General features: G+C 72.7%; 104 protein-coding genes and 5 tRNA genes (2 of these 109 cut by a window edge). 70 read left to right on the top strand and 39 right to left on the bottom strand.

Annotated features, from left to right (window positions below; all coding sequences use genetic code 11):
• On the top strand, positions 1–423 hold the 3' end of the coding sequence (mqnP, locus tag ACFVU7_RS10830) for a menaquinone biosynthesis prenyltransferase MqnP (protein WP_369808292.1). The gene continues 474 nt to the left of window position 1, outside the view; only the last 423 of its 897 coding nucleotides appear in the window; the start codon falls outside the window, past its left edge; its stop codon occupies positions 421–423.
• A gap of 75 nt (positions 424–498) precedes the next feature.
• On the opposite strand, the gene ACFVU7_RS10825 is transcribed toward mqnP, so the two are convergent.
• The 4 genes from ACFVU7_RS10825 to ACFVU7_RS10810 all read right to left on the bottom strand — a co-directional run bounded on the left by ACFVU7_RS10825 (position 499) and on the right by ACFVU7_RS10810 (position 4,209).
• On the bottom strand, positions 499–1,293 hold the full coding sequence (locus ACFVU7_RS10825) for a nucleoside-diphosphate sugar epimerase (RefSeq protein WP_387822771.1): 795 nt from the start codon (positions 1,291–1,293) through the stop codon (positions 499–501).
• A 180-nt stretch (positions 1,294–1,473) separates the two neighbouring features.
• A complete protein-coding gene (locus tag ACFVU7_RS10820; protein ID WP_387822774.1) occupies positions 1,474–2,112 on the bottom strand; it encodes a hypothetical protein in 639 nt (212 codons plus the stop codon).
• Positions 2,113–2,150: 38 nt separating this feature from the next.
• Complete coding sequence (locus ACFVU7_RS10815) at positions 2,151–2,906, bottom strand: alpha/beta fold hydrolase (RefSeq protein ID WP_375876946.1); 756 nt, start codon at positions 2,904–2,906, stop codon at positions 2,151–2,153.
• Positions 2,907–2,985: 79 nt separating this feature from the next.
• Complete coding sequence (locus tag ACFVU7_RS10810; protein ID WP_387822777.1) at positions 2,986–4,209, bottom strand: FAD-dependent oxidoreductase; 1,224 nt, start codon at positions 4,207–4,209, stop codon at positions 2,986–2,988.
• 101 nt (positions 4,210–4,310) lie between these two features.
• Here ACFVU7_RS10810 and ACFVU7_RS10805 point away from each other — a divergent pair, with 101 nt between their 5' ends.
• On the top strand, positions 4,311–5,117 hold the full coding sequence (locus ACFVU7_RS10805) for a TetR/AcrR family transcriptional regulator (RefSeq protein WP_380778215.1): 807 nt from the start codon (positions 4,311–4,313) through the stop codon (positions 5,115–5,117).
• Positions 5,118–5,220: 103 nt separating this feature from the next.
• On the opposite strand, the gene ACFVU7_RS10800 is transcribed toward ACFVU7_RS10805, so the two are convergent.
• Positions 5,221–5,937 carry an MOSC domain-containing protein gene (locus ACFVU7_RS10800; protein ID WP_387967165.1) on the bottom strand — a complete coding sequence of 239 codons (717 nt, stop codon included), beginning with the start codon at positions 5,935–5,937 and terminating at the stop codon, positions 5,221–5,223.
• Between the two features lie 71 nt (positions 5,938–6,008).
• The gene (locus ACFVU7_RS10795; RefSeq protein ID WP_388044904.1) at positions 6,009–6,761 is read right to left on the bottom strand and encodes a cyclase family protein; all 753 of its coding nucleotides are present in this window, start codon (positions 6,759–6,761) and stop codon (positions 6,009–6,011) included.
• Between the two features lie 89 nt (positions 6,762–6,850).
• Here ACFVU7_RS10795 and ACFVU7_RS10790 point away from each other — a divergent pair, with 89 nt between their 5' ends.
• The 6 genes from ACFVU7_RS10790 to ACFVU7_RS10765 all read left to right on the top strand — a co-directional run bounded on the left by ACFVU7_RS10790 (position 6,851) and on the right by ACFVU7_RS10765 (position 12,699).
• Positions 6,851–7,525: a UbiX family flavin prenyltransferase gene (locus ACFVU7_RS10790; RefSeq protein WP_049651542.1), complete on the top strand. Its 675-nt coding sequence runs from the start codon at positions 6,851–6,853 to the stop codon at positions 7,523–7,525.
• Between the two features lie 119 nt (positions 7,526–7,644).
• Positions 7,645–8,103, top strand: a complete 459-nt coding sequence (locus ACFVU7_RS10785) for an Lrp/AsnC family transcriptional regulator (protein ID WP_049651543.1) — start codon at positions 7,645–7,647, stop codon at positions 8,101–8,103.
• A gap of 3 nt (positions 8,104–8,106) precedes the next feature.
• On the top strand, positions 8,107–9,069 hold the full coding sequence (locus ACFVU7_RS10780; protein ID WP_049651544.1) for a threonine/serine dehydratase: 963 nt from the start codon (positions 8,107–8,109) through the stop codon (positions 9,067–9,069).
• A 52-nt stretch (positions 9,070–9,121) separates the two neighbouring features.
• A complete protein-coding gene (mqnE, locus tag ACFVU7_RS10775) occupies positions 9,122–10,285 on the top strand; it encodes an aminofutalosine synthase MqnE (RefSeq protein ID WP_049651548.1) in 1,164 nt (387 codons plus the stop codon).
• A 116-nt stretch (positions 10,286–10,401) separates the two neighbouring features.
• Complete coding sequence (locus ACFVU7_RS10770; RefSeq protein ID WP_338016324.1) at positions 10,402–11,616, top strand: L,D-transpeptidase family protein; 1,215 nt, start codon at positions 10,402–10,404, stop codon at positions 11,614–11,616.
• A gap of 135 nt (positions 11,617–11,751) precedes the next feature.
• On the top strand, positions 11,752–12,699 hold the full coding sequence (locus ACFVU7_RS10765; RefSeq protein WP_049651545.1) for a beta-ketoacyl-ACP synthase III: 948 nt from the start codon (positions 11,752–11,754) through the stop codon (positions 12,697–12,699).
• 248 nt (positions 12,700–12,947) lie between these two features.
• Here the strand turns inward: ACFVU7_RS10765 and ACFVU7_RS10760 are convergent, their stop codons facing one another.
• Positions 12,948–13,595: a TetR family transcriptional regulator gene (locus tag ACFVU7_RS10760; protein ID WP_049651546.1), complete on the bottom strand. Its 648-nt coding sequence runs from the start codon at positions 13,593–13,595 to the stop codon at positions 12,948–12,950.
• Positions 13,596–14,044: 449 nt separating this feature from the next.
• On the opposite strand from ACFVU7_RS10760, the gene ACFVU7_RS10755 reads away from it, so the two are divergent.
• A complete protein-coding gene (locus ACFVU7_RS10755; RefSeq protein WP_074003998.1) occupies positions 14,045–16,417 on the top strand; it encodes a PQQ-binding-like beta-propeller repeat protein in 2,373 nt (790 codons plus the stop codon).
• Positions 16,418–16,454: 37 nt separating this feature from the next.
• Here ACFVU7_RS10755 and galE read toward each other — a convergent pair whose 3' ends face one another.
• Complete coding sequence (gene galE, locus ACFVU7_RS10750; RefSeq protein ID WP_074003997.1) at positions 16,455–17,441, bottom strand: UDP-glucose 4-epimerase GalE; 987 nt, start codon at positions 17,439–17,441, stop codon at positions 16,455–16,457.
• Between the two features lie 204 nt (positions 17,442–17,645).
• On the opposite strand from galE, the gene ACFVU7_RS10745 reads away from it, so the two are divergent.
• The gene (locus tag ACFVU7_RS10745; RefSeq protein WP_380781925.1) at positions 17,646–18,761 is read left to right on the top strand and encodes a S1C family serine protease; all 1,116 of its coding nucleotides are present in this window, start codon (positions 17,646–17,648) and stop codon (positions 18,759–18,761) included.
• A 135-nt stretch (positions 18,762–18,896) separates the two neighbouring features.
• On the opposite strand, the gene ACFVU7_RS10740 is transcribed toward ACFVU7_RS10745, so the two are convergent.
• A complete protein-coding gene (locus ACFVU7_RS10740; RefSeq protein ID WP_049657675.1) occupies positions 18,897–20,066 on the bottom strand; it encodes a sensor domain-containing protein in 1,170 nt (389 codons plus the stop codon).
• A gap of 341 nt (positions 20,067–20,407) precedes the next feature.
• On the opposite strand from ACFVU7_RS10740, the gene ACFVU7_RS10735 reads away from it, so the two are divergent.
• From ACFVU7_RS10735 to htpX, 11 genes are all read left to right on the top strand, one after another.
• Entirely contained in the window at positions 20,408–20,824 is a 417-nt protein-coding gene (locus ACFVU7_RS10735) for an NADH-quinone oxidoreductase subunit A (RefSeq protein WP_049657666.1), read from the top strand.
• Entirely contained in the window at positions 20,815–21,543 is a 729-nt protein-coding gene (locus ACFVU7_RS10730; protein WP_388044903.1) for an NADH-quinone oxidoreductase subunit B, read from the top strand. Before ACFVU7_RS10735 ends, ACFVU7_RS10730 begins: the two co-directional genes overlap by 10 nt.
• Positions 21,540–22,700 (top strand): NADH-quinone oxidoreductase subunit C, encoded by a 1,161-nt coding sequence (locus ACFVU7_RS10725; protein ID WP_388044902.1) that lies wholly within the window; start codon positions 21,540–21,542, stop codon positions 22,698–22,700. Before ACFVU7_RS10730 ends, ACFVU7_RS10725 begins: the two co-directional genes overlap by 4 nt.
• Positions 22,697–23,656, top strand: coding sequence for an NADH-quinone oxidoreductase subunit NuoH (gene nuoH / locus ACFVU7_RS10720; RefSeq protein ID WP_375876941.1), 960 nt, complete (start codon positions 22,697–22,699; stop codon positions 23,654–23,656). The genes ACFVU7_RS10725 and nuoH overlap by 4 nt, the downstream gene beginning before the upstream one ends.
• Complete coding sequence (locus tag ACFVU7_RS10715; RefSeq protein WP_049660446.1) at positions 23,653–24,210, top strand: NADH-quinone oxidoreductase subunit I; 558 nt, start codon at positions 23,653–23,655, stop codon at positions 24,208–24,210. Before nuoH ends, ACFVU7_RS10715 begins: the two co-directional genes overlap by 4 nt.
• Positions 24,207–24,935 (top strand): NADH-quinone oxidoreductase subunit J, encoded by a 729-nt coding sequence (locus tag ACFVU7_RS10710; RefSeq protein WP_074003993.1) that lies wholly within the window; start codon positions 24,207–24,209, stop codon positions 24,933–24,935. Before ACFVU7_RS10715 ends, ACFVU7_RS10710 begins: the two co-directional genes overlap by 4 nt.
• Positions 24,935–25,327 carry an NADH-quinone oxidoreductase subunit NuoK gene (gene nuoK, locus ACFVU7_RS10705; protein ID WP_049660586.1) on the top strand — a complete coding sequence of 131 codons (393 nt, stop codon included), beginning with the start codon at positions 24,935–24,937 and terminating at the stop codon, positions 25,325–25,327. Before ACFVU7_RS10710 ends, nuoK begins: the two co-directional genes overlap by 1 nt.
• Complete coding sequence (locus tag ACFVU7_RS10700) at positions 25,324–27,387, top strand: NADH-quinone oxidoreductase subunit L (RefSeq protein WP_388044901.1); 2,064 nt, start codon at positions 25,324–25,326, stop codon at positions 27,385–27,387. The genes nuoK and ACFVU7_RS10700 overlap by 4 nt, the downstream gene beginning before the upstream one ends.
• Positions 27,388–27,440: 53 nt before the next feature.
• Positions 27,441–28,997 (top strand): NuoM family protein, encoded by a 1,557-nt coding sequence (locus ACFVU7_RS10695; RefSeq protein WP_388044900.1) that lies wholly within the window; start codon positions 27,441–27,443, stop codon positions 28,995–28,997.
• Positions 28,998–29,053: 56 nt separating this feature from the next.
• On the top strand, positions 29,054–30,598 hold the full coding sequence (locus ACFVU7_RS10690; RefSeq protein ID WP_387822800.1) for an NADH-quinone oxidoreductase subunit N: 1,545 nt from the start codon (positions 29,054–29,056) through the stop codon (positions 30,596–30,598).
• A 221-nt stretch (positions 30,599–30,819) separates the two neighbouring features.
• Positions 30,820–31,683: a zinc metalloprotease HtpX gene (gene htpX / locus ACFVU7_RS10685; RefSeq protein WP_388044899.1), complete on the top strand. Its 864-nt coding sequence runs from the start codon at positions 30,820–30,822 to the stop codon at positions 31,681–31,683.
• 12 nt (positions 31,684–31,695) lie between these two features.
• Here the strand turns inward: htpX and ACFVU7_RS10680 are convergent, their stop codons facing one another.
• A complete protein-coding gene (locus ACFVU7_RS10680; protein ID WP_388044898.1) occupies positions 31,696–33,150 on the bottom strand; it encodes a PLP-dependent aminotransferase family protein in 1,455 nt (484 codons plus the stop codon).
• Here ACFVU7_RS10680 and ACFVU7_RS10675 point away from each other — a divergent pair.
• From ACFVU7_RS10675 to ACFVU7_RS10665, 3 genes are all read left to right on the top strand, one after another.
• The gene (locus ACFVU7_RS10675) at positions 33,149–34,057 is read left to right on the top strand and encodes a DMT family transporter (RefSeq protein WP_388044897.1); all 909 of its coding nucleotides are present in this window, start codon (positions 33,149–33,151) and stop codon (positions 34,055–34,057) included. The genes ACFVU7_RS10680 and ACFVU7_RS10675 overlap by 2 nt on opposite strands.
• A gap of 175 nt (positions 34,058–34,232) precedes the next feature.
• Positions 34,233–34,658, top strand: coding sequence for a BlaI/MecI/CopY family transcriptional regulator (locus tag ACFVU7_RS10670; RefSeq protein ID WP_049656591.1), 426 nt, complete (start codon positions 34,233–34,235; stop codon positions 34,656–34,658).
• Between the two features lie 3 nt (positions 34,659–34,661).
• Positions 34,662–35,624, top strand: a complete 963-nt coding sequence (locus tag ACFVU7_RS10665; RefSeq protein ID WP_388044896.1) for a M48 family metalloprotease — start codon at positions 34,662–34,664, stop codon at positions 35,622–35,624.
• 30 nt (positions 35,625–35,654) lie between these two features.
• On the opposite strand, the gene ACFVU7_RS10660 is transcribed toward ACFVU7_RS10665, so the two are convergent.
• A complete protein-coding gene (locus tag ACFVU7_RS10660) occupies positions 35,655–36,344 on the bottom strand; it encodes an NAD(P)H-dependent oxidoreductase (protein WP_388044895.1) in 690 nt (229 codons plus the stop codon).
• A gap of 89 nt (positions 36,345–36,433) precedes the next feature.
• Here ACFVU7_RS10660 and ACFVU7_RS10655 point away from each other — a divergent pair, with 89 nt between their 5' ends.
• Positions 36,434–37,351, top strand: a complete 918-nt coding sequence (locus ACFVU7_RS10655) for a sigma-70 family RNA polymerase sigma factor (protein WP_074004051.1) — start codon at positions 36,434–36,436, stop codon at positions 37,349–37,351.
• A gap of 39 nt (positions 37,352–37,390) precedes the next feature.
• Here ACFVU7_RS10655 and ACFVU7_RS10650 read toward each other — a convergent pair whose 3' ends face one another.
• Positions 37,391–38,395: an NADP-dependent oxidoreductase gene (locus ACFVU7_RS10650; RefSeq protein WP_388044894.1), complete on the bottom strand. Its 1,005-nt coding sequence runs from the start codon at positions 38,393–38,395 to the stop codon at positions 37,391–37,393.
• 149 nt (positions 38,396–38,544) lie between these two features.
• Between ACFVU7_RS10650 and ACFVU7_RS10645 the strand changes: the two genes are divergently transcribed.
• Positions 38,545–39,570, top strand: coding sequence for a LysR family transcriptional regulator (locus ACFVU7_RS10645; protein WP_388044893.1), 1,026 nt, complete (start codon positions 38,545–38,547; stop codon positions 39,568–39,570).
• Here ACFVU7_RS10645 and mug read toward each other — a convergent pair.
• From mug to ACFVU7_RS10630, 3 genes are all read right to left on the bottom strand, one after another.
• Entirely contained in the window at positions 39,510–40,052 is a 543-nt protein-coding gene (mug, locus tag ACFVU7_RS10640; protein WP_388044998.1) for a G/U mismatch-specific DNA glycosylase, read from the bottom strand. The two genes, ACFVU7_RS10645 and mug, sit on opposite strands and share 61 nt — an antisense overlap.
• 14 nt (positions 40,053–40,066) lie before the next feature.
• Positions 40,067–41,215, bottom strand: a complete 1,149-nt coding sequence (locus ACFVU7_RS10635) for a phosphatase PAP2 family protein (RefSeq protein WP_387967147.1) — start codon at positions 41,213–41,215, stop codon at positions 40,067–40,069.
• Between the two features lie 169 nt (positions 41,216–41,384).
• Positions 41,385–42,464, bottom strand: a complete 1,080-nt coding sequence (locus ACFVU7_RS10630) for an aminopeptidase P family protein (RefSeq protein ID WP_074004050.1) — start codon at positions 42,462–42,464, stop codon at positions 41,385–41,387.
• 693 nt (positions 42,465–43,157) lie between these two features.
• Here ACFVU7_RS10630 and ACFVU7_RS10625 point away from each other — a divergent pair.
• The gene (locus tag ACFVU7_RS10625) at positions 43,158–43,652 is read left to right on the top strand and encodes a hypothetical protein (protein ID WP_074004049.1); all 495 of its coding nucleotides are present in this window, start codon (positions 43,158–43,160) and stop codon (positions 43,650–43,652) included.
• Between the two features lie 127 nt (positions 43,653–43,779).
• Here the strand turns inward: ACFVU7_RS10625 and ACFVU7_RS10620 are convergent, their stop codons facing one another.
• Complete coding sequence (locus tag ACFVU7_RS10620) at positions 43,780–44,268, bottom strand: YajQ family cyclic di-GMP-binding protein (protein WP_049652087.1); 489 nt, start codon at positions 44,266–44,268, stop codon at positions 43,780–43,782.
• A gap of 220 nt (positions 44,269–44,488) precedes the next feature.
• On the opposite strand from ACFVU7_RS10620, the gene ACFVU7_RS10615 reads away from it, so the two are divergent.
• Positions 44,489–44,569 (top strand) — tRNA-Tyr (locus ACFVU7_RS10615).
• Between the two features lie 154 nt (positions 44,570–44,723).
• On the opposite strand, the gene ACFVU7_RS10610 is transcribed toward ACFVU7_RS10615, so the two are convergent.
• From ACFVU7_RS10610 to ACFVU7_RS10535, 16 genes are all read right to left on the bottom strand, one after another.
• The gene (locus ACFVU7_RS10610) at positions 44,724–46,115 is read right to left on the bottom strand and encodes a tyrosine-type recombinase/integrase (RefSeq protein ID WP_388044892.1); all 1,392 of its coding nucleotides are present in this window, start codon (positions 46,113–46,115) and stop codon (positions 44,724–44,726) included.
• Positions 46,115–46,306 carry a helix-turn-helix transcriptional regulator gene (locus ACFVU7_RS10605; RefSeq protein WP_387822820.1) on the bottom strand — a complete coding sequence of 64 codons (192 nt, stop codon included), beginning with the start codon at positions 46,304–46,306 and terminating at the stop codon, positions 46,115–46,117. Before ACFVU7_RS10605 ends, ACFVU7_RS10610 begins: the two co-directional genes overlap by 1 nt.
• Positions 46,307–46,561: 255 nt before the next feature.
• Positions 46,562–48,565, bottom strand: a complete 2,004-nt coding sequence (locus ACFVU7_RS10600; protein ID WP_388044891.1) for a DUF3987 domain-containing protein — start codon at positions 48,563–48,565, stop codon at positions 46,562–46,564.
• Positions 48,562–49,152 carry a hypothetical protein gene (locus tag ACFVU7_RS10595; RefSeq protein WP_388044890.1) on the bottom strand — a complete coding sequence of 197 codons (591 nt, stop codon included), beginning with the start codon at positions 49,150–49,152 and terminating at the stop codon, positions 48,562–48,564. The genes ACFVU7_RS10600 and ACFVU7_RS10595 overlap by 4 nt, the downstream gene beginning before the upstream one ends.
• Before the next feature lie 170 nt (positions 49,153–49,322).
• Positions 49,323–49,769: a hypothetical protein gene (locus tag ACFVU7_RS10590; RefSeq protein WP_388044889.1), complete on the bottom strand. Its 447-nt coding sequence runs from the start codon at positions 49,767–49,769 to the stop codon at positions 49,323–49,325.
• Positions 49,770–49,828: 59 nt separating this feature from the next.
• Complete coding sequence (locus tag ACFVU7_RS10585; RefSeq protein WP_388044888.1) at positions 49,829–50,035, bottom strand: hypothetical protein; 207 nt, start codon at positions 50,033–50,035, stop codon at positions 49,829–49,831.
• A gap of 278 nt (positions 50,036–50,313) precedes the next feature.
• Positions 50,314–50,679 carry a hypothetical protein gene (locus tag ACFVU7_RS10580; protein WP_388044887.1) on the bottom strand — a complete coding sequence of 122 codons (366 nt, stop codon included), beginning with the start codon at positions 50,677–50,679 and terminating at the stop codon, positions 50,314–50,316.
• A gap of 209 nt (positions 50,680–50,888) precedes the next feature.
• The gene (locus ACFVU7_RS10575) at positions 50,889–51,584 is read right to left on the bottom strand and encodes a hypothetical protein (protein WP_388044886.1); all 696 of its coding nucleotides are present in this window, start codon (positions 51,582–51,584) and stop codon (positions 50,889–50,891) included.
• The gene (locus tag ACFVU7_RS10570; RefSeq protein WP_388044885.1) at positions 51,584–52,018 is read right to left on the bottom strand and encodes a hypothetical protein; all 435 of its coding nucleotides are present in this window, start codon (positions 52,016–52,018) and stop codon (positions 51,584–51,586) included. Before ACFVU7_RS10570 ends, ACFVU7_RS10575 begins: the two co-directional genes overlap by 1 nt.
• Positions 52,019–52,036: 18 nt before the next feature.
• Positions 52,037–52,810, bottom strand: a complete 774-nt coding sequence (locus ACFVU7_RS10565; RefSeq protein ID WP_388044884.1) for a hypothetical protein — start codon at positions 52,808–52,810, stop codon at positions 52,037–52,039.
• Positions 52,811–52,966: 156 nt separating this feature from the next.
• Positions 52,967–53,137, bottom strand: a complete 171-nt coding sequence (locus tag ACFVU7_RS10560; RefSeq protein ID WP_388044883.1) for a hypothetical protein — start codon at positions 53,135–53,137, stop codon at positions 52,967–52,969.
• Between the two features lie 16 nt (positions 53,138–53,153).
• On the bottom strand, positions 53,154–53,540 hold the full coding sequence (locus tag ACFVU7_RS10555) for an ATPase (protein WP_388044882.1): 387 nt from the start codon (positions 53,538–53,540) through the stop codon (positions 53,154–53,156).
• A 48-nt stretch (positions 53,541–53,588) separates the two neighbouring features.
• On the bottom strand, positions 53,589–53,729 hold the full coding sequence (locus ACFVU7_RS10550) for a hypothetical protein (protein WP_388044881.1): 141 nt from the start codon (positions 53,727–53,729) through the stop codon (positions 53,589–53,591).
• A 17-nt stretch (positions 53,730–53,746) separates the two neighbouring features.
• Complete coding sequence (locus ACFVU7_RS10545) at positions 53,747–55,006, bottom strand: hypothetical protein (protein WP_388044880.1); 1,260 nt, start codon at positions 55,004–55,006, stop codon at positions 53,747–53,749.
• A complete protein-coding gene (locus tag ACFVU7_RS10540) occupies positions 55,003–55,650 on the bottom strand; it encodes a hypothetical protein (RefSeq protein WP_388044879.1) in 648 nt (215 codons plus the stop codon). Before ACFVU7_RS10540 ends, ACFVU7_RS10545 begins: the two co-directional genes overlap by 4 nt.
• Positions 55,647–55,940 (bottom strand): hypothetical protein, encoded by a 294-nt coding sequence (locus tag ACFVU7_RS10535; RefSeq protein ID WP_388044878.1) that lies wholly within the window; start codon positions 55,938–55,940, stop codon positions 55,647–55,649. The genes ACFVU7_RS10540 and ACFVU7_RS10535 overlap by 4 nt, the downstream gene beginning before the upstream one ends.
• A gap of 512 nt (positions 55,941–56,452) precedes the next feature.
• On the opposite strand from ACFVU7_RS10535, the gene ACFVU7_RS10530 reads away from it, so the two are divergent.
• From ACFVU7_RS10530 to ACFVU7_RS10480, 11 genes are all read left to right on the top strand, one after another.
• Complete coding sequence (locus tag ACFVU7_RS10530; protein WP_388044877.1) at positions 56,453–57,301, top strand: GntR family transcriptional regulator; 849 nt, start codon at positions 56,453–56,455, stop codon at positions 57,299–57,301.
• Positions 57,298–57,984: an HAD family hydrolase gene (locus ACFVU7_RS10525; RefSeq protein WP_388044876.1), complete on the top strand. Its 687-nt coding sequence runs from the start codon at positions 57,298–57,300 to the stop codon at positions 57,982–57,984. Before ACFVU7_RS10530 ends, ACFVU7_RS10525 begins: the two co-directional genes overlap by 4 nt.
• A gap of 287 nt (positions 57,985–58,271) precedes the next feature.
• The gene (locus tag ACFVU7_RS10520; RefSeq protein ID WP_388044875.1) at positions 58,272–58,814 is read left to right on the top strand and encodes an SLATT domain-containing protein; all 543 of its coding nucleotides are present in this window, start codon (positions 58,272–58,274) and stop codon (positions 58,812–58,814) included.
• A 6-nt stretch (positions 58,815–58,820) separates the two neighbouring features.
• Positions 58,821–59,690: a nucleotidyltransferase gene (locus tag ACFVU7_RS10515; RefSeq protein WP_388044874.1), complete on the top strand. Its 870-nt coding sequence runs from the start codon at positions 58,821–58,823 to the stop codon at positions 59,688–59,690.
• A 719-nt stretch (positions 59,691–60,409) separates the two neighbouring features.
• Positions 60,410–62,242 (top strand): APC family permease, encoded by a 1,833-nt coding sequence (locus tag ACFVU7_RS10510; protein WP_388044873.1) that lies wholly within the window; start codon positions 60,410–60,412, stop codon positions 62,240–62,242.
• 399 nt (positions 62,243–62,641) lie between these two features.
• Positions 62,642–62,731, top strand: a complete 90-nt coding sequence (gene kdpF, locus ACFVU7_RS10505) for a K(+)-transporting ATPase subunit F (protein ID WP_380608319.1) — start codon at positions 62,642–62,644, stop codon at positions 62,729–62,731.
• A gap of 1 nt (position 62,732) precedes the next feature.
• Complete coding sequence (gene kdpA / locus ACFVU7_RS10500; protein ID WP_074003982.1) at positions 62,733–64,397, top strand: potassium-transporting ATPase subunit KdpA; 1,665 nt, start codon at positions 62,733–62,735, stop codon at positions 64,395–64,397.
• Complete coding sequence (kdpB, locus tag ACFVU7_RS10495; protein ID WP_074003981.1) at positions 64,397–66,511, top strand: potassium-transporting ATPase subunit KdpB; 2,115 nt, start codon at positions 64,397–64,399, stop codon at positions 66,509–66,511. The genes kdpA and kdpB overlap by 1 nt, the downstream gene beginning before the upstream one ends.
• 20 nt (positions 66,512–66,531) lie before the next feature.
• Positions 66,532–67,167, top strand: coding sequence for a potassium-transporting ATPase subunit KdpC (gene kdpC / locus ACFVU7_RS10490; RefSeq protein ID WP_388044872.1), 636 nt, complete (start codon positions 66,532–66,534; stop codon positions 67,165–67,167).
• A gap of 121 nt (positions 67,168–67,288) precedes the next feature.
• On the top strand, positions 67,289–69,880 hold the full coding sequence (locus tag ACFVU7_RS10485) for an ATP-binding protein (protein ID WP_388044871.1): 2,592 nt from the start codon (positions 67,289–67,291) through the stop codon (positions 69,878–69,880).
• A 69-nt stretch (positions 69,881–69,949) separates the two neighbouring features.
• Positions 69,950–70,624: a response regulator gene (locus ACFVU7_RS10480; RefSeq protein ID WP_049652081.1), complete on the top strand. Its 675-nt coding sequence runs from the start codon at positions 69,950–69,952 to the stop codon at positions 70,622–70,624.
• A 269-nt stretch (positions 70,625–70,893) separates the two neighbouring features.
• Here the strand turns inward: ACFVU7_RS10480 and ACFVU7_RS10475 are convergent, their stop codons facing one another.
• Entirely contained in the window at positions 70,894–72,162 is a 1,269-nt protein-coding gene (locus ACFVU7_RS10475; RefSeq protein ID WP_074003979.1) for a hydrolase, read from the bottom strand.
• 279 nt (positions 72,163–72,441) lie between these two features.
• Between ACFVU7_RS10475 and ACFVU7_RS10470 the strand changes: the two genes are divergently transcribed.
• The 8 genes from ACFVU7_RS10470 to ACFVU7_RS10435 all read left to right on the top strand — a co-directional run bounded on the left by ACFVU7_RS10470 (position 72,442) and on the right by ACFVU7_RS10435 (position 77,211).
• A tRNA-Thr gene (locus tag ACFVU7_RS10470) sits at positions 72,442–72,514 on the top strand.
• Positions 72,515–72,557: 43 nt separating this feature from the next.
• A tRNA-Met gene (locus tag ACFVU7_RS10465) sits at positions 72,558–72,630 on the top strand.
• Between the two features lie 83 nt (positions 72,631–72,713).
• Positions 72,714–72,878, top strand: coding sequence for a 50S ribosomal protein L33 (gene rpmG / locus ACFVU7_RS10460; RefSeq protein ID WP_006604855.1), 165 nt, complete (start codon positions 72,714–72,716; stop codon positions 72,876–72,878).
• A 117-nt stretch (positions 72,879–72,995) separates the two neighbouring features.
• Complete coding sequence (locus ACFVU7_RS10455; protein ID WP_049651991.1) at positions 72,996–73,454, top strand: MaoC family dehydratase N-terminal domain-containing protein; 459 nt, start codon at positions 72,996–72,998, stop codon at positions 73,452–73,454.
• Between the two features lie 5 nt (positions 73,455–73,459).
• Positions 73,460–73,882, top strand: coding sequence for a MaoC family dehydratase (locus ACFVU7_RS10450; protein WP_049651990.1), 423 nt, complete (start codon positions 73,460–73,462; stop codon positions 73,880–73,882).
• 98 nt (positions 73,883–73,980) lie between these two features.
• Entirely contained in the window at positions 73,981–74,544 is a 564-nt protein-coding gene (locus ACFVU7_RS10445) for a TetR/AcrR family transcriptional regulator (RefSeq protein WP_234348396.1), read from the top strand.
• A gap of 103 nt (positions 74,545–74,647) precedes the next feature.
• Entirely contained in the window at positions 74,648–76,090 is a 1,443-nt protein-coding gene (locus ACFVU7_RS10440) for an MFS transporter (protein WP_388044870.1), read from the top strand.
• A 77-nt stretch (positions 76,091–76,167) separates the two neighbouring features.
• Positions 76,168–77,211, top strand: a complete 1,044-nt coding sequence (locus ACFVU7_RS10435) for a UDP-N-acetylmuramate dehydrogenase (protein ID WP_388044869.1) — start codon at positions 76,168–76,170, stop codon at positions 77,209–77,211.
• Between the two features lie 5 nt (positions 77,212–77,216).
• Here the strand turns inward: ACFVU7_RS10435 and ACFVU7_RS10430 are convergent, their stop codons facing one another.
• Together ACFVU7_RS10430 and ACFVU7_RS10425 are read right to left on the bottom strand one after the other, a co-directional pair.
• The gene (locus ACFVU7_RS10430; protein ID WP_388044868.1) at positions 77,217–78,281 is read right to left on the bottom strand and encodes an adenosine deaminase; all 1,065 of its coding nucleotides are present in this window, start codon (positions 78,279–78,281) and stop codon (positions 77,217–77,219) included.
• Between the two features lie 128 nt (positions 78,282–78,409).
• Positions 78,410–79,657, bottom strand: coding sequence for a pyridoxal phosphate-dependent aminotransferase (locus ACFVU7_RS10425; protein WP_074003977.1), 1,248 nt, complete (start codon positions 79,655–79,657; stop codon positions 78,410–78,412).
• 292 nt (positions 79,658–79,949) lie between these two features.
• On the opposite strand from ACFVU7_RS10425, the gene ACFVU7_RS10420 reads away from it, so the two are divergent.
• The 17 genes from ACFVU7_RS10420 to ACFVU7_RS10340 all read left to right on the top strand — a co-directional run bounded on the left by ACFVU7_RS10420 (position 79,950) and on the right by ACFVU7_RS10340 (position 100,493).
• A tRNA-Trp gene (locus ACFVU7_RS10420) sits at positions 79,950–80,022 on the top strand.
• 145 nt (positions 80,023–80,167) lie between these two features.
• The gene (secE, locus tag ACFVU7_RS10415) at positions 80,168–80,494 is read left to right on the top strand and encodes a preprotein translocase subunit SecE (protein ID WP_049651985.1); all 327 of its coding nucleotides are present in this window, start codon (positions 80,168–80,170) and stop codon (positions 80,492–80,494) included.
• 209 nt (positions 80,495–80,703) lie between these two features.
• The gene (gene nusG / locus ACFVU7_RS10410; protein ID WP_388044867.1) at positions 80,704–81,606 is read left to right on the top strand and encodes a transcription termination/antitermination protein NusG; all 903 of its coding nucleotides are present in this window, start codon (positions 80,704–80,706) and stop codon (positions 81,604–81,606) included.
• A gap of 167 nt (positions 81,607–81,773) precedes the next feature.
• A complete protein-coding gene (rplK, locus tag ACFVU7_RS10405; protein ID WP_049651984.1) occupies positions 81,774–82,208 on the top strand; it encodes a 50S ribosomal protein L11 in 435 nt (144 codons plus the stop codon).
• Between the two features lie 77 nt (positions 82,209–82,285).
• A complete protein-coding gene (rplA, locus tag ACFVU7_RS10400) occupies positions 82,286–83,008 on the top strand; it encodes a 50S ribosomal protein L1 (protein ID WP_049651983.1) in 723 nt (240 codons plus the stop codon).
• 234 nt (positions 83,009–83,242) lie between these two features.
• Positions 83,243–84,022 (top strand): hypothetical protein, encoded by a 780-nt coding sequence (locus ACFVU7_RS10395; protein ID WP_049651982.1) that lies wholly within the window; start codon positions 83,243–83,245, stop codon positions 84,020–84,022.
• Positions 84,023–84,126: 104 nt separating this feature from the next.
• The gene (locus tag ACFVU7_RS10390) at positions 84,127–85,017 is read left to right on the top strand and encodes a hypothetical protein (protein ID WP_388044866.1); all 891 of its coding nucleotides are present in this window, start codon (positions 84,127–84,129) and stop codon (positions 85,015–85,017) included.
• 163 nt (positions 85,018–85,180) lie between these two features.
• Positions 85,181–86,059, top strand: a complete 879-nt coding sequence (locus ACFVU7_RS10385; protein ID WP_049651980.1) for a hypothetical protein — start codon at positions 85,181–85,183, stop codon at positions 86,057–86,059.
• Between the two features lie 407 nt (positions 86,060–86,466).
• Positions 86,467–87,030, top strand: a complete 564-nt coding sequence (rplJ, locus tag ACFVU7_RS10380; protein ID WP_045693068.1) for a 50S ribosomal protein L10 — start codon at positions 86,467–86,469, stop codon at positions 87,028–87,030.
• Between the two features lie 85 nt (positions 87,031–87,115).
• Complete coding sequence (gene rplL, locus ACFVU7_RS10375) at positions 87,116–87,499, top strand: 50S ribosomal protein L7/L12 (protein WP_198959424.1); 384 nt, start codon at positions 87,116–87,118, stop codon at positions 87,497–87,499.
• 699 nt (positions 87,500–88,198) lie between these two features.
• On the top strand, positions 88,199–91,675 hold the full coding sequence (gene rpoB, locus ACFVU7_RS10370; protein ID WP_074003975.1) for a DNA-directed RNA polymerase subunit beta: 3,477 nt from the start codon (positions 88,199–88,201) through the stop codon (positions 91,673–91,675).
• Between the two features lie 98 nt (positions 91,676–91,773).
• Positions 91,774–95,667 carry a DNA-directed RNA polymerase subunit beta' gene (locus ACFVU7_RS10365; RefSeq protein ID WP_074003974.1) on the top strand — a complete coding sequence of 1,298 codons (3,894 nt, stop codon included), beginning with the start codon at positions 91,774–91,776 and terminating at the stop codon, positions 95,665–95,667.
• A gap of 190 nt (positions 95,668–95,857) precedes the next feature.
• Positions 95,858–95,931, top strand: a tRNA-Met gene (locus ACFVU7_RS10360).
• Positions 95,932–96,061: 130 nt separating this feature from the next.
• A complete protein-coding gene (locus ACFVU7_RS10355) occupies positions 96,062–96,802 on the top strand; it encodes a Sir2 family NAD-dependent protein deacetylase (protein ID WP_049651978.1) in 741 nt (246 codons plus the stop codon).
• A 90-nt stretch (positions 96,803–96,892) separates the two neighbouring features.
• Complete coding sequence (locus ACFVU7_RS10350; RefSeq protein ID WP_074003973.1) at positions 96,893–98,107, top strand: cytochrome P450; 1,215 nt, start codon at positions 96,893–96,895, stop codon at positions 98,105–98,107.
• Positions 98,104–99,126: an ADP-ribosylglycohydrolase family protein gene (locus tag ACFVU7_RS10345; RefSeq protein ID WP_380717753.1), complete on the top strand. Its 1,023-nt coding sequence runs from the start codon at positions 98,104–98,106 to the stop codon at positions 99,124–99,126. The genes ACFVU7_RS10350 and ACFVU7_RS10345 overlap by 4 nt, the downstream gene beginning before the upstream one ends.
• Positions 99,127–99,173: 47 nt before the next feature.
• The gene (locus tag ACFVU7_RS10340) at positions 99,174–100,493 is read left to right on the top strand and encodes a serpin family protein (RefSeq protein WP_388044865.1); all 1,320 of its coding nucleotides are present in this window, start codon (positions 99,174–99,176) and stop codon (positions 100,491–100,493) included.
• Between the two features lie 36 nt (positions 100,494–100,529).
• On the opposite strand, the gene ACFVU7_RS10335 is transcribed toward ACFVU7_RS10340, so the two are convergent.
• The 4 genes from ACFVU7_RS10335 to ACFVU7_RS10320 form a co-directional block, all read right to left on the bottom strand.
• The gene (locus tag ACFVU7_RS10335; RefSeq protein WP_049660394.1) at positions 100,530–101,642 is read right to left on the bottom strand and encodes an ADP-ribosylglycohydrolase family protein; all 1,113 of its coding nucleotides are present in this window, start codon (positions 101,640–101,642) and stop codon (positions 100,530–100,532) included.
• 113 nt (positions 101,643–101,755) lie between these two features.
• On the bottom strand, positions 101,756–103,027 hold the full coding sequence (locus ACFVU7_RS10330) for a DUF2786 domain-containing protein (RefSeq protein ID WP_074003970.1): 1,272 nt from the start codon (positions 103,025–103,027) through the stop codon (positions 101,756–101,758).
• A 93-nt stretch (positions 103,028–103,120) separates the two neighbouring features.
• Complete coding sequence (locus ACFVU7_RS10325; protein ID WP_049649025.1) at positions 103,121–104,719, bottom strand: hypothetical protein; 1,599 nt, start codon at positions 104,717–104,719, stop codon at positions 103,121–103,123.
• A gap of 11 nt (positions 104,720–104,730) precedes the next feature.
• On the bottom strand, positions 104,731–105,552 hold the full coding sequence (locus ACFVU7_RS10320; RefSeq protein ID WP_074003968.1) for an ABC transporter ATP-binding protein: 822 nt from the start codon (positions 105,550–105,552) through the stop codon (positions 104,731–104,733).
• Between the two features lie 259 nt (positions 105,553–105,811).
• On the opposite strand from ACFVU7_RS10320, the gene ACFVU7_RS10315 reads away from it, so the two are divergent.
• From ACFVU7_RS10315 to tuf, 6 genes are all read left to right on the top strand, one after another.
• Positions 105,812–106,366, top strand: a complete 555-nt coding sequence (locus tag ACFVU7_RS10315) for a DUF1707 and DUF4190 domain-containing protein (RefSeq protein WP_388044864.1) — start codon at positions 105,812–105,814, stop codon at positions 106,364–106,366.
• Between the two features lie 329 nt (positions 106,367–106,695).
• Positions 106,696–108,315 carry a DUF2142 domain-containing protein gene (locus ACFVU7_RS10310; protein WP_074003967.1) on the top strand — a complete coding sequence of 540 codons (1,620 nt, stop codon included), beginning with the start codon at positions 106,696–106,698 and terminating at the stop codon, positions 108,313–108,315.
• Positions 108,316–108,692: 377 nt separating this feature from the next.
• Positions 108,693–109,064, top strand: a complete 372-nt coding sequence (gene rpsL / locus ACFVU7_RS10305; RefSeq protein ID WP_014144289.1) for a 30S ribosomal protein S12 — start codon at positions 108,693–108,695, stop codon at positions 109,062–109,064.
• Between the two features lie 2 nt (positions 109,065–109,066).
• A complete protein-coding gene (gene rpsG / locus ACFVU7_RS10300) occupies positions 109,067–109,537 on the top strand; it encodes a 30S ribosomal protein S7 (RefSeq protein WP_030055803.1) in 471 nt (156 codons plus the stop codon).
• A 39-nt stretch (positions 109,538–109,576) separates the two neighbouring features.
• Positions 109,577–111,682 carry an elongation factor G gene (gene fusA / locus ACFVU7_RS10295; protein ID WP_049649030.1) on the top strand — a complete coding sequence of 702 codons (2,106 nt, stop codon included), beginning with the start codon at positions 109,577–109,579 and terminating at the stop codon, positions 111,680–111,682.
• A gap of 200 nt (positions 111,683–111,882) precedes the next feature.
• Positions 111,883–111,895, top strand: partial view of an elongation factor Tu gene (gene tuf, locus ACFVU7_RS10290; protein ID WP_049649031.1) — the 5' end (the start) only. Its footprint extends 1,181 nt past the window's final position; the window shows 13 of its 1,194 coding nt (coding positions 1–13); its start codon is at positions 111,883–111,885; its stop codon lies beyond the right edge, outside the window.

Raw genomic sequence — 111,895 nt, 5'->3', positions numbered from 1 at the left:
GCCTGGCTCGCGGTCACGGGCAGCTGGTCGTGGGAGGCGGTCGTGCTGGGCGTGGCCGTCGGCATCTGGATCGGCGGCTTCGACCTCGTCTACGCCTGCCAGGACGTCGAGTCCGACCGCGAGCACGGGGTCCGTTCGGTGCCCGCGCGGTACGGCGTGCCAGCGGCCATCCGGGGCGCGCGGGTGTGCCACGTCCTGACGACGCTCCTGCTGGGCTGGTTCGCGCTCCTGACGGACGCCGGAGCGGCGTTCTGGATCGGCCTCGTGGTCGTCGCGGGGGCCTTCGTGTACGAGCACACCATCGTGCGGCCGAACGACCTGTCGAAGCTCAACCGGGCGTTCTTCCAGACCAACAGCTTCGTGGGGATCTCGCTGTTCTTCTTCGCGCTGGTGGACCTGGTCGTCCGGGGGCTCGGGATCTGATCCGCGCGTCCGCCGGCGGGCTCACGGGGCGCTCCTCCCGCCTCGTCCGGGCCCGCCCGCCGCTCGTGGACCGGCTCAGCGGAACAGGGCCGCGTGGTCCCTCGCCCAGGCGTGGAAGCTGCGGGCCGGGTGGCCGGTGACGTCCTGGACGGTGCTGGTGGCCGGCTCGGGGGCGGTGAGGCGGGCGTGGACGAGGTCCAGGGCGCCGTCGACGGCGGCCGACGGGCGGCCGGCGGCGGACAACCGGTGGCGGGCGGTCTCGCGGGGGACCTCCTGCCAGCTGGCCGGGCGGCCCGCGGCCGCGCCGATGATCTCCACCTGCTCCGCCTGGGTCGGCGACTCCGGGCCGGTGAGGACGTACCGGGCGCCGTCGTGGCCGTCCTCCACCAGGGCCCGGACGGCCACCGCCGCGACGTCCCGCTCGTCCACCGGGTTCAGCCCGGCCGCGCCGCCGTAGCCCCGCACCGTGCCCCCGGCCCTGATCTCCTCCGCCCACTGCAGCGCGGCGGCGAAGCCGTGCGCCCGCAGCACCGTGTGCCGCACCCCGCTGCCGGCGAGCAGCGCCTCGATCCCGCCCTCCGGCCGGCCGGGGACGGCCGAGGACAGGAACACCACCCGCCCGACCTCCCGGGCCAGCACGCCGACGGCCTCCGTGGCCCCGTCCGCCGTCGGGAACGGCCACCCCAGCAGCACCGCGCCGGCGCCCTGCACCGCGGCCTCCAGCGATGCCGGGTCGCGCAGCTCCCGCCGGGGCAGCGTCCGCACCCGCACGCCGGCCGCCGCGAGCTGCAGCCCGACGTGCCGCCCGACCGCTCCGGAGACGCCGATCACCAGCACCGGCGACGTGTCGTCAACTCGCTCATCTGTCATGCATCGAACGTAAGCGAGAAGGATGAGACGCCCAATGCGCACGGGTCTCGGGTCCATGCGCCAGCGTCTACCCCGCGGCGCGCGCCAACTCCCGCACGCCCCCTGATGCTTCGCGCTCTGGCCGGCCGCCGACCTCCTCGGCCCCGCGGTGCGGGGTACGGGTCCGGAGGCGCCGCGGGGTCAGTCGCCCAGGTGGGGGGCGTCCGGGTGGTAGGTCCGCTGGCGTTCGACCGGGGCGGCGGCGAAGTCGCCGTTGCCGTTGACGACCTCGCCGACGCCGACCCGGGTGCCCCGGGCCCGGCCGTGGCCCTTGAGGACGCCGCCGCGACCGTCCGGGTCGGGGTGGGTGTACGGGCGGCCGGCGGCGAGCTCGACCGCGCGGGCGGAGATCGGGCCGAGGACCTGGGCGCCGGTGCCGAGGCGGCAACGGCCCGTCAGCTCGGCGCCGTTGGCGATCCTGACCTCGTCCCCGAGCTCGACGGCCTCGCCCGCCCCGGCCCTGACCACGGCGCCGCCCTCGCCGATCCGCGCGCGGCGTCCGACGGTGATCCGCCCGCCGCCGGTCGCGACGATCCGGGCGCCGCCGTACAGGACGGTGCCCGGGCCGATCGCGCAGTCGCTGTCCGCGTCGCACTCGACGGTCGCGCCCGGGTACAGGACGGTCTCCGCCGACAGCGTCACCCGCCGCGCGACCAGTACGGAGAACGGGTCGAGGACGGCCACGCCCCGGTCGGCGAGCAGCACCAGCTCGCCGGGGGTGAGGAGCCCGCGTTCGTGGCGGATGCGGTCCAGACGGTGCCAGAGCTCGTGATCAGTCATGATCGTCGGATCATACGGAGGCCCCGGCCGGGCCGGCCTCAGTTGTGCAGGAAGCCCTCCAGCGCCGTCGCCAGGGCCACCGGGGCCTCGTACATCGGGTAGTGCCCGCTGCCGGCGAGCTCCTCCAGCTCGGCGTTGGGGTAGTGGGCGAGGAAGGTGCCGCGCATCACCTCGGCGGTGAGGGCGAGGTCGTGCTCGCCGACGATCACCTTGACCGGCACCGGGTTGCCGTCGATCCGGCGCCGCAGGTCGGCCGTCGTCCAGTCGTGGACGTAGCGGCCGAAGGCCTCGGGGGTGGACTGCCGCAGGGACTGGTCGACCATGCGGTCGAGCCAGACCCGGCCGGCCCGCTGCCCGGTGACCAGGTCGAGGATCGCGAAGCGCTTCTCCCGGTCCTCGGCCGCGCCGTAGAACAGGGCCTCGCCCGCCGCGTCCATCGGGTACTCCCCGGCCGGCACCGGGGCCAGGCCGACCAGCTTGCGCACCCGCAGCGGCGCCTCGGCGAGCACCTGCTGGGCCGCCTTGCCGCCCATGGAGTGGCCGACCAGCGAGAAGCGGTCCCAGCCGAGCTGGTCGGCCAGGGCGAGCGCGTCGGAGGCGATCTCGGCGAGCGTGTACGCGCCGGTGACGCCCTTGCGCAGCCCGTAGCCGCGGTAGTCGAGGAAGGCGTAGCCGAAGGCCTTGCCGTCGAGGTAGTCGAGGAACGGGCCCCAGCCCGCGCTGGTGCCGAACCAGTCGTGCAGGACCAGGACGTGGTGGTCGCCGGTGCCGATCAGGCGGTGAGGGATCGTCATGCCAACGGTCGTTCCCCGCGATCCGCCCGTCCGAACGGACGGTTCGCGGGGATCCGGGGCGGATGCCGCCCGCCGGGGCTCAGGCGTCGCGCCGGGCGAAGGCCGGTGCGTGCTCGGGGAGCGGGCCGAAGGCGATCAGGCGGGAGAGCAGTACCGGGAAGCCGGGGACGTGCCGGGCGAGGGCCACCAGCCGGGCGGGCGGGCCGGCCCGCTCGCCGGTGAGGACCGGCTCGAACAGCACGCTGTGCAGGACCCGCTGCATCCGCTGCATGATCACCGTCGGCCGCAGCCGGCGGTGCTGGACCCGGGCCAGGGCCGCCACGGTCGGACGGCCGCGGCGCAGCGGTTCGGCGAGCAGGGTGGCGGCCGCGACGGCGTCCTGGATGGCGAGGTTGATGCCCACCCCGCCGGCCGGGGACATCGCGTGGGCGGCGTCGCCGATCAGCAGCAGCCCGTCGGTGTACCAGCGGTCCAGCCGGTTGAGCCGGACGTCGAGCAGGTGCAGGTCGTCGAGGCTCGCCAACTGGTCGACCCGGTCCGCGTACTGGGGCAGCAGCCGGGCGATCCGCTCGCGGAACCGCTCGATCCCCTCGGCGCGCAGCTGCGGGTCGGCGCCCTTGGCGCGGAAGTAGGCGATCTGGAAGTAGTCGGTCCGGGCGAAGCTCAGCACCATGTCGCCGGACCCGAACCCGGGGACGAGGCTGGGCGGCTGGGCCTGCTCGTGGGGGTGCCGGGGCAGCCGGAACCACCAGGTGTCGAAGGGCACCGGGAACTCCTGGGCGGCCAGGCCGGCCGCCCGGCGCAGGGTGGAGTGCCGGCCGTCGGCGGCGACGGTGAGGTCGGCGCGCAGCTCGCCCTCCTCGCCGTCCCGGGTGCGGTACCGGACTCCGGTGACCCGGCCGCCGTCCCGGAGCAGTCCGGTCGCCTCGGTGTTCATCCGCAGGGTGAAGGTCGGCTCCTGCCGGGCCTCCGCGACCAGGAAGTTCAGGAGGTCCCACTGCGGGATCATGGCGATGTAGTTGTACGGGGGCCGCAGCCGCTCGTAGGCGCTCAGCGCGACGGGGGCGGAGCCGGGGGGCTGCACCACCAGGTTGCCGAGGCGGCTCTGCGGCAGCGCGGCGAACTTCCGGCCGAGGCCGAGTTCGTCCATCAGCCGCACGGTGGAGGCGTGGACGGTGTCGCCGCGGAAGTCGCGCAGGAAGTCCCCGTGCTTCTCCAGCACGGTCACCTCGACACCGGCGCGCGCCAGCATCAGGCCCAGCATCATTCCGGCCGGCCCGCCCCCGGAGATCACGACGCTCATGGCTCTCCCCTTTCAGTGCTCGATCGATCACTGTCCGTGTGGAACCTGCATATACAGAATCTCTGGAACCGTCCCAGGTGTCAAGTAGTACGATGCTTCACATGAAGGAGCTGGTGACGGCCGCCCTCACGGCGGCGAAGGAACGGGGCCAGGACGTCGCGGACGTCCCGCTCACGGCGATCGCCGCGACGGCCGGCATCTCCCGCAGCACGCTGCTGCGCAGGCTCGGCGGCTCCCGGGCGGTGCTGGACGAGGCCGTCCGGGAGGCGGGCGTCGACCCGGGCGGACGGCCGCCGGTGCGCGAGCGCGCGATCGCGGCGGCGGCGCTGCTGGTGGCCGAGCGCGGCCTGGCCGGGGTCACCCTGGACGCCGTGGCCGACCGGGCCGACTGCTCGCTGCCCAGCCTGCACACCGTCTTCGAGGGGCGGGACGGCCTGCTCGCCGCCGTGTTCGAGCGGCACTCCGCGCTGCCCGACCTGGAGGCCCTCGCCGCCGACCCGCCGGAGACCCTGGAGGAGACCGTCCGGGCGCTCCACGCCACCTTCGCCGCGGCCTTCGTGCACGAGCCGCGGATCGTCCCGGCGGTCTTCGCCGACCTGCTCGGCCGCCCGGACGGCCCCGCCGCCCGGGTGATGGCCGCCACCCTGCCGCAGGCGCTCGCCGGCCTGGACCGGCTGCTGCGCCCGCACGTGCGGGCCGGCCGGCTGAGACCGCTGCCCACCCCGGTGCTGACCCAGCTGATGATCGGCCCGCTGCTCAACCACGCGCTGATGCGGCCGGTGCTGGAACCCGCCCTGGGGGACGGGCTGCCGTCGACGGACGAGACCGTCGAGCTCTTCGCCCAGGCCTACCTGCGCGCGGTCGCCCTCCCCACGGCGGAGTCCGGGAGCGTCGGCGACACCCCTTGAGGGGCCCGTGACCGGCCCCCCGCGGTGCCTCGTCCTCGGCTGCCGGTTCGCGAGGGTCAAGTCGCCCTTCGGGCAAGGGCGGTGACGGACGCGGGGGCCGTGGTCAGCCGAGGAGCAGCCGGTCGCCGACCCGCAGGCGGCCCGGGGCGGCGACCTCGGCGAGGGCGTCGAGCCGGCCGTCGTGGGCGTGCACGACGGCCTTGAGGATCTCGGGGGCGTGCGGCAGTCCGGGCTGCGGGGCGCCGGTCATCGCGCAGCGCTCGCTGGAGGCGACGAAGGAGAGCTTGGCGCTGCCGGGGGCCTCGCCGGAGGCCTGGCGGCCGAGCCAGGCGTCCTCGACGAACGGCGGGGTGCCGGGCGGGGTGCGCAGCACGATGTTGGGGCGGAACCGGCGCTCGTCGACCACGGTGAAGGGGACGGCCTCGCGGACCCAGTCCAGGGTGGCGGTGCTGAGCACGCTGACCGGCAGCCGGTCGAAGTGCGAGACGGCGTCCTCGCGGGCGAGTTCGACGTCCTCGCGCTGGAGGTAGGCGCGCAGGAAGGAGTTCGGCCGGTCGACCGGGCGGCCGAGCGGATCGAACAGTTCGGGGCCGTCGATCCGGTGGCCGAGTCGGGCGGAGAGGCGGAGCAGGCCGTCCATCCGGCGGAAGCGGCGGGTGTTCTTGCCCGAGCCGAGCTTCCCCGCGGCGTCGCGGACGGCGTAGAGGCGGTCGCCGGCCAGGCCGCGCTCGTCCACCTCGACGGAGTCGAGCCGCTCGCCGCCGGTGGACTTCACGGGGTAGCGCCAGAGTCGCTCGATCACTCCGATGATCTCAGCCATGGCCGGAAAGCGTACTGGCGTTGACGGGGGATGGTCTAGACCAAGTCCCCGGCCCGGGCGGAGAGTCCGGCTCAGCCCAGCCGGGCCACCGCCCGTACCGGTGCGCCGTCCGCCGCGACCAGCCGCAGCGGGAACAGCGAGACCTCCACCGGCAGGCCGGCCTCCTGGGCCGCCAGCAGCGGCCGCAGGTCGGTCAGGTTCTCGGCGATCACCCCGCCGCCGGGCGCCCCCAGCAGCACCCGGTGCGCGGCCAGCGTGGGCTCGTCGGCGGTGCCGTGGTCGTGCTCGTCGGTGAGGTCGGCGAGCAGGGCGGCCACCGCCGGGTCGCCCGGGCCCGGGTCGGGGGTCGGGTCGACGCTGAGCGCGTCCACCCCGACCGTCCGCACCCCGGCGGCGACGATCGCCTCGGCGGCGGCCGGGGTCAGGGCGGGGTGGGCGAGGTAGGCGTCGGTGCCCCAGTGCCGGGCCCAGCCGGTGGCCAGCAGCAGGACGGTGCCCTCGCCGGAGTCCGCGACCCGCTCCAGCGCGGCCGCCAGCAGCCCGGGGGTGACGGCCGACCGGGGCTCCAGCCCGCGCAGGTCGGCGACCACGGCGGGGCCGGTGAACCGCTCCAGCGGCAGCCCGTCCAGGGTCGGCCAGGTGACGTCCACGTGGTACGGCGCGTCCACGTGCGTCCCGGACTGCGAGCCGAGGTGCAGGGCCAGCACGTTCACCCCGGCGGTGGCCGTGGTGAGCGCGGGCTCCAGCAGGACGGCCGGATCGCCGGGGTAGACCGGCATCGCGGTGGTCACCTGATGGGTGAGGTCGACGAGGGTCGCTGCCATGCGCCCATCCTCCCAGGGGCGGGCGCTCCCGGACCCCTCCCGGTCGGCCCGGTCCGGAACCACGGGTGGAGCCGGGACAGAATTGCCCCATGGGAACTGCGAAGCGTCAGCCGTGGGTGGTCGGGGTCTCGGGTGCGTCGGGGACGCCGTACGCGGCCTCGGTGATCCGCGCGCTGCTGGCCGCCGGCGAGGCGGTGGACCTGGTCGTCAGCCGCGCCGCCCGGCTCACCATCCTGGACGAGACCGGCATCTCCTTCCGGGACGCCCACTGGCGCACCGACCTCGCCGCCTGGCTCGGGAGCGACGAGGGCCTGGACGACGTCCGCTACTGGCCCGCCGGGGACTTCGCGGCCGGTCCGTCCAGCGGCTCCTACCCGGCCAAGGGCATGCTCGTGGTGCCCGCGACCACCGGCGCGGTGGCCGGGATCGCGCTCGGCCTGAGCAAGGACCTGCTGCAGCGCGTCGCCAGCGTCACCCTCAAGGAGCGCCGTCCACTCGTCGTCTGCGTGCGCGAGACGCCACTCAACGGGGTGACGTTGAAGCACCTGGTGGAGCTCGACGCGCAGGGGGCGGTCGTCCTGCCCGCTTCGCCCGGTTTCTACGCCGGCGGCTCCACCGTGCGCGAACTCGTGGATTTCGTGGCCGGACGGGTGCTGGACGCCGTCGACGTGCCGCATTCCCTGTACCTGCGCTGGGAAGGGGAGTTGGGGGCGGCCGCCCGCAAGACGGCCGCCGGCGAGGGCGCACCGGCTGAGGGGGAGTAAGGAGACCCGGGGCGGGAGAGTATCTTCTCTGCGATATCCGGGTCGTTCGGCGCACGGCGCCTTTGAATCCGGATAATGATCTGTGGGTCTGGTGAGGTTCGGAAGGACGCGGACGGTATATGGACACGGTGGACAGACAGCTCATCCAGGCGCTCCGGGAGAACGGCCGTGCGTCCTACGCCGAGTTGGGCCGGCTGGTCGGGCTCTCCGGCCCGAGCGTCACGGACCGGATCAACCGCCTGGAGCAGGCCGGGGTGATCACCGGCTACCGGGCGACGGTCAACCCGGCCTCGCTCGGCTTCGGCGTCACGGCCCTGATCGGCCTTCAGCTCACCGACGCCGCGGACCACGAGGACGTCGCGCACCGGCTGAAGGACCTCAACGAGGTCGAGGACTGCTGGTTCATCGCCGGTGACGACTCCTACATGCTGAAGGTCAGGGTGGCCGACGTGGCCGGCCTGGAATCGGTGGTCAAGCGGATCTCGGGTACAAAGGGCGTGGCCCGGACCCGCACCACCGTCGTACTCTCCACCAAGTGGGAAAACCGGGTGAGTGAACTTCCTCCTGTAGGAGAGTGACGTATGGCACTGGTCGGACTGGAGGAGCTGCGCGCGGCTCGGCAGCGGATCGCGGGGGTCGCCGTGCGCACCCCGCTGGTTCCCGCCCCCTGGGCGGCCGAGGGGGAGCGGCGGCTCTGGCTGAAGCCCGAGAACCTCCAGCCGACCGGGGCCTTCAAGACCCGCGGCGCCTACAACCGGCTGGCCGCGCTCACCGAGGACGAGCGCGCCCGGGGCGTGGTGGCCCAGTCCAGCGGCAACCACGCGCAGGCGGTGGCGTACGCGGCCCGGGAGCTCGGCATCAAGGCCGTGATCGTGATGCCGGACACCTCGCCCGCGGTGAAGGTGGAGGCCACCCGCTCGTTCGGCGCCGAGGTGATCCTGGTGGCGCCGGAGGAGCGGGACACCCTGCCCGCCGAGCTGGCCGGGAAGCACGGCTACGTCTGGGTGCCCCCGTACGACGACCCGTTCATCATCGCGGGCCAGGGCACGGTCGGCCTGGAGATCGCCGAGGACGCCCCGGCCGACCTGGACACCGTCCTGGTGCCGGTCAGCGGCGGCGGCCTGATCGGCGGGACGGCGGCCGCGCTCAAGCTCACCCGCCCCGGCATCCGGGTGATCGGCGTGGAGCCCGAGCTGGCCGCCGACGCCCGGGCCAGCCTGCGGGCCGGCCGCCGGGTCGAGTGGCCGGTCGCCGACACCTACCGGACCATCGCGGACGGGCTGCGCACCCCGTCGCTCGGCGTGCTGCCGTTCGAGCACGTCGCCGCCTACGTGGACGACATCGTCACCGTCACCGAGGACGAGATCCGCGCCACCGTGGCCGTGCTGGCCCGCCGCGGCCGGCTGGTCGCCGAGCCCTCCGGGGCGGTCGCCCCGGCCGCCTACTTCCACCGCGCCGCCGAGACCGGGGGCCAGTCGGTGGCGGCCGTGGTCAGCGGAGGCAACATCGACCCGACACTGCTCGCCGAGCTGCTCTCGGCATAGGCGTACGCTCATTCCGGCAAGGAATCGAATGTCGGAGGAGGCGGGTCACCGCATGGACGCAGGGCTCAAGCGCGAGCTGGAGGCGAAGGTCTACGCGGGTGAGCGGCTGACCCGCGAGGACGGGATCGCGCTCTACGAGAGCGACGACCTGGCCTGGCTGGGCGGGCTGGCCCACCACGTGCGGACGCGGAAGAACGGCGACGTCGTCCACTTCAACGTCAACCGTCACCTCAACATGACCAACGTGTGCAGCGCGTCCTGCGCGTACTGCTCGTTCCAGCGCAAGCCGGGCGAGAAGGACGCGTACACGATGCGCATCGAGGAGGCCGTCCGCCTCGCCAAGGCGATGGAGGTCGACTCCCTCACCGAGCTGCACATCGTCAACGGGCTGCACCCGACGCTGCCGTGGCGCTACTACCCGCGCTCGCTGCGGGAGCTGAAGGCGGCGCTGCCGAACGTCTCGCTGAAGGCCTTCACCGCCACCGAGATCCACTGGTTCGAGAAGATCAGCGGCCTGCCCGCCGACGAGATCCTGGACGAGCTGATCGACGCCGGCCTGGAGTCGCTGACCGGCGGCGGCGCGGAGATCTTCGACTGGGAGGTCCGCCAGCACATCGTCGACCACGACACCCACTGGGAGGACTGGTCGCGGATCCACCGCCTCGCGCACGGCAAGGGCCTCAAGACGCCGGCCACCATGCTGTACGGCCACATCGAGGAGCCCCGCCACCGGGTGGACCACGTGCTGCGGCTGCGCGAGCTCCAGGACGAGACCGGCGGCTTCCAGGTCTTCATCCCGCTGCGCTACCAGCACGACTTCCACGACTCCAAGGACGGCGTCGTGCGCAACAAGCTGATGGCCCGCACGGAGATGGCCACCGGCGCCGAGGCGCTGAAGACCTTCGCGGTCTCCCGGCTGCTCTTCGACAACGTCCCGCACGTCAAGGTCTTCTGGGTGATGCACGGCGTCACCACCGCCCAGCTGGCGCTCAGCCACGGCGCGGACGACATGGACGGCTCGGTGGTCGAGTACAAGATCACCCACGACGCGGACAACTTCGGCACCCCGAACAAGCTCGGCCGCGACGACCTGCTCGGGCTGATCCGCGACGCCGGCTTCCGCCCGGTGGAGCGCAACACCCGCTACGAGGTCATCCGCGAGTACGACGGCCCCGACCTGGAGCGTCGCGAGACCCCGCAGGCGATGCGCCTCTGACCTGCGAAGATCCCCGCCGCCCGGACCGCTCGTCGGCCCGGGCGGCGGTTGTCTTCACGGCCTCCGCACCTGACCCGGGTTTACCAACGGGTACGGCGTTTGGCAGGATCGACAGCATGTCCGGTTCTCATCGCGCCACCGAGTACCCGTCGTACGAGCCGATGCGGGAGCCGGTGTACGGGGTGCCGCAGCAGTCGTACGAGCAGCCGTACCCCGAGCACGAGGCGTACCGGCAGCCCGTTCCGCAGGAGTACGGCCAGGGCGTGTACCAGCCGTACCAGCAGACTCCTGACGGCTACTCCGAGGCGTACGACCAGCCGTTCCAGGCCTACCAGGGTGAGCCGGAGGGCGGCTACGAGGCGGCGTCGGTGTACCAGCCGGTGCCCGCGCCCGAGACCGTCCCCTTCGAGCCCGGGCCCGTCGTGCTCGCCGCCGCTCCCGCCGCACCCGTGGCGGGTTCCCGGACGGCCGCGCGGGGACGCCGGCGCAAGGCCAAGCAGAAACGTCACGGCAAGGCCGTGATGGCCGGCACCGCGCTGCTGGTCGCCGCCACCGCCGGCTGGTACGCCGTCGGCCAGGACGGCGCCAAGCCCGGCATCGCCGCCGCCGACGGCCCCGGCCCGGAGGGCGTCAGCAAGCCCGACCACCCCGCCCCGGCCCCCGCGGCCGCCCAGGCCGCCTCCGACCGGCAGGCCGCGGCCCCCGCCGCCGACCGCAGCCAGACCCGTACGGACGGCTCGGTCGCCGCGATACCCGGCCTCGGCGCGAAGTTCACCGCGCAGATCCCCGCCGAGACCGCCCAGGTGCTGGTCGCCTCCGGCCAGGACAAGAACACCGACAAGAACGCCGTCACCCTCTGGACCCGCACCCCCGAGGGCCGCTGGCTGGCCGGCGAGACCTGGCAGGGCCACAACGGCAAGAGCGGCTGGACCACCGACCACAACGAGGGCGACCTGCGCAGCCCGATCGGCGTCTTCAGCCTCACCGACGCGGGCGGCCGCAAGGCCGACCCGGGCAGCAAGCTCCCGTACGACAAGGACCCGAGCTTCGTGGTCTCCGGCACGGGCTTCTTCGGGGACCAGCTGGCCGGCTCCTTCGACTACGTGGTCGCGATCAACTACAACCGGGTCCCCGGCAACTCCCCGCTCGACCCGCGCCGCCCGATGGGCTCCAAGAAGGGCGGCGGCATCTGGCTCCACGTGGACCACGACGGCCCGACCCACGGCTGCGTGTCGATCCCCGAGGACAAGATGGCCCAGCTGATCCGCACCCTGGACCCGGCCGCCCACCCCGTCGTCGTGATGGGCGACGCCTCCACGCTGGCACTCTGACCCCGGAGTCCGCGGAAGCCGGGCCCGGAACCCGGGCGCCCCAAGGCCCCTTGTCCACCTCCTACAGATCGAGGGGGCGGATCCTGTCGCCGGTCATACCATGCTGACCAGCGGGTAACCCGGTTCCATGGCAGTATGAGCGGTTCGCGCATTGTGGCACTCGGCCACTACCAGCCCCCCAAGGTCCTCACCAACGACGACCTGGCGGGGCTCGTCGACACCGACGACGAGTGGATCCGCACCCGTGTCGGCATCCGCAGCCGGCACATCGCCGAGGACGAGACCCTGGTCGACCTCGCCACCGAGGCCGCGCAGAAGGCGCTCGCCAACAGCGGCCGGACGGCGGACGAGATCGACCTCGTCGTGGTCGCCACCTGCACCGCGATCGAGCGCAGCCCCAACACCGCCGCCGCCGTGGCCGCCCGGCTGGGCGTGCGCTCGCCCGCCGCGTACGACATCAACACGGTCTGCTCCGGCTTCTCGTACGCCCTGGCCACCGCCGACCACGCGATCCGGGCCGGCTCGGCCCGCCGCGCCCTGGTGATCGGCGCCGAGCGGATGTCCGACACGCTCGACTGGACCGACCGCTCCACCTGCGTGATCTTCGGCGACGGAGCGGGCGCCGCGGTGGTCGAGGCCCAGGAGGAGGGCGCCGAGCCCGGCATCGGGCCGGTGGTCTGGGGCTCCGAGCCCGAGCGGGGCGACGCCGTGGTGATCACCGGCTGGGACCCGGTGATCAGCCAGCAGGGCCAGTCGGTCTTCCGCTGGGCCACCACCCAGCTCGCCCCGCTGGCCCGCCAGGCCTGCGAGCGGGCCGGGATCGCCCCGTCCGAGCTGAAGGGCTTCGTCCCGCACCAGGCCAACCTGCGGATCATCGACGCGATCGCGGGCAAGCTGGGCCTCGGCGAGGACGCGGTGGTGGCCCGGGACGTGGTCCACTCCGGCAACACCTCGGCCGCCTCCATCCCGCTGGCCTTCTCCAAGCTGGTCGAGCGCGGCGAGCTCTCGCCCGGCGACCCGGTCCTGCTCTTCGGCTTCGGCGGCGGGCTGGCCTACGCCGGCCAGGTCGTGCGCTGCCCCTGACCCCGACCCGGCGGCGCCACGAGGCCGCCTGAGGGCCGCCACAAGGCCGCCCGAGGGCGCCGCGAGGCCGTCCGGACCCGAACAACGCCGCTGGGCGGGCACCCTGTCACGGGTGCCCGCCCAGCGGCATGTCTGGCGCGCTTGCGGTACGTCGGCGGACCTCCCCCGAGGACACGGCCGCCGTCCGTCGTTCCCCGGACAGGAGGCCGGGGCTGCGCGCGGAGCGGATGGTGGGTCGGTGGACGGTCCTACTTGGGCGCCTTCTTGCCGGTGACGCCCAGGTACACCAGGGGAGCGAGGTTGGGCTTGAGGTCCTTGACCTTGACGCCCCAGGAGGTGAAGGCCTTCTGGTGCTCGGCCGCCGAGGCGAGCAGCGAGACCAGGGCCCCGGCCACGGCGTTCGGGTCGAGCGACTTGTCGGCCTGACCCTTCGCCTGGAGTTCCCTGACGGCCTCCGCGAGCGGCTTGGCGACCGCGTTGAGGACCGTCATGCGGATCTTGAAGAACCGCTTGTCCCCTTCGGCGGCACCGAGCGTGACCACTCGGAGAATGGCGTCGTTCTTGCGCCAGAAGGCGAGGAATCCGTCGACCAGTTCTTCCGAAGTGGTCGGTCCGGACTTCCCTGCCCAGGACTTTCCGGCCACCAGCTCTTTGAGCTGGTCGGCGTCCTTGGCCATTTCCTCGGCGATTTCGAGGACAGCGCCCTCGACATCCGGGAAGTACTGGTAGAAGGTCGCGGGGGAGGTACCCGCCATACGGGCGACGTCGATGACCTTGACGTCCCGATAGGGCGACGTGCTGAGCATCTCGCGGAGGCAGTCGAGCAGCTTCTGCCGCGTCTCCTGTCCGCGTCGCCCGGCGACGCGACCGTCGACGGTGCGAACTTGTCCTGTCATGCCGTCAGCTTACCGTGGCACGATCTTGGCGCGATTCGGTGATGCGACTATTACTCCGCACGGGGGTTGGTATAGCGGCATGAACCACTTCGGACGGATATTCACCGGGGTTCGAAGCCCCTGTTTGAAGCCCCCCCGTGTGCTTGCGATCTCACAGCGTGACGGCGAGTCCGCTGAGGGGTGGTCGGGTGACAGAGCGTGACGATGACCGAAGAGTGCGGTGCCGTCCGGAAGTGGACGGTCCGGAGCCCCGAGCGCAAGCCGCCCCCGGAGCGGGCGTCAGGATCAGGTCGTTCCGTCCTCGCTGGTCAGAGGCCTGTCCGGGGCGTCCTCCGGGCCGGGACGACGTGTTTCAGGGGGTGGGGGAGGTTGGATATGCGCGGGACGGCATTGGAGAATCGGGTCCGGCACCACGCGGCGGGTGCGGACAACGGGGAGGTGGCAGCGGAGTGGACCAGCTGACGGCGCACGATCCGAGGCGGATCGGGCCCTTCGAGGTGCTGGGGCGGCTCGGCGCGGGTGGGATGGGGCTGGTCTACCTGGCGCGTTCCGCGGCCGGGCGGCGGGTGGCCATCAAGACCGTGCGGGGTGAGCTGGCCGAGGACGAGCTGTTCCGGGTCCGCTTCGCCCGGGAGATCGCGGCGGCCAAGACGGTCGGCGGCTTCTACACGGCGGCGGTGGTGGACGCCGACGCGGACGCCCGGGTGCCCTGGCTGGCCACCGCCTACATCCCGGCGCCCTCGCTGGAGGACCTGGTCGAGGAGTGCGGCCCGCTGCCGGTGGAGGCCACCCGCTGGCTGGTCGCCGGCATCGCCGAGGCCCTGGAGTCCATCCACGCGGCCGGGCTGATCCACCGCGACCTCAAGCCCTCCAACGTCCTGGTGGTCGAGGACGGCCCGAAGGTGATCGACTTCGGCATCGCGGCCGGGGTCTCCAGCACCCGGCTCACCATGACCAACGTCGCGGTCGGCACCCCCGCCTACATGTCCCCCGAGCAGGCCCGGGACAGCCGCACCGTCCGGGGCGCCAGCGACGTCTTCTCGCTCGGCTCGCTGATGGTCTTCTGCGCCACCGGGCACCCGCCCTACCGGGGCACCAACCCGGTCGAGACGGTGTTCCAGCTGCTGCGCGAGGAGCCGGACCTGACCGGCATGCCGCCCGAGCTGATGGACCTGGTCCGCCGCTGCATGCAGCAGGCCCCCGAGCGCCGGCCCACCCCGGCGCAGATCCAGACCGAGCTCGCCCCGCACCTCTTCTCCCGGGACGACGCCACCGGCGAGGCCGGGGACTGGCTGCCCGCCCACGCGCTGGAGCTGATCGAGCGCAAGCGGGGCCGGCGCCCGGCCGCCCAGCCGCCGCGCCCGCCCGCCGAGCCGGCCCAGCCGCCCCCGCACCCCCAGGCGCCGCCCGCGCACGTCCCGCCGCAGCACCCCGGCCCGGCCGACCCGCGCACCAATCCGGGCGGGCGGCACGCCCAGCCGCCGGCCGGGCCGGTGCACAGCCTGCCGCAGCGCGCCCCGGGCTCGGACGCCGAGATCCCGACCGCGAAGATCGCCTCCCCGAACCGGCACCGGGCGCCCACCGGCGGCGCCGTCGAGGTGCAGCTTTCCGGCGCCTCCGTCCGGATAGGCCCGGGGCCGCGGGCCGAGCACGAGCAGCCCGGCCCGAGCACCGCCCCGGCCACGACCGACTGGGTCCGCCGGGCCCCCGTCCCGCCGCCCCCGCCGGTCGCCCGCTGGCGCCCCTGGCGGTTCCGGATGTCCAACGACGTCTGGGGCACCCCGGTGGTCGCCGACGGGACGCTGTTCGTCTCCAGCTTTGAGGTGCACGCGCTGGACATCGCCTCCGGTGAGCGCCGCTACAAGACCCGGGACGTGGCGTGGGCGCTCGCGGTGGACGCCGGCCGGGTGCACGCCGCGGACGGCCCGCACCTGTACACCGTGGACGCCGCGGACGGCACCGAGCGCTGGCGCACCTCGCTGGACGGCTGGGTCTACTCGCTCTCCGCCGCCGACGGCGTGCTCTGCTGCGGCATCAGGGGCGGCGGCGTCCAGCTCCGCTCGGCGGCCAACGGCGCCGAGCTGTGGCGCGCCGACGACGCCCAGCAGGACTTCGAGAACCCGCAGTCCGGCCCGGTCCTGGTGGGCGGCGCCGCCTACTACTACGGCGGCGGGCGGCTGCGCTGCGTCGACCCGCGCGGCGCGGGCCTGCGCTGGTCCTTCCCGGTCGGCGAGGAGGTGCCCTCGCACCCGGTCGAGCGCGGCGGCGTGCTGTACGTGTCGGCCGGCACCCGGGTGTACGCGCTGGACGCGGCCAGCGGGGCCGAGCGCTGGCGCTTCGACGCCCCGGTGGTGCTGTTCACCCCGCCCGCCCTGGACGCCGACGCGGTCTACGTGGCCGACTACCTGGGCACGGTCTACGCGCTGGACGCGGCCACCGGCCGGGACCGCTGGCGCGGGGTCACCGGCCGCCGCCAGGGGGCCGACCCGGTGGTGGTCTCGGACGGCATGGTGCTGGTCGGCAACGGCGAGGTGCTGTACGCCTTCGAGGCGGCCACCGGCCGGGAGCGCTGGCGCTACACCGCCCGCGGCGAGATCGTCGGCTCCCCGGCGGTGGCCGACGGCCTGGTGCACCTGGGCAGCCGGGACCACTCGCTGCACACCCTGGACCTGGCCAGCGGTCAGCTGCGCTGGGAGCTCGGCACCAAGGGCGAGCTCACCGGCTCGCCGGTGGCGGTCGGCGGCCGGGTCTTCGTCGGCTCCAAGGACCGCTGCGTGTACGCGCTGGACGCCTTCTACGGCACGGCGGTGCCCGCCCGCTGAACCGCGGGGCGGACACCGCCGGACGGGCGCCGTCGGATCAGGCCCTGCGGGCCCCGGGGTGGCGGCTGCACCAGCCGTCCCACGCGGAGGAGACCATCTCGGTCACGTCGTGGCGGGCGGTCCAGCCCAGCTCGCGGTGGATCAGGTCGGCGGAGGCCACCACCCGGGCCGGGTCGCCGGGGCGGCGCGGGGTCACCTCGGCGGCGGTGTCGTAGCCGGTGACCTTGCCGATCACCGCCAGCATCTCCTTGACGCTGACGCCCTCGCCGCGGCCGATGTTCAGCACCAGGGAGGTCGCGCCGGCCGGGTCGGCGGCCATCCGCTTGGCGGCCGCCACGTGCGCCGAGGCGATGTCGGAGACGTGGATGAAGTCGCGGACGCAGGTGCCGTCCGGGGTCTGGTAGTCGTCGCCGAAGACCCGCGGGGCCTCGCCGGCGGTGAGCCGCTCGAAGACCATCGGGATCAGGTTGAACACCCCGGCGTCGGAGAGCTCGGGGGAGGCGGCGCCGGCCACGTTGAAGTAGCGCAGGGCCACGGTGGACATGCCGTGGGCCTTGCCGGCCGCGGCGACCAGCCACTCGCCGGCCAGCTTGGTCTCGCCGTACGGGCTCATCGGGGCGCAGGGCGTGGACTCGGTGACCAGGTCGACGTCCGGCATGCCGTAGACCGCGGCGGAGGAGGAGAAGAGGAAGCGCTTCACCCCGCCCTCGGCGGCGGCCTCCAGGACGGTCTGGAGGCCGATCATGTTCTCGCGGTAGTACAGGAACGGCTGCTCGACGGACTCGCCGACCTGCTTCTTGGCGGCGAAGTGCAGGATGCCCTCGACGCCGTGCTCGCGGATCGCGGCGTCCAGGGCGGCGCGGTCCAGGGTGGAGCCCTCGATCAGGGGGACGCCGGCCGGCAGCCGGGAGGCGTCGCCGGTGCTGAGGTCGTCCAGGACGGCGACGCGCTCCCCGGCGTCGAGCAGCTGTCGGACGACGTGTCCGCCGATGTATCCGGCACCGCCGGTGATCAACCAAGTCATGTGCCGATCCTAGGGGCGCGCCTCGGGGATCTCCGGCGCACCCGCGTTCGGATCCGACCGCCACGTTCGGGCGAGTCGAAGCCACAAAGCGGACAAAACGGTGAAAAGCTGACAAGGATTTCCGTGCGCTCATGCCCGCGCCCCCCGGCGTGGTGACGAATCGGAGGCAGCCAGGTGCACCGTCGCAAGGAACACACCAGCCCCCTGCCCGGCGGGCGGCTGCCGGCCGCGGCCGTGGTCGCCGTGGCGGCCGCGCTGGCGCTGGCCGGCTGCAGCAGCGGCACGTCCTCCTCCGCCACCGTCGCCGCCACCGGCTCGCCCTCGTCCTCCGGCTCCACCCAGGCCTCCGCGGCGTCCGGCCAGTCGAACGGCGGGACCCAGCTGCAGGACGCCTACCAGGCGGTGATCGCCAACGTGCTGCCCTCCGTGGTGCAGATCACCACCGGCGACAGCCTCGGCTCCGGGATCGTCTACGACGACAAGGGCGACATCGTCACCAACGCCCACGTGGTCGGCTCCGCGAAGACCTTCACGGTGACCCTCGCCAACAGCACCACGACGCTGGACGCCGGCCTGGTCGCCAGCTACCCCGACTCCGACCTCGCGGTGATCCGGCTGAACAACCCGCCGAGCGGTCTCCGGCCGGCCAGCTTCGGCGACTCGGGCAAGGTCCAGCTCGGCCAGATCACCCTCGCCATGGGCAGCCCGCTGGGGCTCTCCAGCAGCGTCACCCAGGGCATCGTCTCGGCCACCGGGCGGACCGTCTCCGAACCCCAGGGCCCCGGCTCGCCGGGCGCCACCATCGGCAACATGGTGCAGACCTCGGCGGCGATCAACCCGGGCAACAGCGGCGGCGCGCTGGTGAACCTGGACAGCAAGGTGATCGGCATCAACACGCTCGCCGCGACCGAGCCGCAGAGCAACGGCGCGGCCGCCCCCGGCATCGGCTTCGCCATCCCGGCGAGCACCATCACCAACATCGCCGACCAGCTGATCAAGCAGGGCAAGGTCACCAACTCCGGCCGGGCCGCGCTCGGCATCACCGCCCGGACCAGCTTCAACCAGCAGTTCCAGCCGGCCGGCGCGGTCATCGTGGCGGTCACCCCGGGCGGGGCGGCGGCCTCGGCGGGGCTCCGGGCCGGCGACGTCATCACCAGGATCGGCGACACCCAGGTCGACTCGCTGAACGCGCTCACCACCGCGCTCGCCTCGCTCACCCCGGGCAGCAAGGTCACCGTCACCTACACCCGGGACGGCGGCAGCAAGACCGCCGACGTCACCCTCGGCGAACTGGAAGGCGCCCAGACCTCCTCCCCCTGAGCCCCGGTACGGGGACGCCGGGCCGCACGCCGCGCAAGGGTTCAGCGGGCCGGGTGCCGTACCGGAACGGCGCCGGGACCTCGTCTTCGCCTCGACGAGGTCCCGGCGCCCTACTGTGCCGTGCTGTTCCCGTGGTCAGCGGCGGGCGGTGCGGGTGCGCCAGGGCAGCTCGACGGTGACGGTGGTCGGGCCGCCGTCGGGGCTGTCCACCAGGAAGACCCCGTCCACCGCGCGGATCCGCTCGGCCAGCCCGGCCAGGCCGCTGCCCGGGTACGGGGCCGCGCCGCCCTTGCCGTCGTCCTGGACCAGCACCATCAGCTGGTTGTCCGAGCGCCAGACCTCGACCGTGGCGGAGCGGGCGCCGGCGTGCTTGGAGACGTTGGTCAGCAGCTCGCTGACGGTGAAGTAGGCGATGCCCTCGACCGCCGAGTCCGGGCGCTCGGGCTGCCCGTCCGGGCCGCTCAGGTCGACGCTCACCCGGACGCCGCCGGGGACGGTGCAGCGGGCGGCGACCGAGGACAGCGCGGCGTCCAGGCCGCGGTCGGTGAGCACCGCCGGGTGGATGCCGCGGGCCAGGTCGCGCAGCTCCTGGAGGGCCAGCTTCACCTCGCCGTGGGCGTTGTCGACCATCTTCGCGGCGGCCGCCATGTCGTCCTCGGACTCCACCTCGCGCAGCCGCTCCTTGGCCATGCCGAGGTCCATCGCCAGCGCGACCAGCCGGGCCTGGGCGCCGTCGTGCAGGTCGCGCTCGATCCGGCGCAGGTCGGCGGCGGCGGTGTCGACCACGGTGCCGCGGTCGTCCTCCAGCTCGCGCACCCGCTCGGCCAGGGCACCCGGGAAGAGCAGCGACTCGATCAGGATGCGGTCGACCGAGGCCAGCCCGCGGATCACCCAGGGCAGCACCGGCCAGAGCACGATCACCGAGACCAGGGTCAGGGCGAAGCTGAGCACGCCCCAGGGCAGCATCAGCACGTTGTAGAGCGCCGAGCGCCAGTTCAGCAGGTCGGTGAGCTGGGCGATGGTGTAGCCGACCACCCCCGGGCGGCGCGGCTTCACCGGCTCCGGCTCGTCGATCGCGGAGCCGTACGCGGCGCGCGCCCGCCGCCGGCCCAGCGTGCCCAGGGAGCGCGAGACGGCCAGGCCGCCGGCCAGCATCGGCAGGCCGAGCACGGTGACCGACAGGCCCAGGCCGACCGACAGCGCGGTCATGGCCAGCACGAAGCCGAAGATGCCGAGCGGCAGGTTCAGCAGCAACTGGCCGACCTGGTGCCACATCCTCGTGCCGTACAGCGGTGGGCGCTCCATCCGGGCGTCCTGCTCCTTGATGGCGTCCACGGCGCGGTGCAGCGGCTTCATGCGGATCTACCGTCCCTACTTCGTCGTGCGGCTGGACCAAGCTTCCCGAACCGGGAGCGGTGGGGGCCATGGGGGTGATACATCTTCCCGGCCGGGGGTTAACCCCACCCCCGCGCCCGGTCACCGGACGCCCGCCCGGGTGTCCACCGGCCGTCTTGCGGAGCGGGCAGGGTTCGGGCGGAGCGGAGCGGTCCCCTTAGACTCACGCTTTGGCCATGGTTGGGCCGGTGAGAGCAAACGTCGTAGAACTGTCTTGAGGGCGGGTTCACGGCCGAGGTGGAGGCGAAGGCATGGAGGGGAAGCACGCGGCTGCCGTCGCAGCCGACCCGGCGGTCGGCAGCGGCTACTTCGACGCGTACGCCGCGATGGGCCTGATGGCCGTCGTCGGGGTGCTCTTCGTCGCCGTGGCGTTCACCGCCAACCGGCTGCTGCGGCCCGTGGTGTACTCGCCCGAGAAACTCCTCGCCTACGAGTGCGGGGTGGACCCGGTGGGCGAGGACTGGGCGCACACCCAGATCCGCTACTACGTGTACGCCTTCCTGTACGTGATCTTCGCGGTGGACGCGATCTACCTGTTCCCCTGGGCGACCGTCTTCGCCACCGCCGGGTACGGCGCCGGGACGCTGATCGAGATGTTCCTGTTCATCGGCTTCCTCGCGGTCGGGCTGCTCTACGCCTGGAAGAAGGGCGTTCTGGAATGGACGTGACGCACTCCCACTCGCACGGCGGCGCACAGGGCGGTCCCGTCCCGCTCGGCCTGCCGGACCCCGCGCGCCCCGGCGCCGTCGAGCGCCGCGGCCTCGGCCCGCTGGCCCGGCTCGCGCCGGACCCGGTCAAGGTGGTGCTCAACTGGGGGCGCCGCTACAGCCTCTGGTGCTTCAACTTCGGGCTGGCCTGCTGCGCGATCGAGTTCATCGCCGCCTCGATGGCCAAACACGACTTCATCCGGATGGGTGTCATCCCGTTCGCGCCCGGACCCCGTCAGGCTGATCTGATGATCGTCTCCGGGACGGTCACCGACAAGATGGCGCCCGCCGTCAAGCGCCTCTACGAGCAGATGCCCGAGCCGAAGTACGTCATCTCCTTCGGCGCCTGCTCCAACTCCGGCGGCCCGTACTGGGACTCCTACTCGGTCACCAAGGGCGTGGACCAGATCATCCCGGTGGACGTCTACGTGCCCGGCTGCCCGCCGCGGCCGGAAGCGCTGCTCCAGGGCATCCTCAAGCTCCAGGAGAAGATCGCCGCCGAGTCCCTGCCGGACCGCTACACCGTGCCCGCGCCCGCGGCGGCGCTGCGCCGGCCGCTGGTGGCCGGGCCTTCGGGGGCTTCCGCGGCCGGTGCCGCGAGCGGCTCCGCGGCAGGCTCCGCGCCCGGGACCGCGGCCGGTTCCGCGGCCGGCGCTTCGACCGAGGGAGGGGTCTCGTGACATCCGCCGAGCAGTACGCGGCGTCGGTCGGGGAGTGGGCGACCGGCGCCGAGGCGTACGGGCTGGTCACCGTCGACGTCCCCGCCGAGCACTGGACCGAGGCGCTCACCAACGCCCGGGACGTCCTGGGCCTGGGCTTCTTCGACTGGCTGAGCGCCGTCGACGAGCTCGCCGAGGGCTTCTCCGTGGTCGCGCACCTGGCCGCCGTCGAGGCGCCCGGCGTCCGGCACCTCGCGCTGCGCACCCGGGTGCCGCGCGACCGGGCCGCGCTGCCGACCGCCGTCCCGGTGTACGCCGGTGCCGCCTGGCACGAGCGCGAGACCCACGAGATGTTCGGCATCGACTTCCCCGGGCACTCCCACCTGGCCACCCTGCTGCTGCCGGACGGCTTCGAGGGGAACCCGCTGCGCAAGGAGTTCGTGCTCGCGGCCCGGGTCGCCAAGGACTGGCCGGGCGCCAAGGAGCCCGGCGAGTCCGACCACGGCGGCGGGCCGGCCCGGCGCAAGATGCAGCCGGCCGGTGTGCCGGACCCGAACGAGTGGGGGCCGCTCAAGGGCACCCTGCCGCCGGTCGCCGAGCGGCCCGCGCGCGGTGCGCGGGCGGCGGGGGCGGCGGCGCGGACGCCCCGGGGGGCTGCGGCCGCCGGTGCGGGTGCCGCTGGTGCGGCCGGTGCCGGTGCCGGTGCGGCTGCCGCGGGCGCCGAGGGCGGCGCCCCGGTGCGGGCGGACCGGCCGCGGCGGACCCGGTCGGTGTCGGAGGGGTCGGCGAGCCAGGCGGGCGCCGAGGCTCCCGCGGCCGCTCCGGCCGAGGGCACCCCGCCGGTGCGGGCGGACCGGCCGCGACGGACCCGGTCGGTGTCCGAGGGGTCGGCCAGTCAGACGGCCGCCGAGGCTCCCGCCGAACCGGCCGCCGAGCCGACGGCCGAGCCCGCGGCTCCCGTACGGCCCCGGCCTTCCGACGCGCCCCGGTCCTCCGATGCGCCCTGGCACAACCCGGTGCCCGCCCACGACGAGAAGCCGTCGGGCGAGAAGCCGGGCGAGCCCGCTGAACCCGTTGAGCCCGCTGAGCCCGCTGAGCCCGCTGAGCCGGGCAAGCCGGTCGAGCAGAAGGACGAGACCTCGGCCGGACCGGCCGACCAGGACGGAGAAGGCGCGTGAACCTGCTCGACACGGTGCTGCGCTGCGTCGCCACCCTCGTCGTCTTCCTGGTCCTCCCGCTGGTCATCGGCCAGACCGAGCACAAGGTCATGGCGCACATGCAGGGCCGGCTCGGCCCGATGTACGCGGGCGGCTTCCACGGCTGGGCGCAGCTCGTCGCGGACGGCGTGAAGTTCGCGCAGAAGGAGGACATCGTCCCGGCCGGGGCGGACCGCCGGGTCTTCCAGCTGGCGCCCGCCGTCTCGCTGCTGCCGTACCTCTTCGTGCTGCTGGCGATCCCGGTCGGCCCGGACGGCTTCGTCGGCCAGGCGATCGACGCCGGGCTGTTCTTCGTGCTCGCCGTGATGGGCGTCGGCGTGATCGGCAAGCTGATGGCCGGCTGGGCCTCGGCGAACAAGTTCTCGCTGCTCGGCGGCCTGCGCACGGCCGCGCAGCTGATGTCGTACGAGCTGCCGCTGGTGCTGGCGGCGGCCTCGGTGGCGATGGCCGCCGGCACGCTGTCGCTGCCCGGGATCGTGGACGCCTGGGAGTGGTACTGGCTGCCCTGGCAGCTGATCGGGGCGTTCGTCTTCTTCACGGCCGGTCTGGCCGAACTCCAGCGCCCGCCGTTCGACATGCCGATCGCCGACTCGGAGATCATCTTCGGCGCGTACACCGAGTACACCGGCCTGCGGTTCGCCCTGTTCCTGCTGTCCGAGTACGTGGGCATCCTGGTGGTGTCCGCACTGACCGCGGTGCTCTTCCTGGGCGGCTGGCACGGACCGCTGCCGGACCAGCTCGGCTGGCTCTGGATGCTCCTCAAGACCTTCGCGCTGGCCTTCGTGGTCATCTGGCTGCGGGTCACCTACCCGCGTCTGCGCGAGGACCAGCTGATGCGTTTCGCGTGGACGGTGCTGATCCCGCTCGCGCTGGTCCAGCTGGCCCTCACCGGCATCATCAAGGTGGCGATCTCATGAGTTTCCCCGGTATCGGGCTCGCCAAGGGCCTGGCCGTGACGCTGCGGACGATGACGAGGAAGAGCGTCACCGCGCAGTACCCCGACGTGCAGCCGGTGCTGCCGCCGCGTTCGCGCGGCGTCATCGCGCTGCTGGAGGAGAACTGCACGGTCTGCATGCTCTGCGCGCGCGAGTGCCCGGACTGGTGCATCTACATCGACTCCCACAAGGAGACGCTGCCGGCCGCCGAGCCGAACGCCCGGGCCCGCACCCGCAACGTGCTGGACCGGTTCGCCATCGACTTCTCGCTCTGCATGTACTGCGGGATCTGCATCGAGGTCTGCCCCTTCGACGCGCTGTTCTGGTCGCCGGAGTTCGAGTACGCGGAGACCGACATCCACGAGCTGACCCACGAGCGGGAGAAGCTCCGCGAGTGGATGTGGACCGTCCCCGCGCCGCCGGCGCTGGACCCGGCGGCCGAGGAGCCCAAGGAGATGGCCACCGCGCGCAAGGCCGCGGACAAGCTGGCGGCCGCCGCCGCGGCGGCCCTCGAGGAGAAGGGTGACGACGCGTGACCGGTGCCACCACGCTTCTCGCGGCGACCGGCTCCCTGGAGCCGGCCGCCCGTTCGTTCCTGTCCCCGACCGGGCAGGAGATCGTCTTCCTGCTGGTCGGGATCGCCGTGCTCGGCTCGGCCGTGGTCTCGGTGACCACCCGGCAGCTGGTGCACGCCGCGCTCTGGCTGGTGGTCGCGCTCGGCGGGCTGGCGGTGGAGTTCCTGCTGCTCACAGCCGAGTTCATCGCCTGGGTGCAGGTGCTGATCTACCTCGGCTCGGTGGTCGTCCTGGTGCTGTTCGGGCTGATGCTCACCAAGGCGCCGATCGGGCGCTCGCCGGACGCCGACTCCAAGAACCGCTGGGTGGCCCTGGTCGTGGCGCTGGCCGCGGCCGGGACGCTGGTCACGCTGGTGGTCGACGCCTTCCGGACCTCCTGGATCGACCTCGGCCAGGGCGGCGGCTCGGCCGCCGTCACCGGGGCCAGCCTGTTCCGGCACTGGGTGCTGCCCTTCGAGGCGCTGTCCGTGCTGCTGCTGGCGGCGCTGGTCGGCGCGATCGTGCTGTCGCGCGGCTCGGGGCGGCGGGTGCCGCCGCCCCGGGCGGGCAGGCTGCGCGCCGGGCGGCCGGTCGGGTCCAACGGGACGGTCGCCGCGAACGCGGCCGCGAACGTGAACGCGACGACTACGGCCGCTCCCGCTGCTCCGTCCGCGCCGTCCGCGCCGTCCGCGTCGGAGGAGAGCTGATGCACCTCGCCTACCCCGCCGTCCTCGCCGCGCTGCTGTTCAGCGTCGGCGTGTACGGCGTGCTCGCCCGGCGCAACGCCGTCCTGGTGCTGATGTCCGTCGAGCTGATGCTCAACGCCGTCAACCTCAACCTGGTCGCCTTCGACGCGTGGCTGCGGGACTCGCTGCACGCCGGGCAGGCGCTCACCCTGTTCACCATCACCGTCGCCGCCGCCGAGGTCGGGCTGGGGCTCGCCATCGTCCTGCTGCTGTTCCGGGCCCGGGGCACCGCGGACATCGACCGGGCCACCGCGCTCGGCGACCCGGGCGAGGCGCTCGCCGTCGAGGAGACGCCGGTCGGCGCCGGGACGCCGACCGGAGCCGAGGCACTGAAGGGCCAGGCCGCCGCATGAACCTCGCCCTGCCCGTACTCGTCCCCGCGCTGCCCGCGCTCGGCGCCGCCGCGACCCTGGCCGTCGGCCGGAAGGCGCCCGGGCTGGCCCGGCCGCTGGCGATCGTCCCGGTCGCCGTCGCGGCCGTGCTCGCCCTGGTGGTCGCCCTCCAGCTCGGCACCGGCCAGACCCTGGACGCCGGCACCCGGCTCACCCCGACCGGCGGCCCGGACATCACGCTCGGCCTCCACCTGGACGGCTTCAGCTCGCTGATCTCCGTGCTGGTCGGCCTGGTCGCCACCTGCGTCCAGGTCTACTCGACCGCGTACCTCAAGGAGGACCCGCGCTACCCCTCGTACGCGGCGCTGGTCTCGCTGTTCACCGCGGCGATGTTCCTGGTGGTCTACTCGGGCGACCTGATCGTGCTGCTGGTCGGCTGGGAGGTCATGGGCCTGTGCTCGTACTTCCTGATCGGCCACCACTGGGAGACCGCGGACGCCCGCTCGGCCTCGCTGAAGGCCTTCCTGGTCACCAAGCTCGGTGACGTGCCGTTCCTGTTCGGGATCTTCCTGCTCGGCGCGGACGCCGGCAGCTTCCGCGTCCCGGACGTGCTGGCGGCCGCGACGGAGGGCCGGCTCGGGCACCCGACGCTGACCGCGCTGCTGCTGCTCGCCGGCGTGGCCGGCAAGAGCGCCCAGTTCCCGCTGCACACCTGGCTCCCGGACGCGATGGCTGGCCCGACCCCGGTGTCCGCGCTGATCCACGCCGCCACCATGGTCGCGGCCGGCATCTACCTGGTCGCCCGGCTGCTGCCGGTGTTCCTGCTGTCGGGCGCGGCGCTGGTCGTGCTCGCGGTGATGGCCGCCGTGACGATGATCGGCTCGGCGCTCTGCGCGCTCGCCCAGGACGACCTCAAACGGGTGCTCGCCTACTCCACCGTCGGCCAGCTCGGCTATATGGCCGGCGCGCTGGCCAGCGGGGACCGCGAGGCCTCGGTCTTCCACCTGGTCAGCCACGGCGCGTTCAAGGCGCTGCTGTTCCTGGCCGCCGGCGTGGTGATCCACGCCGCGCACACCAACTCGATCTCCGCGATGTCCCGCATGCCCGGGCTGCGCAAGCGGGTGCCGGACGCCTACTGGACGACGGGCATCGCGCTCGTCGCCCTGGTCGGGCTGCCGCCGTTCTCCGGCTTCTTCAGCAAGGAGGCGGTGCTGACCGCCGCCGAGCACGCCGCCAACGGCGAGGCGCTGACCAACGGGCTCGGCCCGGCCTCGGCGGTGCCGCAGGCGGCCGGGTGGATCGTGCTGATCTCCGCCGGGCTCACCGCGCTGCTCACCGCCGCGTACGCGACCAGGCTCTTCCTGCTGGCGTTCCACAGCCCGGCCGGGGCCGCCGTGCCGACGGCCGCGGCCGCCAAGGCCCGGGTCCAGGTTCTGGCACCGGCCGACCACGAGGCCGGCGCGCCGTACTCGCCCGAACTCGACGAGGCCGACCCGGCCACCGCCGAGCCGCCCGCGATGCGCTGGCCGCTCTGGGTGCTGGCCGTGCCGACCATGGGCTTCGGCATCGTCGGCCTGCGCTCGGACTGGCTGCCCGCGCTCCTGGACGGCGGCTCGCTGCGGCCCTCCGCGGTCACCGCCGTCACCGGGACCGGGCTCGCCGCGGTCGGCGTGATCGCCGCGTACGGCGCCTGGCGCTCGGCGACCGCCCGGCTGGGCACCGGCCGCCCGGCCCCGGCCGGAGGCTGGGGGAGGGTGCCCGAGCAGGGCGGAGCCCCGGCCGCCGAGGTGATCGTCGCCGACCCCGGGCGCACCCTGCTGGGCCCGCTGTTCGGCCCGGCCCGGCACGGCTTCGGCGTCGACCGGCTCTACCACGCGCTGTTCGTCCGCCCGGTGGGCGCCGCCGCGAAGCTGGTCCGCTTCCTCGACCGCGAGGTCGTCGAGACCTACGTGCGCGGCAGCGGAGCGGGCGCCAACCTGCTCGGCCGGGCCGTCCGGCTCGCGCAGACCGGCAACGCGCAGACGTACCTCAGCGCCCTGCTGGCCGGCGTCGTCCTGCTGGCCGTCCTGGTGGCGGTGTAGCCGGTGCTGCTGTCCTCGACCTCCGCCACCTCGACCGCTGCTGGGAGCCCCCGATGAACGCAGTCCTCATCGCCCTCCTGCTGCTGCCGCTGCTCGGCGCCGCACTCACCCTGGCGCCGGTGTTCGGGCCGGACCGGGCCGTGGCCGACCGGCGGGCCCTGCGGCTGAACACCGTCGTCACCGGCTCGGTGCTCCTGCTCGCCGTCGCCCTCGCGGCCGGCTTCGACCACGACGAACCCGCCCGGATGCAGGCCACCACCGACGTGTCCTGGATCCCGGCCCTGCACGTGCGCCTCCACCTCGGCGTGGACGGCGTCTCGCTGCCGCTGGTCGTGCTGACCGCGCTGCTCACCTTCCTCTGCGCGCTGTACTCGGAGAAGCGGCTGCCGGACGGGGAGACCGTGCCCTCGGCGCAGGCCTTCGTCGGGCTGTTCCTCCTGCTCGAGGTCGGCATGCTCGCCACCTTCGCGGTCCTGGACCTCCTGCTCTTCTTCCTGGCCTTCGAGATCGTGCTGATCCCGATGTACTTCCTGATCGCCCGCTGGGGGAGCGGCGCGAAGGTGCCGTCCGCCAACCGCTTCATCCTCTACACGCTGCTCGGCTCGGCCGTGATGCTGCTCGGCTTCCTGCTGATCGGCAGCAAGGCCGGCACCTTCGACATGCAGGCCCTGGCCGCCGCGCACGGCAGCGGCCTGAGCCACACCACCCAGGTGATCGCCGCGCTGGCGATCCTGGTCGGGCTCGCGGTCAAGGCCCCCGCCTGGCCGCTGCACAGCTGGCTCCCCGACGCGCACACCGCCGCCCCGACGGTGGGCTCGGTGCTGCTCGCCGGCGTGCTGCTGAAGATGGGCACCTACGGCCTGGTCCGCGTCCTCCTCCCGGTCGTGCCGGACGGCGCCGCCACCCTGGCCCCCTACCTGGGAGCCTTCGCGGCCGTCGGCATCGTCTACGGCTCACTGGCCTGCCTGGCGCTGGCCCGCCCCGGCGCCAAGGGCGACCTCAAGCGCCTGATCGCGTACTCCTCCGTCGGCCACATGGGCTTCGTGCTGCTCGGTATCGCCTCCCTCACCCCGGTGGGCGTCAACGGCGCACTGTTCGCCAACATCGCCCACGGCCTGATCACCGGCCTGCTGTTCTTCGTCGTCGGCGCGCTCAAGGACCGCTACGGCACGGCCGACCTCGACACCCTGGCCGGCACCACCGGCGCCGCCCTGTACGGCCGGGCCCCGCGGCTCGGCGTACTGCTCGCCTTCGCCGCCGTCGCCAGCCTCGGGCTGCCCGGCCTGGCCGGCTTCTGGGGCGAGCTGCTCGCCATGTTCGGCGCGTTCGACCCGGCCGCCGGCCTGTCGCGCCCCGCGTTCGTCACCTACATGGTCCTGGCCGGCCTCGGCACCCTCCTCACCGCCGCGTACCTCCTGATCGTGGTCAAGCGCGTCTGCATGGGCGACCCCGAGCAGCCCGCCCCGGTGGCCGAGCTCGCCGACCTGCGCCCGTACGAGGCCGTCAGCTGGACGCCGCTGGCCGCGCTCACCCTGCTCGCCGGACTCTGGCCCGCGCTGCTGCTCGGCCTCTCCGACCCCGCCGTCAAGCACCTCCTCGGGGGTGGCTGACCGTGCTCGCAGCCCAGACCGCCGCACTCGGACCTCACTCCACGGGGCAGCACACTGTGACCTCCCTCGCCGTAGCCAACCCGGGCAGCCTGATCCAGTCCGTGGACTGGGTGGCGATCGCGCCCCCGCTGATCGCCGCCGTGGCCGCCCTCGCCGTGCTGCTCACGGACCTGTTCCTGCCCGAGCGGCACAAGAAGTGGCTCGGCCGCCTCACCGCGGCCGGACTCGCCCTCGCCCTCATCGCGCTCCTTCCCCTCACCGGATCGTCACCCCGCGCTACCTTCTGCGTGCAGAACGTAGCAGGGGGGTCTGACAACGGCGGCTGCTCGTACGTCGCCGACCACTTCGCCCTGGTGTTCCAGCTGCTCGCCCTCGGTGGCGCGCTGATCGCGGCGCTGCTGTCGACGCACACCGTGGAGGACGAGAAGCTGCCGCGCGGCGAGTACTGGTTCCTGCTGCTCTCCAGCGCCACCGGCGCCGCCCTGCTGCCCGCCTCCCGGGACCTCGCCACCATGGTGATCGCCCTGGAGGTCGCCTCGCTGCCCGCCTTCGCCCTGGTCGCGCTGCGCCGGGACGGCCGGGGCGCCGAGGCCGCGTTCAAGTTCTTCGTCTCCTCGGTGACCGCGACCGCCGTGATGCTGCTCGGCGTCGGCTTCGTCTACGCGGCGAGCGGCAGCCTGCACCTCGGCGCCGTCGCCCAGGGCCTGGAGCACGCCCCCGGACAGCTCAGGCCGCTGGCCGAGGCGGGCGCGGTGCTCACCCTGGTCGGCTTCGCCTTCAAGGTCGCCGCCGTCCCGTTCCACTTCTGGGTGCCCGACACCTACACCGGCGCCCCGCTGCCGGTGGCCGGCTACCTCTCGGTGGTCGGCAAGGCGGCCGGCCTGTCCGGGCTCGCGCTCGCCACCACCGTCGCCTTCCGCCCGTACGCCCACACCTGGGGCCTGGTGCTCGCGGTGCTGGCCGCCGTCACCATGACCGTCGGCAACGTCGGCGCGCTGCGGCAGCGCTTCGACACCCGGTACAGCGCGGTGCGGCTGCTCGCCTGGTCCTCGGTCGGCCAGGCCGGGTACCTGCTGGTGCCGCTCGCCGCGGCCGGCTACGCGCCCACCGGCGTCGACCCGCTCGGCGCCACCGCCGCGTACGCGCTGATCTACGGCGTGGTGAACCTCGGCGCCTTCGGGGTGGTCGCCGCCGTCGGCCGCCGGGCCGGGACCAGCGTGGACGACTTCCGCGGCCTGTTCGCCCGCAACCGCTGGACGGCGCTGGCGCTCGCCTTCTTCCTGCTCTGCCTGGCCGGGCTGCCGCCGGGCGTGGTCGGCCTGTTCGGCAAGGTCGTGGTGTTCCGCGCGGCGGTCGACGCCGGGCTGGGCTGGCTCGCCGTGGTGATGGCCGTCAACGTGGTCGTCGCCCTGTACTACTACCTGCTCTGGACGGCCCGGCTGTTCGCCCCGGCGGGCGACGCGCCCCTCGACGGGGCCGCCGCCGGGCACCGCCTGCCGGTGAGCCTCACCGCGACGCTGGGGCTCACCGCCTCCGCCGCCGTGGTCCTCTCGGTGGCGCCGCAGCTGGTCCTCCAGGTGGCGGGCGGCTCGCTGTTCTGAGCCCGGGCCGGGCCGTGGTTCCGGGCCCTGGTCGGGCCGATCCGGGGGCGAGGCCGGGCCGCTCCGCCGTGACGGCCCGGTGACGGTGCGGTGGTACCGGGGGTGCGGCCCGGCGGTGTCACGTCGGTCACAAGGGAACAAGGTCCCCGGCCCCACCCGTTGACCGGGCAAGAGGGACGAGGCAGAAAGGGCTTCCCCACCGCACCATTGGAGGGCCTGACGTGCACAGCCGGCACAACGGACTGAGGACCGCCGTCCTGCTCGGAGGCCTCTCCGCGCTGATCCTGGTGATCGGCGGCCTCTTCGGCCGCACCGGCTTCGTGATCGCCCTGCTGGTCGCCCTCGGGACCAACGCCTACGCCTACTGGAACAGCGACAAGCTCGCGCTGCGGGCCATGCGGGCCCGGCCGGTCAGCGAGTTCGAGGCACCCGGGCTGTACCGGATCGTCCGCGAGCTCTCCACCTCCGCCCGCCAGCCGATGCCCCGCCTCTACATCTCCCCGACCCCGGCCCCGAACGCCTTCGCCACCGGCCGCAACCCGCGCAACGCGGCGGTCTGCTGCACCGAGGGCATCCTGGGGATCCTGGACGAACGCGAGCTGCGGGGCGTGCTCGGGCACGAGCTGAGCCACGTCTACAACCGGGACATCCTGATCTCCTCGGTGGCCGCGGCGCTCGCCTCGGTGGTGATGTTCCTGGTGAACTTCGCCTGGCTGGTGCCGTTCGGGCGCAGCGACGACGACGACGGCCCGGGGCTGTTCGGGATGCTCGCCATCATGATCCTCGGCCCGCTCGCGGCCGGGCTGATCCAGATGGCGGTCAGCCGTTCCCGCGAGTACCAGGCCGACGCCGACGGCGCCCGGATCACCGGGGACCCGCTCGCCCTCGCCAACGCCCTGCGCAAGCTCGACGCGGGCACCCGTCAGCTGCCCCTGCCGCCCGAGCCGCAGCTCCAGACCGCGAGCCACATGATGATCGCCAGCCCGTTCCGGCCCGGCGAGGCCGGTGCGCGGCTCTTCTCCACCCACCCGCCGATGGCCGAGCGGATCGCCCGCCTGGAGCGGATGGCGGGCGGGCAGGTCTAGGGCCCCGGGGCGTCAGTCCGCGAGCTCCTCGTACGCGAGCCGCAGCCGGTGGACGCCCTCGGCGACCTGGGCGGAGCTCTCGGCGGCGGCGTAGCTGAGCCGGAGGTGGGGGGCCGGGGGCTCGGCGGGGTGGTACGGGCGGCCGGGGGAGAGCTGGACGCCGGCGCGCAGGGCGGCCCTGGCGAGGGTGGTGTCGTCGACGCCGTCGGGGAAGCGCAGCCACAGGTGGTACCCGCCGGGGCGGTGGGTGCCGACGACGCCGGGCAGCTCGCGGTGCAGGGCGGTGACGGCGGCGGTGCGGCGGTCGCGCAGTTCGGCGCCGAGGGTGCGCAGGTGGCGGGCCCAGGCGGGGTCGGAGACCAGTTCCAGGGTGGCCTCCTGGAGCGGCCGGGGCACGAAGAAGCTGTCCACCACCTGGGTGGCCCGCAGCCGGGCCAGCGCCGGGCCGCGCGCGGTGAGGGCGCCGACCCGCAGGTTGGGGGAGGCCGCCTTGGTCAGCGAGCGCAGGTGCACCACGACCCCGTCCCGGTCGTCGGCGGCGAGCGGGCGCGGCAGCGCGGGGGCGTCCGCGTGGACCAGCAGCCGGGCGAAGTCGTCCTCGACCACGAAGGCCCCGGCCGCCCGGGAGATCCGCAGCACCTCCTCCCGTCGTACGGGCGACAGCACCGCGCCGGTGGGGTTCTGGAACAGCGGCTGGCAGAGGAAGACCCGCGCCCGGGTGGCCGCGAAGGCCTCCGCCAGCAGGTCGGTGCGCACGCCGTCGGCGTCGACCGGCACCGGGACGGGCCGCAGCCCGGCCGCCCGGACGACCGCCAGGATGCCCGAGTACGTCGGCGACTCCACCAGCACCGGCGAGCCGGGCGCGGCGAGCGCCCGCATGGCGACGGTCAGCCCGCTCTGCCCGCCGGCGGTGATCAGGACGTCCCCGGCGCCGATCGGCCCGCCGTGGCCGCCGATGTCGCGGGCGAACCAGCCGCGCAGTTCGGTCAGCCCGTCGGTGGGCGGGCGGTCCCAGGCGCCCGGCCGCCGGCCGGCCCGGGCGAGGACGGCGGCGAGCAGCCGTTCGGGCAGCAGCGAGGCGTGCGGGTAGCCGCTGTTGAGGTCGATGACGTCGGGCGCGGGCACCCGGAGGGTGTCGAACACCGGGGCGGCGAGCAGGTCGCGCGGGCCGGAGTCGGCGCTGAGCGCGATCTCCTGCCAGGAGAGGTCGCCGGTCCGGCCGGCCGGCGGGGCGGGGACGGCCGGGGCCGCGGCGAAGGCGGCCGCCCGGAACACCCCGGCGCCCGGCCGGGAGACCACGAGCCCCTCGGCGACGAGCACCGCGATGGCCCGGGAGACCGTCACCGGGCTGACCTGGTGGCGCTCCACCAGCGCCCGGCTGGCGGGCAGTTTCCGCCCCTCCGGGTAGCGCTCCACTTCCCGCCGCAGGATGTCGGCGAGTTCGGTCACGCTGCTACGCTCGTTCATGACGGCACAAGATAGCGCTATCCGCCCGCAGGCGATAGCACCTCGACCGGCCCCCGCTTCCGGCACCGCCCTCGCGGCCCTCGGGGTGGCCTCCTTCTCGCTCACCTTCCCCGCCACCGCGTGGGCCCTGACCGGCTTCGGCCCGTGGACCGCGACCGGTCTGCGCGGCGTCCTGGCCGCTGTGCTGGCCGCGCTCTACCTGCTGGCCGTCCGCGCCCGGCCGCCGCGGCGGGGGCAGTGGCCCGGGCTGCTGGTGGTCTCGGCCGGCTGCGTCCTCGGCTTCCCGCTGCTCACCACGCTCGCCCTGCGCACCTCCTCGACCGCCCACTCGGCGGTGGTCATCGGCGTGCTGCCGCTGGCCACGGCGGTGGTCTCGGCGCTGCGCACCGGCCGCCGGCCGTCCGGGGCGTTCTGGGCGGCGGCGCTCGCCGGGGCCGCGGCGGTGCTCGCCTTCACCCTGGTCCAGAGCCACGGCCGGCCGACCGCCGCCGACCTCTACCTCTTCGTGGCGGTGCTGCTCTGCGCCGCCGGGTACGCCGAGGGCGGGCGGCTCTCCCGGGACCTGCCGGGCGGGCAGGTGATCGCCTGGGCGGTGCTGGTCGCGCTGCCCGCGACGCTGCTGACCGCCGTGCTCGGGCTGGGCGCCGAGCCGGTCCGGCTCGGGGCGAAGGCGCTGGCCGGGCTGGCGTACACGGCGGCGGTCTCGCAGCTCGGCGGGCTCGTGCTCTGGTACCGGGGCATGGCCGCGATCGGGGTGCCGAGGGCCAGCCAGCTCCAGCTCGCGCAGCCGCTGCTGACCCTGGTCTGGTCGGTGCTGCTGCTCGGCGAGCACCTGCCGGCCGCGGCGCCGGTCACCGCGGTGGTGGTGCTGGTCTGCATCGCGGTGACCCAGCGGGCGCGGAGCTGACCGGGCGGACGGGACCGGCCCCGGAGCTGACCAGGCGGGCGGCACCGGCCCCGGAGCGGAGCGGCGCCGTACGCCCCCGAACCCTCGCTCCGACCGGATCGGCGCGGCCCCGCGCTCGTTAGGATGAACCCGCGCCCGCCGGTCCGGGCGCGGCATCCGGAGGGAGTGGGCCGTCATGGCAGACCAGAGGCACGCCCCGACGGCCGGGGACGCGCCGCCCCGACGACGAGGCCAGGGCGAGCTGGAGGCGCAGGTGCTCGCGGTGCTCCAGCAGGCGCCCGGCCCGGCCGCCGCGGGGTGGGTCCAGGAACGCCTGGAGGGCGATCTGGCGTACACCACCGTGATGACCATCCTGTCCCGGCTGCACGCCAAGAACGCCGTGACCCGGACCCGCGCCGGCCGTTCCTACCTGTGGCAGGCCTCCGCGGACGCCGCCGGGCTGGCCGCGCTGCGGATGCGCCGGATGCTCGACGGGGAGGCCGACCGGGACGCGGTCCTGGCCAGCTTCGTCAGCGCGCTGCTGCCGCACGACGAGGAACTGCTGCGGGCGCTGCTGGACGCCGCGTCCGCCGATCCGGCGGCGCCCGACCGTGAGAGCTGACCCGTGGGCTTCTTCGTCTTCCTCCCGCTCGTCCTGCCGCTCACCGCGGTCCCGATCGCGCGCCTGACCGAGCAGCACCTGCATCCGCGCGGCGCGGCCCGGCTGATGACCGTGATCAGCGCGGTGATGGCGGTGTGCAGCGTGCTCTGCCTCGGACTGATCGGCGTGGTGGGCACCGCGCAGATCCCCGGCAACCCGCTGCCGGACAGCTGGTCCGACCCGGAGGTGCGGGCCGCGCTGCCGTACCACGAGACGGTCGGCACGGCCGCGATGTGGCTGCTGGCCCTGGTGCTCCTGGCCTGCGCCCGGACGGTCGTCCGGCACCTGCGGGTGCGGAACCGGGCCCGCCGGGCGCTGAGCGGGCTGCCCGCGGAGCCGGGGGAGTCCGGCGACCTCGCGGTGCTGCCGGACCACAGCCCGTACGCCTACGCGCTGCCCGGCTCGCCCGGCCGGGTGGTGGTCTCCACCGGGATGCTGGCCGGCCTGGCCGCCGACGAGCGCGAGGCGCTGCTCGCGCACGAGCGGGCGCACCTGCGCCACCGGCACCACCGGTACCTGCTGACCACCCAGCTCGCCGCCTGCGTCAACCCGTTCCTGCGGCCGCTGCAGCACGCGGTGGCGTTCAGCGCGGAGCGGTGGGCGGACGAGGAGTCGGCGCAGGCCGTGGGGGACCGCCGGATCACCGCGCGGGCGGTGGCCCGGGCGGCGCTGGTCTCGCACGCCGCCCCGGCCCCCGGCTTCGCGGCCTTCGCGACGCCGACCGCGGCGGCCGCGGCCGGCCCGGTGCCGCGCCGGGTCGCCGCGCTGCTCGGCCCGGTGCCGACCTCCCGCAACTGGCCGCCGGCCAAGACCCCGGCGGGTCTGGCGGCGATGGTCGCGGCGATCGGCACGGCGGTGTCGGCGCTGTGCGCGCTGAACGCCGCCGTGGCCCTGCTAGTGGTGCTCAAGGCCGTCACCCCGCTGTAGCGGCCGCCCGGCCAGGCCTGTCAGGGCGGCTCAGAGCGTCGCGGCCAGCTCGTCGAGGGCGGCCTCGGCCGCCGCCAGCGACTCGGCGGCGAGCGGTTGGAGGGCGTTCAGCGCCGGGACGTCCGCGGCCCTGGTGAGCTCGGCGGTGACCACGTGCAGGTGCTCCGGCGCGACCCCGATCCGGTCGAAGTACGCCCGCAGGTACGGGACCTGGAAGTCGCAGTGGGCGCGCGGGGTGCCCGGTGCGTAGCCGCCGCCGCGGACGGCGACGACCACCACGCGGGTGGCGCGCAGCAGCGGCTCGCCGGTCTCCGGGTCGTGGTGGACGCCGGGGAAGGTGACCCGGTCGATCCACGCCTTGAGGCCGGCCGAGACGGTGTAGTTGTACATCGGGCTGCCGACCAGCAGGGTGCCGACGGCCCGCAGCTCCTCGATCAGCGGGCGGCTGAGCGTCCACTCGTGCGCCTCGTCCGGCCCTTCGGCGAGGCGGCCGATGTCGTCCAGCGGGAGTATCCCCTTGCGCTCGGTGCGGCGGCCGAGGGCGTCGTAGGCGGCGCGCACCGGGGGCACCGGGTCGGCGGCGAGGTCGCGGTACCGGTCCCGGCCGGCGGTGCCGTGCCGGGCGTGCCAGGCGTCGGCGAAGCGGGCGGTCAGGGCGCGGCTTACCGAGCCGGACGGGCTGATGCTGGAGTCCAGGTGGAGCAGCGTGGTGGAGGTCATGGTGGTCTCCCGGTCACCTCGGAGGGGGACGGATCGTCATAGCGGTGACGGGCCGCGCCGAGGAAAGGTGACCGATGGACCGGGACGCGATGTCGGGAGCGGCGGCCGGGGCGGCGGCGGCCCCGGGGCGGCGGGCCGAGGCGCCGGAGGAGCGCTTCGAGGCCGAGCGCGGCCGGCTGCGGGCGATCGCCCAGCGGATGCTCGGCTCGACCGGCGAGGCCGAGGACGCCGTGCAGGAGGCCTGGCTGAGGCTGGTCCGCACCGGTCCGGCGGAGATCGACAACCTGCCCGGCTGGCTGACCACGGTGGTCTCCAGGATCTGCCTGGACCTGCTGCGGGCCCGGGCCGCGCGCCGCGAGGAGCCGGCCGACGAGGCGCTGCCGGAGGCGGCGGGCGGCGGCCCGGAGCCGGAGCGGGAGGCGCTGCTGGTCGAGTCGGTGGGCCGGGCGCTGCTCGTGGTGCTGGACCGGCTGGGCCCCGCCGAGCGGGTCGCCTTCGTGCTGCACGACGGCTTCGCGGTGCCCTTCGACCAGATCGCGCCGATCGTCGGGCGGACCCCGGTGGCCGCGAAGAAGCTGGCCAGCCGGGCCCGGCAGCGGGTCCGCGGGACGGCCGCGCTGCCCCCGGAGCCGCTGGCCGGGCACCGGCGGGTGGTGGAGGCCTTCCTGGCCGCCGCCCGGGGCGGGGACCTGGCCGACCTGCTGGCCGTCCTGGCGCCGGACGTGGTGCGCCGGGCCGATCCGGCGGCGCTGCCACCGGGCCGCGCCCTGGTGGCCCGGGGCGCGCAGGCCGTCGCCAGGGAGACCACGGTCTTCGGCCGCCGGGCCCGCTACGGCGCGGTGGCCCTGGTGGACGGGGTGCCCGGGATCCTGATCGCCCCGGACGGGCGGCTGCGGCTGGTGCTGCGGATGGCGGTCGCGGACGGCCGGGTGGCCGGCTACGAGGTGGTGGCCGACCCGGCCCGGCTCGCCGCGCTCGACCTGGCCGTGCTGCCGCTGCCCGGGTGACTGCCGCCGGGGCGGGCGCCGCGGCGGGGCATGGGGTGGTCAGTCGGCGATCCGGACCAGCATCTTGCCGGTGTTCTCGCCGCGCAGCATGCCGAGGAAGGCGTCCACCACCCGGTCGAAGCCGTCCACGACCGTCTCGTCCGGGACGACGGCGCCCGAGCGCAGGTGCGGGACGAGGAAGTCGTACAGCTCCGGCCGGGCGTCGAGGTGGTCGCGGACCAGGAAGCCCTCCAGCCGCAGGCTCTTCCCGACCACGTCGAACAGGTTGCGCGGCGCGGCCGGCGGGTTCCCGAGCCGGTTGTACTGGGCGACCGCGCCGCACCAGGCGATCCGGCCGCGCTCGCGCAGGGCGCCGATGGCGGCCGCCAGGTGGTCGCCGCCGACGTTGTCCAGGTAGACGTGCAGCCCCTCGGGGGCCGCCTCGCGCAGCCGGTCCGCGATCGGGCCGTCGTGGTAGTCGAAGGCGGCGTCGAAGCCGAGCCGCTCGGTGAGGCGGGCGGCCTTGGCGGCGGAGCCGGTGCTGCCGACGATCCGTCCGGCGCCGAGCAGGCGGGCGAGCTGTCCGGCGGCGGTGCCGACGCCGCCCGCGGCCGCCGAGACGAAGAGCGTCTCGCCGGGCTGGAGCCGGGCGATCCTGGTCAGCGCGACCCAGGCGGACAGGCCGGTGCCGCCGAGCACCGACAGGTGGGCGCTGAGCGGGACGCCGGCGAGGTCGGGGAGCAGGCTCGCCCGTTCGGCGGTGACCACCGAGAGGGTGCGCCAGGCCTGGCGGTGCTGGACCAGCGCCCCGACCGGCAGGGCGTCGGCCCGGGACTCCACCACCCGGCCGAGGGTGCGCCCCTCCAGCGGGGCGTGCAGCGCCCAGCCGCCCTCCTCCATCTCCTCGCGCATGTACGGGTCGACGGACTGGTAGAGGTTCTCGACGAGAGCCTCGCCCGCCGCGAGGGCCGGGACGGTCTCGTCGACGAAGGCGAAGTCCGCGGCGGTCGGCGCGCCGTCGGGGCGGGCGACCAGGTGGACGGCGCGGGCGGTGGGACGGGACATCGGGGCTGCTCCAGGTGCGCGGGGGGCTCGGCGGGACGTGATCACCGTAGGAAGCGCGGGAGCGGCCGGGCAGGGGCGGCGGTCGATGGAACGGGCCGGTCCATGAGCGGGATCGATGGATCGCGGGCCCGCAGATTAGATTCGGGCGCATGACCGATCTCGCCCCGCACGAGCTGCGGACCCTGGTCGCCGTCGAGGAGGAGCGGAGCTTCACGGCGGCCGCCGCACGCCTGGGCACCACCCAGTCCGCCGTCTCGCACGCCGTCCGCGCCTGCGAGCGGAAGCTCGGCACGGTGCTCTTCGACCGTGGGCGCCACGGCGCACGCCCCACCGAGGGCGGCGCGCGGGCGGTGGCGTACGCCCGCCGGATCCTGCGGCTGCTGGACGCGATGGGCCCCGAGGTGCGCGGCCCGGCCGCGGACGGGCCACTGACCGGCACCCTGCGGATCGCCGCCTTCCGCAGCGCCGCCGCCCACCTGCTGCCACCCGTCCTGGCCCGGCTCGCCGAGCGCCACCCCGGGCTCGGCACCCGGGTCCGGATCGTCCGGGAGCTCGGCCGGGGCAGCGCCGGGGAGGTCGCCGACGGGCGCGCCGACCTCGGGCTGGCAACGCTCGACGCGGGCGGCCCGCCGCCCGTCCCGGGCCTGGTCGCGGTGCGGCTGTACGAGGAGTCGTACGCGCTCGCGCACCCGCAGGGCCACCCGGCGCCGCGCGAACTCCCGCTGGTCGACTGGGACGAGAACTGCGGCTCGTACACCCGGGACTGGTGGCAGCGGCAGGACTGGATCCCGCCCGCGACCGTGGACGTGGAGGACGACACGGTGGCCGTCTCGCTGGTCGCCCAGGGCCTCGGCATGGCGATCATGCCCCGGACCGCCCTGCTCGGCGCCCCGGCCGGCCTCGCCGTCACCGACCTCGGGCCGCGGCCGCCCAGCCGCTCCGTCGGGTACGTCACCACGCCCGAGCTGGCCGGGACGGCCGCCGTCCGGGCGCTGATCCGGGAACTGCGCGAACTGCCGCTGCCCGCCGGGCTGGTGGCGGCCCGGCCCGCGGGGGCGGCGCGTCCTTCGGCACCGGCCGGGGCTCCGGAAGAGGCCCCGGCCCCGGCGGCCGCTCAGCCCCCGACGGCCTCCCGGAGCCTGCGGAACTCCTCGGCCAGCCCGTCCAGGGTGTAGTGGGCGTTGAGGCCGCTGGGGTTCGGCAGCACCCACACCTCGGTGTCGCCGATGCCCTCCGGCTGCCGCCCGAGCGGGGCCCGGCGCTGCCCGAAGGCCGTCCGGTAGGCGCCGATGCCGAGCACGGCCAGGGCGCGCGGGCGCAGCCGCAGCACCCGCTCGCGCAGCGCGGCGCCGCCCTCGCGCAGCTCCTCGGTGGTCAGCTCGTCCGCCTTGGCGGTGGCGCGCGGGGCGACGTTGGTGATGCCCAGCCCGAGCGCGAGCAACTCCCGCTGCTCGTCCGGGCGGTACTGGCGCCCGGTGAAGCCGGAGCGGTGCAGGGCGGGCCAGAAGCGGTTGCCCGGGCGGGCGAAGTGGTGGCCGGTGGCGCCGGACCACAGGCCCGGGTTGATGCCGCAGAACAGCACCCGCAGCCCGGGCCCGGAGACGTCCGGGATGGTGCTGTCCTTGGCGGCCAGCAGCTGCTCGGGGGTGGGCTTCATCGGTGCGCTCGGATTCACCCGGCCAAGTCTGCCGTGCCCTTGGCGGGGGCCTCCGTCCGGGCCGTGCCCTCGGCCGGGGCCTCGGTCGCGTCCTCGGCCGAGGCCTCCGTACGGACCGGGGCCGGGGCCTGGGTCGTGCCTTCGGCCGTCGCCTCCGTACGGACCGGGGCCGGGGCCGCGAGCGGGGCCGAGGCCCTGGCCGCCCGGCGGTCGCGCAGCCGGCGCAGGCCGAACACCACCGCGGCCGCGTACGCCCAGCCGACGAAGACGTCGATGATGAAGTGCTCCGCGCCGTACACCAGGGTGAAGGTCATCGCGAGCGGGTAGGCGACCAGCACCGCCCGCAGCCAGCGCTTGGCGGTGGGCCAGAAGAAGAACAGCAGCATCGCCGGGTAGGCGGAGTGCAGCGAGGGCATCGCGGCGACGTCGTTGGCGAACTGGCTGCCGTTCTCCAGCAGCGAGTCGGCCTGCGGCAGCCCGCTCACCGAGATCACCTCCCAGACCACCCGGGACAGGTGCGGCAGGTTGCCCTCCTGGGCGACCAGCCACGGCGGGTCGGCCGGGTAGAGGAGGTAGGTGGCGAAGCCCGCGAAGGTGAGCGTCAGGTAGGCGGCGAGCAGCTGGCGGAAGCGCTGGTGGGCGCGCCGCCAGAGCACCGCGAGCAGCAGGAAGACGACGAAGAAGTGCGAGAGGTAGACGGCCACCGCGGCGTAGTCGTACCAGTGCGGCGAGCCGGCGGTGTAGAGGGCGTGCTGGAGCCGGACGGTCCAGGTCTCGCCGAAGCCGAGCACCTCGTCGAAGCGCAGCTGCGGCAGCCAGTGCGGGGCCCACGGGGTGTGCGCGCCGTAGCCGCGCAGCAGCGAGTACGTCCACACCACGGCCATCACCGGGACCCAGTCGCGCAGGACCAGGAGGAAGCCGCGGGGGCCGTGCCCGCTGTGCACGGCGCCGGTCAGCAGGGCGGCGATCAGCCAGAGGAACAGCACGTCGTTGGCCGCGGGGATGCCCTCGGTGCGCAGGAACCAGAGGAGGCACGTCAGGTAGAGCGGCCAGGCCAGCCATCGGAGTCTCGACCAGCCCGTCACGCGGGGGCGGGGCGGAGGCACCGGGCGCGGCTGCCCGGCCCGCACGTCGTGCGGGGCCGGGGAGAGGGTCTTGGTCATGCGCACTGAAACTAGCAACCCAAACTTGGAGGTCTCTGGGTGAAATATGACCGGATCGTAAGAACGTCCGACCCGGTCGTCACCCGGTTCGACACACGGTCAGGCACCGGAAGGCGCCCTCGGGCACCTGCGGACACCGTCGGGCGCCTTCCGGCACCGTCCGGCGCCCTCAGGCCACGATGCCCAGCTCGTGCGGGGTGTTGTTGAAGCGGCGGCCGCCGGCCGGGGTGACGGTGACGATGTCCTCGATCCGCACCCCGAACCGGCCGGGCAGGTAGATCCCGGGCTCGATGGAGAAGCACATGCCGGGCACCAGCGGCCGCTCCTCGCCCTCGACCAGGTACGGAGGTTCGTGCGTGGTGGTGCCGATGCCGTGGCCGGTGCGGTGGATGAAGTACTCGCCGTACCCGCCCTCGGTGATCACCCGGCGGGCGATCCGGTCGATCTCCTGGCAGCCGACACCGGGCCGGACCGCCTCGAAGGCGGTCTGCTGGGCCAGCCGGACCAGCTCGTGCACCGTCCGCACCTCGTCCGGGACGTCCGGGCCGACGTGCACGGTCCGGGTGGTGTCGGAGCCGTAGCCGTCCTTGAGGCCGCCGAAGTCCAGCACCACCGTGTCACCCGTACGGATGACCCGCTCACCGGCCTCGTGGTGCGGGTCGGCGCCGTTCGGGCCGGAGCCGACCACGGTGAAGTCGACCTGGCTGTGCCCGTACTGGATGAGCAGCGCGCCGAGGTCGGCGGCCACGTCGGTCTCCCGGCGGCCGGCGAAGGGGACCTCCAGGATGCCCCGGTAGGCGGCGTCCGCCGCGCCGCCGGCCGAGGCCAGCCGCTCCAGCTCCTCGGTGTCCTTGACGGCACGCAGCATCGGCAGGCTGTCGGTGAGCGAGGTGAAGGAGACGCCGGGCAGCGCGGCCTGGAAGCCGAGCAGGTGCAGGGCCCAGGTGTTGTCGGAGACGCCGTACCGGCCGGCCGGGTCGAGCAGCGGGCCCGCGGTGGCGAACGGGTCCTCGCCGTCGGACCAGTCGAGCAGCCGGACGGCCGGGGCGCCGACCGCCTTCTCGGCGTCCGGACGCTCCAACTTGGGCACCACCAGGGTGGGTTCGCGTCCGGCCGCGAGCACGAGGGCGGTCAGCCGCTCGGTGATCGCGGTGGGCGAGTAGCCGCACAGGTAGGACAGGTCGGGGCCGGGGGCGACGACCAGGCCGGCCAGTCCGGCGGCGGTCGCCTCGGCGGTGGCACGGGTCATCCGGTCGGTGTGGTCCTGCACGGTGAAGGGGCGGGGCACGGCGGTTCCTCCTCTGGGGCCGGACGGGCTCTGCTGAGCCTCCGTCGCGTCAACTCCATCACTTCCTGGAGGAGTTGGTGAAGCCCTCGGGGGAGCCCCGGCGGGCCGGCGCGGCGCCGGCGGGTCCGGCGCTCCCCGGCGGGGGCCGCCGCGGCCCCCGGCGGAGGCCGGTCCTGTTGGTCCTGCTGGTCCTGTCGGTGCGATCGGCGGGGTCGATGCGATCGCTCCTGCCGACAGCCGGAGCGCCAGCGCCAGGACGAGGCCGAGCAGGGTGCGGGCCGGCCCGCGGAGTGCCAGGGCCGGTGCGGCGGCGGCCGTCCGGCTTGGCGGGGGTCTGTCCGGCGCATGCATGCGGTCCTCCTCCGTACGGCCCCGGCCGGGAGCGCCCGACCGTGCGGGAGCCGGGGGAGGGGTCGGGAAGAGAGGCCGTACCCGGCCAGTCCACCGGGGCGCCGCAGCCGCCGCATGCCGCGAGCACCCGAGCGGGTGACCGGCGACAGGACCGGAGGAGCCGCGGCCGACGGCGCGATCCGGGCCCCGCGGACCGGCCGCGGACCGCTCCAAAGGCCCCGCAGCCTGCTCTACGGTCTCCGACCGGGCACGGAATCATAAATTCCGGGCCGACTGTCGGTGCGGTGGGACACCATGGCCGCCATGTCCTATGAACTCCAGGCGCTGATAGGAACACGGGAGCTGCTGACGGTGGCGGCCGCGGAGGTTCCGGCGGCCCGGGTGGTGCCCTTGGCACAGGGGCTGGCGATGATCCCGGTCACCTCCGCCGTCCTCGCCGCGCTCCAGGGGGACGGCAGCGTGCGCAAGCCCCGCGGCGGGGCCGGGTTCGGCTGGCACTCGGACGGCTTCGAACTCCGGCTGGCCGCCTGGTCGAAGGCCGGCCCGATCGCCTGCGTCGAGGCCGAGTACTTCGGCGGCAGCGGCACCCAGCGCGCCGCCGTCTGGGCGGACGGCGCGGTCACCCTCGGCCCGCTCACCATCGGCGAGTTCGAGCCCGCCCCGGCCGACGGCACCCCGATCTCCCACGTCCTGCGACGGATCGGCGCGCGCACCGAGGAGGGCCGGGCGGACGAGTTCGAGTCGGTCGGCCTGGGCCGGCACCGCAGCACCGCCGGCTGGGCGGAGTCGGCCGGCTGACCCGACCCCCGCGCCCCACCGCCCGTCGGCCCCGCCGCCCGCCCCGGTCCCGCCGACGCGAACGGCCCCGCCCCCGAAGCGGGGAGCAGGGCCGCGCCGTCGTCCGTCGAACCGGCCGACCGGAGGGTCAGCGGTAGTTCACGTACTGGATCGCGAAGTCCAGGTCCTTGCCCTTGAGTAGGGCCTGCACGGCCTGGAGGTCGTCGCGGCTCTTCGAGCTGACGCGCAGCTCGTCGCCCTGGACCTGCGCCTTGACGCCCTTCGGGCCCTCGTCACGGATGATCTTCGCGACCTTCTTCGCGTCCTCCGTGGTGATGCCCTCCTTGACGTTGGCGAAGATCTTGTACTCCTTGCCGGACAGCTGGGGCTCGTTGGCGTCCAGGGCCTTCAGCGACAGGCCGCGCTTCACGAACTTGGTCTGGAGGATGTCGAGTACGGCGCGCACGCGCTCCTCGCCGTTCGCCTTCATCTCGATCTTCTCGCCCGAGCGGCTGATCTCGGCGCCCACGTTCTTGAAGTCGAAGCGCGTCGCGATCTCGCGGGAGGTCTGGTTGATCGCGTTGTCGACCTCCTGCCACTCGACCTTCGAGACGATGTCGAAACTGGAGTCGGCCATGGGTATTGGTCTCCTTGATGCTCTGGTCTTCACTGGCACGGGCCCGCCCCTCGGGGGCGCCCGCGACCCCAGCCTATCCAGCGCCACACCGGCCCCGCCCGTAGCGGGCGCCCGCGGTTTCTTGATCGTCGCGTGATCTATCGAGTGGCGGAGCACCCCCCGGCATCGGGTATGGTTTACCAAGTCGAACGGGGTGAACACCCCGGGAAACGAAGATCCTGGCTGGTTGCCCGAGCGGCCAAAGGGAGCAGACTGTAAATCTGTCGCGCAAGCTACGCAGGTTCGAACCCTGCACCAGCCACAGGATAGAGAAGCGGTCCCTGACCTGCGGAAACGTAGGTGAGGGACCGCTTTTTCGTTTATTTGCAACTAGGCGGTTGCAGTGTCCTGTTTTGGGTGGCTTGTCTCACTTTGCGCCACTCGAATCCCACCGCTGACCAGCTCATACGGACCAGCTACGGACCAGGATCCGGGGCCGGCGGCGTCGGGCGGTTCCGGTTGAGCCGCTTCGAGATCAACTCGTTCGCGTACTCGACGGTGCCGTGCAGGCACTTCGCGTAGACCCGCAGCAGGACGGCCACGCTGTGCCCTGCCCGCCGGGCGACCTCCGTCGGGTCGACCCCGGAGTTCAGCCCGAGCGAGATCCCCGCGTGCCGGAGGTCGTACGGCCGCTTACCGAGCTTCGTGGCGCAGTCGGCCGGTGACAGCACCTCGGCGCGGGCCCGCTGCCAGACGACCCCGTACCCGCTCTCCTGCACCATGCCGCCCCGGGACGTCCGGAACAGCCGCCCGTCGGGCGCGGCGCCGAAGGCGGCGACGTGCACCCGCAGGATCGCCACCAGCTCGGGCGGGATCGGAACGCGCCGGGTCGCCTTCTCGGCCCGGTGCTTCAACCCGCGCTTGTCGTGCGACGTCCCGTCGTCCGTCCAGGACGAGCCGACCCGCGGCCGGGTCTCGTCCAGGACGACGTAGCCCCACCCCTCGACCGGGAGGTGGCAGCGGGCGAGCGTGAGGAACACGGCCTCGGCCGGCCGCAGCCAGCCGTAGTAGAGGCAGGCGAAGAAGGCTCGGAGGTGGGCCCCGCGCTTCCCCTGCCGCCCGGCCGCCTCGATCAGCGCCGCAGCCTGGTCCTCGTTGACCACCACGCCGGGGTCGACCTCCTCCTCGGTCTCCGGCGGCTGCCACTGGACGGTCGGGAGGGGGTTGGCACTCAGGTAGCCCTCCTCCACTGCGTAGCCGAAGAGGTGGCCGAGGATGCGGCGCTTGCGCAGGATCACCGAGGGGGCGGCCTTCTTACCATCCAGCTTCACCGCGAGGGCGTTCAGCAGTCGGCGCACCATCGGCGGCTCCTCGAAGGCGGAGACCGGCACGGACTGCTTCTGCACCCACGCCAAGGCCTTGGCCCAGTCCGCCGGCGGTTCCTCGCCCCACGAGTGCACGTTGAAGGCCCAGCTGTAGAGCGCCCGCCGGACGACCCGCTTGTCCGGCATGCCGGCCTTCGACTTCACCAGCTCGAACGTGACCGTGGCGAGGGCGTCGGCCCACGTCGTGCGGGTCTTCGCCGGTGCTCCCTCCCACCGGGCCTCGACGTACCGCCGGCCGAGCTCGTACCAGGTGATCTGCTTCTCCTTGCGGAGCTCGGAGAGCGGCAGACCGCGGCCGACGTCGAACGGCTGGCCGTCGCGGAGGGCGGAGATCAGCTCGGACTTCCGGCCGTCGGCGGCGGTCTTGGTCAGGAAGGACTCGGAGAACTCCCGCCCCGCGACGGTCCAGCGAACCATCCAGGGCGCCCGCCGGTCCGGGCGGTGCCGGTGGTCCCAGAACTTGACCTTGTAGGAGGTGGGCATCAGGCGGCGTCCTGTTCCTGTGCGGCCCACCAGGCGTCGAGGGCGCTGCGGCGGATTCGGAGCTGGCCGTTCGGGAGCTTCATGATCTTCGGGGCCTCACCACGGGCCCTCATCCGGTAGAACGCGGCACGGGACATGTCGATCTCTTCAAGGACGGCGCTGAGCTTGAGCTTCGGGTCCTTCGCGGCCATGACGGCCCCTCCCTTGACGGGTGCGAATGGCGGTTGCGGTGAGTCACGGCCCCTGCGCGTGGGTGGGGTTGGGGCCGGAAAACGTCAGGGATGTCAGGGGAACTCGCTGACCTGCCGATACGGCTCCTGGCCGGGCGTCAGGGGTTGTCAGGGCTGTCAGGAGATCTCGGCTATCCCTGACAGCCCTGACGTGCGCTGACGGCCCGTCCGGCGGCGTATCGCCAGGTCAGGGCTTTGTCCTGACATTCCTGACGGTTACGTGCTCGGGTCCGTACCTGCGGGGGTGCTCAGCGCCGGATGGACACGGTAGGTGGCAGCCTGCGGCCGGCCGCGCTGGCCGCTCGCGGAAGGCTGGTCGGTGCGGAGCCAGCCGTGCTGTTCGAGGAGGGCGAGGGCGGGCTCGACGTCGGCGACCTTCTTGAACCGCCGGGACGACGCGACGGCGTCGTGGGCCTTGATGTGGGTGCGGTGGCTGCCGTCCTTCTTCGGCCGCTGGAGCCACTGGAGGAGGGCGTGAGCGTCCTCGGTGGCGGGGTCGGCGGCGATGAGGTCGAAGACGGCGAGGGTATGGGCGGTGTAGTACTCGGCGATCTCGGCGGCGCGGTCGACGGTGGCGGCCTCGACGGGGGCGCGCCAGTCGCCGCCGACGTGGTCGGCGAGGTGGAGGAGCACCGCGATGCGGGCGATGTGGCCGACCAACTTGCCCGCCCAGTCCTTGATGTGGGCGAGCGGCTCGTCCGGGCGGAGCTGGACCTCGAACTTCTCCTGGAGCTTCTCGACGGCGAGGTCGGCGGCCTCGGTCATCTTCACGACGACCGGCTCGTCCAGCGCGGTGAGGGTGCGCAGGAGCCCGGACAGGCGGACGTCGTAGGTGGTGGCGACCGGTTCGGGGACAGGGGTGGTGCGGATCTTGCGGTAGCCGAGGTTGGAGGGCGGGAGGGAGTAGAGGAAGCGGGCGAGCAGGCCTCGGTCCCGGGCGCCGGGAGCGGCGCCGAGCTCCTGGAGGACGGCGGGCTGCGGGGTGACACCGATGGTGAGCGCGGGCTTGTCGACGGTGGGCTGCTCGCGGGTGATCCGGTCGGCCTGGAGCCGCTCGCCCTTGTGGGCCTGCAGGAAGACCCCGAGGTTGGGCTTGCTGCTGTAGCGGCCGACGATGCTGTCGAAGAGGTCGCCCTCGGGGGAGAGTGCGGCCAGGCAGCGGTGGACGCCGAGCTGGTGGGTGACGGTCTCGGGGGTGATGTCCCCGGACAGGGTCAGCCGCGGGCTCGGCGGGACGACGATCTCGTCGGCCGCCATCCGGGCGCCGGAGATCTCGGCCACCAGGTGGGCGCGGTCGAGGTCGGGGTTCTTGCGGGCCTTGGCCATGAGCGCGTCGACCTCGGCCAGTGCGGTCTCCTTGGCGGTCTCGGCCTCGATGATCCGGGCCCGGGACTCGGCCCGCAGCTCGTCCTCGACCCGGTAGACCGGGCCGGTCATGAACGCGAACACGTCGGACTTGCGGCTGGCCGGCGGCATCGCGCAGACCAGGTAGAGGTTGGACTGCTCGCGCCAGCCGGGCCGGATCTCCACCCCCACCCGCCCGCCGGCGGCGGTTGACAACGCGGCCAGGGACATGGTGGCGGCCATGTCGACCGGGGTCTGGGTGAACTCCGCCACCGCCTCCACGTACGTGCCCACCCACCCGGGCAGGGCCCGGGTGGGGAAGGTGGGCAGCGTGCCGTGGGAGCCGAGCGGGACGGGGGCGAGCCAGGTCTCGCCGGAAGCCAGGTCCGCGAGGGCGGCGAGCGCGGCGGTGCGGACGTCGTCGAGGTCGGCCTGGTCGTCGCCGGCCATGTGGGCGAGGCGGCTGGTGGCCGAGTTGATCCGGCGCCGTTCGGCGGCCACGCGCACGACCTCGGCGTAGTAGTCGCCGTTCGCGGCGGTCGGGGTGGCTGCGATGCAGGTGTGCAGGTAGCCGGGCCCGCCGACGCGGACCAGGTCGCCCTGGGCCCGCAGCACGCCGGCCAACAGCACCGGGTCGACCGGTCGTTCACCGTCGGCCATGCGGATGATGGCGCGCCAGATCGTCTCGTGCGCGGGGTGGTAGAACACGCCCGGGTCGCCGAGCTGGGCGGCCAGGGCCGGAACCTGGACGGGGTCGAGCAGGGCGGCGCCGATGACGGCCTGCTCGGCGGCCTTGACCTCGCCGGGTTCGGGCCGGAACGGGATTACGTTCGGTGCCCACTCGGCGCTCAACGAGCTGATGACCGGGCCGCTCACCGGACGCCGCCGAGCAGGTCGGCGACGAGCGGGGCCAGGTGGTGGTTGGCGTGCTCGGCGAGGGTGGCAACGACGGTCTTGGCCTCATCGGTGAGCGTGTGCCCGGGCCGGGCCGTGGTGGGGGTGATGAGGATGGCGGCGGGGATCGGGAGGAGCACGGTGGCGGTGACCAGGACGGCGGGGCGGTCGGTGCACTCGGGGCTGGCCAGCACGGGCCACGGCTCACCGGGGCGGGACCACGGGGCGCGCTCCCAGTCCAGCGGGCGGCCGGTGGGCCGGTGCGCGAGCGTGCTGTGCCGCAGGCCGATCTTCGCGCAGAGCTGGGCGCCGCCGTCGTGGTCGACGTACACCTCGACCCGGTCGACGTCCGGGCGCACGGCCGCGTAGCCCGGGGCCATGACCGGGCTGGTGGCGGTGCGCCAGGCGACGGTGGCGAACTCGGCCGGACGGAGCGGTTCGCCGTCCTCGTGGAAGTGGCCGGCATGGCGGGCGATGTAGGCGCCGTAGCGGGAGTGGCCGTCGCTGGCGCTCTCTCGGTCGGCGGTGTCGTTGATGACGACGAGCGTGGAGTGGTCGAACTGGGGCATGCTGATCCCATCTCTGTGAAGGGGATGCACGGCCCCGCACCTACCGGCGATCTGCCAAGAACTGACGGTCGGTGTGGGGCTTCGTGCTGTGCGGCCGCGGGTCTGGCGGTCCCCCGCGCTGCCCGGGTCCCGTCGCTCGTTCGGGCGGCAGGGCCGGTCGAGCAGGCCGGTCAGGCGGTTTCGATGGCGGAGGCGAGGGCGTCGAGGACGGTGTGGTGGGCGTCCAGGGCGGCGGGCCGGCCAGTGGTGATCTGTTCCTGTTCCTGGTCGTCGCCGAGAGCGAAGGTGGCGTCGAGGGCGGCGTGCACGGCGCCACGGACGGTGGCGTCGGCGGTGAGGAGGAAGAGGGTGTCGCGGGCGGCGGTGAGCGCGGCCCGCGCGGTGCGGACCGTGGTGATCTGTTCGGTGGGCGGGTTGTTGGTGTCGGGGTTGGTGGTGTTGGTGGTCCACAGGGCGTAGACGGCAGCGCGGTAGGCGGTCAGGGCGGTGAGGAGCTGTCCGCCGGCCGTCTGGAGGTCGTGACGTCGGGTGGCGCGTCGGGCCGCGCGCTGCTGGAGGTGGATGGTGCCGAGGCTCCCGGCGAGGGTGCCGAAAACAGCGATGAGGCTGGCGAGCACGGTGTCTATGGTCAGGGTCCTTCGTTCGTGATGAGGTGCGGACTGAGGTGGGCAGGGCGTTAGTGGAAGGTCGGCCGGTCCTCCTCGTCCCAGCCGTCCGGTTCGTCATCCGCCTCGTCGCCGGTGTCCATGTCCTGCCACAGCCCGGCGTCGGCGGCGGCCTCTGTGGCGCCTGCCTCCTCCTTCCAGCTGGCGTAGTTGGAGCGCTCCTCGCTCCAAAAGGCGAGGAAGCGGTCGTCCGGCTCTTGGCCGTGGTCGTCGTGCACGGAGGGCCTTCCAGGGGCAAGTGGCCCGAAGCGCACCGGTGTCGGGTGCTGGAGGACGGCGGCAAGTCGGGCCAGGGCGAAGGTGTGAGGCGAAACGGAAGCGGGGGGCCGGGGGGGCCCGCCCCCCCCGGGAAAAAAGAGGGGGTTTTTGGGTTTTTGCCCCGAATTTACCGGGGCGGGGGGCGGGTTGGGGGCGGCGGTGTTTTGTTTTTGGCGCAAGCCGCCGGGGGGGGGGGGGGGGCCCCGCCCCCCGCTTCTACATAGGAGGAGATGTCTGGTTATGGCCCAGGATGAGCCGGGGCAGTGGCGCTGATGCTGGAGAGCAGAGATTCCAGCGGCTGGGGAGTGGGCAGCGCGGGCCGAGGCGGGGAATGCGGGGAGGCCGGAGGGTCCAGGTTGATGGACCAGGCGATGAGCGCGGCGAGGATGGCGGCCACGATGGCGAGCGCCGGGGTCGCGCCGAATCGGCGAGGCGTCTGGTGGGGCACACGGGGCATCGGTTGGAGGTCCCGGATGCGCTCGCGGTCGGGGCGCCGGCCGTGGTGCACGGCGGCGAGGTGAGCGCGGCGCTCGGCTTCCGCCTCGGCCTCACCGGAGTGCTCGCTGACGGTGCGACAGACCCCGCACCAGTACTCGTACGGCATCTGCAGAGCATGGCAGAACCGTCGCCGGTCGGAGGGTCGAACGAGGGCGTCCGGGGCAGGGGAGCCCCTTCTGGCGGAGGCCAGTCCGGGCGGGGTAGGGCGGTAGGTAGGGGGCCGGTAGGGCGGGCGGTAGGCGTGCGCTGACCTGCGGTTCCTACCGTCCTACCGTTGCCCTGGGAGGGGTACCGGGAGACGGCGGGGGAGAGGGGTCAGACGGTCTCCTGGAGCACCGCCGGGACGGTGCCCGGGGCGCTCTCGGGGAGGGCCTCCAACTGCACCGCGAGGCGGTTGCGCTGGCGGCCGTTGAAGGTCAGCTTCTTGCCCTCGATCAGCACCACCCCCAGGTCCTCCAGGTGGGCCCTCAGGTCGGGGACCTTCCAGTCCCCGAACAGGCCCCGGGCCTGGCCCTCCTCCAGGACGTGGGAGAGGTGCGCCGCGGTGCCCTGGTCGGACATCGCGGCGACGTACCGGATGAGGGCGTAGAGGTCGGCGTCGGCGGGGGCGTCCTGGGGCTCGTCGTCCTGGCCGTCGACCTCCTCGGCGGAGGCCTCCTCCGAGTCCTCCGCCCTGGCCTCGGAGGAGGCCTTGGCCTTCGTGGCGGCTTTCTCCTTGGCGGCCTTCTCCCGGGCGGCTTCGTCGGCCTCGGCGAGTTCGGCGGCGGCCTTGGTGTTGCCGACCACGACCGCGACGATCACCCACACGACGAGCACGACGGCGACCGTGGTCGGCGCGTACCGGGCGACGGGCCGGGCCAGCACGGGGGAGAAGAACAGGCCGAGGCCGAGCGCTCCCCCGACCTGCTGGCGGGTGACCTTCACGTGGGGTCGGATGACGCGGATGATCAGGCGGTTGCCCAGGCCGAACGCGGTGAGGGACGCGCCCTCCAGGTAGCGGAGGGGCTTCATCAGGCACCGACCAGGCTCTTGAGGACGGAGCCGATCACGGTGAGGGGAAGGGCCCAGATCCCGCCGGCGGCGGCGTAGACGGAGGGCACGGTGGCGCCGAGCGCCGAGTCCTTCCACGGGCCGGGCTTGGTGCCGAACAGCACGATGGTGAGGATCGCGGCGACCGCGCCGGCGCCGACGTTGCCGAACGCGGCGTTCTGCGACGTGAAGGAGTGGGTCAGGGCCTCGCCGACGGTGCCCGGCGCGCTGAAGGCCTGCCCGGCACCAGCGGCGAAGATCCCGAAGACGATCATCAGCCAGGCGGTGTGCTCCTCCTTGTGCTTCTTGGCGAGCTTGCCCTGCTTGTCGGCCTTGCGGCTGCCGAGGATGATCCACACGGCGATGGCCAGGCAGAGACCGCCGGAGCCGAACGATCCGAGCAGCTGAGAGTCCATGGTGGTGATCCCCTGAGGTCAGTGGTGGGTGGCGGAGAGGAGGGTGATCAGCGGGGCCAGGCCGAGGGCACCGACCAGGGCGGAGGCGAACGGCACCCGCACGAGGACCAAGACGGTGAGGCCGGGGAAGCCACGGACCTCGGAGACCCGGACGTGGCCCCACCCGCGCATCCGCAGGTCGATGAGCCAGGTGCCGGCTGCGGCGAGCGCGGCGACGGTCAGGGGCATGCGGGCGGCCAGCTGGACGACGCCCATCTGGTAGCCGAGCACGGCGGAGGTGGTGGTGAGGATGCACCAGCGGCGGAACCGGCGGGCACGCTCGGACTGGGGCTGACGCCACAGCACGGAGACCCGGCGCTTCTGGACGAGCTGCTCGGCGCGGTGCCGGTCCTCGCGCTCCTCGGGCGTCTCCCCCTGCTCCCGGTACTGGGCCTCGTGGCGTTTGCGGGCGAGTTCGGCCTGTTCCTCGGGCGTCTGGCTGATCAGCAGGCGCAGGCTCTCGGCCACGGTCTGCAGGTCGTACTTCTCCTGGGCCGGGTCGGTGGCGGTGGCCACTTCCTCGGACTCAGCGTCGGGCTCCTGGTCGTCGTCCTCGACGGCCTGGTCCTCGGCGGCGTCGGTGCCGGCCGCTCCGGCATCGTCCTTGCGAAGGTCGATGGGCTCGGTGGTGCGCTGGGTGGGAACGGACGGCGGCCAGCTCTTGCGCCACCACTCGACCACGGGCTCGACCACGGGCTCGGGAGAGGACATGCCGACGGTGGGCGGCTCGTTCGGCGGCGGGGGGACGGTCATCGCCGCCACCCCCGGCGACGGCGGGCGAGCAGGCTGGTCGCGTAGCAGGCCAGGGCGAGGTCGATGACCCAGAACGCCCAGCAGAGCAGCATGGAGATCACGGTCTGTTCCCCTCTCAGGGAGGGGGCCCGGCCGGAGCCGGGCCCGGACGATGGGTCAGGAGGAGCGCCACCAGGAGCGGGGCGCCGGGGCGGTGTGCCAGGCGGTGGTGGACCGGCTGGTGCGGTGGGAGTCGATCTGGCGCTGGCCCTCGCGGTCCGCGTCGCGGACGGCGGAGGCCCGGCGCTGCTGGCCGGACTGCGGCTGGTTGCGGCGGAAGATCTGCATCAGGTCACGCGCTCCTTCAGCGGTCGACGACGGGCTTGTCGAGGTCGCGGTGGGTGAGCCGGACGGTGGCGCCGGTCTTGGCGAGGCGCCGGGCGAGGGCCATGGCGACGGTGGCGGCGCGGTGGCGGCCGCCCGCGCAGCCGATGGCGATGGTCAGCGGCGCCTCGGTCGGGCCGGCGTCGTAGGCGTCGGCCAGCAGCGCGGTGCTCGCGATCAGCTCGCGGATGCCCGGGGTGGCCAGGACGGCCTGGCGGACGGGCAGGTCGTGGGCGGTCTGCCGACGCAGGGCCGGGTCGACGTGCGGGTCGCGGAAGTGGCGGCGCAGGTCGAGGGTCAGGGTCGCGCTGGGCGGCTCGGCGTGCAGGTAGCCGAAGCTGACGATCTCGATGGTGGTCAGGGCCATGACAGTGCCCTCCGGGTGCGGCGTGGCGGGGTGGAGCCGGGGAGAGGATCAGATCTCTTCGCAGAGCAGCCGGTAGCAGGCGTCGCAGAGCGGGCGCACCCACTCCTCGTTGCAGACGTCCTGGACGAACGGGTCCAGGACGTCCTCGACGTCCGACTTGGCCTCGCCGCAGTAGTCGCAGGTCTTCATGTCGGTCTCCTTCGAGGTCAGGTGGCGGTCGGCGGGTCGTTGCGCTCGGCGACGACGTGGCGGCGCAGGCGCACGGCGTAGTCGTTGCGGCAGCCGAGCGCGTCGCGGACCTTCTTCGTGCTGAGCTCCTCGCCGCGGGCGGCGAGGCCGTCGGCCAGGACCCGGACCCGGGCGATGTCGGCCGGGTCGAGGGGGCGTTCCCCGGCGTTCCCGGCGGGGTCGTCCGCAGGCTCGGTTTCGGGTGCCCCGGAGTCGGGTGCGGGTGCGTACGACCCCGTTCGGTAAAGGGCTTCGAGGCTTTCGGCGGTGATCGGGGAAGCGTTCCGCAGTCCGTCGGGAACGGTGTCGAGGTAGACGCCGTCGGACGGTCCGGAGGGCAGCGGGAGGGTGAGTGCGGGGAACGGGTCATCGGGCATTCCCGGCCACAGGTCGGCCGGCGCCGGGAGCGCGCTCAGCTCCGCCACCCGGGCCCTCGCGTTGAGCCGCTGGGCCAGCAGATCGGCCGTCAGACCGGGGACCGTGACACCGTGGACGTACTCCCAGGCGATCCGCCACGCCTCGTCGGCCGACAACGCCCCGAAGGCGGCAGCGGACAGCAGCCGGTCGGCGACCGTCCGGACCTCGGGGTGGTGCTCGGCCCGCTGGCGGGCGTGCTCGGCCTGCTCCTTCGCCTGCTTCTTCTCGGCGGTGGTCGGGCCCCGGCCGCCGTGGGTCTGCAGGTCGGTCAGCCAGACGGCGCCGACGCTGGACAGGGCCAGCACGAACGCCACCCAGTGGTAGTGCGGGTACTGCGTCCAGCCGTGAGCGAAGTTGATCCCGGCCGCGACCAGGCCGGCGGCCCAGGCGCCGAGGCGGTAGGTGTGGGTGGAGCGCTCGCCCTCGGCCTGGGCGCCCATGGCGACCAGCGCCCACGCGCCGCCCTCCAGCATCGCGGCCAGCAGCACCGCGAGCAGGACAGCGACCTTGGCGTGGTCGAGCGCGGCGACCTGCGACACCACGGCCGGAACGATCGAGCACGCCTGCACCAGCCGCACGAACGCCCGCGCGGGGTTCGCCGACACCCAGCCGGTCACCCGGCCGAACCTCGCGGCCCGCGCCGCCCGCCGCCGCTCCTTCGCCTCCTCGGCGGCGCGCTCGTCGGCCTCGCGCCGCTGGCGGGCCGCCTCGGCGTCCAGCCGCTTCTGCTCGCGTTCCTCCCTCAGGTCCGCCCGGGTGTCGGCCCGCTCGGCCCGGCGGTCCTCGCGCCGCTCGGAACGGAAGTCATTCAGCCCGCTCACCGCTGCCACCCCCGCTCCGGGGAGGACCCGGCGGCCGCGGCGGCCTGCGCCGAGGTCAGCCGCCCGCGCTCGTTCAGCGCGTCGGCGACCCGTCGGACCTGGTCCCAGAGCAGGTCGAGCAGGGCGTCGGTGCGGTCGTGCAGTGCGGCCAGGTCCCGGCACGGGTCGTCCCCGGTGCCGTAGGTGACCTCCTCGCCGAAGTTCTCGTACACGGCCTCGTTGATCCTGTCCCGGTCGCCGAGGGCTCCCGCCTCGGCCGCCCAGCCGCGGGTCCCGGTCCACAGGCCGGCCTCGCGCAGCCACCGGTCCTCGGCCCGCTCACCGGCGGCCAGCATGACCAGGGCGTCGTAGAGCGGAGCCGAGAAGCTGCGGCTGACGGTGACCCCACCGGCGCTGCCCGGACGGCTCGGGTCCTTGCCCAGGTCGTCCGAGACCCAGACGCTCTCGAACGGGAGGTCGAAGTACAGCGCGACCGCGACGTGGCCGGCCTCGTGCACCGCGATGGCCCGCCGCAGCAGGTCGTCCGGCAGGGCGAGGACCTCGTACAGCGGCGTCGGCCCGTCCACCATCACCGTGGGGTTGCGGGTGGTCAGCCCGGTGTCGGCGTCGAAGTGCCAACCGGTACCAGTCAGGGTGTCGTTCACGCCGCCACCCGCTCGACGCCGGCGATGCGGTGGATCACGGCCGGGCGCCGCAGCGGCACCGGCGCGATGCTCAGCAGCCGCTCGGCGTAGGCGGCCAGCACCGGGTCCTCCCGGCGCAGGTCCGCCAGGACGTCCTCCGCCGCGTCCATCCGGGCCTCACGCTCGACCACGCTCTCACCGGGCACCCCGGTGAACAGCTGGGTGAACTCCGACTCTCCGGCGAACCCGAGCGCCAGCTCGGCGAACTCGTCCTCCGTCAGGGCCGTCTGCCCTGCAACAATCGACCTCACGGGTCTACCTCTTCTCTCGATGGGGTGTGGCCCGGGGCCGCCGCGCCATCCTTGGCCGGGAGCGCGGCGGCCCGACTCAACTGGGCCCAGCTACTTGCGATGCACGAGTAGCCATGGCCACGGCCCAACCGCGAAGCGGAAGGGCCGGGCCAAAGTCACTCGTTCACAGCTCGGGCCCCACCCCGCCGAAGCGGAGCAGGGCCCGAAGTGCCGTCCTCTTGGGGAGCGAGCTCCCGTTCAGGCGTGGACGGCGTGACCTTTCGGTCTTGCCCTCCGGACTGCCCAGGCGCCGGGTGCCTCGGCCCGATCTATCCCGGGCCCCTTCGCCCTGGATACGGCTGTAGCCAGCCGTCCACGGGCGCATTTGTGCAGCTCAGAGCAGCCCAAAGAAGGCCCCTCTGTGTCGCCCCTGTCTCACTTGGTGCGACACCCACAACATAGACAACCTGCCTAGGCAGGTCAAGGGAGTCGGGTTTCTCGCGCCTGTTGGGCACCTCCCCTAGCATTGGTCCATGGCCCTAGACCCGGATGACTCTCGCCCCCCGTACCAGCAGGTCCGCGGCTCTCTGCGGGCCTCGATCCTCACGAAGCAGCCAGGGTTCGAGCCTGGCGACAAGCTCCCCTCTGGCCCCGAACTGGCCAAGCACTTCGGCGTGGCGCGCGGCACGGTGGACAAGGCGCTCGACCTGCTCCGCACCGAGGGGCTGATCGTGACCCGGCAGGGCAGCGGCTCGTTCGTCCGGGAGCGCACCTCTCGGCCAGTCGGGCTGCGGCCGCACCTCGAAGCGGCCTTCGAGCAGCAACAGGTGACGCTCGACTTCGCCGGCTTCTCCAGCGAGACGCTGCACAACGCGCTTCAGGAGCCGCTCGACAAGGTCCGCTCCGGGCGGCTGGCACCGGAGTCCATCACGGTCCGCCTGCTGCTGCCGGACACCACGGCGCCGATGGCCGTGCCGGTCCTGGTGGACGGGCTCCAGGATGAGGTCACCCTCCGGGAGCGCGCCCGCAACATCGCCCTGACGAACGCCGGCGGGATCGCGCACTCGGTGGAGATGCTGGCCGAGCTGGGCCTGGTCCAGAAGGCAAGCGTCCAGGTCAAGGTGCACCGGGCGTCCAGCCTGTTCAAGCTGTACATCCTGAACCGGGCGGAGGCCTTCTTCGGCTTCTACCCGCTCCGCGAGCGCACCGTGTCCATCGACGACACCGACCACACCTTCTACGACGTGACCGGCAAGGACACCACTCTGTTCCACCACGCCGCCGGCCCGGACGACGCCTCGCTGGGATCGCAGTACGTTCAGCAGGCCCAGATGTGGTTCGACAGCGTGTGGAGCACGATCGCCTACGAGCGGCAGCCATGATCGCGACCCCACAACAACTCGCTGACGTCCTGCGGCCGGTGAAGCACGTGCTGCTCGACTTCGACGGCCCGGTGTGCTCGGTCTTCGCCAGCCTTCCCGCTCCGGAGGTCGCGCGCCGACTCCGTGAGGGCCTGCTCGTCGCGGGCGAGCAGGCCCCGACCGGAGCGGAGGAGGAGAGCGACCCGCTCGCCTTGCTCCGGCTGGTCGCTGGCGCCCGGCCCGATCTCACGGAGAGCACGGATGCCGCGCTGGCTGTGCTGGAGACTGAAGCCGTCCGGGTCGCCCGCCCGACCCCAGGCGGAGAATCGGTTCTGCGCGCTGCTGTCCGCTCTGGTCGGCTGGTCTCCGTGGTCAGTAACAACGCGGGCGCGGCTATCGAGACCTACCTCTCCGGGCACGGCCTTAGCGGTTACGTGGAGGGCGTCTTCGGACGCATCCCGGGCGATCCCTCGTCCATGAAGCCGAACCCGCGCCTTCTGCTCGAAGCCATGGAGGCCGCGGGCACAGGGCCGGAGCACTGCATCTTCATTGGCGACGCGGCCCGCGACGTCGAGGCCGGCGAGGCCGCTGGCGTCCCGACGATCGGATACGCCAATAAGCCGGGGAAGGCCAGCAAGCTGGCCGCTGCTGGCTCTGTGGTGATCGTGGACTCGATGGAGCTCATTGCCGAAGCCCTTGCTTGAGCCACACCGTGAATGGTCGGCAGGTCGCCAGGGCCGTGCACGGATCGATCTCAAGGAATGCGGAGCCCTCGCAGCGCTGATTATCGCTGCAGCCCAGAGCCTGTCGAATGCCGCAAGGGGCCTTCTTGCCTGGGGCGCGTGCGCCGCAGTGATCACGTCACAACCAGCGAGCGGTGCAACCCCGTCCGAACAGCATGGCCCGAGCACCTCCAGTGGTCTGCCGTACTACCTTTCGGTGCGATAACGACGAGAGACGCACGTCGTTGCTGCCCCGTACCTTGTTCGCCATGACGGAACCAGACGGTCCACCCGAAGCCGCGCGTCGGAGTGCGATCGAGGCCGAGCTGAAGCGGCTTGAAGAGAGCGCGATGTATAGCGGGCAGATGCAATTCGAGATGACCAAGCAGTGGCGCGGTGTCAACCTCGGCCTTGGCCTGCCCGCAAGTGTGCTTGCCGCCATCTCCGGTGCTGCAGCGCTTGCCTCCACTGCGGGCCGGGTTCCTGCGGGCATCCTTGCCCTCGTCGCATCAGGCCTCGGCGCCATCCTCACCACTATCAATGCCTCACACCGGATGAACCAGGCCGCCGCAGCCGCCAACGCGTACCTGGAGATCCAGACAGCAGCTCGTCAGGCCAGGGAGATAGACCTGTCCTACTGGTCCATTGATGAGGCGCGCCAGGCGTTGGCTGAGCTCACAGCGCGACGGGACGAGCAGAACAAAACAGCCGAACCCCCGAACAAGCGGGCCTACAAGCGGGCGCAGAGCAACATCGACAGCGGCGGCCAGACGTACGCGGTTGATGAGACGACCACCACAACAGAGCGGTAGAGCGGCATGGCACTTACGCTTTCCCAGGCCTTCGACATCTTCCTTGAGCGGTTGACACCGCTACAGAGTGATCGAGATGCGAAGGCTCGCCACAGGCGCACCGTTGAGACCTCGCTGAAGGGGTCCACCAGCTTCGGCGTGCAGATGTTCCGGGAGACCGGATCATTCGGCCACGGCACCGGCGTCCGCGGGTACTGCGACGTCGATCTGCTGGTCAGCATGACTGGCCGGCCTGGAAGCTCCGACACCGCTCTGCGATGGGTCAAGGATGCGCTTACTGCCAGCTTCCCAACAACAGTCGTCGAGATCCGCCGGCCCACGGTCGTCGTCAGGTTCGCAGGCGGAACGGAGCAGTGGGAGATCCTCCCCGGCTTCCGCACATCCCCCAAGAATGAGACGCCGGTCTACGACATCCCTGCAGCGGCGAGTGGCTGGATGAGCTCCGCCCCGACGGCGCACCTCGACTATGTCAACAACGTGAACCAGCAGACTGGCATACCCGGCGCAGCGAAAAAGCTGGCCCGGCTTGCCAAGGCCTGGAAGTACTTCAACAGCGTGCCGGTCTCCTCCTTCTATCTGGAGATGCGCGCCGCCCAGTACATGGCCGTGCAGAGCTCCTTCATCGCTGCCAGCAGCCTGTGCGGCTACCTGGAGTGGCTCGACAAGATCGCGCTCGCGGACATGAATGACCCCATGGGTGAGGCGAGCCGGTTCAGTGCCTGTTCCAGCCCGGCCACAAAGACTACGGCGCTGTCTAAACTCCACACCGCGGCTACACGCTCCAGGAGGGCACTCGACGCCCAGCTGGTAGGAAACATGCCGCAGGCCTTCGAGTGTCTGAGCCTGCTGTTTGGAGGCCAGTTCCCGAATCGGTGACGTCGAATCGCTGCGGTCTGGATGTGACAGGCGGCGACGAGTTCGCAGGCCCGGTTCGACCTCGGCAACTCGGCCGGCGGAGCATGATCAGAAACGCAGAAGGGCCGGGCCCGGGCAGCGGAGATGCTGCCCTTGGGTCCGGCCCTTCGGGTGCTCGTGGAGGCGGGTTGGCGAGGGCTGCCGGGAGCATGATCCGGACCAGTAGCGGACCAGATCCGGTCCGCGAGCAAGAGTCCGCAGGTCAGAGCGCCTCTGGTCAGCGGCCTGTAAATCTGTCGCGCAAGCTACGCAGGTTCGAACCCTGCACCAGCCACAGGATAGAGAAACAGCCCCCGATCTGCGGAAACGCGGATCGGGGGCTGTTTCGTTTTGCCGGGGCGGCCTTGCCGGGGGCGGGGGAGCGGGAAGTCGGGAGGGCGGGCGCCGGGCCGACTTATTGCACATTGCTTGCAATTACGGGTGCCAGGCAGCAGAGTGGGGCCCGGGGGTGGGAGTCCTTCGACAGAGCTGATCGTCTTCCCAGCCGGCGACCGCCGGGACAAACGGCTCGCCCCACCCCCGCCAACAGCCACCCGACGGAGGCCGACGCGGCGTGACGGCCGCGTCAAGGGCGCGTCAAGGCCGCTCGTGGCGGCGTCAGGAACGCGTAGGGGCCCGGCGGGCGACGGGCGCGCGGACCGCAGGATCGGAGCAACTACCGACTGCGGAGGTCCCGTCCGATGTCCAGCGCCATCACCACCCCGGCCGTCACGGCCGACTCCGAGCCGCCTGGCACCGGCGCGGGAGACGAGCGGCACCGGCTCAGCGCGCTCGGCGGGCTGGCCGCGCTCTCGCTGGACGCCATGGCCTCGGTCGCGTACGGGCCGGAGTCGATCGTGCTGGTGCTGGCCGCCGCCGGGGCGTACGGGCTGGGCTTCACGCTGCCGGTCACCGCGGCGATCGCCCTGCTGCTGGCGGTGCTGGTGGCCTCCTACCGGCAGGTGATCGCGGCGTTCCCGGACGGCGGCGGCGCCTACGCGGTGGCCAAGGCGCACCTCGGCCGCCGGACCGCGCTGACCGCGGCCGCCTCGCTGGTCGTCGACTACGTGCTGAACGTCGCGGTCTCGGTCACCGCCGGCGTCGCCGCGCTCACCTCGGCCGTCCCGGGCCTGTACGACGACCGGGTCTGGCTCTGCCTGGGGGTGCTCGCGCTGGTCACCGCGGTGAACCTGCGGGGGATCGCCGAGTCGGCGCGCTGGTTCATGGCGCCGACGGCCGTCTTCGTGCTCTCCATCCTGGCGATCGTCGTGGTCGGCCTGTTCCGGGACGCCCCGGCCAGCACCGCGGCCGCCGCCGGCCACGCCTCGACGCTCGCCGAGAACGCCACCACCGTCGGCGCGCTGCTGCTGCTCAAGGCCTTCGCGGCCGGCTGTTCCGCGCTGACCGGGGTGGAGGCGGTGGCCAACGCCGTCCCCTCCTTCCGCACCCCGCGGGTCAAGCGCGCCCAGCACACCGAGGTCGCGCTCGGCGCCCTGCTCGGCGTGATGCTGATCGGACTGGCCGTGCTGATCGGCCGCTTCCACCTCCAGCCGGTCGAGGGCGTCACCGTGCTCGCCCAGCTCGCCGACGCCTCGCTCGGCCACGGCTTCGGCTTCTACGTCGTCCAGTTCGCCACCGTGGTGCTGCTCGGGCTGGCCGCCAACACCTCCTTCGGCGGGCTGCCGGTGCTGCTCGACCTGCTCGCCCGGGACAACCACCTCCCGCACCTGTTCGCGCTGCGCGCCGACCGCCAGGTGTACCGGTACGGCGTGCTGTTCCTGGCCGCGGTGTCGGCGGCGCTGCTGGCCGGCTCCGGCGGGGACGTCAACAGCCTGGTGCCGCTGTTCTCGATCGGCGTGTTCGTCGGCTTCACCATCTGCCAGGTCGGCATGGTCCGGCACTGGCTGCTGCACCGGCCGTCCGGCTGGCGGTGGAAGGCCGCGCTGAACGGCTTCGGGGCGCTGCTCACCGGCGTCGCGGCGCTGGTCGTCACCGGCACCAAGTTCACCGAGGGCGCCTGGGGCATCGTGGTGGCCCTGCCGCTGCTGGTGGTGCTGTTCGAGGCGGTCCACCGCAGTTACGGGCGGATCGGCGAGCGGCTGGAGCTGGGCCGGGTGCCCGGCCCGGTGACCAGGCAGCGCAGCCTGGTCGTCGTCCCGGTGACCACGATCACCCGGCTGACCAGGGACGGCCTGTCGGCGGCGCTCTCGCTCGGCGACGAGGTGATGGCGGTGACCGTGGTGCACGAGCCGGCCGCCGCCGAGGCGCTGCGCCGGGACTGGGAGCTGTGGCGGCCGGGCGTGCCGTTGGTGGAGATCCCGGATGTCCACCGCCGGCTGGGCCGGCCGATCGCCGACTTCGTCAACGAGCTGGGGGCGGAGCACGCCTACGACCGGCTCACCGTGCTGATCCCCGAGGTGGAGCCGGCCCGCTGGTGGCAGCGGGCGCTCCAGAACCGGCGCGGCGCCGTGATCGACCGCGCCCTGCGGCGGCACACCGACGCGGTGGTCTGCCGGTTGCGCATGCGGATGTGATCAGGGGACGGGTACGGAACGGCCCCGGACGGCAGCCCGCCGTCCGGGGCCGTTCCGTACCCGGGCGTGCCCCCGGCGGCCCGCCGCCGAACGCGCCCCCGGCCCGCCGCCGTGTCTCGGCCCGATCACGACGGTCTCGGTCCGGTGAAGCGCCCGTCAAGGCCGCGTCAACGTCGCGCTGTCACCCGTATGGAGGGCGTCAGGGCCCCATAACGCGCCGCTGACGGCTGGTTTGCTGCATCTGCCGGTCGTCCGCCGGCGCCGCGCGAGCCCCTTCGGCCCAGGTCGCGGCATCTCCCGAACCACTCTGGTGGAGCCCATGTCCGATCTCATCTACGTCGGTGTCACGGTCGCCGTGTTCGCCGTCATCGCCCTGATCGCGCGGGGGGTGGAGAAGCTGTGAGCGTTGAGAACATCGCTGGTCTGGTCGTGGCCGTCGCGCTCGTCGGCTATCTCGTCGTGGCGCTGATCTTCCCGGAGAAGTTCTGACATGGGATCCACTCTCGCGGGCTGGCTCCAGGTCATCGCCCTCGTCGGCGCGCTGGCCCTGTGCTACCGCCCCCTCGGCGACTACATCGCCAAGCTCCTCACCTCCGCCAAGCACCTCAGAGTCGAGCGCGGCATCTACAAGCTGATCGGCGTCGACGGCGACGCGGACCAGCGCTGGCCGTCGTACCTCCGCTCGGTGCTGGCCTTCTCGGCCGTCTCCGTCCTCTTCCTCTACGGCCTGATCCGCCTCCAGGGCTACCTGCTGCTGAACCTGGGTGTTCCGCAGATGGAGGGCCACCAGGCCTGGAACACCGCGATCTCGTTCGTCGCCAACACCAACTGGCAGTCCTACGGCGGCGAGTCCGCGATGGGCCACCTGGTGCAGATGGCGGGCCTGGCGGTGCAGAACTTCGTCTCCGCGGCCGTCGGCATCGCCGTCGTCGCCGCGCTGATCCGGGGCTTCACCCGCAACCGGACGGACCGGATCGGCAACTTCTGGGTGGACCTCACCCGGATCAACCTGCGCCTGCTGCTGCCGATCTCGATCGTCTTCGCCCTGGTGCTGGCCGCCAACGGCGTGATCCAGAACTTCCACGGCTTCCACGAGGTGACCTCGCTGGCCGGCGAGGTCCAGAAGATCCCGGGCGGCCCGGTGGCCTCCCAGGAGGTCATCAAGCTGCTCGGCACCAACGGCGGCGGCTTCTTCAACGCCAACTCGGCGCACCCGTTCGAGAACCCGACCGGGTTCACCAACCTGGTCGAGATCTTCCTGATCCTGCTGATCCCGTTCGCGCTGCCGCGGACCTTCGGCCGGATGGTGGGGGACAACCGCCAGGGCTACGCGATCGTCGCCGTGATGGGCCTGTTCTGGGCCGCCTCGGTGGCCCTGCTGACCCTCGCCGAGTCGCAGCACCACGGCGCCGCCCTGCAGGCCGCGGGCGCCGCGATGGAGGGCAAGGAGCAGCGCTTCGGCATCGCCGCGAGCTCGCTGTTCGCCGCCTCGACGACGCTGACCTCGACCGGCGCGGTGAACTCCTTCCACGACTCGTACACGCCGTTCGGCGGCGGGCTGACGGTCTTCAACATGATGCTGGGCGAGATCGCGCCCGGCGGTGTGGGCTCCGGCCTGTACGGGATGCTCGTGCTGGCGGTCATCGCGGTGTTCGTGGCGGGCCTGATGGTCGGCCGCACCCCCGAGTACCTGGGCAAGAAGCTCGGCGGCCGGGAGATGAAGTTCGCCTCGCTGTACATCCTCACCACGCCGACGATCGTGCTGGTCGGCACGGGTGTGGCGATGGCCCTGCCGGGTGAGCGCGCCGGGATGCTCAACTCGGGCGCCCACGGCTTCTCCGAGGTGCTGTACGCCTTCACCTCGGCCGCCAACAACAACGGCTCGGCCTTCGGCGGCATCACCGTCAACACCGACTGGTACGACACCGCGCTCGGCCTGGCGATGATCTTCGGCCGGCTGCTGCCGATCGTCTTCGTCCTGGCGCTGTCCGGCTCGCTCGCCCAGCAGCAGCCGGTCCCGGCCACCCCGGGCACCCTGCCCACCCACAAGCCGCTGTTCGTGGGCCTGCTGTCGGGCGTGATCCTGATCGTCGTCGGCCTCACCTACTTCCCGGCCCTGGCTCTCGGGCCGATCGCGGAAGGTCTGTCCTCCTGATGTCCACCCCTACGCTCAACCCCGCACCGGCCGACAAGGCGGAGCCCGCCGCGCCGCACAGAGTGTCGAGCGGCCTGCTCGACCCGAAGCTGATCCTCGCGTCCCTGCCGGACGCGGTGAAGAAGCTCGACCCCCGGGTGATGGTCAAGAACCCGGTGATGTTCGTGGTCGAGGTCGGCTCGGTGGTCACCACCATCGCCGCGATCGCCGACCCGTCCGTGTTCGCCTGGGCGATCACCGTCTGGCTCTGGCTGACCACGATCTTCGCCAACCTGGCCGAGGCCGTCGCCGAGGGCCGTGGCAAGGCGCAGGCCGACACCCTGCGCAAGACCAAGAGCGACACCATGGCCCGCCGGCTCACCGACTGGCCGGCCACCGGCGCCGAGGAGGAGGTGCCCGGCACCGCGCTCCGGCTCGGCGACCACGTGGTGGTCGAGGCCGGGCAGGTCATCCCCGGTGACGGCGACGTGGTCGAGGGCGTCGCGAGCGTCGACGAGTCGGCGATCACCGGCGAGTCCGCGCCCGTCATCCGGGAGTCCGGCGGCGACCGCAGTGCCGTCACCGGCGGCACCAAGGTGCTGTCCGACCGGATCGTGGTGAAGATCGCCTCGGAGCCCGGCAAGTCGTTCATCGACCGGATGATCGCCCTGGTCGAGGGCGCCGCCCGGCAGAAGACGCCGAACGAGATCGCGCTCAACATCCTGCTGGCCTCGCTGACCATCGTCTTCCTGGTCGCGGTCGTCACGCTCCAGCCGATGGCCACCTACGCGGGCGCCCCGCAGTCGATGATCGTCCTGGTCGCCCTGATCGTGGCGCTCATCCCGACCACCATCGGCGCGCTGCTCTCCGCGATCGGCATCGCCGGCATGGACCGGCTGGTGCAGCGCAACGTGCTGGCGATGTCCGGCCGCGCCGTCGAGGCCGCCGGCGACGTCAACACCCTGCTGCTCGACAAGACCGGCACCATCACCCTGGGCAACCGCCAGGCCGCCGAGTTCCTGCCCGCCCCGGGTGTGTCCACCGAGGACCTGGCCAGCGCCGCGCAGCTCTCCTCGCTCGCGGACGAGACCCCGGAGGGCCGCTCGATCGTGGTCCTCGCCAAGACCGAGTACGGTCTGCGGGCCCGCGCCCAGGGCGAGCTGACCCACGCCACCTGGGTCCCGTTCACCGCCCAGACCCGGATGTCGGGCGTCGACCTGGACGAGGCCGACGGCGTCCACCAGGTCCGCAAGGGCGCCGCCGGGGCCGTCTCCAACTGGGTGACCGGGAACGGCGGTTCGGTCGGCGACGAGGTCTCCACCCTGGTCGACGGGATCTCCGCCGCCGGTGGCACCCCGCTGGTCGTGGCCGCGAAGACCGGCAGCGCGCCCGCCCGCGTCCTGGGGGTCATCCACCTCAAGGACGTGGTCAAGGAGGGCATGCGGGAGCGCTTCGACGAGCTCCGCCGGATGGGCATCAAGACCATCATGATCACGGGCGACAACCCGCTGACCGCCAAGGCGATCGCGGAGGAGGCCGGCGTGGACGACTTCCTCGCCGAGGCCACGCCCGAGGACAAGATGGCCCTGATCAAGAAGGAGCAGGAGGGCGGCAAGCTGGTCGCGATGACCGGCGACGGCACCAACGACGCCCCCGCGCTCGCCCAGGCCGACGTCGGCGTCGCGATGAACACCGGGACCATGGCGGCCAAGGAGGCCGGCAACATGGTCGACCTGGACTCCAACCCGACCAAGCTGATCGAGATCGTGGAGATCGGCAAGCAGCTGCTGATCACCCGCGGCGCGCTGACCACCTTCTCGATCGCCAACGACGTGGCCAAGTACTTCGCGATCATCCCCGCGATGTTCGCCGGGGTCTACCCGGGCCTGAGCCACCTCAACATCATGGGCCTGCACAGCCCGCAGTCCGCGATCACCTCGGCGATCATCTTCAACGCCCTGGTCATCATCGGCCTGATCCCGCTCGCCCTGCGCGGCGTGCGCTACCGCCCGTCCGACGCCAGCTCGCTGCTGCGCCGCAACATCGGCGTCTACGGCTTCGGCGGTCTGGTGGTGCCGTTCGTCGGCATCAAGCTGATCGACCTGATCGTCCAGTTCATCCCCGGCCTCAGCTGAAGCGGGAAGGAGAGAAAACCATGTCCAAGCCCCTGCCGACGATCCTCCGCACCCACTTCACGGCCCTGCGAGCGCTCCTGGTGCTCACCGTGATCCTCGGGGTCGTCTACCCGCTCCTGATCACCGGTGTCTCCCAGGTCGCCTTCTCCGACAAGGCGAACGGCTCGCCGGTGACGTCCGGCGGCAGGGAGGTCGGCTCCAGCCTGATCGGCCAGAGCTTCAACCTCCCGAAGGCCAACCCGGACGACCCGAAGGAGGAGGCCCAGCCGGACCCGAAGTGGTTCCAGCCCCGCCCCTCCGCGGCCGGGACCGGCTACGACGCCTCCTCCTCCAGCGCCAGCAACCTCGGCCCGAACAGCGAGGACCTGCTGAAGGCCGTCAACGACCGCCGCGCCGCCGTCGCCGCGTTCGACGGCGTCGACCCGGCGAGCGTCCCGGCCGACGCGCTGACCGCCTCCGGCTCCGGCCTCGACCCGCACATCTCCGTCGCGTACGCCAAGGAGCAGGTCGAGCGGGTCGCCAAGCACCGCGACCTGCCGGTGGAGACGGTGGGCAAACTGGTCGAGAAGTACACCGAGAGCCGCTCGCTCGGCTTCCTCGGCAACGAGGGCGTCAACGTCGTGCTGCTCAACAAGGCGCTCAGCGAGCAGAAGTGACACCACCTCGTACAGACGGGTGACCGGGCCGGCCCGGGCACGGGGGCACGCCTCCCGCGCCCGGGCCGGCCGACCCGCGTCCGCAGACGTGCACCACCTCCCGATGGAAAGAGCAGTGCCCATGGCCCGCGACCTCACCCCCGGCACCGGCATCCGCGGCGGCCGGCTGAGGGTGTACCTCGGCTCCGCGCCGGGGGTCGGCAAGACGTACCGGATGCTGGACGAGGCCCGGCGCAGACAGGAGCGCGGGGCCGACGTCGTGGTCGGGTACATCGAGTGCCACGGCAGACCGCACACCGAGGCCATGCTGGCGGGCCTGGAGGTCGTGCCCCGCGTCCACCGCGACTACCGGGACGCCGGGTTCGACGAGATGGACCTCGACGGCGTGCTCGCCCGCCGCCCGTCCGTCGTGCTGGTGGACGAGCTGGCGCACACCAACATCCCCGGCGGCCGGCACGCCAAGCGCTGGCAGGACGTCGAGGAACTGCTCGCCGCCGGGATCGACGTCGTCACCACCGTCAACATCCAGCACCTGGAATCGCTGAACGACGTCGTCCGGAAGATCACCGGCATCCCGCAGCGGGAGACCGTCCCGGACGAGGTGGTCCGCCGGGCCGACCAGATCGAACTCGTCGACATGGCCCCGCAGGCGCTGCGCCGCCGGATGGCCCACGGCAACGTCTACAAGGCGGAGAAGGTGGACGCCGCGCTCTCGAACTACTTCCGGGTCGGCAACCTCACCGCCCTGCGCGAACTCGCCCTGCTCTGGGTGGCCGGGCGGGTGGACGAGGGACTGCGCGACTACCGGGCCAGCCACAACATCGACCGGGTCTGGGAGACCCGCGAGCGGGTCGTGGTCGCCCTCACCGGCGGCCCCGAGGGCGAGACCCTGATCCGTCGCGCCGCCCGGATCGCCGACCGTACGGCCGGCGGCGAACTGCTGGCCGTCCACGTCTCCCGCAGCGACGGCCTGGCCGGCGCCTCCTCCGGCGCCCTCGCCCAGCAGCGGCAGCTGGTGGAGACCCTCGGCGGCAGCTACCACGTGGTGGTCGGCGACGACGTCCCGACCGCGCTGCTCACCTTCGCCCGCGCCCACCACGCCACCCAGCTGGTGCTCGGCACCAGCCGCCGCGGCCGGATCAACCGCTTCCTCACCGGCCCCGGCACCGGGCAGACCACCGTGGACGACTCCGAGGACATCGACGTCCACATGGTCACCCACGAGTTCACCGGCCGCGGCCGGCTGCCCTCGCTCGGCCGCCGCCACTCCCGGCGCCGCACCATCGCCGGCTACCTGGCCGGCCTGGCGGTGCCCTGGCTGCTCACCGTCCTGCTCTCGCAGGCGGACCACAGCATCAACCTGACCACCGACGCGCTGATCTTCCAGCTCGGCGTGGTGATCGTCGCCCTGCTCGGCGGCGCGGTGTCGGCCCTGCTGGCCTCGGTCGTCGCCTCGGTGCTGCTCAACTACTACTTCATCCCGCCGGTCCACAGCCTGACCATCGGCGAGACCAACAACATCGTCGCCCTGGTGGTCTTCGCCGCGATCGCGCTCACCGTCTCCACCGTGGTCGACCACGCCGGCCGGCTCACCAGCCGGGCCGCCCGCGCCACCGCCGAGGCCGAGACCCTCTCCACCCTGGCGGGCAGCGTGCTGCGCGGCGCCGACGCGCTGCCCGCCCTGCTGGAGAAGTCCCGGACGGCCTTCGGCATGCGGGCCGTCGCGCTGCTCTCCCGGGGCGACGGCGAGGTGCTCGCGCACAGCGAGGGGGACCACCAGGGCGACGGCGAGGGGCCGCACGAGACCGCCGAGGTCCCGGTCGGCGCGGACGCCCTCCTGGTGCTCACCGGCCGCCGGCTGCCCGCCGCCGACCAGCGGGTGCTGACCGCCTTCGCCGCCCACGTCGCCGCCGCGCTGGAGCGGGACCGGCTGGCCGTGGTCGCCGCCGAGGTCGAGCCGATCAAGGCCGCCGACCGGATGCGCACCGCCCTGCTCGCCGCCGTCAGCCACGACCTGCGCACCCCGCTGGCCGCCGCCCGCGCCTCGGTCGGCTCGCTGCGCAGCCCCGACGTCGAGTTCTCGCCCGAGGACCAGGCCGAACTCCTCGCCACCGCCGACGAGTCGCTGGTCAAGCTCACCCGGCTGGTCGACAACCTGCTCGACATGAGCCGCCTCCAGGCCGGCGCGCTCACCCTGCACCTCACCGAGACCCACCTCGACGAGATCCTGCCCCGGGCGCTCGACAGCCTCCCCGACCCGTACGCGCCGGTGCAGCCGCTCGACCTGGACACCGCCCCGCCGGTGCTCGCCGACCCGCCGCTGCTGGAGCGGGTGCTCGCCAACGTGATCACCAACGCGCTGCGGTACAACGCCCCCGGCGCGCCCGTCCTGGTCACCGCCAGCCACCACGCCGACCAGGTGGAGATCCGGGTGATCGACCGCGGCCCCGGCATCGCCCCCGAGGACCGCGACCGGGTCTTCCTGCCCTTCCAGCGCCTCGGCGACACCGACAACACCACCGGCGTCGGCCTCGGCCTCGCCCTCTCCCGCGGCCTCGCCGAGGCGATGGGCGGCAGCCTGGAGGTCGAGGACACCCCGGGCGGCGGCACCACCATGCTGCTCACCCTGCCCGCCGCCACCACCGAGCCCGGCACAACCGAGCCCAGCACCACTGAGCCTGGAGCTTTCGGGGAGGAACCTCCACATGAGTGAACGAAGTGAACGAACCATCGAAAGGTGCGCGTCTCGCGAAGCGACTGCCGAGCGAAGCGAGGCGGGCGCATGAGTGAGATTCTGGTCGTCGACGACGAGCCCGCCCTCCTGCGCACCCTGCGGATCAACCTCAGCGCCCGGCACTACGCCGTCCGCACCGCCGCCAGCGGCGGGGAGGCGCTGGACCGCGCCGCGCACAGTGCCCCGGACGCCGTCCTGCTCGACCTCGGCCTGCCCGACCTCGACGGGATGGACGTGCTGCGCGGCCTGCGCACCCACAGCGCGGTGCCGATCATCGTGCTCTCCGGCCGGACGGACGCCGCCGACAAGGTGGGCGCCCTGGACGCGGGCGCCGACGACTACCTCACCAAGCCGTTCCTGATGGACGAGCTGCTGGCCCGGCTGCGCGCCGTGCTGCGCCGACCGCTGGGCGACGTGCCGCTGGGTCGGCCGGTGATCGGCGACCACACCGTGGACCTCGCGGCCACCGCGGTGCACGGCCCGAACGGCCCGGTCCGGCTCACCCCGACCGAGTGGCGCATCCTCGCCCTGCTGCTGGCCAACCCGGGCCGGCTGGTGCCCGGGAGGCAGATCCTGCGCGAGGTGTGGGGCCCGGCCCAGGAGGGGCGCGGCAACTACCTGCGGGTCTACTTCGCCGGGCTGCGCCGCAAGTTGGAGCGCGATCCGGCCCGGCCGCGGCACCTGGTCACCGAGCCGGGGATCGGGTACCGGTACGTGCCGTGACGGACCGGCGCACCGGTGCCGGCGCGCCCCCGTCAACGAGCCGTCAAGAGCGGCCCGGTGGGCGACAGGGGGGCGTCAAGGCCGCTCGGGGGCGGTGTTCCGCGGGCGTAGTGTCGGTGTCGAACGAGCGGCCCCTGCTCCGTGTGGGGGAGGTCCGGGGCCGCTCCAGCCGCCGCCCGAGGCGGCCAGCAGGTGGGGGAGGGGCGCGCGACACCAGTCGCGCGCCCCCATCTGCCGTCAGGGGCCATCAGGCCCACTCCGGGACCGGCTCAGCCGTCCCCGCCCCCGGACTGCCGGGGCAGCGCCAGCGCCACCGTGTCCGCGAACTCCCGGACCGCGCTGGTCCGGCTGACCACCCGGCCGCTGTGCACCACCAGCCGGCTGTGCCCGCCCGCGAGCGCCCCGGCCAGGCTGTCCCCGCGCACCGCCAGCAGCTCCGCCGGGAACCCGGCGTCCACCCGGACGGGTGCCAGGCCGAGCGCCGCCCGGGCCTGGTTCGCCACCGCGTCGTACGCCGCCTCCGGGGTCAACTCCCCACCGGCCGCCAGCAGGTAGGCCGATTCCAGCGGATCCGCCCGGCCGACCGGGTTGGACGGGTCGCGCAGCGCCCCGCTGCCCGCCGCCAGCGGCACCCCGGCGGCCGCCAACTCCCGTACCAGGCCCGGCCGCAGGCCCGCCGAGCGGCCCTCCATGCCGGTGCAGCAGCCGTTCTGCGGCAGGCAGACCACCCGGACCCCGCTGGTCGCCAGCACCGTCGACGCGCCCCGGGGCAGCGCCCCGCACGGGCCGAGTGCCACCCGGGGCCGCAGCGGGGCCAACGCCCCGGTCATCCGGGCGAGTTGGGCGGCGTCGCCGGCGCCGGTGTGCAGGTCCACCGGGCAGTCCGCCTCCCGGGCGGCCTCCAGCAGCAGCTGCACGTACCCGGCCGGGTCCGGGTCCAGCTCCGGGCAGCCGCCGGCCGCCGTGGCGCCCAGCTTGAGCGCCTCGCGCAGCTGCGCCCGGCCGTCCGCGCCGGCCCGTCCGGTGAGCAGCCGGGGCATCGCCACCGCCTGGAGCTCGGCCAGCCCGCCCAGTGCCTGCCGGGCGGTCAGCACCGCCTCCAGCCGGCGCAGCCCGTGCACGTCGCCGATCCGGACGTGGGTGCGCTGGGCGGTGGCGCCGTAGCCGAGCGAGGTCAGCGCGGCCTCGGTGACCCGGCGGGTGAGGTCGGCCGGGGTGTCCGGCGGCGGGGTGGGCAGGGCGGCGGAGAAGGCGGTGTCGTAGTGGGCGTGCGCCTCGGCGGGGGCCGGGAGCAGCAGGTAGCCGCGCAGGTCGATCCGGGCGCCGGTGGTGACGGTGGGCGCGCCGGGCAGGGCGGGCAGCGGGCCGAGGCTGCCGACGGTGCCGACCGCCTGGATCCGGTCGCCGCTGATCCGGACGTCCACCACCCGCCCGTCCGCCAGCCGGGCGCCGGTGAGGAGCAGGACCGGGCCGTGCCCGAGCGGGTTGGCCGCCGGGCCGGGCCCGGAGTGCGGCCCGTCGGCGGCTGCGCTGTCCATCGCCCGGCTCCTTCTCGGGCCGGCCCGTGCGGTCGGCCCCGTACGGCTGGCCCGTACCGCCGGCCAGTCCTCCCGATCAATGAGCGTCGAGCCTATGGGCCCGGGGGGCGGGTCGCCGGGAGGCGGGCAATAGTCGTATCGGGTCGGGCCGTGCGGCTCGCGGGCCGATCGAACGCCGGGCCTTGGATCGTCCGTCCGTACCCCTCGCCCACCTGCGGTCTTCGCCGCGGGATACGGATTTCACCTCCGGGCGCGAAACGTGTAATCTCTTCCTCGTTCGCCCCTATAGCTCAGTCGGTAGAGCGTCTCCATGGTAAGGAGAAGGTCTGCGGTTCGATTCCGCATGGGGGCTCTGGTGAGAAGCGGTCAGCTCCGGCTGTGCCGCGGATCACTGTGGCGGTGTAGCTCAGTTGGTAGAGCAAGCGGCTCATAATCGCTGTGTCACCGGTTCAAGTCCGGTCACCGCTACCCCGCGTAGTCGGTCGGGAGATCGCACTCCCGGTCGGCTACTCTTGTTGTGTTCTTATTCGTTGTCCAAGGAAGGCACTCCCGTGGCTGCCACCGACGTCCGCCCGAAGATCACGCTGGCCTGCGTGGAGTGCAAGGAGCGGAACTACATCACCAAGAAGAACCGGCGTAACGACCCGGACCGTCTTGAGATGAAGAAGCACTGCCCCCGCTGCAACTCGCACACCGCGCACCGCGAGACCCGCTGACCCTCTTGCAGGGCGACGGGCCTGTGTGAACTCAGGTCTCTTGCTCCGGGCCGCATCCCTCACAGGGGGTGCGGCCCGGAGTTTTTTTCGTATCCACCCGCGTTCCGAGGAGCCGCCATGGCGCTCGACCCCTCCTTCATCGGGCGTAGCTACCCGCCCACCGAGCCGTACGAGGTCGGCCGGGAGAAGATCCGCGAGTTCGCGACCGCGGTCGGCGACGCCAACCCGGCGTACACCGACCTTGAGGCGGCGAAGGCGCTGGGGCACCCCGACGTGATCGCCCCGCCGACCTTCCCGTTCGTGATCACCTACCGCGCGGCCGGCCAGGTGGTCGAGGACCCGGAGCTGGGTCTGGACTTCAGCCGGGTGGTGCACGGCGACCAGAAGTTCGCCTACACCCGCCCGGTGCGGGCCGGCGACCGGCTGTCGGTCACGGTGACCATCGACAACATCAAGTCGCTGGCGGGCAACGACGTGCTCACCGTGCGTGGCGAGGTGACGGACGCGACCGGCGGGCACGTTGTGACGTCGGTCATGACCCTGGTGGCCCGGGCCGCCGACGAGGCGGGGGAGTGAGCGCGATGGCGATCGACTACGACGAGGTCGAGGTCGGCACCGAGCTGCCGGCGCAGTCCTTCCCGGTGACCCGCGACACACTGGTGCGGTACGCGGGGGCCTCGGGGGACTTCAACCCGATCCACTGGAACGAGAAGTTCGCCCTGGAGGTCGGCCTGCCGGACGTGATCGCGCACGGCATGTTCACCATGGCCGAGGCGATCCGGGTGGTCACCGACTGGGTCGGCGACCCGGCCGCGGTGGTCGAGTACGGCGTGCGGTTCACCCGGCCGGTGCCGGTGCCGAACGACGGGGTCGGCGCGGTGGTCGAGGTCTCGGCCAAGGTCGCCAAGAAGCTGGACGACCGCAGGGTGCAGGTCGACCTGCTGGCCACCACGGGCGGCCAGAAGGTGCTCGGCATGTCCCGGGCCGTCGTCCGGCTCGGCTGAGCGGCCCCGGGGGTCGCGGCGGCCGGGGTCCCGTACGGGAGCTCCGGCCGCCGGCGCGGGCCTTGCATAGATAGTGATTGGCCACTAACTTGGGTCCCATGGCGAAGTCGAGCATCCGGATGAGCGCGGAGGAGCGGCGCGAGAGCGTCGTCCGGGCCGCCCTGACCGAGTTCGCCCGGGGCGGGTACCACGGCACCTCCACCGAGGCGATCGCCCGCCGGGTGGGCGTCTCGCAGCCGTACCTGTTCCGGCTGTTCCCGAGCAAGCAGGCGATCTTCGCCGCGGCCGCCGAGCGCTGCGTCGAGGAGACCTGGCGGGTGTTCGACGAGGCCTCGGCCGGGCTGTCCGGTGAGGCGGCCGCGGAGGCGATGTCCACCGCGTACCTGGGCCTGGTCGAGAACGGCGACCAGCTCATGATGCAGATGCAGCTCTACGTCTCGGCGTCCGCGGCCAGGGCGGCCGGCGAGGACGAGGTGGGGGAGACCGCCCGGCTGCTGTGGGAGGACCTGTTCGACCGGGTCAGGATCCGGATCGGCGGCGGAATGAAGGACGCCACGCAGTTCTTCGCGTACGGGATGCTGATCAACACCCTGGTGGCGCTCGGCTATCCGCCGGACCACCGGATCTGGGCCGGCTTCGACGGGTGCGAGCCGCCCGAGTAGGCGCGCCGCCCGGATGGACGGGCCGCACGGGGTGTCCGTGCGGCCTCTTTTCGGCCCAAAGAAGTTATTGAGCAATAACTATCTAAGGAACCTGGGGGACGTCATGACGGAGAAACCTGCCATGGGCAGAGCGGCGGTCTGGACCCTGGTGATCGTCAGCGCGGCCAGCTTCATGGCCGCCCTGGACAACCTGGTGGTCACCACCGCGCTGCCGTCGATCCGCGAGGAGCTCGGCGGCGGACTGTCCGACCTCGAATGGACGGTCAGCGCCTACACCCTGAGCTTCGCCGTGCTGCTGATGTTCGGCGCCGCCCTCGGCGACCGCTTCGGCCGCCGCCGGATCTTCCTGGTCGGGCTGGCGGTCTTCACCGCCGGCTCCGCCGCGGCCGCGCTGTCCCCGGGCATCGGCGAACTGATCGCCGCCCGCGCCGTCCAGGGCACCGGGGCCGCGGTGATGATGCCGCTCACCCTCACCCTGCTCACCGCCGCGGTGCCCGAGGGCAAGCGGGGGATGGCCTTCGGCATCTGGTCGGGGGTCAGCGGCCTCGCCGTCGCCGCGGGGCCGCTGATCGGCGGCTCGCTGACCGAGCACTTCTCCTGGCAGTGGATCTTCTGGGTGAACGTCCCGGTCGGCCTCGTCCTGCTGCCGCTGGCCTACCTGCGGCTCGGCGAGAGCCGGGGCCCGGGCCGGGCCCTGGACGTGCCCGGAACCCTGCTGGTCAGCCTGGGGATGTTCGGCGTCGTCCTCGGCCTGATCCGCGGCAACCCGGACGGCTGGACCAGCCCGCTGGTCCTCGGCGCCCTGATCGGCGGCACCCTGCTGCTGGCCGCCTTCGTCCGGTACGAGCAGCGGGTCGCCGCCCACCCGATGCTGCCGATGCGACTGTTCCGCAGCCGGGCCTTCTCCGCCGTCAACGCGGCCAGCCTGCTGATGTACCTGGGGATGTTCGGCTCGATCTTCCTGATCAGCCAGTACCTCCAGGGCGTCGGCGGCTTCAGCCCCCAGGAGGCGGGCATCCGGATGCTGCCGTGGACGGCGATGCCGCTGCTGGTCTCGCCGATCGCGGGCATCCTCTCCGACCGGATCGGCGGCCGGCCGATCGTGGTCGCCGGGCTGGCGCTGCAGGCCGCGGGCCTGGCGCTGTACGGCCTGGTGGTGGACGGGAGCACCGGCCTCGACTACGTCGCCCAGATACCGGCCACCGTGATCTGCGGGATCGGCATGTCGCTGTACTTCGGCCCGACCGCCCAGCTGGTGATGGCCAGCGTCCGGCCGCAGGAGCAGGGGATCGCCTCCGGCGCCAACAACGCGCTGCGCGAGGTCGGCGGGGCGCTCGGGGTCGCCGTGCTCGCGGCGGTGTTCTCGGGGCAGGGCGGCTACCAGTCGGTGCGGGCCTTCACGGACGGGCTGGTGCCCGCGCTGTACGTCGGCGCCGCCGCCGTCGGGCTCGGCGCGCTCGCCGCGGTGTTCATCCCGCGGCGGAAGGCGCCGGTCGTGGCGGCGGGGGAGCGGGCGGCGGACCGGGCCGAGCCGGCCCGGGTCTGAACGGGGGCGGAGGGGAGGGGCCCGCCGACGGGAATCGCGTTCCGGTCGGCGGACCCCTCCCCCGTACGCTGGTGGGCGTGCTGGTAGAAAACGACGCCCCCCTCGCCCCGCTGACCACGCTCCGGCTCGGCGGCCCGGCCCGCCGCCTGGTGACCGCCCACACCGACGACGAGGTGATCGCCGCCGTCCGCGAGGCCGACGCGGCCGGCGAGCCGCTGCTCGTCCTCGGCGGCGGCTCCAACCTGGTGATCGGCGACGCCGGCTTCCCCGGCACCGTGCTGCGGATCGCCACCGAGGGCTTCGCCCTGGACGGCACCGCGCTGGAGGTCGCGGCCGGAGAGACCTGGTCCGAGGTGGTCCACCGCACCGTGCGCGACCACGGGCTGGCGGGCATCGAGTTCCTGGCCGGCATCCCCGGCTCCGCGGGCGCCACCCCGGTGCAGAACGTGGGCGCGTACGGCCAGGAGGTCGCCCAGTCGATCACCGAGGTGGTCGCGTACGACCGCGCCGCCGACGAGGTCGTCACCCTCTCGAACGCCGAGTGCGGGTTCTCCTACCGGCACAGCCGCTTCAAGGCCGAGCCGGACCGCTACGTGGTGCTGCGGGTGCGGTTCCGCCTGGAGGACAACGACGGGCTCTCCACCCCCGTCCGCTACGCCGAGACCGCCCGGCACCTGGGCGTCGAGCCGGGCGCCCGGGTCGCGGTCGGCACGGCCTGGACGGCGGTGCTGCTGCTGCGCTCCGGCAAGGGCATGGTGCTGGACCCGGCGGACCACGACACCTGGTCGGCGGGCTCCTTCTTCACCAACCCGGTGCTCACGGCCGCGCAGTACGAGTCCTTCCGCACCCGCCCGGGCACCGAGGACGCCCCCGCCTACCCGGCCCCGGAGGGCTGCACCAAGACCTCGGCGGCCTGGCTGATCGACCGCGCGGGCTTCGGCAAGGGCTACGGCGGCGGCCCGGCGACGCTCTCCACCAAGCACACCCTGGCGCTCACCAACCGCGGCTCGGCCACCGCCGAGGACCTGCTGGCACTGGCCCGGGAGATCCGGGACGGGGTCCGCGCGGCCTTCGGGGTGGAGCTGGTGAACGAGCCGGTGATGGTGGGCGTCAAGCTCTAGCACCGCTAGGCGGGTACGGCGGCCGCCTCCGCGGGGGCGCGGTCGCCGACCAGCCAGGCGTCGATGTCCGCCAGCAGCTCCTTGCGGACGGCCTCCGGCGCGACCGAGCCGCGCACCGACTGCCGTGCCAGCTCGGCGAGTTCGGCGTCGGAGAAGCCCAGCACGTCCCGGACCAGCTCGTACTGGGCGGCCAGCCGGCTGCCGAACAGCAGCGGGTCGTCCGCGCCCAGGGCGAGCGGCACCCCGGCGTCGAAGAGCCGGCGCAGCGGCACCTCCTCGGGGCGCTCGTAGACGCCGAGCGAGACGTTGGAGGACGGGCAGACCTCGCAGGTGACCTGCCGGTCCGCCAGCCGCTCCATCAGCCGGGGGTCCTCGGCGGCCCGCACGCCGTGGCCGATCCGGGCGGCGCCCAGGTCGTCCAGGCAGTCCCGGACGGACTCCGGGCCGGACAGCTCGCCGCCGTGCGGGGCCGCCAGCAGCCCGCCGTTGCGGGCGATCGCGAAGGCCCGGTCGAAGTCCCGGGCCAGGCCCCGGCGCTCGTCGTTGGAGAGGCCGAAGCCGACCACCCCGTGGTCGGCGTAGCGGACGGCCAGCCGGGCCAGCGTCCGGGCGTCCATCGGGGACTTCATCCGGTTGGCCGCGACCAAGACCCGGATGCCCACCCCGGTCGCCGAGGCGGCGTGCTCCACCGCGTCCAGGATCAGCTCCAGGGCGGGGATCAGCCCGCCCAGCCGGGGCGCGTAGGACGTCGGGTCGACCTGGATCTCCAGCCAGCGGGAGCCGTCCCGCCGCTCGTCCTCGGCGGTCTCCAGGACCAGCCGGCGGATGTCCTCCTCGTCCCGCAGCACCGAGCGGGCGGTGTCGTACAGCCGCTGGAAGCGGAACCAGCCCCGCTCGTCGGTGGCCCGCAGCCGGGGCGGCTCGCCGGAGCTGAGCGCCTCCGGCAGCCGGACGCCGTGCTTGTCCGCCAGCTCCAGGAGGGTGGCGGGCCGCATCGAGCCGGTGAAGTGCAGGTGCAGGTGGGCCTTCGGGAGGCCCCTGACGTCTCGCGGGTTCAACAGGCGTTCCATTCACCGATACTGCCGTATACGGCCCCTGAACGGGAACCGCCCCCTCTACATCCCCTGAAGGGGTGAAAGGGGGCGGTGCGCCGGGTGAAACCCTGGCGTCGGGTTGACGTCGGCGGACGGACCCGAGGTCAGTCGCGGGCCTCGCCGAGCAGCTTCTGGACCCGGCTGACGCCCTCGACCAGGTCGGCGTCGCCGAGCGCGTAGGAGAGCCGCAGGTAGCCGGGGGTGCCGAAGGCCTCGCCCGGGACGACCGCGACCTCGGCCTCGTCCAGGATCAGGGCGGCCAGCTCGGCGGAGGTCTGCGGACGCCGGCCGCGGATCTCCTTGCCCAGCAGGCCCTTGACCGACGGGTAGGCGTAGAAGGCGCCCTCGGGCTCGGGGCAGAGCACGCCCTCGATCTCGTTGAGCATCCGCACGATGGTCTTGCGGCGGCGGTCGAAGGCCTCGCGCATCTCGGCGACCGCGTCCAGGTCGCCGGCCACGGCGGCCAGGGCGGCGCGCTGGGCGACGTTGGAGACGTTCGAGGTGGCGTGCGACTGGAGGTTGGTCGCGGCCTTGATGACGTCCTTCGGGCCGACCACCCAGCCCACCCGCCAGCCGGTCATCGCGTAGGTCTTGGCGACACCGTTGACCACGACGCACTTCTCGGCCAGCTCGGGCAGCAGGGCCGGCAGCGAGGTGAAGGTGGCGTCGCCGTACACCAGGTGCTCGTAGATCTCGTCGGTGAGCACCCACAGGCCGTGCTCCAGCGCCCAGCGGCCGATCGCCTCGGCCTCGGCCTCGGTGTACACCGCGCCGGTCGGGTTGGACGGCGAGACGAACAGCACCACCTTGGTGTTCTCGGTGCGCGCGGCCTCCAGCTGCTCGACCGAGACCTTGTAACCGGTGGTCTCGTCGGAGACGACCTCCACCGGGACGCCGCCGGCCAGCTGGACCGACTCCGGGTAGGTGGTCCAGTACGGGGCCGGGATGATGACCTCGTCGCCCGGGTCCAGGATCGCCGCGAACGCCTCGTAGATCGCCTGCTTGCCGCCGTTGGTGACGAGCACCTGGGAGGCGTCCACCTCGTAGCCGGAGTCGCGCAGCGTCTTGGCGGCGATCGCGGCCTTCAGCTCGGGCAGGCCACCCGCCGGGGTGTAGCGGTGGTTCTTCGGGTCGCGGCAGGCCTCGACGGCCGCCTCGACGATGTAGTCCGGGGTGGGGAAGTCGGGCTCGCCGGCGCCGAAACCGATGACCGGGCGGCCGGCGGCCTTGAGGGCCTTGGCCTTGGCGTCCACGGCGAGGGTCGCGGACTCGGCGATCGCGCCGATCCGGGCGGAGACCCGGCGGTCGGCGGGGCGGATGGACTGGTCGGGCTGCGGGGTGGAAGCGCTCATGCCTGCATCGTCGCAGAACCGGGACCTACCGGGCATCGGGGTATCGGCATCCGTACGTTCCCGTCCGAATCGCGGCCCGACGGTCCGTCGGAAGGGGTCCCGCCGGACCGGACGTCCGCCGGGGACCGGCCGGTCCGGAAGAAGAAGCCGGAAGAAGAAGTTCGACCAAACACCCCTCGACCACGTACACTCGCTGCTCGACGGCCCGCCCACAACCGGAGCTTTCACCGCCTGTACAGACAGCGGGGGGAGATACGGTAGGTTGGTCGCCACCGGAGCCGCGAGGCACCGTAGGGCAATAGCTCAATTGGTAGAGCACCGGTCTCCAAAACCGGCGGTTGGGGGTTCGAGTCCCTCTTGCCCTGCTGCTAGATCCGTTTTCAGCCCGTTCGCTCCACAGGAGTGAGCGGGCTTGATGCGGAGATGGCACCGATCAGCACCGCTAGCCGACTGGCCGCCCCCACCGGGTGCGCGGCGAAGCCGGCAGGACCCGGATTCAGGTGAGGACGAGTGACGGAGACCACGGGCTCCACCGCAACGCCTGAGAGCGGCAACCCCGAGGGTGCCGACGGCGCTGCCGAGATCGCATCGGCCGAGGGCGACAAGAAGTCCGGCAAGCAGAAGAAGTCGGGCAAGCGGGCCAAGAAGGGCCTGTTCGCACGGACCGCCCTCTTCTACCGCCAGATCATCGCCGAGCTGCGCAAGGTCGTCTGGCCGACCCGCGGCGAGCTCACCAACTACACCGCCGTGGTCGTCACCTTCGTGGTGGTCATGATGGCCTTCGTGGCCGGCCTGGACTACGGCTTCTCCAAGCTGAGCCTCCTGGTCTTCGGCTGACCGGCCGCCCCACCTCTCGAACAGCCTCCCGACCCGGGCCGATTACTCGGCCCGGGTCGAGCTGTCGGCGCCGGACGTACGCGCGGCTACCGTGGACTCGGTACTGTTGAAGTCTCCGAGACCTCACCTGGCGCCCGCGCGAGCGGCCGTCCGCCGGGCCGGTCGAGGAGCGCGCCACCTTCACCATCTCCAGGAAAGAAGCCGCCACCGTGTCTGAGTCCCCCCTGTACGACGCCGACGAGACCGTCCGCGAGGCGGATGGCGCCGCCGAGCTGGACGCGGCCGAGCCGGCTGACGACGCCGAGTCCGCCGAGCAGATCGTGGACGCCGCGGACAGCGACGAGGACGAGGTCGAGGCGTACGACGAGGCCGAGGCCGGCGAGCCCGCCGAGGAGGCCGCGCTGCACGTGGAGGGCGACGCCGAGGCCGAGGAGTCCGTCGAGGACGCCGAGGAGGCCGAGGAGGCCGAGGAGGCCGAGGAGGCCGAGGAGGAGTCGGCCGACGAGGTCGACCCGGTCGCCAAGTTCCGCGAGGACCTGCGCTTCATGCCGGGCGAGTGGTACGTGATCCACACCTACGCCGGCTACGAGAACCGGGTGAAGCAGAACCTGGAGCAGCGCGCCGTCTCGCTGAACGTCGAGGAGTACATCTTCCAGGCCGAGGTGCCGCAGGAGGAGGTCGTCCAGATCAAGAACGGCGACCGCAAGACCATCCGCCAGAACAAGCTCCCCGGCTACGTCCTGGTGCGCATGGACCTCACCCCCGAGTCCTGGGGCGTCGTGCGCAACACCCCGGGTGTCACCGGCTTCGTCGGCAACGCCTACGACCCGTACCCGCTGACCCTGGACGAGGTCGTCAAGATGCTCGCCCCCGACGTCGAGCGCCAGGCGGCCAAGGAGGCCGGCAAGCCCTCGCCGATCAAGCCGAGCGAGATCCAGGTGCTGGACTTCGAGGTCGGCGACTCGGTCACCGTCACCGACGGTCCGTTCGCGACCCTCCAGGCGACCATCAACGAGATCAACCCGGACTCGAAGAAGGTCAAGGGCCTGGTCGAGATCTTCGGCCGGGAGACCCCGGTCGAGCTCTCCTTCGACCAGATCCAGAAGAACTAGTCATACCGTCTTCGGGTTCGGGGCGGGGGCGAGGAGCCTCCGCCCCGAACCCGTTTTGGTCCAGCGGCGCTGACGCGTTAGCCTGGTCCGATGTGTGTGCTGGCGGCCGGGTGTCGCCCCGGTTTCGCACGCACCAGCAATCACCTCTCGGAAGGACCCGGAGAGACATGCCTCCCAAGAAGAAGAAGGTCACGGGGCTTATCAAGCTCCAGATCAACGCCGGTGCGGCCAACCCGGCGCCGCCGGTCGGCCCCGCGCTGGGCCAGCACGGCGTCAACATCATGGAGTTCTGCAAGGCCTACAACGCTGCGACCGAGTCGCAGCGCGGCATGATCGTGCCGGTGGAGATCACGGTCTACGAGGACCGTTCCTTCACCTTCATCACGAAGACGCCGCCGGCCGCGCGCCTCATCCTGAAGGCCGCGGGTGTCGACAAGGGCTCCAGCGAGCCGCACAAGACCAAGGTCGCCAAGCTCACCAGCGCCCAGGTCCGCGACATCGCCACGACCAAGATGCCCGACCTGAACGCCAACGACCTGGACGCCGCGGAGAAGATCATCGCCGGCACCGCCCGGTCGATGGGCATCACCGTCGAGGGCTGAGTTCCCTTCTCGTCCCCTGTGGTAGGGCCCGCGCAGGCCCGTGACACCACAACTCCATTCATCATTCAGGAGCAGCCATGAAGCGCAGCAAGGCCCTGAAGGCCGCGGACGCCCAGGTCGACCGCGAGCGCCTTTACGCCCCCCTCGAGGCCGTCCGCCTCGCCAAGGCGACCAGCACCACCAAGTTCGACGGCACCGTCGAGGTCGCCATGCGTCTGGGCGTCGACCCGCGCAAGGCCGACCAGATGGTCCGCAGCACCGTGATCCTCCCGCACGGCACCGGTAAGACCGCTCGGGTCCTGGTCTTCGCGACCGGCGAGCGTGCCGAGGCCGCGCGTGCTGCGGGCGCCGACATCGTCGGCTCCGACGAGCTCATCGACGAGGTCGCCAAGGGCCGCCTCGACTTCGACGCCGTCGTCGCCACCCCGGACCTCATGGGCAAGGTCGGCCGCCTCGGCCGCGTGCTCGGTCCCCGTGGCCTGATGCCGAACCCGAAGACCGGCACCGTGACCCCGGACGTGGCCAAGGCCGTGAACGAGATCAAGGGCGGCAAGATCGAGTTCCGCGTCGACAAGCACTCGAACCTGCACTTCATCATCGGTAAGGCCTCCTTCACCGACGAGCAGCTGGTCGAGAACTACGCCGCCGCGCTGGACGAGGTGCTCCGCGCCAAGCCGTCCGCCGCCAAGGGCCGCTACATCAAGAAGACCGCGTTCTCGACCACCATGGGCCCCGGCGTCCTGGTGGACCCGAACCGCACCCGCAACCTCCTCGCCGAGGAGGACCCGGCCGCGGTCTGAGCCCCAGTGCTCTAGAGCAGTCCGTACGGCGGGCCCGTACCCCCTTCACCGGGGGTGCGGGCCCGCCGTCGTTCCCGAGGAAGGAGCCGGTACGCGGCCCGGCGCGGGCCGGTCGGGCCGACGGGCCGGAACGGTTGCCGGATCGGGACACCGGCGGATGGGAACGACGGGCCGAACCGTCGTACGCTCTGCCGGTCAGACCATGTGGAGCACCTGTGACCGCCGGAGTGTGCCGTGCTGCCCGCCCCTCGCCCCACCGTTCTCGTGGCGGCCCTGCTGCTGCTCACCACCACCGGGTGCAGCCTGCTGGCCGTCCCGACCACCCGCACCCCCGGGGGCCCCGCGCCGGTGCCGCCCAAGCAGGTGGTGCTCTCGGCCGCGCAGGGGCTGGACGACGCCGGCGGCGCCCGGATCGACGTGGTCCAGGAGGGCCCGGCCGGCCGGCGCACCGCGAGCGGCTCCCTGGTCTGGGGCGCCGCGGACGAGGCCGGGCTGGCCGTCACCGACGAGCTGGGCACCGGACGGCTGACCGTGAAGGACGGCGCGCTCGACCTCGTCTACCAGGGCGGCGCGGCCAAGCACGCGGAGCGGAGCACCGCCGAGTCGGTCGACCCCGCGGCGGGCCCCGACCCGGAGGGCTTCGCGGGCGGCTGGACGACCGCGCTGATCACCAACCCGGGCAGCCGGGCGTACGAGGTCGCGCAGGGCGTCAAGCTCACCTCGCTCGGCGGCGAGCAGCTGGCCGGGGTGACCGTGGCGCACTACCGGGGCTCCGCGCCGGTGGCCGAACTGTTCGGCAAGGACGACGAGTTGAGCCCGCAGCGGCGGGCCGCCACGCTGGACTGGTACCAGCGGCACGGGGTGACGGCGATCGGCTACGACGTCTGGGTCGGCCCCGGCATGCAGCTGCTGCGGCTGCGCGAGACGGTCCGGGGGAGTGCGGGAACCACGGTCACCACGACCGATGTCTCGGCTCCCGGAGCGGCGGACGCGACGCCCGCCGCCGGCGGGTGACGGGGGAGCGGATATCCGGCGCGTGGGGCTTCCGGCGATCCGTTAGAGTCCGGATGAGAAACGCATGAGAAGAGCTGACAATCAGCTCTTCGAGGGGGGAAGTCATGGCTGGAACCCGCAAGGCCGCCGTCACCGTCGTCCTCGCCGCCCTGGCGCTGACCGCGACCGCGTGCGACAACGACAAGTCGGCGGACAAGAACGCCGCCCCGGCCACCCCGTCGGCCGCCGCCCCGACCGGCGCGAAGCCGGAGAAGGTCAGCCCGGCGGTCTTCCTGGAGCAGGTCACCCAGAAGACCGGTGCGGCCAAGTCGGCGAAGGTCGACGAGCTGATCCAGGTCGGCGAGATCACCATGAAGGGCCAGGGCGCGCTGTCCTGGGCCGACGGCCTGGAGGCCGACCTCGCGATGGACCTGTCGGGCTCCCCGCTGGGCAAGGTCCTGGCGCCGATCACCGGCGGGCCGAAGGCGCACTACCTGTACACCAAGGACGCGGTGTTCCTGGGCCTCGGCGGGGAGCTGCTGCAGAACAGCGGCCCGCGCTGGGTGCGCTACACCATGGCCGACATGGCCAAGGCCTCCGGCGGTGCGACCGACCAGCTGCAGAGCGCGGACCCGGTGCAGGGCGTCCGGACGCTGATCGCCGGCGGCAAGGTCACCGAGGTCGGCCCGGAGACGGTGAACGGCAAGGCGACCACCCACTACTCCGGCGTGATCAGCGCCGCGGACCTGGCCATCGCCTCCACCCAGGGCATCACCCAGGCGCAGGCCGACCGGATCAAGAAGGGCCTGGACGCGGCCGGCATCGCCAGCGAGCAGGTCGACGTCTGGGTCGACGCCGACAAGCTCGTGGTCAAGCGGACCGAGCAGGCCGAGAGCAAGGTCGGCGCGGTGAACGTCTCCGTCAGCTACTCGGACTACGGCACCCCGGTGATCGCCGCCACCCCGGTGGACTACATCGACCTCGCCGACCTCCAGAAGGCCGCCGCCGGCAGCTGATCCCCGCCGCCCCGGACCGGAGCCCCGGCGCCGGTCCGGGCTCGGCCGACCCGGTGGACCCGCCCGCCCGAGGGGGGCCGCCACCGGGCCGGTCGGAGACGGGTGGCAAGGTGGCCGGAACGGGGCCGCCGTCGGACGGGGGCGGGCGAGAGGGGAACGGACGATGGCGGCACGGCAGCGCTTGGCGGCGGTGGCCGTCGTCGCCCTGCTGACCAGCGGGCTGAGCGGGTGCGGCGGGGGCGGGGAGACGTCCGCCACGCCGTCCGGCAGCCCGAGCCTGAGCAGCGCCTCGCCGTCCACCGCCTCCCCGAGCGCCCAGGCCAAGCCCACCGACCGCTCGCCGCACGGGGTGCTGCTCTCCGCCCAGCTGGCCATGCAGACCGCCCGCCGGGCCAAGGTCAGCTACCGGCTCGGCCCGGACGCCGGGTCCGGCCCGCTGTTCTGGCAGCCCAAGACCGCTCTCCAGATCAAGCGCTCCACCCCCGCCGAGGCCGAGCAGCTGATCGTCGTGGACACCGTCGCCTACCAGGGCGGGGACGCCGCCACCGCGGCCAGGCAGGGCGGCCGGCACTGGGAGCGCTTCACCGTCCCGCCGGACGCGGACGGCCACAAGGAGGTCCCGTACGCCGGGCTGATCGACCTGCTGAACCCGGTCGAGGCGCTGACCGCGGCCACCGCCGAGGGGACGGACCCGGTCTTCGTGGGCGAGGAGAAGTTCGAGGACTCGACCGTCGAGCACTACCGGGTCGCCACCACCGCCGAGAAGTACGCGGCCGCCCAGGCCCAGCTGACCGCGGCCCGCCGGGACGGCCTGCGGGCCGCGCTCTCGCCCGGCGGCTCGGCCTCGCTCACCCTGGACCTCTGGCTCAACGACAAGGACCAGCTGGTCCGGCTCCAGCGGACCGGCACCGGGGACAGCGGCCGGCAGGACGACTCGGTGCTCTACACCGACCTCGCCGGGGCGCTGCTCTCGGCGCAGGCCCCGGCCGAGTCGGACACCGTGGACACCGGCGTCCGGACGGTCTCCCCGCTGGCCCGCTGAGCCGCCGGCCTGCCGAGCCGCCGGCCCGCCGGCCCGCCGCACTGGCGACCCGTGCCGCGGCGACCCCGGGGGACGCCCCGTCCGAGGGCGATTTGCACCTGGTGAGGGGCTCCGGTTACTGTTGCCGAAGCCAAAGACCGCTGGTTGTCGCCGCGCCCGTCAGGGATCGGTGGCCGAAGGATCTGCGCTTCGTCGCAGGCAGCCCGCGCAGGTGTGTCTGGAGCTTCGACTTCCGGGTCCGCGTTCGCGCGATCGCCCGTCGAGGTCGTCACGAGCCCCGTGCGCCTGCGCACCGGGGCTCATTGCGTTTTCGCAGGAGCTTTCCTTCCCTCCAGTCGGTCCGCGGCGACCCAGGTCGACTTTTGCGGTCGGCCCGACTTCGACATCACGGAAGGAGGCGTAAGCCTATGGCCAGGCCCGACAAGGCTGCCGCCGTCGCCGAGATCACGGACAAGTTCCGTGGCTCCTCCGCGGCGCTGCTGACCGAGTACCGCGGTCTCTCGGTGAAGCAGGTCAAGACCCTGCGTCGCTCGCTCGGCGACAACGCCGAGTACGCCGTGGTGAAGAACACGCTGACCAAGATTGCGGCCAATGAGGTCGGGATCACGGAGCTCGACGACCTGTTCAACGGTCCGACGGCTGTCGCCTTCGTCACCGGTGACCCGGTGGAGTCGGCGAAGGCTCTGCGTGACTTCGCCAAGGAGAACCCCGCTCTCATCATCAAGGGCGGTGTCCTTGACGGTAAGGCGCTGTCCGCCGATGAGATCAAGAAGCTCGCGGACCTCGAGTCCCGCGAGGTGCTGCTCGCCAAGCTGGCGGGTGCCCTGAAGGCCAAGCAGTCCCAGGCTGCCGCGCTCTTCCAGGCCCTGCCGTCGAAGCTCGTCCGCACTGTGGACGCGCTGCGCGACAAGGTCGAGCAGGGCGGTGCCGGTACGCCGGCTCCCGCCGCCGAGGACGCGGCCGCCGAGTAATTCGGCAGGCTCACGCCTCGCTGCGGGCCCGTGCCCGCCCAACCCGTACATACGGCACCACCTGCCGATTTAGTGGAAGGACGCCATCATGGCGAAGCTGACCCAGGACGAGCTGCTCGCGCAGTTCGAGGAGCTCACCCTCATCGAGCTCGCTGCCTTCGTGAAGGCCTTCGAGGAGAAGTTCGACGTCACCGCTGCCGCCCCGGTCGCCGTTGCCGCCGCCGGTGGCCCGGCCGCCGTTGAGGCCGTCGAGGAGCAGGACGAGTTCGACGTCATCCTCGATGGTGCCGGCGACAAGAAGATCCAGGTCATCAAGGAGGTGCGCACCCTGACCTCCCTCGGCCTGAAGGAGGCCAAGGACCTCGTTGACACCGCTGGTGCCAAGGTCCTGGAGAAGGTTGCCAAGGACGTTGCCGAGAAGGCCAAGGCCGCCCTCGAGGGTGCCGGCGCCAAGGTCACCGTCAAGTGACTTCTCGCCCCCTCTGAGGGGGCCTGAAGCCGGGCCGATCACCCTTGCGGGTGGTCGGCCCGGCTTTTTCGTGTTCCCGGGCCCCTGGGCCGGGCGCGGGGGCCCGTTCCGCCGCCCCCGGCCGGCCCGGTCCACCGGTGTGGCCGAACGCCCACTCGGCACCGTCGGTGCCGGACGGTATGGTGATCACCGTCGTCGAGGGCGGCCCCACCACGGCTTCTGTAACGCCGAGGGGGTCGCGGTCGATAGACCGGTCGAGGCCCGCACCGTCGGCGGGCCCTTGACGAACCCGGCGGGGCGCGCGATTCTCAAGGCGCGAGTCCGCCCGGTTGGTCCGCTACTGGATGCATAACCAGTGGCTCCGGCGGGAAATGACTCCACGTGAGTTAGAGCAGTACCCGGTGGGCGTCCGCGCTCGCCGGCTACCGGGAGGAGTCTCCGATTCGGTCTCCGAATCAGAGCTGGACAGCAGTGTGGCCATTGGCTACACTGTCCCTTTGCGCTGCCTGTTAGCTGCTCCGTGACTCGTCGCCCGGAGTTTGCGTTGCCCTGAAGGGGTCTGGCATCGCCTCCGCAAAGCGGCTCTGACCTGGGACTTCGATCCCGGCGGAGGCCAGTGGCGAGGAGGCGGGACCAAGCCCGTGAAGGCCCGGCTGGTACGCGCGTAGTGAGCTCCGAGCCCTCGGAAGGACCCCCCTCTTGGCCGCGCCGCGCAACGCCTCGAACAATTCCGCCGCATCCACCGCCCCGCTCCGCGTCTCGTTCGCGAAGATCAAGGAGCCCCTCGAGGTCCCCAACCTCCTGGCCCTGCAGACCGAGAGCTTTGACTGGCTGCTCGGCAACGCGGCCTGGAAGTCCCGGGTCGAGGCGGCCCTGGAGAGTGGTCAGGACGTCCCCACGAAGTCCGGTCTGGAGGAGATCTTCGAGGAGATCTCCCCGATCGAGGACTTCAGCGGGTCGATGTCGCTGACCTTCCGCGACCACCGTTTCGAGCCGCCGAAGAACTCCATTGACGAGTGCAAGGACCGCGACTTCACGTTCGCGGCCCCGCTCTTCGTCACCGCCGAGTTCACCAACAACGAGACCGGTGAGATCAAGTCTCAGACGGTCTTCATGGGCGACTTCCCGCTCATGACCCACAAGGGCACGTTCGTGATCAACGGCACCGAGCGTGTCGTCGTGTCGCAGCTGGTCCGCTCCCCGGGTGTGTACTTCGACTCCACCCTGGACAAGGTGTCCGACAAGGACATCTACTCCTGCAAGGTCATCCCCTCGCGTGGTGCCTGGCTGGAGATGGAGATCGACAAGCGCGACATGGTCGGCGTCCGCATCGACCGCAAGCGCAAGCAGTCCGTCACCGTGCTGCTCAAGGCGCTCGGCTGGACCAACGAGATGATTCTCGAGGAGTTCGGCGAGTACGAGTCGATGCGCGCCACCCTGGAGAAGGACCACACCCAGGGCCAGGACGACGCGCTGCTGGACATCTACCGCAAGCTGCGCCCGGGCGAGCCGCCCACGCGCGAGGCCGCGCAGACGCTTCTGGAGAACCTCTACTTCAACCCGAAGCGCTACGACCTCGCGAAGGTCGGCCGTTACAAGGTCAACCGCAAGCTGGGCAACGCCGAGTCGCTGGACTCCGGCGTGCTCACCGAGCCCGACATCATCGGTGCGATCAAGTACCTGGTGAAGCTGCACGCGGGCGAGACCGAGTGGCGTGACGACGAGGGCCGCGACATCGTGGTCGAGGTCGACGACATCGACCACTTCGGCAACCGCCGCCTGCGCAACGTCGGCGAGCTCATCCAGAACCAGGTCCGTACGGGTCTCGCCCGTATGGAGCGCGTCGTGCGCGAGCGCATGACCACCCAGGACGTCGAGGCGATCACGCCGCAGACCCTGATCAACATCCGGCCGGTCGTCGCCTCCATCAAGGAGTTCTTCGGCACCAGCCAGCTGTCGCAGTTCATGGACCAGACGAACCCGCTGTCGGGCCTGACCCACAAGCGTCGTCTGTCCGCGCTCGGCCCCGGCGGTCTCTCCCGTGAGCGCGCCGGCTTCGAGGTCCGTGACGTGCACCCCTCGCACTACGGCCGTATGTGTCCGATCGAGACGCCCGAAGGCCCGAACATCGGTCTGATCGGCTCGCTGGCCTCGTACGGCCGGGTCAACGCGTTCGGCTTCATCGAGACGCCGTACCGCAAGGTCGTCGACGGTGTGGTCACCGAGAAGGTCGACTACCTGACGGCCGACGAGGAGGACCGCTACGTCATCGCCCAGGCGAACGCCCCGCTGACCGCGGACCTGCACTTCGCCGAGCCGCGTGTCCTGGTCCGCCGCCGTGGCGGCGAGATCGACTACATCCCGGGCTCCGAGATCGACTACATGGACGTCTCGCCGCGCCAGATGGTGTCGGTCGCGACCGCCATGATCCCGTTCCTCGAGCACGACGACGCCAACCGCGCGCTCATGGGCTCGAACATGATGCGCCAGGCGGTGCCGCTGCTGAAGAGCGAGGCCCCGCTGGTCGGTACCGGCATGGAGTACCGCTGCGCCGTCGACGCCGCGGACGTCATCACCGCCGAGAAGGCCGGTGTCGTCCAGGAGGTCTCGGCCGACTACGTCACCGTGGCCAACGACGACGGCACGTACACCACGTACCGCGCCGCCAAGTTCACCCGCTCCAACCAGGGCACCGCCTTCAACCAGAAGGTGCTCGTGGACGAGGGCGCCCGGGTCGAGGTCAACCAGGTGCTGGCCGACGGCCCGTGCACCGACGAGGGCGAGATGGCCCTCGGCAAGAACCTGCTCGTGGCGTTCATGTCGTGGGAGGGTCACAACTACGAGGACGCGATCATCCTGTCGCAGCGCCTCGTGCAGGACGACGTCCTCTCCTCGATCCACATCGAGGAGCACGAGGTCGACGCCCGTGACACCAAGCTCGGCCCCGAGGAGATCACCCGGGACATCCCGAACGTCTCCGAGGAGGTCCTGGCCGACCTCGACGAGCGCGGCATCATCCGCATCGGCGCCGACGTCGTCACCGGCGACATCCTGGTCGGCAAGGTCACGCCCAAGGGCGAGACCGAGCTGACCCCGGAGGAGCGCCTGCTCCGCGCGATCTTCGGCGAGAAGGCCCGTGAGGTCCGCGACACCTCGCTGAAGGTGCCGCACGGTGAGTCCGGCAAGGTCATCGGCGTCCGCGTCTTCGACCGCGAAGAGGGCGACGAGCTGCCCCCGGGCGTCAACCAGCTGGTCCGCGTCTACGTGGCCCAGAAGCGCAAGATCACCAACGGTGACAAGCTCGCCGGCCGTCACGGCAACAAGGGCGTCATCTCGAAGATCCTGCCGGTCGAGGACATGCCGTTCCTGGAGGACGGCACCCCGGTCGACATCATCCTCAACCCGCTGGGTGTCCCGTCCCGAATGAACCCGGGACAGGTCCTGGAGATCCACCTCGGGTGGCTCGCCAAGCAGGGCTGGGACGTCTCCGGCCTCGCCGACGAGTGGGCCCAGCGCCTCCAGGCGATCGGCGCCGACACGGTCGAGGGCGGCACCAACCTCGCCACCCCGGTCTTCGACGGCGCCCGCGAGGACGAGATCACCGGCCTGCTGGACAACACCACCCTCACCCGTGACGGTGAGCGCCTGGTGAACTCCACCGGCAAGGCCCGCCTGTTCGACGGCCGCTCCGGCGAGCCGTTCCCGATGCCGGTCTCGGTCGGCTACATGTACATCCTCAAGCTGCACCACCTGGTCGACGACAAGCTGCACGCCCGCTCGACCGGTCCGTACTCGATGATCACCCAGCAGCCGCTCGGTGGTAAGGCGCAGTTCGGTGGTCAGCGCTTCGGTGAGATGGAGGTGTGGGCCCTCGAGGCGTACGGCGCCGCCTACGCGCTCCAGGAGCTGCTCACCATCAAGTCCGACGACGTCCTCGGCCGCGTGAAGGTCTACGAGGCCATCGTCAAGGGCGAGAACATCCCCGAGCCCGGCATTCCCGAGTCCTTCAAGGTCCTCATCAAGGAAATGCAGTCGCTCTGCCTCAACGTGGAGGTGCTGTCCTCGGACGGCCAGTCCATCGAGATGCGGGACTCCGACGAGGACGTGTTCCGCGCCGCCGAGGAGCTCGGCATCGACCTGTCCCGGCGCGAGCCCAGCAGCGTCGAAGAGGTCTGACGGAGGTTGGGCCGGCCGCAGCAGCGGCCGGCCCGCCCCCAGGCCCCCCTCAGACCACATGAACGACTCTCGACTTACGAAAGAGGGCTTGACGACCAGTGCTTGACGTCAACTTCTTCGACGAGCTCCGCATCGGCCTGGCCACCGCCGACGACATCCGCCAGTGGTCGCACGGCGAGGTCAAGAAGCCGGAGACCATCAACTACCGCACCCTGAAGCCGGAAAAGGACGGGCTCTTCTGCGAGAAGATCTTCGGCCCCACCCGGGACTGGGAGTGCTACTGCGGTAAGTACAAGCGCGTCCGCTTCAAGGGCATCATCTGCGAGCGCTGCGGCGTCGAGGTGACCCGCGCCAAGGTGCGCCGTGAGCGGATGGGCCACATCGAGCTGGCCGCCCCGGTCACCCACATCTGGTACTTCAAGGGCGTGCCGTCCCGCCTGGGCTACCTGCTGGACCTGGCGCCGAAGGACCTCGAGAAGGTCATCTACTTCGCCGCCTACATGATCACCTGGGTCGACGACGAGCGCCGCCAGCGCGACCTGCCGTCCCTGGAGGCGCACGTCTCGGTCGAGCGCCAGCAGATCGAGAACCGCCGCGACTCCGACCTCGAGGCCCGCGCCAAGAAGGCCGAGACCGACCTGGCCGAGCTGGAGGCCGAGGGCGCCAAGGCCGACGTGCGCCGCAAGGTGCGCGAGGGCGCCGAGCGCGAGATGAAGCAGCTGCGCGACCGCGCGCAGCGCGAGCTCGACCGCCTCGACGAGGTGTGGGCCCGCTTCAAGAACCTCAAGGTCCAGGACCTCGAGGGCGACGAGCTGCTCTACCGCGAGCTGCGCGACCGCTTCGGCACCTACTTCTCCGGCTCGATGGGCGCGGCGGCCCTCAAGGACCGCCTCGAGACCTTCGACCTGGCGGAGGAGTCCGAGCGCCTGCGCGAGATCATCCGCACCGGCAAGGGCCAGAAGAAGACCCGTGCGCTCAAGCGCCTCAAGGTCGTCTCCGCGTTCCTGCAGACCACCAACAAGCCCAACGGCATGGTGCTGGACTGCGTCCCGGTCATCCCGCCGGACCTGCGTCCGATGGTGCAGCTGGACGGTGGCCGCTTCGCGACCTCCGACCTGAACGACCTGTACCGCCGCGTCATCAACCGCAACAACCGCCTGAAGCGCCTGCTCGACCTCGGTGCCCCCGAGATCATCGTGAACAACGAGAAGCGCATGCTCCAGGAGGCCGTCGACGCGCTGTTCGACAACGGCCGCCGCGGCCGTCCGGTCACCGGCCCGGGCAACCGCCCGCTGAAGTCCCTCAGCGACATGCTGAAGGGCAAGCAGGGTCGTTTCCGTCAGAACCTCCTCGGCAAGCGAGTCGACTACTCGGCCCGTTCGGTCATCGTCGTCGGCCCGCAGCTCAAGCTGCACCAGTGCGGTCTGCCGAAGGCCATGGCGCTGGAGCTCTTCAAGCCGTTCGTGATGAAGCGCCTGGTGGACCTGAACCACGCGCAGAACATCAAGTCGGCCAAGCGCATGGTCGAGCGCGCCCGTCCGGTCGTGTGGGACGTCCTCGAAGAGGTCATCGCCGAGCACCCGGTCCTGCTGAACCGTGCGCCCACCCTGCACCGCCTCGGCATCCAGGCCTTCGAGCCGCAGCTGGTCGAGGGCAAGGCCATCCAGATCCACCCGCTCGTCTGCACCGCGTTCAACGCGGACTTCGACGGTGACCAGATGGCCGTCCACCTGCCGCTCTCCGCGGAGGCGCAGGCCGAGGCCCGCATCCTGATGCTGTCCTCGAACAACATCCTGAAGCCGGCCGACGGTCGCCCCGTCACCATGCCGACCCAGGACATGGTGCTCGGTCTGTTCTTCCTGACCTCGGACCGCGACAACGTGAAGGGCGCCGGCCGCACCTTCTCGTCGACCGCCGAGGCGATCATGGCCTTCGACGCCCGCGACCTGGACGTCCAGGCCCCGATCGAGCTGCGCCTGCCGGCCGGCACCGTCCCGCCGCGCGGCTGGACCCCGCCGGTGGACGAGGAGGGCCAGTCCGGCTGGTTCGACGGCGAGCCGTTCCGCCTGACCACCACCCTGGGCCGCGCGCTCTTCAACGAGCTGCTGCCCGAGGACTACCCGTTCGTCGACTACGAGGTGGGCAAGAAGCAGCTCTCCGCGATCGTCAACGACCTGGCGGAGCGCTACCCCAAGGTCGTCGTCGCGGCGACGCTGGACAACCTGAAGGCGGCCGGCTTCCACTGGTCGACCCGCTCGGGCGTCACCGTCTCGATCTCGGACGTCGTCGTCCCGCCGAACAAGCCCCAGATCCTGGAGGGCTACGAGGCGAAGGCGGAGAAGGTCCAGCGTCAGTACGAGCGCGGCCTGATCACCAACGACGAGCGCAAGCAGGAGCTCATCGGCATCTGGACCCAGGCGACCAACGAGGTCGCCGAGGCCATGAACGAGAACTTCCCGAAGACGAACCCCATCTTCATGATGGTCGACTCGGGTGCTCGTGGAAACATGATGCAGATGCGCCAGATCGCCGGTATGCGTGGTCTGGTGTCGAACGCCAAGAACGAGACCATCCCGCGACCCATCAAGGCGTCGTTCCGTGAGGGTCTGTCCGTGCTGGAGTACTTCATCTCCACCCACGGTGCCCGTAAGGGTCTGGCCGACACCGCCCTCCGTACCGCCGACTCCGGCTACCTCACCCGTCGTCTGGTCGACGTCTCCCAGGACGTCATCATTCGCGAGGAGGACTGCGGCACCGAGCGCGGCCTGAAGCTGGCGATCGGCTCCGTGGGCCCGGACGGCGTGCTGCGCAAGGCCGACGACGTCGAGACCAGCGTCTACGCCCGCATGCTGGCCGAGGACATCACGGTGGACGGCAAGCTCCTCGCCACCGCCAACACGGACCTCGGCGATGTCCTGATCGACGAGCTGATCCGCCACGGCATCGGCGAGGTCAAGACCCGCTCGATCCTGACCTGTGAGTCGGCCGTCGGCACCTGCGCCATGTGCTACGGGCGCTCGCTGGCCACCGGCAAGCTGGTCGACATCGGTGAGGCGGTCGGCATCATCGCCGCCCAGTCCATCGGTGAGCCCGGTACCCAGCTGACCATGCGTACCTTCCACACCGGTGGTGTGGCCGGTGACGACATCACCCAGGGTCTGCCGCGTGTCGTCGAGCTCTTCGAGGCCCGTACCCCCAAGGGTGTGGCCCCGATCTCGGAGGCGCAGGGCCGGGTCCGCATCGAGGACACCGAGAAGACCCGCAAGCTGGTCGTCACCCCGGACGACGGCAGCGACGAGATCGCCTACCCGGTCTCGAAGCGCGTGAAGCTGCTGGTCAGCGAGGGCGAGGCGGTCGAGGTCGGCCAGAAGCTGACCATGGGTGCCACCAACCCGCACGACGTCCTGCGCATCATGGGCCAGCGTGCCGTCCAGGTCCACCTGGTCGCCGAGGTCCAGAAGGTCTACAACTCGCAGGGTGTGTCGATCCACGACAAGCACATCGAGATCATCATCCGGCAGATGCTCCGCCGCGTGACGATCATCGAGTCGGGCGACGCCGAGCTGCTGCCCGGCGAGCTGGTCGAGCGCGGCCGCTTCGAGCAGGAGAACCGCCGCGTCGTCGCCGAGGGCGGTCACCCCGCCTCCGGCCGTCCGCAGCTGATGGGTATCACCAAGGCCTCGCTGGCCACCGAGTCCTGGCTGTCGGCCGCCTCCTTCCAGGAGACGACCCGGGTCCTCACCGACGCGGCGATCCACGCCAAGTCGGACCCGCTGCTGGGCCTCAAGGAGAACGTCATCCTCGGTAAGCTCATCCCGGCCGGTACGGGTCTGCCCCGCTACCGCAACATCCGGGTCGAGCCGACCGAGGAGGCCAAGGCCGCGATGTACTCGGCCGTCGGCTACGACGACTACGACCTGTCGCCCTTCGGCGCCGGCTCCGGCCAGGCGGTCCCGCTGGACGACTACGACTACGGCCCGTACACCGGCTGAGTCGCGCGTCACTGACGCAGGGCGGTCACCCCTCACGGGGTGGCCGCCCTGCGGCGTTCCCGGGGGTCGTCAGGGGCCTTCGGGGCGGGCCGGGCAGCCGGACCCGCCGGGGGCGGCGGGGAGCCTTCAGGGGGCGGACGGAAGCCGATTAGGTCATTCGGCGGAAGTCGCGTAGAGTCGTGTTTACCGACGCGGGGTGGAGCAGCTCGGTAGCTCGCTGGGCTCATAACCCAGAGGTCGCAGGTTCAAATCCTGTCCCCGCTACAAAGAAGAAGGGCCCGGAGGCATCAAGCCTCCGGGCCCTTCGGCGTTTCCCGGGCCGGGGCGTTCGCGGGGCCGGCGCCCCCGGAATTTCGGTGGCCGGGGCCGGGCCGCCGCCCGTACCGTCCGGGGTATGAACGCGAAGCGTCCCCTGATCGCCGTGCTCACCGGCGCGGGCATCTCGACGGACTCCGGCATCCCCGACTACCGCGGCCCGCAGGGCCTGTGGCAGAAGGACCCGTCGGCCGAGGAGCTGGTCACCATCGGGCCGTACCGGGACGATCCGCAGGTGCGCCGGAGGGCCTGGCGGATGCGGCTGGAGACGGGCGCACTGGCCGCCGAGCCGAACGCCGGGCACCGGGCGCTGGTCGACCTGGAGCGCTCCGGTCTGCCGCTGCGGGTGCTCACCCAGAACATCGACGGGCTGCACCAGAAGTCCGGGCTGCCCGCCCGCAAGGTGCTCGAACTGCACGGCACGGCCCGGGAGACGCAGTGCCTGCGCTGCCGGGTGGTCGGGCCGATGGCGGAGGCGCTGGCGCGGGTCGAGGCGGGGGAGCCGGACCCGGCGTGCCGGGCCTGCGGGGGGATCCTGAAGCCGCGCGTGGTGATGTTCGGCGAGAACCTCGACCCGGAGGTGCTCGGGCAGGCCGACGCGATCGTTCGGGCCTGCGACGTGTTCATCGCGGTCGGTACCAGCCTCCAGGTGTTCCCGGTGGCGGCGCTGCCGCTCGACGCGGTGCGGAGCGGGGCGGAGCTGATCATCGTGAACGGCGAGCCGACGCCGTACGACGGGGCCGCGGCCGAGGTGATCCGGGAGCCGATCTCCCAGGCGCTCCCGGAGCTGGTGCGCCGACTTGTCCTGGAGCGGGCCTGAGCAGGGGCCGGAAGGGTCATATTCCCGGACGTACCGCGTGCGTACGATGATCCTTCCGGCTTCCCCCCTCTGGCCTGGAGTGATCGACCGATGACGACGACGGCGAAGTTCGACCCCTGGTCGGCGGCGTTCGTGGCCCACCCGTACGACGCGTACGCCGAGCTGCGCGAGCACGCGCCGGTGACGTACTTCGAGCCGACGAACCAGTGGCTCGTCTCCCGCCACGAGGACGTCAGCGCCCTGCTGCGCGACCGCCGGCTGGGCCGCACCTACACCCACCGCTTCAGCCACGCGGAGTTCGGCCGCCCCGAGCCCGACCCGGCGCACGAGCCCTTCCACACCCTCAACGACAACGGGCTGCTGGACCTGGAGGCCCCCGACCACACCCGGATCCGCCGGCTGGTCTCCAAGGCCTTCACCCCGCGCATGGTCGAGGGCCTGCGCCCCACCGTGCGGCGGCTGGCCGGCGAGCTGGTCGACGAGCTGCTCGCGGCTGGCGGCGGCGACCTGATCGCCACCGTCGCCGAGCCGCTGCCGGTCGCCGTGATCGCCGAGATGCTCGGCGTGCCGGAGGGCGACCGGCACCTGCTGCGGCCGTGGTCCGCCGACATCACCGGGATGTTCGAGCTCAACCCCGGCGAGGAGGCCGCCCGCCGGGCCGTCACCGCCAGCACCGAGTTCTCCGACTACCTGCGCACCCTGATCCGCGAGCGCCGGGCGGCCCCGGGCTCGGACCTGATCAGCGCGCTGATCCAGGCCCAGGAGGGCTCCGACGCGCTCAGCGAGCAGGAGATGATCTCCACCTGCGTGCTGCTGCTCAACGCCGGCCACGAGGCGACCGTCAACACCACCGGCAACGGCTGGTGGGCGCTGTTCCGCAACCCCGGGGAGCTCGCCCGGCTGCGCGGCTCGGTGGACGAACTGCTGCCCACCGCCGTCGAGGAACTGATGCGCTGGGACACCCCGCTGCAGATGTTCGAGCGCTGGGTGCTGGAGGACATCGAGGTGGGCGGCGTCACCGTCCCGCGCGGCGCCGAGATCGCCCTGCTCTTCGGCTCCGCCAACCGCGACCCCGAGCGCTTCGTCGACCCGGACCGCCTCGACCTCGGCCGCACCGACAACCCGCACATCACCTTCGGCGCCGGAATCCACTTCTGTCTCGGCGCCCCGCTTGCCAGACTGGAGCTCACCGAGTCCTACGGCACCCTGCTGCGGCGGGCGCCGGGCCTGCGGCTGGTCCGCGAGCCCGAGTGGAACCCGGGCTACGTGATCCGGGGGCTCAAGGAGCTGCTGGTCGAGGTCTGACGACTGAGGGGGAGAGGGCCGTGGGCAAGGCGACAGGGGCGCTGCTGGGGCTGGCGATCGGGGACGCGCTGGGCCACCGCACCGAGTTCGACGAGATCGAGCACATCGCCCAGTACTGCGAGGACTGGCGGCAACTGCCCTTGCCCAAGCCCGCGTTGGTCACCGACGACACCCAGATGACCCTCGCCCTCGGCCGCGGCCTGCGCACCGCCCTGGCGCGCGGGCCGCTCACCCCCCTCCGGCTGGTGCGGCCCGTCCGCGAGGAGTTCGTCGACTGGTGGCGCTCCCCGCAGAACAACCGCGCCCCCGGCATGACCTGCCTGCGCGCCTGCGAGCGGCTCAGCCACGACGAGAAGCGCTGGCAGCAGGCCAGCGACGTCGGCTCCAAGGGCTGCGGCGCCAACATGCGGGTCGCCCCGATCGGGCTGATCCGCGAGCTGGACGCCCGGCAGCTCTCCGGCGCCGCCCAGCTGCAGTCCGCGCTCACCCACGGCCACCCGACCGCGCTCGCCGCCGGCGACCTCACCGCGTACGCCGTCCGCAAGCTGGCCGAGGGCGTCCCGCCCGCCGGGCTGCCGGCGGTGCTGCGGGCGTACGCGCTGGCGAGCCGCGAGCGCTACGACGAGTTCTGGCTCGGCGACCTCGCCGACCGCTGGTACGGCAGCTCCCCGCAGGCCGTCATCGCCCGCGGCTGGGACGACTGCCTCACGGTGCTCGACCAGCTGGAGGCCGCCCTCGCCGCCCCCGACGTCGAGGCCGACCCCTGCCTGGCCACCGGCGAGGGCTGGGTCGCCGAGGAGGCCTTCGGCACCGGCCTGCTCTGCTTCCTGCTGCTGCCCGACGACCCGGTCGCCGCCGTCCGGAGGGCCGCCTACTCCAGCGGCGACTCCGACTCCCTCGCCTGCCTGGCCGGCGCCTTCGCGGGCGCCCACCACGGCGAGGCGGCCTGGCCGGCCGACTGGGTGGAGCGGATCGAGCACCGGGACGAACTGCTGGAGCTCGGGGCGCTCTGGGACTGACGCCGTACGGGCCGGAACCCGATCCGGGGGCGGCGCGTCGAAGGGCCATGACGAACCGCAGCACCGGAACCCGTCGCACTCTCCGCCGCCCGGCGGCGCTGCTCCTCGCGGCCGCGCTCGCCACGCCGCTGCTCGCCGGCTGCGGCGGCACCGGAGCCGCCGCACCCGTGGAGCTCCGGGCGGCCGCGCCCGCGAGCCGCCCGGCCGTCGACCCGGCGCAGGTGGCCGCCACCGCGGCCGCCACCGACGCCTTCGGCCTCGACCTCCTGCACGCCCTGACCGCCCAGCCGGACGCCGCCGGCGGCAACCTCGTGGTCTCGCCGTCCGGCCTGGCCACCCTGCTCGCGATGCTGCTGCCCGGCGCCCGCGGCGCCACCGCCGGGGAACTGGCCAAGGCCCTGCACACCGAGCTCGACCCGCGGCAGTACGCGCTCGCCACCGGCGCGCTGAACCGGCCGGTCCCGGCCACCGACCGGCTCACCCTGCGCCGCAGCGACGACCTCTGGACGCAGCAGGGCCTGGCCGTCGAGCCGGGCTACCTGGCCGACCTGGCCGCCGCCTTCGACACCGGCGTGCACCAGGCCGACTTCGCCAAGGACCCGGACGGGGCCCGCAAGACCGTCAACGCGGCCGTGGAGAAGGCCACCGACGGCCGGATCAAGGACCTGTTCGGCCGGGACGCGATCACCCCGAGCACCCGGCTGGTGCTCACCGACGCGCTCTACCTGAAGGCCCGGTGGGCCGCCGCCTTCAAGCCCTCGCACACCGCCGACCGCCCGTTCCACAAGCTCGACGGCTCCACCCCGGCCGTCCCCACGATGGCGCAGACCGGGGAGTTCAAGTACGCCGACGGCTCCGGCGGGATCCTCGGCGAGCCCTGGCAGGCCGTCGAGCTGCCGTACGCGGACGGCGCACTGGTGATGGACCTGATCGTCCCCGCGCAGGGCGGCTTCGCCGCCTTCGCCAAGGGCCTGGACCAGCCCCAGCTCGACCGCGTCCTCGGCGCCCTCGCCGAGCGGCCGGTCGACCTCCGGCTGCCGCGCTTCCGCTTCGGCACCTCGAAGGAGCTCACCCCCGCGCTGCGCTCGCTCGGCGTCTCCTCGGCCTTCGACAAGGCCGATCTCACCGGCATCGCCAAGGAGCCGCTGGTCGTCGGCACGGTGGTGCAGAAGGCCACCGTCGAGGTCGACGAGGAGGGGACGGTCGCGGCGGCCGGCAGCGGTGCCGGGGTCGAGGCGGCGGCGGCGCCGAACGCCGACCGGCCGGTCCAGCTGTACCTGGACCGGCCGTTCCTGTTCCTGATCCGGGACGCCCGGGGCGGGGCGCCGCTGTTCCTCGGCCAGGTCACCGACCCGCTGGCGAAGTAGCCGACGGGCCGGGGCGGCGTCCGAGGGGCCCCGGGCTCACCAGGCCGGGTAGCGCCCGCCGAGCGCCGGGTGCCGGGGGTCGCGGCTGCCGAACAGCACCAGCAGGTCGTCCGCGACCTGCCGCAGCTCCGCCCGGCCCTCGACCGCCCCGGCCCATTCGGCGGGCAGCGCCGCGGCGCCGTACGCCGCCCCGACCAGGTTGCCGCAGACCGCGCCGGTCGAGTCGCTGTCCCCGGAGTGGTTCACCGACAGCAGCAGCGCGGTGCGCACCGGGTCGGGGTCCAGGGTGGCCGCCAGCAGCGAGTACACGGCGATGGCCAGGCACTCCTCGGCGATCCAGCCGAGCCCGACCCGCTCCACCGTCTCCGCCGCGGGCTCGGCCTCCTGGGCCAGCCGCACCGCCCGGGCCAGCGCCTGGACGGTCTCCTTGGAGCTCGGCAGCTCGCGGATCTGCTCCACCGTCTCGCCGACCGCCGCCCACGGCTCGGTGCCGTGCGCGAGCCGCTCGACCAGCGCCGCGAAGGCGCCCGCCGCGAGGTAGCCGGTCGGGTGGCCGTGGGTGAGCTGGGCGCACTGCACCGCCAGCCCGAAGGACTGCTCGACGCCCAGCCGGGCCAGCCCGAACGGCGCCGAGCGCATCACCGTGCCGCAGCCCTTGGAACCCGGGTTGATCGGCCCGGTCAGCCCGATCGCGGACGGCGCCTCGAACACCGGGTGCTCGGACACCCCGCTCAGGCAGGCGTTGCCCGGCGCCCGCCGCGCGTACAGGAAGGGCCGGCTCAGCAGCCAGCCGTCGTACGGGCGGGGCTGCGGCCCGGTGTCCGGCGCGTCCTGGAACTGGGTGCGCAGCCAGCGCCGGTAGGCGCCGTGCACGGCCTCCGGCACCGAGCCGCCGCCGCCCGTCCAGCCGCGGACGAAGCCGCGGATCAGGCCCTCGGCGGTGAACAGCGTCATCTGGGTGTCGTCGGTGACCTCGACCGGCCCGGACCCGGCCGGCAGTGTGGTCACGCCCTGCGGCCCGTACCGGTCCTGGATCTGGTGGAGCTGCTGGAACTCCACCGGCCAGCCCAGCGCGTCGCCGATCGCTCCGCCGAGCAGCGTTCCGCGCACCCGGTCCCGGTACCCCGACTCCGCCGCCGGTTCCGTCACGTCGAGCCCCCCTTTGTTCGTGGCGGACTACGTTCTATCAGGTCCCCCGGGAGGCGGGGCGACTCCTGTGGATCTTGCGCGGGTCGGCCGGGGGACCGCCGGGGTGTGACCGCCTACCGGCGGATCGCCCCGGCGCGCCCGTGCAGCGCGGCCCGGTCGGCGGCGGCGCGTCCGGCCGCCCAGCCCACGCCGTCGCTGACCCGCACCCGCTGCGAGACCAGCTTCGGGAACAGCCGGCCGATCTCCTGGTCCACCGCCTCGGAGCGGGCGGCGAGCGCGGGCAGCAGCCGCGCGTCGGGCAGCAGCTGCTCCTCGGTGCCGTCCTCGCGCAGGTGCCGTCCGGCCGCGGCGGCGCTGGTGGCGCGCTCGGTCGCGGCGGTCAGCCGCTCGCGGATCCGCGCCGCGTACGCGACCAGGAAGGACTGCCGGAACGCCTTGCTGCGCGAGTCCTTGCGGGAGCCCGCCTTGTTGAGCGCGTGGGTGGCCTGCACCAGCAGCGAGGTGTAGAGCAGCTCGACGCCGTCCAGGTCGCCGTCGAAGCCGACCACGGTGCAGAAGCCGAACTCCTTCGCCCACACCACCCGGCACCGGTTGGCCGCCGCGACCGCGTCCAGCAGCATCGTCTTGGGGCCCTCGTACGGGTTGTCCACCCCGATCCGCAGCGCCGCCGGGGTGTCGCGGTCGGCACCGGACGCGGCCAGCAGCGCGTCGTCGATGCTGTGCTGGGCCATCAGCTGCTGGGCCTTGGCGGTCAGCGCCTCGGCCTCCTCCGGGTACTCGGTGGACTCGGCCTTGGCCAGCAGCGCCCGGATCCGCGCCAGCATCCGCGGTTCGCCGCTCACCGGCCCCGCGTGCTGCGGCCGCACCGCCTGCCCGGGGGCGGGCCCCACCGGGGCGATCGGCGGCAGCCGGCCCCAGGTGCGCAGCAGCTCCAGGGCGGCGGTGGCGAGCGCGAAGCGGTCCAGCCGGTGCCGGTCGGCGAAGGCGCCGAGGTACTCGTCGTCGCCGGACCACCACACCTCGGCCTCCAGCTCGCGCAGCTGCTCCAGCCAGCGCCGGTCCAGGGCGGCCGCGGGGTGGCGGCGGCCCTCGGCGGCGATCAGGTCCACCGCGAGGGCCAGGTGGACGGGCTTCAGCTCGCGCCGCACCACCCGGGCCAGGTCGGCCGGCCGCCACCCGGCGGACCAGCAGCGGCCGACGGCCGTGTCCGCGTACCCGAGCAGCGCCCGGCCGACCTCCGGCCACTGCCCGGCCGAGGCGGCCAGCAGCGAGGCCCCGGTGTCCAGGGCGAGGTCCAGCGCCTCCTCCGGCGCCGTCACCACCGACCGCACCGCCTGCTCCAGCAGCGGTCCGGCGGTCCCGGCCTGCTGCGCGCGCTCGCCCACGGTGTGTCCCTGCTCTCCTCGACGGTGCCACGACGGCCCGGCTCCTCCTGCCCATGATGCCGGAGCGGCGGCGGGGACCGACGGGAGAGCGGTTCAGCGCTCGACGGCCTTGGCGAGGATCTCCGGGGTGCGGTCCAGCAGGCGGGCCGCCGCGAGGCGGACGCCGAGGGCCGCGACCAGGGCGCCGTACAGCGGGCCGACCAGCAGCACCGGCCAGCTCGGGCCGTCGGAGACCAGGGCCCAGGCGAGGTAGCCGCCGACCGGCAGCGCCAGCAGGGCGACGCCGAGCATCGAGCCGAACTGGTTGAGCAGGATCAGCCCGCCCTGGCCCGGGGCGGCGTTGCGCATCGGGTTGCTGTCGGCCGGCATGGTGTACGGCGCCAGGACGCTGAACATCGCGCCCAGCGCGATCCCGCAGCCGAGCAGCGTCAGCGCCAGGCCGAGCGCGGACGGCAGCTCGCTCCACCGGCCGGTGACGGCCGCCAGGACCACCCCGAGCAGCAGCGTCACGGGGACGGCGTACGACAGCACCGCGTACGCCCGGCCGCGCAGCTCGGAGCGGGCGTCGGCCGGGGTGCGCAGGGTGGCGGCGACCATCCAGAACGCCGAGCCGTCCATGCCGAACAGGTTGAGCATCTGCAGCCCGAGGAACACCCCGGTCATCGCCAGCAGGTAGACGCTCGCCCAGCCCTGGACCATCGACAGCACGCAGATCACCAGCGTCATCCCGATGCTGGTGAACAGCGCCGCCTTGGCCCGCGGCTCGCGCCAGGCGTACCGCAGGTGCCGCTGCATCACCGCGCCGGTCCGGCCCTGCGGCAGGAACCGCCAGCCGCGCGAGTCCTGCACCCCGCGGGCGACCTCCAGGGTGGAGGAGTCGGCGGTCACCATCAGCTCCTGCAGGCTCCGCCGCCACCAGCGCAGCAGCAGCGCCAGCAGCGCGGCGGCCGCGGCGAGCTGGAGCAGCGCCAGCCCGTACCGGCCCTCGCCGGCGGTGCGCGGCGCGTCCGCCGCGCTGATCGGCGGGATCCAGCGCAGCACGGAGGCGATCGGCTTGAGCGGGCTGAGGTCGATCGGTCCGCCCCGGCGGCCGAGGATGCTCTGCGAGCCGACGTTGGCGACCTGCACCAGGAGGGCGAAGGCCAGGCCGCCGAAGATCGCGAAGTCCTTGCCGCGCCGGCTGGAGAGCATCCGGGCGTTGCCCGCCGCGACCGCCCGGGAGAGCGTGACCAGGCAGAGCAGCGCGAGCGGCACGCCGAGCACCGCGACCGCGGCCGAGGCGCCGCCGGTCGCGCCGGCCAGCACCGCGGCGGTCACCAGCACCAGGCTGACCAGCGGCCCCGGTCCGATCAGCGCGGCCAGCAGGGTGCCGCGCAGCAGCGGGCCGGGGCGCAGCGGCAGCATGGTCAGCCGGGTCGGGTCGGCGCTCTCGTCGCTGGAGAAGAGGAACAGCGGCAGCGCGGCCCAGCTCAGGGTCAGCACGCCGAGCAGCATCACCCCGGCGTCCCCGGAGCCCGCGTAGCGCCCGTTCAGCGCGGTCATGGCGACGGCGACGCCGGCCGCGAGGGCCAGGCCCGCGACGCCGCCGATCACGTAGACGGTGGTCCGGCCGGGGCTGCGCCGCAGCCCGTTGCGCAGCAGCCGCAGCTTGAGCGCCACCAGGGCACGGACCACCGTCCGCCCGTCGGGCACCGGGGCATTGTTCACAGGGTGCCCCCGGCCTGCCCGCCGCCGAGCCAGCCGAGCGCCTGCCCGTCGTCCTCGCGGACGCCGATCAGCTCCAGGAAGGCCTCGTGCAGGCTGCGCCCGCCCCGGACGGAGTCCAGCGGCCCCTGGGCTATCACCTGCCCGGCGTTGACCACCGCGACCCAGTCGCAGAGCTGCTCGACCAGTTCCATCACGTGGCTGGAGAAGATCACCGTGGAGCCGGCCGCGGCGTACCGCTTGAGCACGCCGCGGATGGTCTGGGCGGAGACCGGGTCGACGCCCTCGAAGGGCTCGTCCAGGAACAGCACGTCCGGGTTGTGCAGCAGCGCGGCGGCCAGGCCGATCTTCTTGCGCATGCCGGTGGAGTAGTCGGCGACCAGCTTGTCGGCGTCCCGGCCGAGGTCCAGGACGGCCAGCAGCTCCTCGGCCCGCCGGTCCACCTCGGCGCCGGGCAGGCCGCGCAGCCGCCCGGTGTACTGGAGCAGCTCGCGCCCGCTGAGCCGCTCGAACATCCGCAGGCCCTCGGGCAGGATGCCGATCCGGGCCTTGACCGTGACCGGGTCCGCCCACACGTCGGCGCCGTGCACCAGGACGGTGCCCTGGTCGGGCCGGAGCAGCCCGGTGACCATCGACAGCGTGGTGGTCTTGCCGGCACCGTTCGGCCCGACCAGGCCGATGAACGCCCCGGCCGGCAGCTCCAGGCTCAGCCCGGCCACCGCGGCCTGGGGGCCGAAGTGCTTCCAGAGCCCCTGGATGCTGACGGCGGACGGGGTTCCCGGCCCGGAGAGGTCGGGGGACGGCGGCGCTGACGCCTGCATGGCGGCCTTCTCTGCTCGTGGTGGTGGACGTCGTCGTGGTGCGGGTCTCTCCGGGCTCAGCCTGTCATTGCTCGAACAGCCTGTCGCCCGAGTTGAGCATCCCCTGAGCGTGTCCGCCGAACGCGTGAGGAACGCCACGCGAAATCGTCTTCTCGGCGGCTACTGGGCCGATTTGGCAACTACTCAGTTCGGCCGTTCGTCCTGCACTATGAGGGAGCAGTGACGTGCGCGGGGGTACCGCGCTACCGGGAGGTGGCGGATGTCCGTACAACCATGGGGCGAGCCCGGTTCCGGCTATCCGCCCGGCAAGCTGCCGGTGGGTGGCTGGCAGCCGGCGCCCGCGCCCGCGGTGGCGTCGCAGGCCGCGATGCGGGCGGGCCACGCGGACCGGGACCGCACGCTCGACGTGCTCAAGGCCGCGTTCGCCGAGGGGCGGCTCACGGTCCAGGAGTACGAGCAGCGCCACGAGGCGGTGGCCGCCGCGCAGACCTACGGCCAGCTGGCCGTGCTGGTGGCCGACCTGCCCTCGGGGCCGATGACGGCGCCGTCGCCCACCGTGGCCACGCCCGTTCCGGCCACCTTCATGCCGGTCCCGCCGCCGCCCCAGGCCCGCCAGACCAACGTGCTCGCCGTGGTCTCCCTGGTGGCCGGCCTGGTCGGCCTCTCCGCCCCCGCCGTGGTCACCGGCCACATCGCCCGTGCGGAGATCCGCCGCCGCAACATGGACGGCGACTGGGCGGCCGTCCTCGGCCTGGTCATCGGCTACCTGGGCTGCGCGTTCTGGACCTTGATGATCCTCATCGGCCTCGCCTGAGGCCGGCCCGGTCCGGTGGCCCCGCGGCGGCCCGTGTCCGGCCTGCTGGTCGGAGGTCCGGGCGGTACGCTCTGGACCTTGGTGATCCCGCTGGGTACCGTCTGAACCTGTTGGGTACCGTCCCTCGTCGCCGGTGGACCGCACCGGGCCCGCCGGGCTCGGAGACCGCCATCGGGAGGGTGCCATTAGTCCCTCAGGGCTCGGTTCGGTACGGTCTTCTCGTCCATGGCTGACCGTTGCCTGTTACATCTCGTCGATGCGAGCACCCACCACGCCCGGCCATGGTGCCGCACGCCGAGTTCGGACCGACCCCAAAGGCCCATTTCCAGATGATGATCACTGCCGTCAAGAGCATCGCCGAGCGGCTTGCGACCTCGCCCCGGCGGCTGTGGGCGGTCGCGTTCGCGATCCTGTTCGCGCTGAGCGCGTCCTGGTCGCTGGCGACTCCGATCGGCGGTTCGCCGGACGAACCCGCGCACCTCATCCGGGCTGGCGCGGTCGCCCGCGGCCAGGTCAACGGCGAGGAGGTCATGACCCCGCACACGGTCGGCGGGATCAAAAGCTACTGGGCCGAGAGCGGGGTGGTGCTCCCGCGGATCTACGAGGACGTGGCGGAGACCCACTCCTGCTACGCCTTCAAGCCCTGGCAGTCGGCCGACTGCGCACCCGCGCTCAAGCAGCGCTCCGGGACGGCCGAGGTGACCACGTCGGCGGGCCGCTACCACCCGGCGTACTACTTCGCCGTCGGCTGGCCCAGCCTGCTGCTCCCCGGCAAGACGGCCTTCTACCTGATGCGCCTGATCTCGGCCGCGATCTGCGCCGCCCTGGTGGCGAGTGCGGTGGTCTCGGCGGCGGAGTGGCGTCGGCGTTCCCTCGGCATCCTCGGAGTGGTGGCGGCCGCCACCCCGATGTCGCTGTTCATGTTCGGTGTGGTCAACCCGAGCGGCCCGGAGATCGCCGCGGGCATCCTGGTCTGGAGCGCCGCCGTGGCGCTGCTGATGAACCCGGACCCACAGCTCCTGAGCCGCCGCGTCGCCCGGCTCGGCATCGGTGCGACCGTGCTGATCAGCATCCGGCCGTTGGGCGTGATCTGGTGCAGCGGGGCGGTCTTCTTCGCCCTGCTGCTGCTCGGGCGCCGGGACGTGCTGGGTTCGATCCTGCGCCATCGGGCGACCTGGGTCTGGGGCGCTCTGACCGCGGTCTCGGCCGGCGTGGCCCTCGTCTGGTCCTCGACCCACCCGGACCACTCGGTCATCAACGCCCCGAGCGGCTTCACTCCGCTGTCCGCGGCCCGTCAGACCTTCGACAACGGTCTGCTGTACATGAAGCAGATGATCGGCTACTTCGGCTGGCTGGACGCCGAACCCCCGGCCGTGACGCTGCTGCTGTGGTGCGGCGTGGCGGTCCTCCTGTCGCTGCTCGCGCTCTGCTACGCGCGGCTCAGGGACTCCCTGGCCGTCCTGGGGATCCTGGCCGGGATAGTGGTCATACCGCTGGTGGCCCAGGCCATGCAGGCGCAGAAGGTCGGCATGATCTGGCAGGGCCGCTACCTGCTGCCGTTCGCCGTCGGGCTGCCGATCGTGTGCGCCGCGATCTGCCACGAGCGGCTGCCGCAGGGCGGTTTCGCCTGGCGTCGGCTGATGGTGCTCTGCTCCGCCGCGCTGGCCCTGGCCGACTTCGCGGCGTTCGTCTGGGCGCTGCGCCGCATGGCGGTCGGTACCGGCGGGTCGTTCTTCATCAGCCCGGCCCACTGGGCGCCGCCGTTCGTGGGCTGGCAGCCCTGCGTGCTGCTGTACGGGGTGGCCGTGGCGGCGCTGGGGCTGCTCGTCGCCCTGTCGGACCGGAAGGAGACCGACCAGCAGCAGGGCGAGGTGTCGTCGGCCGGGACGTCCGGGGACGGCGCCGACGACGGGAGTGCCCCGCTCGCCGCCGTCCGCGCGGAGGCGTAGGGTTTCGCCGTGCGGGGGGTTCTCGGCCGTGGTATGGGTGCCGCCCTCGTCGTTTCCCGTCCCGTTTCGAGGGCCGGCCCCGCGACCTGCGGCGTTGCATTTGTTTTGACCGAGCCCGATGCGCTAGGTACGCTCTGACCTTGTGCCTGGGGTGTCCCCGGGTCCTTGTGCGTGCATGCACACCGGTCGCCGCGCCGAGCCGGAGCGCTTCCCAGCGTCCCGCGCGTAGAGCGCCGTCGCTGTACAGCAGCCATGGGATTCCGTGTCGTAACAAGCCCAACACACCCGACCGCGTGGGTCGACCACGGGGCCGTGTGTGAGGGGAGACACCGCAGGTTAGTTCCACCAAGCCTTGGCACACAGAAAACGGAGAAACGGTGCCTACGATCCAGCAGCTGGTCCGAAAGGGCCGGCAGGACAAGGTCGAGAAGAACAAGACTCCCGCGCTGAAGGGTTCCCCGCAGCGCCGTGGGGTCTGCACGCGTGTGTACACGACCACCCCGAAGAAGCCGAACTCGGCTCTCCGCAAGGTCGCCCGTGTGCGCCTCACCAGCGGGATCGAGGTCACCGCTTACATCCCGGGCGAGGGCCACAACCTGCAGGAGCACTCCATCGTGCTGGTGCGCGGTGGTCGTGTGAAGGACCTTCCTGGTGTCCGCTACAAGATCATCCGCGGTTCGCTTGACACCCAGGGTGTCAAGAACCGCAAGCAGGCTCGCAGCCGCTACGGCGCCAAGAAGGAGAAGTAAGAATGCCTCGTAAGGGCCCCGCCCCGAAGCGCCCGGTCATCATCGACCCGGTTTACGGCTCCCCGGTCGTCACCCAGCTGGTCAACAAGATCCTGCTGCACGGCAAGCGTTCCACCGCTGAGCGGATCGTCTACGGCGCCCTCGAGGGCGTCCGTGAGAAGACCGGCTCGGACCCCGTCGTGACGCTGAAGCGCGCGCTGGAGAACGTCAAGCCGGCCCTCGAGGTCAAGTCCCGCCGTGTCGGTGGCGCGACCTACCAGGTTCCGGTCGAGGTCCGTCCGGGCCGCGCCAGCACCCTGGCGCTGCGCTGGATGGTCGGGTACTCCCGCGCCCGTCGCGAGAAGACCATGACCGAGCGCCTGATGAACGAGATCCTCGACGCCAGCAACGGCCTGGGCGCTTCCGTGAAGCGTCGCGAGGACACCCACAAGATGGCCGAGTCCAACAAGGCCTTCGCGCACTACCGCTGGTAGTCCGTACCCCGTCACTAGACAGAGAGAGAACGAGCCACAATGGCTGCAACCTCCCTTGACCTCGCCAAGGTCCGCAACATCGGGATCATGGCGCACATCGACGCGGGCAAGACCACCACCACCGAGCGGATCCTGTTCTACACCGGTGTGTCGTACAAGATCGGTGAGGTCCACGATGGCGCTGCCACCATGGACTGGATGGAGCAGGAGCAGGAGCGCGGCATCACGATCACGTCGGCCGCGACGACCTGTCACTGGACGGTCGACGACGCCGACCACACCATCAACATCATCGACACCCCGGGTCACGTCGACTTCACCGTCGAGGTGGAGCGTTCGCTGCGCGTCCTCGACGGTGCCGTGACGGTGTTCGACGGTGTCGCCGGTGTCGAGCCCCAGTCCGAGACCGTGTGGCGGCAGGCTGACCGCTACGGCGTCCCGCGCATCTGCTTCATCAACAAGCTGGACCGCACGGGCGCGAACTTCTTCTTCTGCGTCAAGACCATCGTGGACCGCCTCGGCGCCACCCCGCTGGTCATGCAGCTCCCGATCGGTGCCGAGTCGGACTTCCAGGGCGTTGTCGACCTGGTCCGCATGAAGGCGCTGGTCTGGTCCGCCGAGGCCGCCAAGGGCGAGATGTACGACATCGTCGACATCCCGGCCGAGCTGCAGGAGCAGGCCGACGAGTACCGCGAGGCGCTCATCGACACGGTCTCGAACGTCAGCGACGAGATCATGGAGCTCGCCCTCGAGGGCGAGGAGATCCCGGTCGAGCTGCTGCAGGCCGCGATCCGCAAGGGCACCCTGAACTCGGACTTCACCCCGATCTTCTGCGGTACCGCCTTCAAGAACAAGGGCGTTCAGCCCCTGCTCGACGCGGTCGTCAAGTACCTGCCGTCCCCGCTGGACATCGAGTCCATCGAGGGCACCAAGCCGGGCGACGACAGCGTCAAGATCTCCCGCAAGGCCTCGGACGACGAGCCGCTCGCCGCGCTCGCGTTCAAGATCATGTCGGACCCGCACCTCGGCAAGCTCACCTTCGTCCGGGTCTACTCGGGCCGCCTGGAGTCCGGCACCTCGGTGCTGAACGCCGTCAAGGGCAAGAAGGAGCGCATCGGCAAGATCTACCGCATGCACGCGAACAAGCGTGAGGAGATCGACTCGGTGGGCGCCGGCGACATCATCGCCGTCATGGGCCTGAAGCAGACCACCACCGGTGAGACGCTGTCCGACGAGAAGAACCCGGTCATCCTGGAGTCCATGGACTTCCCGGCCCCGGTCATCCGCGTCGCGATCGAGCCCAAGTCCAAGGGTGACCAGGAGAAGCTGGGTGTTGCCATCCAGCGTCTCGCCGAGGAGGACCCGTCCTTCCAGGTCAACACGGACGAGGAGACCGGCCAGACCATCATCGCGGGTATGGGCGAGCTGCACCTCGAGGTGCTGGTCGACCGTATGCGCCGTGAGTTCAAGGTCGAGGCCAACGTCGGCAAGCCGCAGGTCGCGTACCGCGAGACCATCCGCCAGGCGGTCGAGCGCATCGACTACACCCACAAGAAGCAGACCGGTGGTTCCGGTCAGTTCGCCAAGGTGCAGATCGCGATCGAGCCGCTCGAGCAGGCCGAGGGCTACGAGTTCGTCAACAAGGTCACCGGTGGCCGCGTTCCGCGGGAGTACATCCCCTCGGTCGACGCCGGTTGCCAGGAGGCCATGGAGTTCGGCATCCTCGCCGGCTACCCGCTGCAGGGTGTCCGCGTGAGCCTGCTGGACGGCCAGTCGCACGACGTCGACTCCTCCGAGCTCGCGTTCAAGATCGCCGGTTCGATGGCCTTCAAGGAAGGCGCGAGGAAGGCCAAGCCGGTCCTCCTCGAGCCGATGATGGCCGTCGAGGTCACCACGCCCGAGGACTACATGGGCGACGTGATCGGCGACATCAACTCTCGCCGTGGCCAGATCCGGTCCATGGACGAGCGTCACGGTGCCCGCGTCGTCACGGCGCTGGTGCCCCTCTCCGAGATGTTCGGCTACGTCGGTGACCTGCGCAGCAAGACCTCTGGTCGCGCGAGCTACTCGATGCAGTTCGACTCGTACGCCGAGGTTCCGAAGAACGTGGCGGACGACATCATCGCCAAGGCCAAGGGCGAGTGACGTCCCGATAATCGGGACGATTACGAAGCCTTAGGCTATTCGGAGGCGTCTCGGGAGGATCCGGTCGGATCCTCCCGGGAGCCTCCGGCCCCCCCACCAGCGGGACGGCACGGGATGTCCTCCGGGCAACCCGCACCAAAACCGATCAAAGACCAACTGGCGTCAGCACGGCGTACAGGAACTGTCCTCAGGAGGACTCAGTGGCGAAGGCGA

Origin of the sequence: Kitasatospora sp. NPDC058046 (assembly GCF_042885595.1) — a bacterium.
Lineage (GTDB): Bacteria > Actinomycetota > Actinomycetes > Streptomycetales > Streptomycetaceae > Kitasatospora.
Note: the sequence above shows the minus strand (reverse complement) of the source record. Positions and strands in the feature narration are given on the sequence as shown.

Bases quoted from the DNA above. Each gene is read 5' to 3' on its own strand.
- ACFVU7_RS10825 (WP_387822771.1), bottom strand. From the start codon at position 1,293: ATGACAGATGAGCGAGTTGACGACACGTCGCCGGTGCTGGTGATCGGC.
- ACFVU7_RS10820 (WP_387822774.1), bottom strand. From the start codon at position 2,112: ATGACTGATCACGAGCTCTGGCACCGTCTGGACCGCATCCGCCACGAA.
- ACFVU7_RS10815 (WP_375876946.1), bottom strand. From the start codon at position 2,906: ATGACGATCCCTCACCGCCTGATCGGCACCGGCGACCACCACGTCCTG.
- ACFVU7_RS10810 (WP_387822777.1), bottom strand. From the start codon at position 4,209: ATGAGCGTCGTGATCTCCGGGGGCGGGCCGGCCGGAATGATGCTGGGC.
- ACFVU7_RS10805 (WP_380778215.1), top strand. From the start codon at position 4,311: ATGAAGGAGCTGGTGACGGCCGCCCTCACGGCGGCGAAGGAACGGGGC.
- ACFVU7_RS10800 (WP_387967165.1), bottom strand. From the start codon at position 5,937: ATGGCTGAGATCATCGGAGTGATCGAGCGACTCTGGCGCTACCCCGTG.
- ACFVU7_RS10795 (WP_388044904.1), bottom strand. From the start codon at position 6,761: ATGGCAGCGACCCTCGTCGACCTCACCCATCAGGTGACCACCGCGATG.
- ACFVU7_RS10790 (WP_049651542.1), top strand. From the start codon at position 6,851: ATGGGAACTGCGAAGCGTCAGCCGTGGGTGGTCGGGGTCTCGGGTGCG.
- ACFVU7_RS10785 (WP_049651543.1), top strand. From the start codon at position 7,645: ATGGACACGGTGGACAGACAGCTCATCCAGGCGCTCCGGGAGAACGGC.
- ACFVU7_RS10780 (WP_049651544.1), top strand. From the start codon at position 8,107: ATGGCACTGGTCGGACTGGAGGAGCTGCGCGCGGCTCGGCAGCGGATC.
- mqnE (WP_049651548.1), top strand. From the start codon at position 9,122: ATGGACGCAGGGCTCAAGCGCGAGCTGGAGGCGAAGGTCTACGCGGGT.
- ACFVU7_RS10770 (WP_338016324.1), top strand. From the start codon at position 10,402: ATGTCCGGTTCTCATCGCGCCACCGAGTACCCGTCGTACGAGCCGATG.
- ACFVU7_RS10765 (WP_049651545.1), top strand. From the start codon at position 11,752: ATGAGCGGTTCGCGCATTGTGGCACTCGGCCACTACCAGCCCCCCAAG.
- ACFVU7_RS10760 (WP_049651546.1), bottom strand. From the start codon at position 13,595: ATGACAGGACAAGTTCGCACCGTCGACGGTCGCGTCGCCGGGCGACGC.
- galE (WP_074003997.1), bottom strand. From the start codon at position 17,441: ATGACTTGGTTGATCACCGGCGGTGCCGGATACATCGGCGGACACGTC.
- ACFVU7_RS10740 (WP_049657675.1), bottom strand. From the start codon at position 20,066: ATGGAGCGCCCACCGCTGTACGGCACGAGGATGTGGCACCAGGTCGGC.
- ACFVU7_RS10735 (WP_049657666.1), top strand. From the start codon at position 20,408: ATGGAGGGGAAGCACGCGGCTGCCGTCGCAGCCGACCCGGCGGTCGGC.
- ACFVU7_RS10730 (WP_388044903.1), top strand. From the start codon at position 20,815: ATGGACGTGACGCACTCCCACTCGCACGGCGGCGCACAGGGCGGTCCC.
- ACFVU7_RS10715 (WP_049660446.1), top strand. From the start codon at position 23,653: ATGAGTTTCCCCGGTATCGGGCTCGCCAAGGGCCTGGCCGTGACGCTG.
- nuoK (WP_049660586.1), top strand. From the start codon at position 24,935: ATGCACCTCGCCTACCCCGCCGTCCTCGCCGCGCTGCTGTTCAGCGTC.
- ACFVU7_RS10700 (WP_388044901.1), top strand. From the start codon at position 25,324: ATGAACCTCGCCCTGCCCGTACTCGTCCCCGCGCTGCCCGCGCTCGGC.
- ACFVU7_RS10695 (WP_388044900.1), top strand. From the start codon at position 27,441: ATGAACGCAGTCCTCATCGCCCTCCTGCTGCTGCCGCTGCTCGGCGCC.
- ACFVU7_RS10675 (WP_388044897.1), top strand. From the start codon at position 33,149: ATGACGGCACAAGATAGCGCTATCCGCCCGCAGGCGATAGCACCTCGA.
- ACFVU7_RS10680 (WP_388044898.1), bottom strand. From the start codon at position 33,150: ATGAACGAGCGTAGCAGCGTGACCGAACTCGCCGACATCCTGCGGCGG.
- ACFVU7_RS10670 (WP_049656591.1), top strand. From the start codon at position 34,233: ATGGCAGACCAGAGGCACGCCCCGACGGCCGGGGACGCGCCGCCCCGA.
- ACFVU7_RS10660 (WP_388044895.1), bottom strand. From the start codon at position 36,344: ATGACCTCCACCACGCTGCTCCACCTGGACTCCAGCATCAGCCCGTCC.
- ACFVU7_RS10655 (WP_074004051.1), top strand. From the start codon at position 36,434: ATGTCGGGAGCGGCGGCCGGGGCGGCGGCGGCCCCGGGGCGGCGGGCC.
- ACFVU7_RS10650 (WP_388044894.1), bottom strand. From the start codon at position 38,395: ATGTCCCGTCCCACCGCCCGCGCCGTCCACCTGGTCGCCCGCCCCGAC.
- ACFVU7_RS10645 (WP_388044893.1), top strand. From the start codon at position 38,545: ATGACCGATCTCGCCCCGCACGAGCTGCGGACCCTGGTCGCCGTCGAG.
- mug (WP_388044998.1), bottom strand. From the start codon at position 40,052: ATGAAGCCCACCCCCGAGCAGCTGCTGGCCGCCAAGGACAGCACCATC.
- ACFVU7_RS10635 (WP_387967147.1), bottom strand. From the start codon at position 41,215: ATGACCAAGACCCTCTCCCCGGCCCCGCACGACGTGCGGGCCGGGCAG.
- ACFVU7_RS10630 (WP_074004050.1), bottom strand. From the start codon at position 42,464: ATGACCCGTGCCACCGCCGAGGCGACCGCCGCCGGACTGGCCGGCCTG.
- ACFVU7_RS10625 (WP_074004049.1), top strand. From the start codon at position 43,158: ATGTCCTATGAACTCCAGGCGCTGATAGGAACACGGGAGCTGCTGACG.
- ACFVU7_RS10620 (WP_049652087.1), bottom strand. From the start codon at position 44,268: ATGGCCGACTCCAGTTTCGACATCGTCTCGAAGGTCGAGTGGCAGGAG.
- ACFVU7_RS10610 (WP_388044892.1), bottom strand. From the start codon at position 46,115: ATGCCCACCTCCTACAAGGTCAAGTTCTGGGACCACCGGCACCGCCCG.
- ACFVU7_RS10605 (WP_387822820.1), bottom strand. From the start codon at position 46,306: ATGGCCGCGAAGGACCCGAAGCTCAAGCTCAGCGCCGTCCTTGAAGAG.
- ACFVU7_RS10595 (WP_388044890.1), bottom strand. From the start codon at position 49,152: ATGCCCCAGTTCGACCACTCCACGCTCGTCGTCATCAACGACACCGCC.
- ACFVU7_RS10580 (WP_388044887.1), bottom strand. From the start codon at position 50,679: ATGCCGTACGAGTACTGGTGCGGGGTCTGTCGCACCGTCAGCGAGCAC.
- ACFVU7_RS10575 (WP_388044886.1), bottom strand. From the start codon at position 51,584: ATGAAGCCCCTCCGCTACCTGGAGGGCGCGTCCCTCACCGCGTTCGGC.
- ACFVU7_RS10570 (WP_388044885.1), bottom strand. From the start codon at position 52,018: ATGGACTCTCAGCTGCTCGGATCGTTCGGCTCCGGCGGTCTCTGCCTG.
- ACFVU7_RS10565 (WP_388044884.1), bottom strand. From the start codon at position 52,810: ATGACCGTCCCCCCGCCGCCGAACGAGCCGCCCACCGTCGGCATGTCC.
- ACFVU7_RS10560 (WP_388044883.1), bottom strand. From the start codon at position 53,137: ATGCAGATCTTCCGCCGCAACCAGCCGCAGTCCGGCCAGCAGCGCCGG.
- ACFVU7_RS10555 (WP_388044882.1), bottom strand. From the start codon at position 53,540: ATGGCCCTGACCACCATCGAGATCGTCAGCTTCGGCTACCTGCACGCC.
- ACFVU7_RS10550 (WP_388044881.1), bottom strand. From the start codon at position 53,729: ATGAAGACCTGCGACTACTGCGGCGAGGCCAAGTCGGACGTCGAGGAC.
- ACFVU7_RS10530 (WP_388044877.1), top strand. From the start codon at position 56,453: ATGGCCCTAGACCCGGATGACTCTCGCCCCCCGTACCAGCAGGTCCGC.
- ACFVU7_RS10525 (WP_388044876.1), top strand. From the start codon at position 57,298: ATGATCGCGACCCCACAACAACTCGCTGACGTCCTGCGGCCGGTGAAG.
- ACFVU7_RS10520 (WP_388044875.1), top strand. From the start codon at position 58,272: ATGACGGAACCAGACGGTCCACCCGAAGCCGCGCGTCGGAGTGCGATC.
- ACFVU7_RS10515 (WP_388044874.1), top strand. From the start codon at position 58,821: ATGGCACTTACGCTTTCCCAGGCCTTCGACATCTTCCTTGAGCGGTTG.
- ACFVU7_RS10510 (WP_388044873.1), top strand. From the start codon at position 60,410: ATGTCCAGCGCCATCACCACCCCGGCCGTCACGGCCGACTCCGAGCCG.
- kdpA (WP_074003982.1), top strand. From the start codon at position 62,733: ATGGGATCCACTCTCGCGGGCTGGCTCCAGGTCATCGCCCTCGTCGGC.
- kdpB (WP_074003981.1), top strand. From the start codon at position 64,397: ATGTCCACCCCTACGCTCAACCCCGCACCGGCCGACAAGGCGGAGCCC.
- kdpC (WP_388044872.1), top strand. From the start codon at position 66,532: ATGTCCAAGCCCCTGCCGACGATCCTCCGCACCCACTTCACGGCCCTG.
- ACFVU7_RS10485 (WP_388044871.1), top strand. From the start codon at position 67,289: ATGGCCCGCGACCTCACCCCCGGCACCGGCATCCGCGGCGGCCGGCTG.
- ACFVU7_RS10480 (WP_049652081.1), top strand. From the start codon at position 69,950: ATGAGTGAGATTCTGGTCGTCGACGACGAGCCCGCCCTCCTGCGCACC.
- ACFVU7_RS10475 (WP_074003979.1), bottom strand. From the start codon at position 72,162: ATGGACAGCGCAGCCGCCGACGGGCCGCACTCCGGGCCCGGCCCGGCG.
- ACFVU7_RS10455 (WP_049651991.1), top strand. From the start codon at position 72,996: ATGGCGCTCGACCCCTCCTTCATCGGGCGTAGCTACCCGCCCACCGAG.
- ACFVU7_RS10450 (WP_049651990.1), top strand. From the start codon at position 73,460: ATGGCGATCGACTACGACGAGGTCGAGGTCGGCACCGAGCTGCCGGCG.
- ACFVU7_RS10445 (WP_234348396.1), top strand. From the start codon at position 73,981: ATGGCGAAGTCGAGCATCCGGATGAGCGCGGAGGAGCGGCGCGAGAGC.
- ACFVU7_RS10440 (WP_388044870.1), top strand. From the start codon at position 74,648: ATGACGGAGAAACCTGCCATGGGCAGAGCGGCGGTCTGGACCCTGGTG.
- ACFVU7_RS10430 (WP_388044868.1), bottom strand. From the start codon at position 78,281: ATGGAACGCCTGTTGAACCCGCGAGACGTCAGGGGCCTCCCGAAGGCC.
- ACFVU7_RS10425 (WP_074003977.1), bottom strand. From the start codon at position 79,657: ATGAGCGCTTCCACCCCGCAGCCCGACCAGTCCATCCGCCCCGCCGAC.
- rplK (WP_049651984.1), top strand. From the start codon at position 81,774: ATGCCTCCCAAGAAGAAGAAGGTCACGGGGCTTATCAAGCTCCAGATC.
- rplA (WP_049651983.1), top strand. From the start codon at position 82,286: ATGAAGCGCAGCAAGGCCCTGAAGGCCGCGGACGCCCAGGTCGACCGC.
- ACFVU7_RS10390 (WP_388044866.1), top strand. From the start codon at position 84,127: ATGGCTGGAACCCGCAAGGCCGCCGTCACCGTCGTCCTCGCCGCCCTG.
- ACFVU7_RS10385 (WP_049651980.1), top strand. From the start codon at position 85,181: ATGGCGGCACGGCAGCGCTTGGCGGCGGTGGCCGTCGTCGCCCTGCTG.
- rplJ (WP_045693068.1), top strand. From the start codon at position 86,467: ATGGCCAGGCCCGACAAGGCTGCCGCCGTCGCCGAGATCACGGACAAG.
- ACFVU7_RS10355 (WP_049651978.1), top strand. From the start codon at position 96,062: ATGAACGCGAAGCGTCCCCTGATCGCCGTGCTCACCGGCGCGGGCATC.
- ACFVU7_RS10350 (WP_074003973.1), top strand. From the start codon at position 96,893: ATGACGACGACGGCGAAGTTCGACCCCTGGTCGGCGGCGTTCGTGGCC.
- ACFVU7_RS10340 (WP_388044865.1), top strand. From the start codon at position 99,174: ATGACGAACCGCAGCACCGGAACCCGTCGCACTCTCCGCCGCCCGGCG.
- ACFVU7_RS10320 (WP_074003968.1), bottom strand. From the start codon at position 105,552: ATGCAGGCGTCAGCGCCGCCGTCCCCCGACCTCTCCGGGCCGGGAACC.
- ACFVU7_RS10315 (WP_388044864.1), top strand. From the start codon at position 105,812: ATGTCCGTACAACCATGGGGCGAGCCCGGTTCCGGCTATCCGCCCGGC.
- ACFVU7_RS10310 (WP_074003967.1), top strand. From the start codon at position 106,696: ATGATGATCACTGCCGTCAAGAGCATCGCCGAGCGGCTTGCGACCTCG.
- rpsG (WP_030055803.1), top strand. From the start codon at position 109,067: ATGCCTCGTAAGGGCCCCGCCCCGAAGCGCCCGGTCATCATCGACCCG.
- fusA (WP_049649030.1), top strand. From the start codon at position 109,577: ATGGCTGCAACCTCCCTTGACCTCGCCAAGGTCCGCAACATCGGGATC.